The sequence below is a fragment of the Megasphaera cerevisiae DSM 20462 genome, from assembly GCF_001045675.1.
Classification (GTDB): Bacteria; Bacillota; Negativicutes; order Veillonellales; family Megasphaeraceae; genus Megasphaera; species Megasphaera cerevisiae.
In genome coordinates this window covers 1-115,343 of record NZ_LEKT01000002.1, presented here as the reverse complement: position 1 = coordinate 115,343, position 115,343 = coordinate 1, and the positions used below count along the sequence as shown (strand labels likewise).

Below are 115,343 nucleotides of genomic sequence, written 5' to 3'. Positions count from 1 at the left end.
CAGATCCATCAGCTTTTCAATGGCCGCACTGGTTTTTCCTTTTGCTCGTGTTTCTAAGTATTTTCCTACAGTAATCAAGGTGACAATCATACCGGCTGATTCAAAATATAAATTGGAGCTATACGTTTCGACCAGAGTTAAATCTCCATGACCCAAACCCCAGCCAATACGAAAAATAGCGAAAGCCCCAAAAATTGCAGAAGCGGCAGAACCCATGCCAACCAGACTGTCCATATTCGGTGCGCCACGGAACAGATTACGAAAGCCGTTGATATAGTATTTGCGATTTACGTACATAATGGGCAGTATAAGGAGAAATTGGGAAAAAGAAAATGTAATAGCATTTTCAGGTCCGTGAAATACATTACTGAACCAAATAGGAATCGGAAGGCCAAACCACATAAAAAACATATGGTGCATAGCAATGTACATCGTTGGAATAAGAAAAATAACAGACAAAATCAGACGATGCTTCATCGAATAAATTTCTTGATCTGCGGCAGCGGTTTGGCTGTCAGTGCTGTTTTTGAGCACGGATCCTCCGGCCAGTGAGGCCCCATACCCGGCGTCAATGACAGCATTAACGATTTCCGTATCAGTTATTTTAGTTTCATTGTAGTCGACCTGCATGCTGTTGGTCAGAAGATTGACACTGGCCTTAGTTATGCCATCCAGTTTGGAAACTGCCTTTTCAACTCGGCTGGAGCAGGCAGAACAACTCATGCCTGTAATTGCATATTTTTCATGTTTCATAATATCATCCCTTTACTTCATCAATTTTTGCAGTGTACACACTAATTCATCGACGACGGCGTCATTGCCTTGCTGGATATCATGTACAACACAAGATCGGATATGCTGAGCCAGCAGTTCTTTATTAAATGCGTTCAGCGCAGATTGAACGGCACTGACCTGAGTTAAAATATCTACGCAGTACCTGTCTGTTTCCACCATGTTTTTGATGCCGCGAACCTGACCTTCAATACGGTTCAAGCGAGAAATAAGGCATTTATATTCTTTGCTGTTTGTGTCACGGTGTTTCATTTTTATTGCCGCACAGCAGCAACGTTCTGTTGTTTTTTCTTCCATGGAGAGTCACCTCATATCATATTGTTTTATAAATACCCCACTCAGGTATCTGAAGATAGCATATACCTATGTGGGGTATTTGTCAAGGGAAATAATAATAGATTTCATTAAAAGAGGATATTCAGGATAGATATATCTTAAAAACATCGTAAAACTTGTTTTAACGCGTTGGATAGAGTTTCGGGATAAATCATATGCCGACATACAGAAAAGACGCTTAAACGATGTTTTAAGAGGATAAAAAAAAGACGATATCAAAAACTAAATACGTTTTTGATATCGTCTGATACATACATCAATTATTTTTTCAAAGCATTTACAACGTCCTGCGTTTCATCAACTGCATTGTCTGCACCGGCAATGATAGAACCCTGGACTACAATGCAGTCCAAGCCTTTATCCTTACGAACCTGTTCCACCGTCTGTACGACATCTTTTTCCATAGGGACGACCAGTTTATTTTCCAGATCGGTGATCTGCTGATTGAGCTGTTTGGCTAAATCACGTTTTTCCTGATCTGTTTTCAAGCTGGGAGCCTTCTTGCTGAATTCTTCGTCAGCTTTTTTGGTGGCAGCCTGCATTTGTGCACTGACCTTCGGGTAATCCTTATGCGAAGAAATTAATGTGTCAAAATTGACATAGCCGACACCGGCAGCAAATGCTGATGTAGCTGCCGCTATACTGAGCATACCTATAACCGCAAGAGACGCAAACTGTTTTTTTAATTTCATTTTATATTCCTCCTGATGTATGTGTTAATAATCAATCTTATTACTTTTACGTATTATATCAAAATTAAAAGAAAAACACAACTGTTGTAACAATATTGTAACAAAAATGGCAAAGATATTGATGATTGGAGCATCTGATAATTAATATTATTTGTGTGGTGTAGTTGTATTGGCAGAGTCTTCCTCATCGTCTTTAATATAAATATACTTATCTTTTTTCATTTTTTCAATGATTTCAGGTGCCATGGCAATAAGCTTTTCAAAGGAGGAAGCTTGATAACCGTCTTTTTTGATAGAGAACATTTCTACTCGGTCTCCTTTGATGACTAAAATGGCTGAAGGTTCCATCTTGGCGCCGCCGCCACCACCAGCGCTTTGCCGGCCCGTTTCCTCCCTGCCATTTAAACCACCAGAGCCAAAACCGAAGGTTACATCTACAAACGGTACTAATATGGCATCGCCAATATGAACTGCTTCACCGACGACGGTTTCAACTTTAATCATTTCTTTGAAATTTTCAAAAATAGTTTCCAGATTATTTTTGATATATGTATTATCCATGGTCCTCTTCCTTTCTTGTTTTATGCCACTGCAGTAAGATACAACGAACCGGCGAAGATAATAAAAAGGCAGCTGTATAGAAAATCAGCGCGGCAGGATAAATATGGCCGGCTGCATGAAAGGTACAGTCATATCGCTCTTCTATAAAATTAAAATGAAGAGTGCGTATGTTTGCAGGAATAATCGCATAAAGCGCACCTGCCAGTATTCCTGTTTCATGAGGACGGGAAAGCCCCAGCGTACCCTCCAGCGAAAGACGGCGAATTCGTGAATGATAAAGGAGTCTGCCAAGAAAAATGCAAAAGGCCGTAATAAATGTCTGACTGGTAATCAACGGTTTCCACCAAAAAAAGTGAGAATCGCTCTGTTTGGAATGGCGGGGAGCAGCATCTTTAATATCCTTATAGGATAACCCGGTGTCTTCTCTTTCCAGGTCTTTCAGAATATCTTCTGTTTTGAAAGATTGTTCCGGCGCTGTTTTTAGCTGAATGGAGGGTGCCTGCATTTCCCGTTTTTTCCATCCCAAACGAGAACTGCTGTGAGGCTGCTTTCCATACGTATAGGTCCAGTCATAATAAAAAAAACGGCCAAACCAGTGAATTGTGCTGCGGAAAGAACAAGGAGACCCGATATACAGTGTTGTTTCATAGAACAAGGGACTGCAAATCAGGGTAATAATGACCATGAAGATGATTGTAAGGCAAAGAACCAGGACCATCACGGCAGGGACTCCTTTTCAGCAAATTCTACTATATCTGTATTTTAATTTATTTTATGGGGAAAAGTCAAAATTCTTTGATTTTTATAATCTTTTTATCATTCATTATATATTATAAATAGCATCAGCTGATTTCTTTTTTATGAAAAATACAATCCACATCCTGAGCACCAAAGCAGCGGGAACAGGAAATGCACAGCGCAGGGTCTGTGCTGCCGGTTTTCCATAAAAGAGGTAAATCAGGCTGTCGCAGAAAAGGGCGGCACATAGAGATAAAAGCCAGGTCTGTCGTATCTAAGCACTGCTCGATATCCTGTATATTACGGAAGCCGCCGACGACGCCGACATCTGTTTTTCCTTTCAGCAGGGATGCGGCCTGCGCGGCATATTTTGCGAAATACATGGGCTCTTTCGTACGGCGGATGGCTCGAATGGGCCCTTGCCGCGGCAGAGAAGACATGTTGCCGCCGCTCACTTCAATTGCACTGACTTTTTCTTCAGACAGCCATTGCATGACCTGCAGGCTGTCTGCAAACGTCATACTGCCTTCTTTCATGAAATCGGCACAATTTATTTTTACCCAGACAGGATAATCGGGACCAACGGTTTTACGAATAAGATGAATGCATTCCAATAAAAAACGAGCTCTGTTCGCTAATATGCCACCGTATTCATCAGTACGATGATTAAAATAAGGAGATAAAAATTTGCTGGCAAGATACCCATGCGCGCCATGAAACTGGACACCATCAAATCCAGCCTCTCTGGCCCGACGGGCAGCACTAGCCGCCGAATCGACAAGCGAGCTGATTTGTTCTTTAGTAAGTGCCTGTGATTCCTGGATTATTTTACCGAGCTCTTCTGTAACCCCGCTGGGACTCACGATAATGCGGTTTTTTCCTTCTGGCAGCATGATGGAGGAACCCATAACCACGAGCTGTGCGATGATTTTGCCGCCATGAGAATGAACACGCTGTACCATACGGGCTAACGGGGCAATGCAATTGTCTGTGTCAATGCGAACTTGTCTGTGCTGATACGGTTCCAGAGGACTGACAGCCATCATGCCGGTAATGATAATTCCTGCGCCGCCGTCAGCGAGGGTTTCATATGTTTTTGCCAACCGCTCAGCTGGGCGGCCATTTTCATCGGCCATTCCTTCAAACGTTGCTGAGCGGACGATGGGACAGGCCGCGTTGATGCCGCCGATATGACATGTATCAAATAGCATGAATGATCTCTCCTTGGTAATTTGAAATGATTTTAAGTTTTATTTCTATCATTATAGACTAAAACAACATAAAAAGCTAATGATTTGTCATGATAATGAGCTGCAGTAGAAGGCGCATGGAAAATCAGTCTGCAGAAATCAAAGAAAAGAAGCATTATCAGAGAAAAATTAACAAAAAAAGAGTTTTTATGAGAAAATTGCATTCACTTTTTATATGTTTTTTTCTATATAGATAGGAATTCAGATAGTTTTCGTGTATAATGTAAGTGTTTGTTAAATTGAAGCTAATGAAGGGATGTTGAATCAATGGCTACAGCAATGGTAATAGGCACCCAATGGGGTGATGAAGGTAAAGGTAAAATCGTAGATTATTTGGCACAGAAGGCCGATGTTGTCATTCGCTCGCAGGGCGGCAACAATGCTGGTCATACTGTTGTCGTAGATGATAAGGCCTTCGGGCTTCGTCTTTTGCCGTCTGGAATCTTATTTTCTGATAAGATCTGCATTATTGGCAGCGGTGTCGTTATCAGCCCGCAAGTCTTTCTGCAGGAAATTGAAAATATGAGATCCCAAGGTGTCAAAATTAGCAAGCTGGAAATTTCTACGCGTGCTCATGTTATCATGCCCTATCATGTCCGCATTGATGAGGAAGATGAAAAGCTCAAGGGAGACGCTAAAATTGGTACGACTAAGAACGGTATCGGCCCATGCTATGCCGATAAGATTAATCGTGTCGGTATTCGCATTGGCGATCTCATGGATGCCGGCATCTTTGAGGAAAAGCTGCGCATGAACATTGATTTGAAGAATCGCCTTTTTGAAAAATATTATGGCTGCCAAGGGCTGGATTATGATGCCGTATTGCAGGAATATCTTGGATATGCTGAAAAATTGCGTCCGTATGTCAAGGATACCGACTATTCGGCCAATGTATATGTAACAGAAGGCAAGAAGGTTTTGTTTGAGGGGGCGCAGGCTACGATGCTGGATATTGATCACGGCACATATCCGTTTGTTACCAGCTCCAATCCGACGGCAGGAGGTGCCTGCACGGGATCTGGCGTAGGGCCTCGCAGAATGCAGAATATCGTTGGTGTTGTGAAAGCGTATACGACGCGGGTGGGTGCCGGTCCATTTCCGGCAGAACAGGACAATGCGGTTGGTGAATATCTCCGTAATACAGGCCATGAATTTGGTACAGTTACAGGACGGCCCCGCCGTTGTGGCTGGCTGGATACGGCAGTCGTCAAATATGCGGCTATGCTGAATAGTTTGGACTATCTGGCAATTACTCGTCTTGATATTCTCGATGATCTTGATGTGATTAAGATATGTACCGGCTATAAGTATAAGGGCGAAATGCTGCAGGAATATCCGGCAAGCTTGAAAATTCTGGAAGCGGCAGAACCGGTATATGAAGAAATGCCAGGCTGGAAAACGCCTGTTTCTGCTTGCCGGACCTATGAGGAATTGCCTGAAGCGGCCCGGCAGTATGTGGAACGCATCAGTGAACTTGTAGGCGTACCTCTTGGAATTGTATCTGTCGGTCCGAATCGGAAGCAGACGATCATTCTGAAACACATTTTTTAAGATATTTTAGATTTTCACTATAATCTCACCATAACAGATATGCGACGGGCAGGCCTTTTTCACAAGGCCTGCCCGTCGCATATCTGTTATGGTATATAGTACATTCTGGTTGTAGTTTGTGCGTAAACGTTATTCTTCCCCGCTGCAATGACCGGCCATAGTGCAGCAGGCGCAGGCTCCATCTGAACAACCGGTTCCCGTATATTGCAGTCCCAGCAGGGCAAGGATAGATTTTCGTGGTACCAGCATGCCGCTGTGAGAAAAAGAAATGCCTATCTTTTCAGCATGGACGGCCCTGGCCAGATCTTTTTGCTGTCCTGCAGGCCAGTCTCCGGATCCCGGACTAAAACGCCATGTGACTGTATACCCTTTGGTCTTGGATACGTTGTTGATATGCTGCGTCAGATCATCCGCTATCTGTTGTGTGGCAACAGCGGCTGCCGAATCAAGGGTCAAGCCTGCCGCAAATTCTTTTGCCAGAAAAAGCTTGTCTATTTTCTCTTCAATCGCCGTACCCAGCGTAACAGCCATAACGAGAACGATACTTGCTGCTTCCAGATGGGTACAAATCTGATGCCCTTTAATGGTAAATGGCGTATCGCAGAGAACAGAGTGAGAGGTGCTGTCATAAAAGCATTGATGAAATATTCCCTGAGGATGGGCCTGCTGACGCACTATCTGACAAGCGTCGGCAATTTGCTCTTGGTCTATGTTGGTACCGCCGCGTTGTTCGGCATATTCTTTTACGGCAACGGGATTGATTTCTTGTAAATCAATATCTAGTAATGGCATAGTAAGACTTCCTTTCTGTATGGATAAATATGCTTCTTATTATATCATATGATGCATCGCAACTGAATCTATATTTACCAGGTTGACTTTGTGTTTTATACTGGCTAGGTGCTACTGACTATGCTATACTATAACATAGACTTAAAATAAATTATAATGAAATGAGGTGGATGTGTTGGCACATATCATTGCCGTAACGAACCAAAAAGGCGGGGTCGGAAAGACGACGACGACTGTAAATTTGAGTGCATGTCTTGCTGACAAGGGAAAACGGACACTGCTTGTCGATCTGGACCCGCAGGGCAATGCCACGAGCGGTATAGGGATCGATAAGGAAAGCCTGAAAAAAAATTTGTATGACTGCCTGATTGAACAGGTTCCTATGGATGCCGTAGTACAGCATACAGCGGTTAAAAAACTGTTTGTCGTTCCGGCGACAATGGATGTGGCCGGCGCAGCCGTAGAATTAGTAAACATGGACCGCAGGGAATATGTTTTGAAAGCAGCTCTGGAGCAGCACCTGGGGGAAATGAAAAAGCCCTATGATTATATAGTCATCGACTGCCCGCCTTCGCTGGGACTGTTGACGATTAATGCACTGGCAGCAGCTGACTCTGTACTCATTCCCGTGCAGTGTGAGTTTTACGCACTGGAGGGGCTGGCACAACTGATGCAGACTGTTGAAATGGTACGGACTAATCTGAATGATAAGCTGCGCCTTCTGGGACTTTTAATGACAATGTATGATGGCAGAACTAATTTGTCAATTCAGGTAACGGAAGAAGTCAAAAAGTATTTTAGCGGACAGGTTTTTCATACTATTATTCCCCGTAATGTACGTCTGGGAGAAGCGCCCAGTCACGGTGAACCGATTACAGTATATGATCCTCATTCAAAGGGGACAGAGGTCTATAAAAAACTGGCGAGAGAGGTGATTGGCCGTGTCGGCTAAGAAAACAGGACTCGGCACAAATCGTCCCTTGGGCAGACGTTTGGAGGCACTGGGACTGAAAGAGAGTCATATTGAAGAAGGCGGGATGCGGCAGCAGGTTGTGGCTGAAATTGCGGTAACGGCTATTGTGCCAAATCCCAAACAGCCCCGGAAGATTTTTGATGAAGAAGCCCTGCAGGCGCTGGCCGCATCTATCCGGCAAGTCGGTCTGATACAGCCTGTTGTTGTGCAGAAGCAAAAGGACGGCACATATGAGTTGATTGCGGGGGAACGGCGCCTGCGTGCTGCCAAGCTGTGCGGACTCACGGTGATCCCCGCTATTGTACAGACCTATGAACCTGATGCGGCTGCTGAGATTACATTGATTGAAAACCTTCAGAGGGAAGATTTGGATGCTATAGAGGAAGCGGCGGCATATGATATGCTTGTCAGGGATTTTGATATGACGCAGGAACAAGTTGCGGAAAAGGTCGGTAAAAGCCGGCCTCATGTGGCCAATATGATCCGGCTTCTGCAGCTGCCTTTGGAAATTCAGCAGTACATTTCCGAGGGAATTCTCACTATGGGACAAGTGCGTCCGCTCCTGCAGCTGCCATCAAAGGACCGGCAGCTGCAGGCTGCCGAGCGGATCATACAGCAAGGCTTATCGGCGCGCCAGGCAGAACGCCTTGTCAAGCAGCTTATGGAGGGAAGTCCAACTACCGGACAGCCGGCTGCGGATGTGTATTTGGAGTCTGTACAGGATAAAATGAAAATGTATCTGGGTACCAGTGTATCGATTCGATTAGGCCGGAATAAAAAGAAGGGCAGGATTGAAATTTCCTTTACGTCGGAAGAAGAATTTGAACGACTGCTGGCCATGCTTACGGACGAACCGGAGAATACGCCTTCCCCGTCTGTTTCCTCCTTTCATGTGTAAGCTGTGCCAGCGGGTTTTGACAAGAATATAACGATTGATATACATACTATTTCAGAATTGGCAGGAGGAAAGACATGCTTTACGGATTAGATATGCCTATAGTATTTGAGGCCGCAGCGGGAATTGTCGGGCTCATTCTGATTCTTCTGCTCGTTTACATCATTATATTAAACCGCAGGGTGAAAAATCTGGATGAAAAATATGTTTTTTTTATGCAGGATGAAACGGGTAAAAGTATCGAAAGTAAGCTGCGCGAAGATGTAGCGGAACTTCGCGGTTTGCAAGGAGCTTTAGATATGATTCACAATACACAGAAGGATATTCTTTCTGTACAGAATCACTGCTTTCGCAAAATTGGTTTTGTGAAATATAATGCGTTTGATAATATAGGAAACAACCTCAGTTTTGCCTTTACCGTTCTTGATGGGAAAAATGACGGATTTTGTTTGTCCAGTGTATATGGACGAAATGAATCACGCATTTTTGCTAAGCCGATTGTTGACGGTAAGTGTCTGTATGGCATGAGTGAAGAGGAAAAGGAAAGTTTAGAAAATGCACTGATCTATCAGGGAGATATCCAGGCGGTCCAAAAAGAGTAAGTGTTGCAGGGGAGCGCCCATGAATACATAAGAGCAGCGGATTGTCGTAAGGAAGGGATAGTTTGGATATTCAGGAAAAAATACAACAGGTAGTCTCTTTATACAGAAAAAAAATAAAAAGCCTGGAAAAGATACCGTTTATTAAATCGACTGCCGGAGCGGAGCCTGTAGTGATTACGCCGCAGCAGTACCGTAAAGCGGTGTGGATTGCCATCGCTGGAGCGGTACTCATTGTAGCCGCGCTGGCAGTTGGTGTATATCAGTATGTTTCGCTTCAACAGGCCCGTCAACGGGAAGAACTGCATGCGCAACAACTGGAAATCATGCGGGAAAAGACTACTTCCCTACAAGAAAAAATGGATAAAATGGATGCACTGGACCAGGAGCTTCGCCAAATGGTGAAAGGCTCGGGAACAGGTGACAGCCCAAAAGGTGAAGGTGGCGTAGCAGGAAAGCAAAAGAAATCACCGGATGTTTCTGAAGCTGGTTACAATGATCTGCTTTTGGCCACCTCCCGGTTGGAAACGAGAACAAATGCCCGTATTATTAGTTTTATTACTTTGAAAACTGTTTTGGGTGATACGGCAGGGCAGCAAGTCCGGATGATGCAGCAGATTTCGAAACAGTACCAGTCATCAACCACGCCATCTATATGGCCGGTCAATGGACCGATTACCTCTAATTTTGGGTATCGGAATAATCCTACCGGCAGTGGTGTCGGTTTTCATTCTGGTGTTGATATTGCTGTGGATTATGGTACGCCGGTACGTGCTACGGCTGCCGGTAAGGTTACCATTGCAGGCTGGGTCGATGGATACGGCAATCTTGTTGAAATTGATCATGGCAATGGATTTACTACGCGATATGGTCATAACTCTATACTCTTGGTTGTTCCGGGACAGGAAGTGCAGACGGGGGATATTATTTCTTTAGCTGGCAGTACCGGCAATAGTACGGGTCCGCATGTGCATTATGAAGTTCGCGTCAATGGTACGCCGACCAATCCGTTATTGTTCTTGCCATAAAAGTACAGAGGGATTTTGTTCCGCAAGGGGCGGTTCCCTCTGCTTTTTTGCCTTCCCAGACAGGGAGAAGGGCAGGGGTTCTATGATGGGTACATTTAAACGATATGTGGGCGGCGCGCTGGCCATTATTGTGTGCGCTGCCGTGATTGCAGGCTGCGGTACGGTACGGCAAGGTGATACCGTTGTCATTGGCGTTAATTTAGGTCTTAGTGGCACGGGGATGTCTTACGGTGAATCGACGGAACAGGGCATTGAGCTTGCCAAAGACCGTATTAATGAACAGGGCGGCTTATTGGGAAAACGTGTTGAACTTGTTTCCGTGGATAATCACGGTAATGCAGAGGATGCGGCAGCGGCTATGAGGCAGCTTGCCATGCGTAGAGTGACGGCGATTATCGGTCCCAATCTGACAGAATGTGCCATGGCGGTCATTCCCGATGCGCAGGCTGTGAAAATTCCCGTTATCAGCCCGGCAGGTACGCATCCGGATATTACTGTAGATGCGAAAAGCCGAGAGGTATATAAATATATGTTTCGGGCTACTTTTATTGATTCTTATCAAGGACGTGCCATGGCGGACTATGCGATTAGTCATTTGCGGGCTCGGACGGCAGCGGTGATATATCACAAAAACAACGTCTATTCAGGCGGATTAGCAGAATTTTTTAAACGGGGATTTTTGGCAGATAGTGGAACGGTACCGCTATTTATCGGGATTGAAAATGATGACACTGATATGACAGCGGCTTTGGCTGAAGTGCGGTCTGTTGCTTGTGACGTGATATATGCTCCTTTTTATGATCAATGGGCCATGAAGTTTATTCTTCAGGCTCGTAAAAGCGGCATATCTCAGCCTATTCTTGGCCCGGATGGCTGGAATGGTGTTCGAATGGCCAGAGAAATTGATTCGTCATATTTGACGAACCTATTTTATACAGATCATTACGCCAATGACACAAAAGAAAAATTATCGGAGGAATTTGCAGAAGCATATTACGGAAAATATGGAGAATGGCCGGATAGCTATGCAGCTTTGGGATATGATTCTCTTATGATGACTGCCGAAGCTATCAAAAGAAGTAAGTCCGGTGATCCTCGAAGTGTTGCGGTAGAATTAGGAAAAACTATTGATTTTGAGGGAGTAACGGGTAAAATAAGCCTGGATACTAATCATGATGCGATAAAGAATGTTTTTGTACTCACCTTTCAGAAAGGAAAGCCGGTGCTGTTGGAAAAAAGGCCGACAGGCGAGCTGTAGTTTTTTTATACTACAAGTACGAATAAATAGCATGACTTATTTATATTCTCAATATATTTACAAGTGAGAATATAAATGATAATATATAGGTAATGAACAGGCTGATTTTCAGCCGGGCGCAAGCAACAGGTTAGAATAACTTGTGGGACTCATATATACTACGGTTCCACAGGTTATTTTTTTGTTATAGTTTCTTGCTGTAACGCCATGTCCTGTGGTTTTATCGTGGAAAGTTCAATCATTTCAATATGATATAAGGAGCGATAAGTATGTCACAGAATGAAAATCAACTAAAACATCGTACGGCACGGTTATCTGTTATCAGCAACGGCCTTCTGGTTGCCGGCAAGCTGGCGGTTGGGATTTCTACCGGAACAGTCAGTATTATATCTGAAGGGATTCACTCCGGGGTGGATTTGTTGGCCTCGGTTATCGCATGCCTTGCAGTAAAAAAGGCTGCAGCACCGCCGGATGCCGATCATGATTACGGGCATGGCAAGGTAGAAAATGTATCGGCGGCATTCGAATCATTGCTTATTATTGTTGCGGCTTTCTTAATTTTTTATGAGGCTATCAGTAAATTTTTGACGCCGCAGGAGCCGCAGGAGAATCTCTATCTGGCAATCGGTATCATGGCCGTTTCCAGTCTGATTAACGCTGTCGTATCCCAGCGCTTGTACAGTGTCGGCAAACAAACCAAATCGGAAGCCTTGAAGGCAGATGGCATGCACCTGCGTGCTGACGTATGGACTTCCGCGGCGGTCATGACCGGCGTTGCACTGATTCAGATTACGGGCTGGACATGGGTTGATCCGATGATTGCCTGTATGGTTGCCGGCGGGATTCTTCGTGTGGGCTATAAAATGTGCCGCCAGAGTTATGATGAATTGACGGACGCGTCTTTAAGTGAAATTGAAGAACGGCGCATTGGGCGAATTATTCTGGATAATCCCGGCGTGATGGGATATCATCATCTGCGTACACGTATCGTTGGCGAAACGACGGTCATGGATTTTCATCTGGAAGTGGATAGAAAACTGCCAGTATATCAGGCTCACGCTATTTCTGATGCCGTGGAAATTTCCCTGCATCATCAGTATGGTCCGTGTGACCCGACTATTCATATCGAACCGAAATAATGAAAGAATTCCTATATTATGGACAAAAACGGCTCCGAGATACTCGCATGTACCTTCGGAGCCGTTGTATATTTAAATGCAATAAGAGATGTAGTGCTCCATGGACTGCCGGCGTGTTTTCCAATCCGGCATAAGATGTGTTAAAAGTGCATAAAACGAAGTGGAATGATTTGGATGAATAAGATGGCAAAGCTCGTGGAGGACTACTTGATCAATGCAGGTCTCTGGCATAACGGCTAAATATGTGTTTAATGTCAGACTCTGTTTATATGGCATACAGGAGCCCCAACGGGATTTCATAATGCGCTGATGAAATGCCGGCATAGATACTCCATATGGAGCAATGAGTCTGTGCATACGCTGCAAGCTCTGCGGAAAGAGTATTGCTGCTTCGGCAGCAAGAAAACGGCGGTATAAGCGCAGTCCGCTGGTACTGTCATCAGCAGGTGCTGTCATGTACAATATATCATTTTTAATCCACATACGGCTTGGTTTGCCAGGAAAAACTGCTAAGGTAACTGTTTTGCCGGCAATACAGAGTGCGGAACCATCGACAAGCACGCATTGACGATGGGCCTGGCCATAGTGACGGATTTGTTTTAGGGAACGCAGGATAAAATTTCTTTGATCTATTAGAAAAGCGTCAATGCGGTTTTGTGGAATATGAGGATTGGCTGATACGTAAATCGTTTCATTGCTGCGAATTCGCAGATTAATATTTTTTACGGCTTTTCGTTCCAATTCATAGGAAATGACATAAGACCCAATGTCAAGCTGCCGTTTGGTGATTTTTTTCATAAATAACCTCCTGATTATGCTATCTCTATTATCTATGATGTGTCCTTATGGAGCAACCTTTTTTTTGTTTTCATACAGAGAAGGCAGTGTCTATGGTATAATATATACGTATGATGTAAGGGTTACAAGAAAGGATAATTGCCATGCTTGATTTTACCGCTATTGATTTTGAAACCGCCAATAAATATGCCAACAGCGCCTGCTCTTTGGCGGCTGTTACTATGCACGATGATATTTGTACGGACGAAGCATACACTCTTATTAAGCCTCCCTTTATGGTATTTTCTCCCGATAATATCCGGATCCATGGCATTACGCCGGAGCAGGTGGAGCAAAAGCCGCATTTTGATGTTCTGTGGGAAGAAATTCGACCACGCATTGCAGGAAGAATTATTGTGGCTCACTATGCGGTATTTGATACACGAGTTCTGCGCAGTCTTTTAAAAACCTATCAGTTAAAAACGCCGGATGTGTCCTATGCTTGCACAGTAGAAATTTCCCGTAAGGTGTGGCCGGATCTTTGCAATCATAAATTAGATACAGTAGCCGGATTTTTGGGGTTTCAATTTCATCATCATCAAGCCCTGGACGATGCGCGAGCCTGTGCTGTTATTGTAGGCGCAGCGGCTAAAAAAGTGGGAGCTTCTTCAATGCAGGATCTTCTTGATGTGACGGGATTACGATTGAAAAAGTTATAAGAAATTAGCGATACGCATTCAGCATATGGAGGTGTTCCGTATGTTTTTTCGGAAATTATAGCTTACAAATTTCTTGAATATGCGTATAATGGAATCAGACGTTTTCTATGCTGAAAGGGGATTTTGAGATGAAAATTGTATTGTTGGAATCGTTGGGAATTCATGATAATCTGTTGGCATCATATGTAAAACTGTTGCGGGAAAAAGGGTATGAATTTGCGGCTTACGAACGCAGCGACAATCTGGATGTACAAATCGAAGAAGCCAAGGATGCCGATATTCTTATTATTGCTAATATGCCGCTTAAAGCAGAAGTCATCAATGCCTGCCCGAAATTGAAATATATCGATGTTGCTTTTACTGGCGTAGATCATGTTGCCCTCGATGCGGCCAGGGCAAAGGGTATCAAGGTTAGCAATGCTTCGGGCTATTCTACTGTTGCGGTAGCAGAATTAACCATTGCAATGATTCTTGGTCTGCTTCGCTACGTGCCGCAGATTGACAAGGCTTGCCGTACTGGTGGAACGAAAGCCGGATTTATCGGTTCAGAATTAGCAGGTAAAACCGTCGGGTTGATTGGTACTGGCGCAATCGGATACCGCGTAGCTGAGCTCGTTCATGCTTTTGGCGCAAGCGTAGTGGCTTATAATGGTTTTTCTTATAAAGAAGATACAGAGCTGATCAAATATCTTCCTATGAAGGAATTGATGGAGCAATCAGACATTGTCTCTCTCCATTGTCCTGTGACGAATGAATCACGAGGGCTTATCAATGCTGAAACGCTTTCGTATATGAAACCGACTGCGTTTCTGATCAATGAAGCCCGCGGACCTGTCGTCGATTCACAGGCGTTGGCAGATGCTTTGAACAGCGGTAAGATTGCCGGTGCCGGTATTGACGTATTTGAAAAAGAACCGCCGCTGGATATGAGTCATCCGTTACTTCGGGCAAAAAATACAATTGTAACGCCGCATGTGGCCTTTGCTACGAAGGAGTCAATGGAAAAACGAGCGGTAATTGTTTTTGACAATATAAATACGTATCTGGCCGGAAATCAAAAAAATGTGATTTTGTAATATTACTGATAGAATCGACTGAAAAATACCAAAAGGGACTGTACCAAAATAAGGAGTATTCCTTATTTTGGTACAGTCCCTTTTGGTATTTCTTAAAGTAATACTTACACCGCATACTATAACTATTAAACAAGAAGATTACTATTATATTGCAAACGGGATTCTAGTATGGTAGTATATAAGCGAAAAAAGGTAAAGAAAAAAACAAAAATAATAATTAAGTTTATGATTAATTTATAATTAGGAGGAGGATTTACCCATGAGTATGAGAATGACATTCCGCTGGTACGGAGAAAAGGATGACAAAATTACATTGCAGCAAATTGATCAAATTCCAGGTATGGATGGAATCGTTGGAGCGCTGTTTGATATTCCTGTAGGTGAAGTATGGCCGGTGGAACCGCTTTTGCATATCAAAAAAATGGCCGAAGAAAATAATCTTGTTTTTAAGGATTTGGAAAGCATCAATATTCATGAAGATATCAAATTAGGTCTGCCGAGCCGTGATCAATACATTGAAAATTACATCATATCATTACGCAATGCGTCTAAGGCCGGTATCAAGATGGTATGCTACAATTTTATGCCGGTTTTCGACTGGACCCGCACGGAATTAGCAAGGCCGCTCTATGATGGTTCTACCGTATTGGCGTATGATTATCATTTAATTGCCGGAAAAACACCGCAGGATATGGCACAAGACATTCTCAGCAACAGTAATGGCTTTGTATTACCTGGTTGGGAACCGGAACGGCTTAAGGAATTGGCTCATCTTTTTGAACAATATAAAGGCATGGATGAAGATGGACTGCGTAAAAACTTAGAATATTTTTTGAAAGCAATCATTCCGGTAGCTGAAGAGGTAGGTATCAAAATGGCAATTCATCCTGATGATCCTCCTATTTCTGTATTTGGCCTGCCGCGTATCGTAAAAAATGAAGATGACCTGGATAAAATCGCGTCTATGGTAGATAGTGAAAGCAATGGCTTTACTATTTGCACGGGATCTCTGGGATCTAATCGTCAGAATGATATTCCCCATATTATCCGAAAATTCGGTCGCATGGGGCGAGTCAATTTCCTGCACATCCGTAATATTCAGGTACATGAACCATGGGTATTTAATGAAGTAGCACATAAATCTTTGATTGGCAATCTAGACATGTATGAAATAGTTAAAGCTGCATATGATATCAACTTTGATGGGCCTATCCGTCCGGATCATGGACGCATGATCTGGAATGAAGTGGGCCGTCCGGGATATGGATTATTTGACCGGGCATTGGGAGCCAATTATATTTGTGGCTTGTGGGATGCAATCAATCGTTCTTGCGGTCAAAAATAGATTAATTTATACACATAAAGGAGGAGCTGTATATTATGTTGCATTTAAATCGTCAGAGTTTGATACGGGATAAGGCTGTATGGGAAGATAAGGATATGATGTTATATCAGTTTGACGCGGATGCTGTTGCCTCAGCAACTCGCAAAACACCGCAGTGGATTCATTTTGGCGGCGGTAATATTTTTCGCGCGTTTATTGCTGCGCTGCAACAGCACCTGCTCAATACCGGAGTTGCGAAAACGGGCATCATTACCGCGGAAACGTATGATGAAGAAGTGATTGAAAAAGTATACCGTCCTTTTGATAATTTGAGCCTGGCAGTAACCATGTATGCGAATGGTCGTTTTGATAAAGAGGTCATTGGGTCGGTTATGGAATCTGTAGTATGCCGCCCGGACTTTGCAGAAGATTGGCAACGCCTGAAGGAAATATTTACCGCACCGTCACTCCAGATAGCTAGTTTTACCATCACGGAAAAGGGCTATAAATTGACGGATTATGCGGGTACGTATTTCCCTGCAGTGGTAGAAGACCTGAAAAATGGACCCGAACAGGCCAAGAGCTCTATGGGCTGCATTGCGGCGCTTGCCTATGCCCGGTATAAAGCTGGCGCGTATCCATTTGCTTTCCTGAGTCTAGATAACTGCTCTCATAACGGTGATAAAATCAAAGCGGCGATACTGACCTTTGCAGAACAATGGGTCGCAAACGGCGTAGTTGAACAGGGTTTTGCCAATTATGTAAATGACAAAAATAAAGTGACCTTTCCGTGGAGCATGATCGATAAAATTACACCGCGTTCCTCTGCGAAGGTGCAGCAATATCTGGCTGATTTGGGCTTTGGCGATACAGAACTGATTCATACCCACAAAGGAACATATGCTGCATTTGTTAATGCGGAAAACGCCCAATATCTAGTTATAGAAGATACCTTTCCTAATGGTCGCCCTGCTCTGGAAAAAACAGGCGTCATTTTTACAGATCGCACGACGGTTGATAAAGTCGAACGCATGAAAGTTTGCACCTGCCTCAATCCGCTGCATACAGCTCTTGCCGTATATGGCTGCCTTTTAGGATATACACTGATTGCTGATGAAATGAAGGATCCTCAGCTTAAAGGCCTTATCGAAAAAATCGGGTACCAAGAAGGGTTACCTGTCGTTACCAATCCGGGTGTGCTGAATCCACAAGATTTTATCAAGGAAGTATTGGAAGAACGCCTTACCAATGGCAACCTTCCCGATACCCCGCAGCGTATTGCAACCGATACCTCGCAAAAGGTTGGCATACGCTTTGGCGAAACGATCAAAGCGTATGGCGATAAAGCTTCCGATTTGAAATATATTCCGCTGGCCATTGCGGGCTGGTGCCGGTATTTGCTGGCTGTTGACGATGAAGGGCAGACCTTTGAGCCAAGTTCTGATCCGCTGCTTGAAAATGTACAAGCTGCGCTTCAGGGTGTGATGCTGGGTAATCCGGCTTCCGCAGATGGAAAATTGAAATCGATTCTTTCCAACAAAGATATTTTCGGCAGTGACTTGTATAAAGCCGGCTTGGGCGGAAAAATCGAGGAATATTTTAAAGAATTGATTGCAGGGCCACATGCGGTTCGGAATACGTTAGTGAAATATATAAACGACTAATTAGGAGGGATTTATAATGAAAGCTGTTATTGTTGAAGAACCGGAAAAAATTAGTGTTGTAGAACGTGAAATCCCCGAAATTACTGCTAATCAGGTACTTTTAAAAGTTAAAGCAGCAGGAATTTGTGGTTCTGATGTTGGCATTTATCATGGAAAAAACGCGTTTGCTACATATCCGCGTGTTGTAGGACACGAATTTGTTGGTGAAGTTGTTAAAGTGGGTGCTAATGTAAAAAATGCGATTGTAGGAGATCATATTGCTGTTGATCCTGTTGTTTCTTGTGGTCATTGCTATGCATGTAAAATTGGTCATCATAACGTTTGTCAAAGCGTAAATGTTATGGGTGTTCATCGTGATGGAGGATATCAGGAATATGTGGCAGTTGATCAGGATCAGCTTAATCAGATTTCAAAAGATATTCCTTGGGAAATTGCAGCTACGATTGAACCGTACTCTATTGGGGCCCAGGTTGCTCATCGAGGACGCTTGACGAGTGAAGATACGGTGCTTATTTGCGGAGCAGGCCCTATTGGCTTAATTATTCTCCAAGTGGCGAAAATGAAAGGGGCTAAGGTTGCAATATTAGATATTGTTGAAAGTCGCCTTGAAAAAGCAAAACAAATGGGAGCAGACCTGGTTGTCAATGGAAAGACAACCGATATTGTTGATGCTATGGAACGGTTTACGAATGGCGAAGGTTTTAATCTCATTTACGAAGCAACCGGAAATGTTAAAATTCTCCAGACATGTATTCAAAAATTACCAAGTCAGGCTGGTCGTATTGTTGTATTAGGTTTTTCTACTGTTGAATTTCCGATCCGCCAGGTTGATATCATGAGTAAGGAATTAGAAATTATTGGTACTCGATTAAATAATTACCGTTTTCCAGAGGTTATTCACTGGTTCAAGGAAGGGAAAGTCCAACCTAAAGAAATTGTGACCAATACATTTCATTTTACAGATGCGGATAAAGCCTTTAAATACAATGATGAAAATCTAGATAAGGTTTTAAAAATTATTCTTACTTTCTAGTGTCTTATTTTTTCAAGAGAAGGCGGTGTATCAAGAATGAGCCAGGGAAACTCTTATCAGATTGAAACAAAAGAATTGGTTAAAGTTGCAGCGAGTGGGTGGCTGGGTACAGCAATGGAGTTTATGGACTTCCAATTATATTCTTTAGCAGCAGCGATTGTATTTTCAGAAATATTTTTTCCAGAATCAAGTCCGGCTATGGGGCTTATCATGGCAATGGGAACATATGGTGCTGGATATGTAGCTCGATTGATTGGTGCTTTTATTTTTGGTCATATTGGGGATAAATTGGGTCGTCGGACCGTTTTATTTGTTACCATTACGTTAATGGGTCTTGCGTCGACTTTAATTGGCTTTTTACCTACGTATCAAGAAGTTGGTATTTTAGCACCTATAGGATTAGTTGTTTTGCGTATTATTCAAGGACTGGGTGCTGGGGCCGAAATTAGTGGCGCCGGAGTTATGGTAACTGAATTCTGTGAAAAGAAAAACCGTGGTTTGATAGGAAGTTTAGTTTGTTTAGGCACATCCTCAGGTACATTGGTTGCCAATCTTATTTGGACAATTATTTTAATGAATCTTGACAAACAGGCTGTCCTAGATTGGGGTTGGAGGATTCCATTTTATGCATCCTTTGTTGTCATGATTGCGGCTGTTTTGATTCGAATGTTTGTTAAAGAAAGCCCGGTTATGGCGGCTAAGAAAAAATTATTGGAAGAAGAACGGCAAAAACAACTTGCAGGTGAAATTAGTGATAGACCTAATAAAACAGGCAAAAAAAGTTTCCTTATTGCTTTGGCACTTCGATTTGGGCAAGCAGGTAACAGCGGTTTGATGCAGACATATTTTGCAGGATTTATTGTTACTGTATTGGCCATGCAAAAAACAGTAGCAACAGAAGCCAACATTATTTCTTCCATTGTTTCTTTTTTTACAATTCCAATTGTAGGCTATCTTGGGGATCGTATTGGCAGACGTAAAATGTATATGATATTATCTTTGGCGACAGCTATTTATGCAATTCCGATGATGTTTCTTTTTGAAACAAAAAATCCTATTGTATTAACGATTGCCATGGTCATTGGATTAAATATTGGTGTTCAGGGATTATTTGCATTGGAAAATGTTACCATGGCCGAATTATTCGGGGCTAGGCGCCGTGTTACATTAGTTTCTTTGGCAAAAGAAATTGCCGGATTAGTAGCTACTGGTTTTGGTCCTATCATTGCAGCAGCATTAGTTGCGGCAACTGTAGGCAGTTGGTGGCCTTTAGCTATTATGATTATAGTATTCTCGTTAGCAAGCTTTTTCGGTGCGTATTTTTCTGAGGATACGACTGGACGCGATCTCAATGCATTGGATGATGCAATGTAGTGTATGATTTTTTAATGAGTATAGTGCGTCTAGCATTATACTCATTTGTTTTATAATATTATGAAAACATTTTAAAATAACAAGGAACAGCATGGACAAAGATGAGAATAGGTCGTACTATTATAAACAAGATGTGCTGAAAAGAGAAATTTGTAATGGAGGGATAGTTACACATGGATAAGATTGATGTAGTCAAAAAAATTCAAGATATTGGCGTCGTCGCGGTCATTCGTGGGAAGGATGCTGCAGAAGCGATTGCTATGTCCGATGCATGCATTCGGGGGGGCGTGACGGCCATTGAACTAGCCTTCACGACGCCTCGGGCCCATGAAGTTATTGCGGAATTATCAAAAAAATATGCCGGCAATTCCGATGTATTAATTGGGGCAGGAACTGTTTTAGATGCCGTAACAGCCCGTATTGCTATCTTGAGCGGAGCACAATTTGTTGTGTCACCAGCTTTTGATTTGGAAACGGTCAAATTATGTAACCGTTATCGCATTGCCGTCATGCCGGGGACAACAACTTTGAATGGTGTATTAGCCGCACTGGAATCCGGGGCCGATGTTATCAAAATTTTCCCGGGAGAAATTCTAGGTATGAAAGCGGTCAAGGCGATTCACGGGCCTATTCCGCAGGCGCCGCTTATGCCGACCGGAGGAGTCAATGCTGAAAATGCCGGTGAATGGATTAAAGCTGGCTGCATAGCCGTCGGTGCCGGTGGAGCGCTTACTGGCGGCGGTAAAACGGCAGAGGAAATTACGGCGGCAGCTAAAAAATTTATAGCATCTGTTGCGGCGGCCAGATAATCGTTTCGATCATTTTACGTTACATAGAAAGCTTTCATCTAAATTAAAAACAGCACTATACCGTTAGTATTTTAAATTTAACGGTATAGTGCTGTTTTTATTCTGACAGACTTTCTGCCGCCATCATGGGCGGCTTTGAAAGCTTTCCCGTTCTACCAATTCGGCATTGAATTCCGTTCGTACAGGAACGGCGGCGCCGTCGGTTTCTGTGAGTTGAATGATCAGATTGACGGCAGCGGCGCAAAGATTAGCCAGCTTGTTGTCCAGGCTGGACAACGTAGGAGTAGCACACTGGGCTAAAATCGAGTTATTGCAGCCGATTACAGGAAGGACATGACCGTGCCGCAAGGCTGCCCGCTGGGCCCCGACTGCCAAGACGTCCTCCGACGTAAGAATTGCCTCAAAATGGACGTCGGCGGCAATCAGCCTGTCAATAATAGCTTCGGCAGCCGCCAGGGTCCGCGGGATTTGCTGGATTAGTTTGGCGGAAGCATCCAGCTTCAGCTCACGGATGCCTTCACGAAAGCCGTCTAACTTGTGCCGTCCGCTATAGGTCAGGGCGTCATACAAATATAAGACAGATTGGCACCCCTTTTTTGCCAGCGCATGGACGGCAGAACGCATGCCCTCTTTTTCATTGCAGACGACGCTATACATGTTAGGTTGATGATAGTCGCTGTTGATCGTAATGACGGGGATTGTTTCGGCCACTTTTTGCAGCTGGCGGATATCAGCTTCAGAAGAAAAAGGGGTACCGATCGTAATGATGGCATCAACGTGTTTGGCCGTCAAATCTGTGATATATTTGCTGTTCCGCCCCGTATCTGTTCCTGTGTTGGACAGCATGACGTCAAAATGATGCTGGCGCAGGCCGTCTTCGAGCAAGGATACGGCATGCGCGTAGAAAATATCCGCCACGTCCGTGCAAATGACCCCGATGATTTTCATGGAATCCAGTCCCAGCCCCCGGGCAAAAGGATTGGGCTTATATCCCATATCCTTCATTGTTTGGAGAATGAAGGCCCTTGTTTTTTCGCTGACCCGGCTGCTGCCGTTCAGGACTCGTGAAACCGTGGCAATAGAGACATTGCATTGCTGCGCAATATCATAAATAGTTATATTCATGGAATATCAGTCCTCAATAGGATGTTTTTTGTTTATTTTTCACTTATTATATCATATTTTTTTGAACAAGGCATAGGTTGGTAGGTATTTAATCTTTTAGTATGTAAAATAAAAAGATTATTCTTGTATCGCATAGAAATACGTAAAAAAAACTAATTTGATTATTTTTTCACATACTTTAAAATGAGAAAAAGGTATAGATAAGCCGTGATTTACAAAAAACGATACAGAAATAGCATATAATATTGACATAAATGTATCTTAATGGTACATTTATGTCAATAAAAATGTAAGCGCTTACAATAAATGAGCGGGATATATAGGAGAGGAGTTAGTATATTATGAAAAAATTTATGGATAGAGATTTCTTACTGGAAACGGAAACAGCACGCCGTTTATTTCATGACCATGCTGAAAACATGCCTATTATAGATTATCATTGTCACATTTCTCCGCAGGAAATAGCAGAAGATCACCATTTTAAAAGCATTTCGGAGGTCTGGCTTGGCGGAGATCACTATAAGTGGCGCCTTATTCGTGCCAATGGTATACCAGAAGAAAAGGTGACGGGACAGACCGCAACGGATTGGGAAAAATTTGAAGAGTATGCGAAAGCGCTTTCAAAATCGATTGGCAATCCGCTATACCATTGGAGTCATTTAGAGCTGCAGCGTTATTTTAACATTATGACGCCTCTAAATGAAAAAACGGCTAAAGAAATTTTTAAGATTTGTAATGATAAATTAAAAGAGAGCGATATGGGAGTACAGGGAATTATCAGGAAATCTAATGTCCGTGTGATTTGCACGACAGATGATCCGGCTGACGATTTAAAATGGCATCAGAAGCTGCAGGAGGAACAAAGCTGCAGTGCCAAGGTATATCCAGCTATGCGGCCGGACAAATTGATGAATATTGATAAGATCGGTTATGCCGCATATATGAAACGCTTAAGCAATGCTGCCGGTGTGCCGATTAAAACTATGGCAGATATTCGCCGGGCAATGAATACACGCATTGATTTTTTTGAAAAAATGGGTTGTCGCGCAACGGATCATGCGCTGGAATATGTTTTTTGCCGCGAAGCCGATGAAGAAGCTGTCAATGTTATTATTGCCAAGGGGTTAAGTGAACAGGCTGTCACCCAAGAGGAAATAGAAATATATAAAACTGCCGTTTTGACATATCTTGCCGGAGAATATTCCAAGCGAGGCTGGGTAATGCAGATACACTATGCAACATTGCGTGACAACAATACAAAAATGTTTAAAAAACTTGGCCCGGATACCGGATTTGACTGCATTGCTGAAGGGAATTGCGGTAAAGGTCTGGTGGCATTCCTCGATCATTTAAATGAACGGGATATTCTGCCTAAGACAATTTTGTATTCCGGTACGCCTTCGGATAATGCGCTGATCGGGTCTGTTATTGGGTCGTTCCAGGGAACCGAAGCCTGTGGCAAGATACAGCAGGGGGCTCCTTGGTGGTTCAACGATACAAAGCAAGGGATGATTGACCAAATGACGAGCATTGCCAATTTTTCTGTATTCGGAAATATTTTGGGCATGCTTACCGATTCTCGGTCCTTTCTTTCCTATGCCCGGCATGAATATTACCGACGCATTCTCTGCAATTGGATTGGCAGTCTTGTGGAAAATGGTGAATATCCTGATGACATGGAAACGCTGGGGCGTCTTGTAGAAAATATTTGTTACTATAATGCAGCTGCGTATTTTCAGTTCAAATTATAATCGTTCCACCTATAAGGAGATACACCATAATGGAAAATGTAAGTGATTTGTATCAGCACATATCCCGGCCGGTCAAGGTTTTGCAGTTCGGCGAAGGGAATTTTCTGCGGGCTTTTGCAGATTATGCCATTGATGTGGCCAATGAAAAAAACGACTTTAACGGTAATATTGCCGTCATCCTGCCCCGGGCCGGCAGAACGGACCGCTTTGCCAGGCAGAATAATCTGTATACCGTATGCCTGCGCGGCCGGCGGAATGGCAGCGTATATACGGAAAACAGGGTCATTACATCTATTGAAACGGTGCTCAGCGCCAAAGAAGAATACCAAGACTTTATGGCACTGGCCCATATGGCGACTCTGGAATTCGTTATATCCAATACGACGGAGGCCGGCATTGCCTTTGACGGCACGGATGCCTTGGAAGATTGCCCGGCTTCGACTTTTCCGGGAAAATTGACGAAATTTTTATATGAACGGTATCGATTCTATGACGGAGCGGCAGACAAAGGCCTGATCATGCTGCCGACGGAACTGAATGATAACAATGGGCAGCTGCTGCGGCAGTGCGTTCTGCAATATGCGGCAGCATGGCAGCTGCCGGCGGGTTTTACGGCATGGCTCACCGCTGCTTGTGTTTTTGCCGATACCCTCGTAGATCGGATTGTCACGGGCTATCCGGAGAAGGAAGCGCCGGCTCTGTTTGAGGAACTGGGCTATGAGGACCGTCTGCTTGTCAAGGCAGAACCATTTGCCCTGTGGGTCATCGGGGAACCGTCTGTGGCCAGTCAGTTCCCGGTGAATTCGGAGGGGTTTCCTGTAGAATATACGGATCGACTGCAAGCCTTTAAGGAACAAAAAGTCCGAATTCTCAATGGTGCGCATACGGCCATGGTCCTTGGTGCCTATCTTTCGGGACTGGACTATGTGGGCCAGTGCATGTCCGACAGCGTGATCCGGCGGCAGCTGGATCAAACCGTATTCGGAGAAATTGTGCCGACTGTCCACCTGCCGAAGGAAAAGGCAAAAGCGTTTGCCCAGGCAGTATACGAACGATTTGCAAATCCCTTTGTCAAGCATGCTCTGCTGGCAATCTCCCTGAATTCCGTATCTAAATGGCGGGCCCGTATCCTGCCGGCCTTCAAGGATAGTCTGGCGGCGACAGGCCGGCTGCCGAAGTGGCTGACGTATTCCCTGGCGGCCCTGCTGGCCTTCTATCGGACAGAAGAAGCGGGTGATCACTGTCTTCTGGGACAGCGCGGCAGCAACACCTATGAAATTCATGACGATGCCATGGTGCTGCAGGTCTTCCGAGAATCGGCCGGGCAGGTGACGGCGGACTATGTGCGGTCCCTCATGGGCCGGATTGACTTCTGGGGAGAAGACCTGACACAGATTCCCGGCTTTGCGCCGGCGGTTATTGCCCATCTGGACCGTATGGCGGCCATTGGGGTTAAAGCGCATATTGGGGAAGTAGGCCGGCAGGCGTAAGGAGAAAATGATGACAATCTTTCAAATTAACGATACCGATAATGTGGCCGTTGCAGTAGAAGCGGTTTCTAAAGGAACCGCAGTAACGGCGGCGGGACAGACGATCCGGGTCCGTGACGATATTCCGGCAGGGCATAAAATAGCGCTGCGGGATATTGCGCAGGGAAAAGATATCGTCAAATATGGCTTCCCTATCGGGACGGCTGAATATGATATCCCTTGCGGTGCTTGGGTGCATACGCACAACGTGCAAAGCAAGCTGGGAACTATCCTGGATTATACCTATGAACCGCAAAAGGTTGAACGGGCCGAACTGACCGGCGGCCCCCGCTATGAATTCCAAGGCTACCGGCGGCCAGACGGCACGGCGGGCATCCGCAATGAAGTCTGGATTATACCGACCGTAGGCTGCGTCAATGGTATTGCCCGGGCGATTGAAACGGCGGCGCAGCCGTTTCGGACAGCGCATATTGATGGGATCTATGCCTACAGTCATCCCCATGGCTGCTCCCAGCTAGGCGACGACCAGCTGTATACGCAGAAGATGCTGAGCGGCCTGATCCACAATCCCAATGCCGGAGCGGTCCTGGTGCTCGGACTGGGGTGTGAAAACAACCAGATCGAGCTGATGAAGGACGTGATAGGGGACTATGATCCGGACCGGGTGAAATTCCTGGTCTGCCAGGATGTGGAAGACGAAATCGCCGCTGGGACGGCGATCGTCAAAGACCTCTGCGGTTATGCCAGTCAATATAAACGCCAGGCCTGTGATACGTCCCTGTTGACAATCGGCTTGAAGTGCGGCGGATCCGACGGCTTGTCCGGGATTACGGCTAATCCGCTGGTAGGGGAAATATCCAACCGACTGATTGCGGCCGGAGGAACGTCGATTCTGACGGAAGTGCCGGAAATGTTCGGGGCGGAAACGCTGCTGATGAACCGGGCACGGAACGGAGTGGTGTTCCGTAAGACCGTCGCGCTCATTAATCAGTTTAAAGAATACTTCATGAGCTACGGAGAAAAGATCAACGAAAATCCATCACCGGGCAATAAAGCAGGCGGGATCACAACACTGGAGGATAAATCGCTGGGATGTGTACAGAAAGGCGGACGCGCGATAGTGGAAGACGTCCTGGCCTATGGGGATAGAGCGACGGCCAAAGGACTGAATCTCCTGCAGGCGCCGGGCAACGATCTGGTGGCGGCTAACGCGCTGGCCGCATCCGGCGCCAATCTGGTGCTGTTTACGACAGGGCGCGGAACGCCCTTTGCCTGCCCGGTGCCGACAATCAAGATCGCGAGCAACAGCCGTTTGGCGGGTTATAAACGGAATTGGATTGATTTCAACGCCGGAACGATAGCAGAAGGCGAAGAAAAGGGAGCGGCGGCAGACCGTCTCTTCCGATATATCCTCGATGTGGCGTCGGGGAGAGCGCATGCTAAGTCCGAAGCGTTGGACAAGCATGAATTGGCTATTTTCAAGAACGGTGTTACCTTGTAAGGAGGGACCTTGATGAATGGACAACAAGCGGCGGTACCGGCGGGACAAGAGACGGCAGCTGCCAAGAACTGTCATGTGAAATTGTCATGGCGCGAAAAAATTTGCTATGGCTTTGGTGATTTCGGCAACGGATTTATGTTCGACCTGGGGCAGGCATATTTGACGAAGTACTGGATTGATGTATGCATGATTCCGGCAGCGGCAGTCGCAGGTATTTTTGCTTTCACTAAAATTTTTGATGCTTTTATGGATCCCATTGCCGGGTCGGCCATCGACAGTCGGAAGAATATTGGCCGACGCGGTAAATTCCGGCCGGTTATGATGATTTCCAGTGTCATTTTAGCAATTCTCACCGTTATTACGTTTACGATGCCGGAAATTTCGATGACTGGAAAAATACTTTTTGCGTATGGCATCTATATGGCTTGGGGACTGGTCTATTCGTTTACGAACATTCCCTATGCGTCCCTGGCCAGCGTCATGACCCGGGACGTAGAGGAACGAAGTCAAATGGCGACGACCCGGCAGGCCGGCTCTATCGGTGCTCAGCTTATTACGGGTATCGCCTTTGTTCCGGTAGTACTGATGTTCACATCGCCCCATCATGGATTTTTTATCGCTTCGATCGTGATGGCCGTTATTGGCGTTATCGGTTTTGGTATCTGCTATCTGAACTGTCATGAACATGTGCCGGTCAAACGAAATACCCAGGCCGAACAAAAAGCTAAATTTTCAGACTATATTAAAATCGTATTTACCAATAAACCACTGCTATGCATTATTTTAATGACCTTATTTACGATTTCCGCTATGAATACGAATATGCAGATGATGATTTTTTTCTGCCAGTATAATCTGGGAAATATGGCACTGCAGCCTATTGTCAATGGCATTATGATGGGGTGTTCTGTTGTTGGAATCCTTCTGATTCCTAAGCTGGTTAAGCTGTTTGGCAAAAAAAGGACAGCCATTGGCGGGTTGCTCATCGGTTGTGCTGCGGATATTCTGAATTTTGTCATTCCTACTAATATTTATACTTTTGTTGTTCTTGTCACGATTGGCTATGTGGCACTGGCCATTCCCAACGGCGTTACGTGGGCTTTTGTTTCTGATGTCATCGATTATAGTGAATGGCATAATGGCATCCGCAAAGAGGGTATTACCTATGCTGCTTTCAATTTTTCCCGTAAAATCGCACAGGCTATTGCTGCGGTTGTTAGTTCAGGCATTCTCGTTCTTACGGGCTATGTAGCAAATGCTGTGCAAAATGAAATTACTCTTACAGGTATAAAAGCGGCCATGACGCTGTATCCTGGTGTGGCGCTGGGTGTGGCCGCAATTATTCTTTATTTCTTTTACGGTCTGACGGATGATACATTTAAGAAGATAGCCGAGGACTTGAATGCAGGAAAATGGGAGCATGGCACCATTGAATAAAGGAGAGGGTCTATATGATAGATGGGCATTGCGGATACTGCGTTAAGGGCGCACCGCTGGCTGAATTCGGTATATATATTTGTGATCTGTCCGTCAGTATGCTGGTACTTTTTAAAGAACAAAGCCATCCCGGACGGTGTATTGTTGCGTATAAAAAACATGTTGGCGAGCTAATTGATCTCAATAATGCGGAACGAAACGCTTTTTTTGCCGATGTAGCCAGAGCTTCGCGGGCTATCCACGGAGCTTTTCACCCTGATAAAGTCAATTACGGTGCGTATGCCGATTTGGGTCATCACCTGCATATTCATTTAGTTCCTAAATATAAAGATCAAGCAGAATGGAATACCACCTTCGCCATGAATCCCAACCAGGTGTTTTTAACTGATGCGGCCTATACGGAACGTATTCGGAAAATCATAAATAATCTGGCAGAATCATAAAAAGGAATGGTGCTTCACGGCACTGTGAATGTAACGCATAAAATAAAACAGATCGTACTTTCAAAGCAAACGGTATGCAAAAGAAAATAATTTCTTTGGTATCCGTTTGCTTTACATTATGGATTATTTTTTATAATTGTAATATAATGATTCTAATGAAATATATAAGACGGGTAATGACCAAAATAGTGCAGAGACTGCAGGGAGTTATATGGATGGATTAGTATTGCTGGAAAAAGAAAATAGAGAAACAGTCAGAGAATATGCATATCGGGTATTATATCAAAATATCATGAGACTTCATCTGTTACCGGGGATGGCCATGTCCGAACAAGTATTTTCCACAGTTTTGTCAGTCAGCCGGACACCTGTACGGGAAGCGTTTATCCGCTTATCGCAAAAGGGGCTGCTTGATGTGCTGCCCCAGCGGGGAACCTTTGTATCCAAAATTGATACGGAGCAGATTTCTGAATTTCGTTTTTTGCGGGTGACGCTGGAAAAAGCGATCATAGCGCTGGCTTGTGAGGAATTTCAGGACCCTTGGAAGGAACAGCTGCGTCAATGTCTGAAGGAGCAGGAACTTTTTGTGGGAAATGAAGACGTGGACCGCTTTTTCAAAAGTGATAATGAAATGCACCGCATTTTATACGAGGGCTGCTCCAAGCTGCATGTTTGGCAGATTATACAGGACTCTAATCTGGACTATCTGCGAGCCCGCATGCTGAATATTACGGCAGCCAGAGAACAGATGCATATACTGTACAGTCAGCATCAGGCTATCCTTGAGGCCATTCTCCAGCATGATACGCGACGCGGCGTCGAAGTAATCACAGACCACATCAACAAGGTCATCGGTGATGTAGCGACACTGAAAAAACAATACCCGACCTATTTTAAATAAGAGATGGATCAGGAATACTGAGCAGGACTACTGTGATCCGCCATGAAGCAGTAGTCTTTTTTTATTATACCTATGCATGGGCTGCCGCATAACCCATGTGCTATACAGGAAAAGGAGCTGCAGAATGGAAATTTTGGAGAAAGGCCGTGCCGAATCGGCTAAGCAATATATAAAGCGTGTGCTTACGCATAATATTGTCAATATTGCGCTGCAGCCCGGTGAAAAAATAGTGGAAAAAGAACTGTGTCAGTTCTTTCAGCTAAGCCGGACGCCGATTCGTGAGGCTATTTTAGAACTTCATAAGGATCATCTGATTGACATACGGCCTAAACGGGGGACGTATGTGTCTTATATTGACGAAAAAAGAGTAGAGGAAGTACGCCAGCTGCGCGAAGTGCTGGAAGGGGAGATCGCAGTGCAGGCCTGCCGCTTGCTGACAAATGAACAAATAGATATTCTTCGGGAAAATGTTATTGTCTGGCAGTACTACATTGAAAAACAGCAGGAACGAAAAATTTTTGAATTGGATAAAGCCTTTCATGCGATGCTGTACACGATGTGTGGTAAAGAATATTGGAATGAAATCGTACAGGCCGTGGCGCCGCACTTTGACAGGACGACAGTGTTGAGCTTCCGCTGCCAACCTAAAAAGCACGTTCTCATGGATCACAAGCAGCTTATCGAAGCCATAGAAAAAAAAGATGAACAGGAAGCCTGTGCGGCAGCGCGGCGGCATCTGCATCGGTATCATGAAAATATCGACATGATGAAGCAGCGTTTTCCCGGTTATTTTGAAAAATAATAACATGGAAAAATACCTGACAGGGCCACATCCAAGGGCAGAGAAACACATGGGTGCGGCCCTGATTTTTATGGCTGTCTGCCTATAAAAAAAATTTCCGCAGGTACGGCCGGTTTATATGTGTATCTAAAAAATGGTATAATAAGTAAAAAAATTTTAAGGAGGGTGTGGTATGATGGATTATTTGGACGGATTAAATCCTTCCCAGCGAAAGGCGGTCACGGCTACGGAAGGGTTTATTCGAGTCATTGCCGGAGCAGGTTCCGGCAAGACTCGCGCGCTTTCTCGTCGGTTTGCCTTTTTGGTGGACGAGCTGGGCATATTGCCTGGACATATCCTCTGTGTGACGTTTACCAATAAGTCGGCCAATGAAATGCGGCAGCGCATCCATAATCTGACCGGAGATAACGATACGGGTTACATCAATACGTTTCATGGTTTTTGTGTATCTATTCTTCAGGAGGACAGCCATGCCATTCAATATCCTAAAAGCTTTCTGGTTCTGGATAATGCTGATATAGATGCGATGCTGCAGCTTGTTTATGATGAACGGGGCCTGACGCTGCGGAATATGACCTTTAGCAGAGCCCGTGATATGATTGAAATCCGAAAGCTGTTCAAGGAACCAGATTATTATCGCGATATGATTATAATGTCTTTGGATACTTTAAAGCAAAAGTATATGGACGCGTCTCGGGCAGAGGATATTATTTTTTATGGATATTTATATCAGGAGAAGAAATGTTTTGGATTGGATTATAATGATCTGATCAAATTTTCCCTGTATATTTTTGCGGAAAATGAGGATATCAAGAAAAAGTGGCAGCAGCGTTTGGAATACATTATGATCGATGAATTTCAAGATATTGATAAGCTGCAATATCAATTGATGGAGGTACTTTGCGGTTATCATAAAAATCTGTTTATTGTAGGAGATCCGGATCAGACTATTTATACGTGGCGGGGAGCCGACGCGACCTATCTGATGGATTTCGACAAGATATTTCCAAATGTTACAACCGTTATGATGATGCAAAACTATCGATCGACGCCGCAGATCTTGGCCGCAGCCAATTCACTTATCAGTAAAAACTGCCATCGTCTTGAAAAAAAGCTAGTTGCCATGCTTCCTGATGGACAGCCCGTCCTAGGTTATCATGGAGAGACGCAGGAGGCCGAAGCGGCGTGGGTTGTCGGACAAATACAAGCCTGTTATGAGCAGGGGATATCCTATCGGGATATGACGGTGCTCTACCGGGCCCATTATGTGACCCGACCGGTGGAGGAAGCGCTGATGCGGGAACAAATACCATATACTCTGTATAGCGGCACTCAGTTTTTCAATCGCCGGGAAATTAAAGATGCTCTTTCGTATCTTCGCATCATTGTGTATAAGGATGATTTGTCTTTTTTGCGAATCGTCAATATACCTAAACGAAATCTTGGTAAACGGCGTATTGCATTTTTGCAGAAATATGCTGAGCAGAAAGAATGCTCTCTCTATCAGGCACTGCATGAAAACATGGAAGAGACCCTATTCAAAGGAACCGGGGCTCTGTCGTTTATTTCTCTTATAGAAAATGTTGCGGCAAATCAAGGAGAACGGCCTGTCTCTGAAGTATTATCGGATATTTTGGATAAGAGTGGTTATGAATCTCTGCTTCGGACGGAAGGCAGTCAGGAGCGGCTGGATAATCTTGCTGAACTGAAGCAATCTGTGTATGAATATGAAATGGCCTGTGGGGAAGAAAGTACGCTGGAACAGTATTTGGCCCATGTGGCGTTGTTTACTAACCGTGATGCGGAAACCCGCGTCGATAAGATAAAACTGATGACGGTACATGCAGCGAAAGGGCTGGAATTTCCCTATGTATTTTTATGCGGAATGAATGAAGGGATCTTCCCTTCCCGGCGGACGCGGACGCGGCAGGGGATGGAGGAAGAACGGCGTCTGGCCTTTGTTGCTATGACTCGCGCGGAAAAGGGCTTGTACCTATCTGAAGCTGCAGGGAGTCATTTTGATGGTTCATTGCGATACCCGTCCAGGTTCCTTTTAGACATTGCGCCAGAGCTGCTTACGTATATGCAGGCACCTCAGGAAGAATTAATCCAGGAAGCCAGAGACTATGTTGCGCGCAGTCAGCGCTATCTTGCAGAGCCCCCCGGCAAAAGCGGTTTTGCTGTGGGACAGCGGGTAAAGCATGGAATCTTTGGCTGGGGTACTGTGCTGGAGGTGGAGCAGGATCAAGCGGCCAATGTGGTTCAATTTGACAATATGAAAACACCGCGCAGAATTTCCTTCAAGGTGCGGCTGGAGCAGACATGAGTCTGTCGACAGCAGCAGGTAGCGAGATATCTGCTGAAAAGCCCCTCAAAAAAGAGACAGGCTCTTTTTTGAGGGGAGAGATATTTTCCGTATAAAGCATTTCTATTTATTAATCATTGTAGTCGAAGCAAAGCCGGTCATATCCGTGTAGTCACCTTCTAAAATTTTGATGGGGATAAAGCCGTTTTTTTCAGGTTCTCCCAAAATTTGGACACGTGTCGGGTTTACCAGAACGACGACCTTATCAGCACGGATCATGGCTCGGATTTTTTCGATATCCCGAGATTTCATGGCTTCTATAAAGGGAGCAATAGCGCCTTCCTCGGGGATGACATAGGCACCGCGCATCATGATGTAGTGCCGGTCTCTGGTAAGCGGTGCCGGAGCCGCAGCAGGTTCCGGCTGCGGCAGTTTTGTTGCCGAATAAGCTGAGAAATCGATATCTGTTTTTTTCAGCTGCTCATAGCGGTATAAATAATAACTAGTTACAAATAAACACAAAATAAGAAAGGGAATAAAAAAAATACGGGTATAATAGGAAAGACGCTCGTATTTATGCTGTCCTTCATGCTGCGGTTTGGGGGATTCAGATATCGGTGGCTGAAGCGCTCCCGCCATAATAGCAGATAGCGGAATGCCGTATCCCGTGACGGGATATAGCTTTTCCAGCCAGTCGATGCCACAGACGCAGGCCATGGCACGGCTTAATGCGTTATCCAGATCAACAGGGATTTTCATGTAGTGCATGATCGATACAAAGGAATCATTGCCCAGATCGGGAATGTACGTTGACGCCAAAAATCTCAAATCACGGATATAGACGTCAGTGAAGACAAAAGGGCGCCCCCCGGCTTCGTAACTGGCTTTGATTGACAGAAAAAGATACTCGGATCGGTAGGCGGAGAGAACCCCATCCTTCAGCAGCATACTGATTTCTTCATCCCATACAGTCGCAAATGACTGACTATCCTGTACCATATCGGCTGTGATTTTTCGGGAAGTAAACTGATCCTCCGGAGGCTTGACCAGATAGGATATGCCATGTACGCTGCCGTTGCAGATCCATGCTAAGGCGATGCGGCAAATGCTGTTCAGATGGTCGTTTGCCAAATCGGCAGCAATAGCGATCGTTGAATTTACCTTTCGCATAGCAAGTGATTTCAGCGCTTTTTGTGTATTATCATCGATCATAATAAAAAATCCTTTGATGGGAATTATTTATAGCGTTTGTGGGCAGCATTGTGACGTGTGCGCAGCGGACGGGGCGGCATGGGCTTAAGCTTAAAATAGTTATGCTTTACCGTTTTGTTTTTGTCGTCCGTAATCGTATTAACATCAAATAATTTTAAGGATTCGATGAAGGGCACAAATTTCTTGTAGCCGAAATTTCGCACATCAAAGTCAGAAAATTGTTTGCTTAGGAGATTTCCCAGCGTTCCTGAAAAAATCCAGCCATTGTCATCGGAATTTTCCTCTGTCAGCTTGATCAATGCCTGCTTGATGGTGAAAAAATCTTTGCCTGGCGTCTTTTCCGATAGGATCCGGCTGGTCAGCGGAGTCGTCAGACATACATCGGAAATTCCGGACGTTTTGGCGGTATCAACGTCACCTTCGCTTTCTTCGGCTTCTTCCAAAAGCACGTCTAGATAAAGAAATTTGTTGCAGGCTGAGATAAAAGAACGAGGCGTTTTGCTTTCCCCCATCCCCAGTACATATTTTTGCGATTCCCGCAGGCGAGATGCCAGACGGGTAAAATCACTGTCAGATGAGACAATGCAAAAGCCGTCCAGATTGCTTTGATACAGCAGATCCATTGTGTCGATGATCAGTGCGGAATCCGACGAATTTTTACGGATTGTGTTGCTGTACTGCTGTACAGGCTGGATGGCGTTGTCTAAAATAGTATCACGCCACGAAGCCATCTGCGTCGTAGTCCAGTTGCCATAAATTCGTTTATATATGACGTCCCCCAGATTATTGGCTTCTGACAGGATCACCTCAATATATTTGCTGGAAATATTTTCGGCATCAATGACTACGGCTAATTTCATTTCATGATTCATAATTGTATATATCCTCCTATACTATATATTCTATCATTTGATAACGTGAAAAGAAAGAAAATATTCATGCCATAAATGATTCTCCAGCGATAAATCGGTGTCATAAATATCTCTTAGGCTGGTGGCGGAGATATTCTCTTTTATAGTAAAGCCTGGAGGCGGTCAATAACCGCCTGGGGATTATGGACGGCATGCAGATCCATAATAGGCTGATTTCCTACGCAGAGCATGCGGCTGTCCGTTATATAGATCAATTCGGAAGGCTTTTTGTTTTGATGATAGATGGCGGACAGATTACCGGCAATCAGGTAAGCCCGTTCCCTGCCGCTCATATCGGATGTGTCCTTCGGCTGATACCAGTTTTGGCCGCGGATAGAAATCATGCCTGTGTCAGCGTGGATGCTGACGATGTTATTGCTCCATTTGGTCAGGGTTTTGTTATAGGTATCGCGGCGGCTGATTGTGGCAGGATGATCATTAAACAGCTCCATGACACCGCTGGTTTTGACCGTGCCGTCTTTGTCAAGCATGCGCTGCCAAAGGGCGGCCCCGGCACCGGGATTATAGCCAGCTCCTACGGCATATATAAAGGCCAGGGCATCTGCTTCTTTTTCCATGGGCTTTGTGACCAAATTGGCCGTGCCGATTTGAGAAAGGATCGCAGATCCAAGCTGTGCGGCACCGCCGTTGGAACCGTATAAAGACGCAATGAGGCTTATCGGCATGGATTTTTTGATTCCCTGGACCGGATGATTTTTCTGTCCGTGCCCCATTTCATGTGCCAGGACGAAGGCAACTTCGTTTTGGTTATAATTTAATGGTTCAAAAAGGCCGATGTTGACGCTCATGTTGTGCCCGATGGTGCAGAAGGCATTGAAGGTCGTGTCGTTATTGACAAAATAATTGTAAGGCTTTTTCAGAATGGACGGATCTGTTTTTGCGACAGAGTCAGATAGGCGGGTCATGATCTGGGATACCATCATGTTGGCCCGGGGATCCGTGTTGACACCGTATTTTTCTTTAAGCTGAACCATAAAATCGTCGCGTCCTTCATTGTCCAGATAGGTCAGCTGCTTATTCAGATAAGCATATTCAGCGCCGGCTCCGATAAGGGTCCCCAAAGTACCCAGATCAAAGGCCTGCATGCAGGTTGCGCCCGGTATAAAACCAGTAAGAAGACTGAGGCTGACAGCTGACGCCAGTATTTTCCTTTTTGAAGAATGAAATAAGAGATGCATAATCAGATCTCCCTTCAGAAGTAAAGAGACAGACAAAATGTCAGAACGTATAATCGCTGTTATTCATACATATAATACGTATATTATATCATGCTTTATAATGAAAGATATATTGTGTTTTTTGGTTTCTTTAATTATACGCCGAAAATATAGCGTAAATAAATGTGATCAGCAGTAATTTAGCATTGCTCTTTTAAAATTAGCGGTAAGTTATCTATAACTCATAAAGAGTATCTATCGGTATATATCTATGTGTATAAACTGATAGATATAAACTATTAAAAAATAAGATAAAATGTAATTGTTATGTGGCATTTCTTTAGATACAATAAAAAGAAGAGAGAAATGTGAAAATTTATATGTGAATTATGTAACAAACTTTGGTCGAAATCATGAATCGTGAGGCTGGAAAAAAGGAGAGATGGCAATGGGGCCGGAAAATATGAAAGAACACGCGGCGCAGAAGAAAACCAATAAACGCTGGTTTATGCTATTTTTATTGTTTGTTTTGACGGCGATTAACTATCTCGATCGGACGAATATGGCTGTAGCGGCTCCCAGCATGAGTGCTGAGCTCGGTTTTAACGCAGCATCCATGGGGCTGCTTTTTTCTGCTTTCGCTTGGTCTTACGGTCTGATGCAGATTCCCGGCGGGTGGTTTTTGGAGCATTTCGGTTCCCGCATCGCGTATACGATTTCCTTGTTTTTATGGTCTGGGTTTACTGTCTTGATGGGGTTTGGTAAAAGTTTTGCCTCTTTATTTGGTATTCGCATGGCCATTGGGGCTGCAGAAGCACCGGCATTTCCGACAAATAGCCGCGTAGTGGCAAGCTGGTTTCCTGATAGCGAACGAGCGACGGCGACATCGATTTATACGGCCGGCGAATTTATAGGACTGGCATTTTTGACTCCCGTATTATTTTGGCTGCTGGAGCATTTCGGGTGGCGGGAAATCTTTTATGTGACCGGGATAATCGGGGTCATCGCCAGCGGTTTCTGGTATTTTCTGTACAAAGACCCCAAAGAATGCCGGGGAGCTAATGAAGCCGAACTGAATTATATACGGACTGGCGGCGGTTTGGCTGAAAAAGCAGGAAAAGCAGCACATATTTCCCGGGCGCAGGTTTTGGAATTATTCAAGCATCGTCAGCTTCTGGGAGTATATCTGGGACAGTTTGCCAATACGAGTACGATGTATTTCTTTTTAACCTGGTTTCCTACCTATTTGGTTGTTGCCAAGCAAATGCCCATGCTTAAAGCTGGTTTTTATGCTGTTATTCCCTACATTGGCGCACTTTGCGGTGTTCTTCTCGGAGGCTATTGGTCGGATTCCATGCTTAGACACGGCAAAAGCCTTTCACAAGCCCGCAAGACACCTGTTATTTGCGGACTTCTTTGTTCAATGACAATTATGGCTGCTAATTATGCGGATTCTTTAACTGCCGTTATTGCCATTATGGCTGTGGCTTTTTTTGGGCAGGGAATGGCCGCTATTGTGTGGAGTACCGTCGGCGATATTGCGCCGGCCGATTCTGTCGGGCTCGCAGGCGGTGTATTCAATTTTATCGGTAATTTGGCGGGTATTATTACCCCAATCGTTATAGGCATGATTGTTCAGATGACCGGTTCCTTCGTAGGCGCTATGGTTTTCATCAGCTGTATTGCTGCGGTCGGTGTGTTTTCCTTTATTTTTATTGTGGGAGATATCCATCGTATTGAATCGGTCAATAAGCAGTAAAATCGTGTTGGTTGCGGCAGACGGATAGATAAAGACAGCGGCTCTTTATTTCCGTCTGCCGTTTTTTTGTGTGTTCAAAATCAATGAAATGACTGGCTGCCGGCCCGATTTACAGCGGCAGCATATGCATCACATTAAAAAAATGCTTGCTGAATATTGACAAATGGATAAATATCTTTACGATTAGATGAGAAGCAATAAAAAGGGGGAATCTATGTTATGAAGGAAAATAGCCGGCTTGCGCCATTTTTTGTGATGAGTGCAGGAATTTGCTGGGGAATTATTGGTCTTTTTACGAGACATTTATCTGCCTTGGGCTTTTCGTCTGTCCAGATCACTTGTGGACGCTGTTTTATCAGTGCTGTTGTTATGATTCTCTTTATTGCGGTAACGCAGCCGCGTAATTTCCGCATCCATGTCCGTGATCTTTGGATGTTTTTGGGTTTGGGCTTGTTCAGCATTGCCTTTTTCAATGTGTGTTATTTCACGGCGATACAGCTTACGACATTGTCTATGGCCGCTATTCTGCTGTATACGGCACCGAGTATCGTCATGGTGCTGTCAGTTATTCTGTTTAAAGAGGCCTTTACGCCGGTAAAGGCCGTCTGCCTTATTTTTGCGTTTGCCGGCTGCGTCCTTGTCAGCGGCCTGGGATTGGAAAAGGTCAATATGCCCGGTGTCTTGGCCGGATTGGGAGCAGGTCTGGGCTATGCTATGTATTCTGTTTTCGGACGGTATGCCTTGACAAAATATTCGCCGGTCACGGTAACGGCATGGACCTTTATCATCGGCTTTCTGGGCCTGATTGGTTTCAGCCGGCCGTTAGAGTTTGCCATCATGGCGATATCCATCCCATCGGCATTTTTTTGGTTTTTTATGCTGGGGACAGTTATTACGGTTCTTCCCTACGGCCTGTATACGATCGGGCTGAATAGAATGGAAGCAGGAAAAGCTTCTATTTTTGCTTCTGTGGAGCCGTTGGCATCCACGGTCATGGGCGTAGCAGTTTTTCATGAACCACTGACCTGGACCAACCTCAGCGGTATTATATGTATTTTGCTGGCTGTTATCGTATTGAACCGGCGGGGATAAAGCGGGTCAGCGTATCCATTCAAAGCGAAATTTTCGTCCCGGCGTAATATATGGCAGGAGAAATTCTTCCTCCGGCAGGATCTGAGCGGCAATGCAGGTACGCCTTTCGGCAGGAAGATCTCGCAGCACAATCTGGACTTCACCCATATAGCGGAGAAAGGCGGCGGTGTCCACGGTAATATCTCCGCGCTGCCGTATCCGGCAGCGGTCTGTATCGGCGTGAACAATATGATCGGAGATATAGGTCCGCCCCTCCTGCGCCCGGATGACGTCGGCAGCCGGGTCCCAACGGGCCGTAAAGGTATGAGACAGGAGATCGCGGATATATGGTTCGCGGTTCAGCAGCCGTCCTTTGAGAACAACCGTATCTTTTTCTTCCCGTCCTGTATCGGCTAAATCGCACAGTTCGTTGTCAGAAGGAACTGGGTCACCGATAAATACAGAATTCATGCCCAAAGCAGCCAGATGGCGTGCTGCCAGGCTGACGCTGTAATTGCGGTGCTGTTCCAGGGTGGGCAGGCCTTCCTGCAGCGGACCGCGGCGGCCATGCTGGCTGGCGATAAAGGCTCCGACTGTAATGCCCTTGCTCTGCAGCCAGCGTGTTTGTGCCGCCGCATAGCTTTCGCTGAGGCCTGTATAGGGGCGGGGATAGAAATTATGAAGCGCGTCTATGTGTGCTAGATCAGCACCGGCCTTTTTCAAAGCATAAAGGGTATCCGGCCGTATGGTGGAGGCGTTGAGCTGTATGGACATAAACCGGCTGAATAAAGCTGCTTTGTCTATTGTAAAACCAAAGTCCAGGCGTACCGTTGTGATCCCCAGCTCTTGAATCGCCAGCGGTGACAGGCTGCGTATGCCGAGAACAGCACAGGCCTGTGGTGATATATCGGCAATGACGTCCATCTGGTAATAACGGGCTGTCTGTAGCAGGCAGGATAATTCCGGCCGTAAGGCCGCCGCGTCTGACTCCGGGATATGAAGTGAGGTAAATACACGTTTAATGCCTAATTCTGCTGCTTTTTGAATATATTCCGGCATTTTTTTTTCGGAGCCATCCAGACCGGGATATAGTGAAATTCCTGTTTTCATATCAAACCTCCTGTGTAGTTTCTTCCGGATCGTCAAAACCAATGATCCACGTTGCGGCAAAGCCGGCGGCATAGGACACGGCCAGACCGAGCAGATATATGGGGATATTGTCGGTACTGGCGGCCAGGGGCAGCCCGGAAATTCCTAGCGCAGCCGAACCTACCATATAGGAGGCCTGGACAGCGCCGCCGCATGCTCCGCCGATACAAGCACCGATAAAAGGCCGTCCCAAGGGCAAGGTTACACCGTAAATCAACGGTTCCCCGATCCCTATGATGCCGACGGGAAGGGCTGATGCAATGGTCTTGCGGAGAGCGGCGTTTTTGGTTTTGCAATATACTGCCAAAGAAGATCCGACCTGACCGCCGCCGGCCATGGCAAGAACCGGCAGAAGAATGGTAACGCCGTAGCGGGACAGCAGCTCGGCATGAATCGGAGTAAGGCCCTGATGGATGCCCAGCATGACCATAGGCAGAAAGGTTCCTCCCAAAATGAACCCCGTAACGGCACCGCCGGCTCCTATTGATTGAGTAGCGGCAAAGCCGATGGCCTCTGAAATATACCCGCCGGCCGGCTGGCAGATGAAAAGGGCAGCGACTGTCGTTACGACGACAGTCAGAAAAGGTGTCAGGAATAAATCCAGCATCTCCGGAATGATGTTATGCAGACGTTTTTCGAGCTGCGACGCGAATAAAACGACAAGGAGGACCGCAATGATTCCGCCGCGGCCTGGCACCAGAGGTACTCCGAATAAATCAATTTGCGACAAGCCGGGATGGCTGATAATGACGGCCATAACGCCGCCCAGCATAGGAGATCCGCCGAATTCTCTGGCGCCATTAATGCCTACAAAAATATTCAGGCCCCAGAAGGCGGCATTTCCGGCAATGCCCAGAAGCTGTATCCACGGCAGCGCGGCTCCTTCCGGATATAGTTTGATGCCAAGGTTAAAAAGTCCTGTGATTAAGCCGCAGGCGATGAAAGCCGGAATGATAGGAACAAAAATGTGAGAAATCTTTTTTAATGCCAGCTTGACCGGCGTGGCATTTTTTTTACGGATAGCTTCGTGCAGAGCCTTGCCATTGCCGGTGGAGGCTTGCTGGCAAAGCGCTGATATATCTGCTTTTGCCGGTACTTCACAAGGCTGTGCCGGGATATCCCGTAGGGTCTTGAAAGCCAGCGTGACCTTTGTGGCCTTGCCGGGACCGAGAATGATTTGCCATTCATCTCCTGCTTTATTGACGCCAAGAACGCCGGGAAGCTGCCGGAGTTCATCGGCTGTAAAGGAGTCCTGCCTGACGTGCAGGCGCAGACGGGTCATACAATGATACACCTGCTTGATATTGCTGCCAGGGCCGACGATTTCGTAGATGGACCGAGCCAGGTCGTAGTCGGTTTTATTCATGTCCGTTCCTCCTGCAAGGCTTGCCTGATATAGCCATGGGACTGCCGCAGGGTTTCTTCCGCGTCGTCTGCTGAAAGGTGGAGCAGGATCATCAATATCGCTGTTTTAGCCCTTCCTTCGCATTGCTCTAAAGCTGCCGCAGCCTCGTCTCGCCGGCAGCCTGTGGCAGTCATCACAATATGGCGGGCTCGTTCCTCCAGCTTTTGATTGGAAGCCTTCACATCGACCATAAGATTACCGTAGACTTTGCCAAGACGGACCATCGTGCCGGTGGATAGCATATTGAGAATCAGTTTTTGCGCTGTTCCCGCTTTCATGCGGGTAGAACCGGTGATAACCTCGGGACCGGTAAGAGCGCAGAGATCAATTTGTGAGCAGGCAGCAATGCGGGAATGGGGAGTACAGCATATGGAAATGACGGCGGCACCGCAGGAAACGGCATAGGTGAGAGCCCCGACCACGTAAGGAGTACGCCCGGAGGCGCTGATGCCGGCGACGACATCAGCCGCTGTCAAATGATGGGCCTGCAGGTCGGTTTTTCCTAGTTCCTCTGAATCTTCGGCTCCCTCCCGGGACCGGAACATCGATTCGTTTCCGCCTGCGATAATGCCCTGCACGAGGGACGGGTCCGTACTGTACGTAGGCGGGCATTCGACTGCGTCCAGAATTCCCAGACGGCCTGAGGTGCCGGCGCCGATATACAGCAGGCGGCCGCCCTGTCGCAAACGGCTGGCCGTCAGCTCGACTGCCTTGGCGATGTTTGGAAGGATATGGCCTACAGCCTCTGCTGCATGGGCATCTTCTCTGTTGATCATGCGGAGCATCTCGATGGTGGAAACGGCATCTATGCGGCAGCTGTCGGGATTACTCTGTTCGGTAGCAAGTGCATCTAATTTAATCATAACGAATTGTCCTTTTTATATACAAAATGAAAAGCATAACATACACCTTATTATAAATCAGATTTATCAGAGGAGAAAGAGGGAAAAGGCGGCAGAAAAAAATGGCTGCGGATTTGCTGCCATAATAGGCCATTGCTGCCAGAATAATAACGGTATCAAAAAGAAAAAGGACAATACGTGTGAGCCCGGAAATGGCGGTAAAGGTCACGTAAAGTCAGCCTTAAGTTCGGCCTCAAGTATTGACTTATGCATCACGATAACGTATACTTTTCACAAGTAATAATTGCTATTACTTACTTGTTTGAGTAATAGATTATATAACATTATGATTTGTTTGCATAAGGGAGGCCTTGTATTATGAGAGAAGTAGATTTTTATCGTTGTGAATTATGTGGTAATATTATTGCAGTTGTTAAAAATGGCGGCGGCACTAATTTGGTTTGTTGCGGACAACCGATGACGAAATTGAAAGCAAATTCCACTGATGCGGCCGGCGAAAAACACGTTCCCTGTCTTCAGAAAATCGACGACAATCTGGATGTAGTCGTCGGTGCTGTTGCACATCCGATGGAGGAAAAACATTATATAGAATGGATTGCACTGGCAACAGATGACAAAATTGAAATTAAATATTTGAAACCGGGTAACAAGCCGGAAGCACACTTTGAAGCTGGTGAATCCGGTACGGTATATGCGTACTGCAATCTTCACGGTTTATGGTCCCAGAGCTTCGCTGTCGGTAAAGACGTCATTCTTGAAGGGGCCAGCTGCTCTCCTGAATTTGGCGGCTGCAAGCTGTTTGACATGTAAAAAGATGGCCGGGTATATTACGCATGACGAAGCCTGCTTTGTTATGCATGAAGTGGTATGTCCCTGAAGGAAAGATGATATCATAACAGGCGGACAAAATTTATTTCAAGGCCTGCATATGAGGGGGAGCCTTTGTTGGTGTGAAGGCAGCGCTGCGTGCGTCTGCTGTCACATGGGACGGGCTCCTCTTTTTTTCGCTGCGCGGCAGATGGATGTGCAGTGCGATTCAGCACCGAATTGTATCTTTATTTTTTTTACAATTCATGGTATTATTAATAGCGTGCAGCATTACTGTGCGCCCATAGCTCAGCTGGATAGAGCAGCAGTTTCCTAAACTGCGTGTCGGATGTTCGAGTCATCTTGGGCGCACCATTTTTTTATGTAAAATAAAGAAAGGTGAAGTGCCGTATGTCTGAAAAAAACAATCCGTTAGCGTCCTTTCATGAAGAACCCATTCATGACGCTGACTACACGATGGCGGAGGCTGTAGCTGAAGCCAGGCGCTGCCTGAACTGCAAAGTTCCTCAGTGCCGCAAGGGCTGCCCTATCGAAAACGAAATTCCCCAATTTATTCATGAACTCGTTCAGGGAGATATCCGCGCAGCTGCTGAATATATATATCACCGCAGTGACCTGCCGGCTATCTGCGGGCGGGTGTGCCCACGGGAAAATCAATGTGAGGGCGCTTGCATTCTTAATAAAAAGGGAAAGCATGTGGAAATCGGAAAACTTGAACGGTTTATTGCCGATGCGGCAATGGACTGTGGTTTTATTCCTGCAGTACCCAGTAAAAAGACGAGTGGCAGGGTCGCCGTTATCGGCAGCGGGCCGGCCGGGCTGGCAGCAGCGCGGGAATTGGCACAGCGAGATTACGATGTCACGATTTTTGAAGGAAATTCCCACCCAGGTGGAATGCTGACCTATGGCATTCCTACTTTCCGTCTGCATAAGGAATATGTATATCGGGAAATGGAGTACCTGCAGAAAATGGGCGTTTCCGTAAACTATAATGTGAAAGTAGGCACGGATATTTCCGTGGAACAACTGCAGAAAGATGGTTTTGAGGCTGTCTTTATTGGTGTTGGCACTGCCGATGTATGGGGACTTGGAGTTGACAATGATGCGGTGGAAGGTGTTATCGGCGCGGAAGTATTTCTTTCGCAGGTAGAACAGGTACAGCTTGGTGAATTGTCGCTGGCGGATCTGCCTATACAGGCAGGGGATAAGGTAATCGTGGTTGGAGCGGGCAACGTGGCGATTGATGCGGCCCGTACGGCTCTGCGCCTCAAAGCTGAAGTAACCATTGTATACCGCCGTGCCGAAAAAAATATGAAATGCCTTCCGTCGGAATATGAAGAAGCAAAGGCCGACGGTGTCCGGTTTCAATTCTATTCGGCGCCGCGAGCTGTTGTAGGAACGGAGCATGTAGAGGGATTGCAGTATGAAAAGCAAAAAATACTGGACGATGCTTCGATGGTTCCGACTGGTGAATTTGGTGTCGTTCCGGCCAATAAGATCATTGCCGCTATCGGCAATAAGCCGGAATTGGATATGATCGGGACCCTGGGAGTTACGGCTGATGGTGATGGCTATATCAGCGTGCAGGATCTTCCGTATGGAATGACCAGCCGTGCCGGTGTATTTGCTGCCGGCGATATCGTGCATAAGCCGCAGACGGTTGTACTGGCTATGCGTGAAGGACGAAAGGCTGCAGCCGGTATAGATGAATATGTGCGTGCGCTCCGTGTTATGAAGGCTGTGGCGCAGGTACCGCGTGCAGATAGTAAAGAGTAACGCTTTTTAGGAGGCGGAGTATGTCTGAATTATGGAAACAAATTGCCGCTGCCAATCAGGCTTTTTTAAAACAAAGTGAAAGCCGGGGAGGCTTGCAGCCTATGGATAAATATCCAAGCCGCAGGTTGGCAGTGCTGACCTGTATGGATACGCGTCTTGTCGATTTTTTAGAGCCGGCCATGGGGCTGCACCGTGGGGAGGCAAAAATCATCAAGGTTGCCGGCAATATGGCCGGTGAAGAATTTGACAGCGTTGTTGGCAGTTTGATGGTAGCCGTATATGAACTGCGTGTCCGGGATATCATCGTTATGGGACATGATTGCTGCGGCATGCTGAATACGACCTCAGACAGCCTTTGCCGGAAAATGGCAGAAGCGGGTATTGGTGAAGACGCTATTGCGGCTATTCGCCCTAAGTTGGCCGCATGGGCGGATCCGATCGGCAATATTGATGAATCCGTACAATGTACGGTACATCATTTGCGGTCTAATCCGTATTTGCCGAAAACGGTTTCGATATATGGCATGGCTATCCATCCGGATACGGGGAAAATTCGTATCATTGATGACGGCGCTTGCCGGAATTGAAGGAGGCATAGAATGTGAGTATTGTAGAAGCACGTATGCAGGAACACGAACAAGTTCTCGAAGCAACCAGGGCATTGGCTCCGGCAATTCAGGAAGCCGGTGACATCATTCGCCGGGCTCTGGAAGGCGGGCACAAGGTACTGTTCTGCGGCAACGGCGGCAGTGCCGCTGATGCACAGCATCTGGCGGCTGAAATTGTGGGGCGGTTTCAAAAGGAACGGCCGGCATTTCCGGCGATTGCGCTGACCGTAGATACCTCTATTCTGACTGCCGTTGCCAACGACTATGGCTATGAGACGGTTTTTAAACGGCAAGTAGAAGGACTGGGCCAGGAAGGCGATGTTTTTGTTGGCATCAGTACCTCCGGCAACAGCGCCAACGTGATCAATGCTATCGGTGCGGCTCGCGGCAAGGGGCTGCACGTAATTGGACTGACCGGTATAGGTGGCGGGAAAATGGCGAAGCTTTGCGACGTGTGCCTGGCCATACCGTCAAAAACAACGGCGCGCACACAGGAAATGCATATTATGATCGGGCATATACTTTGTGAAATAGCGGAAGAATATATGTAATGAAAAAACACCTGCCGGGTCAGCCGCCATAGTGACTATGGCGGCTGCTGCAGGTGTTTTTTTATTTGCGTCAGGCGCTGTCGGTCCGGGGCTGCTCATTGTTTCATAAAGTCTTTGAATTCAGGCGTGCTGCGGATACTGTCAAAATGAGACTGGGAGCGGGCCGCTTCCTTGACGTTCGGCCTATCCAGTGCCGCCGCTTTTTTCAGATATCGGACAGCCTCTTGCGTCTGTCCTTTATCGCCGTAGATGGTGGCAATGCCATAATAGCTCCAGGTATTATCCGGTTCTCTGGCAATAACTTTTTGAAACCAATCAATAGCCTCTTGGGATTGCCCGTTTATTTTATAGGACAAGGCCAGATCATAAAATGCGGGAATGTAATCGGGAGCCAAAGCCAGTGCCTGTTGAATCAGCGTGATGCCAGCTTCGGTATCCTGTTTGCTGCCTGTGGCATTGCCCCGCATGGCCAGGGCGACGCCTTTACCGGACAAGGCTTTATAATTGCTGCCGTCGGCAGCGAGCGCCTTGTCATATGCGGCAATGGCCTTGTCATATGCAAACGCTTGGTAGGAATGCAAACCCTCTTGAAAAAGCGCCTCTGATTCAGCGGTTATGACCGGGGCCGCCGGGGCTTTTACCGCTGCCGGTGGTGGCGGTACGGTATCACCGGCAGGACTGCAGGCACTCAAGGTCATCAGGGCAGTGATACAGGCCAAGGCAGGGATATATTGTTTCATAATGGACTCCTTTTCTTGTTGGGGTAGTTTTTACATAGCAGCTTCAAGACGGCTTTTTTTGAGGAAAACGTCACGATCTGCTCTGCTCAGAGCAGATCGTGTCAGTTTATATTTGTAAGGAGACGAAGTATGCGCGTCATGAGAAAAAAATGGGATATAGGACTTATTGCAGTACTGCTGCTGCTGTCTCTCATACCAGAAGGCATATTTATGGCAACGGGCCGACAGATGAATACAGGCAGCACCTATGCCGTTGTTCAGGTCAACGGTGAAACGTATAAGACCATTCCCCTGTCGGAACATCGGGGCACAGATACCTTTGTAATACAAACCAAGGAAGGATATAACCGGGTTGTTGTCCGTGATCAGGAGATCGGCATTACCGAGGCGGACTGCCCTGATAAAATATGTATTAGCGAAGGTTTTATTTCCAAGCCCGGGGAAATGGCGGTCTGCCTTCCCCATAAGGTCATGATTGAGGTCCGTTCAAATGATTCCGCAGAGCCGGACGTTATTCCCGCACACTAGAGGTTGTAGCATGAACAAAACATTTCGGATTATCATATTAGGGCTGTTTGTAGCCCAGTCGCTCGTACTGTATGTTGTTGAAGGATTTATTCCCGTTCCCTTTATCGCACCGGGAGCCAAGCTCGGGCTGGCCAATCTGATTACGGTCATCGCCCTGTATGCTCTGCCAAGAAAACGGGACGTATGCTTGATTCTATTTCTGCGTATTCTGCTGTCGACGGCCTTTGCCGGCGGTATTAATGCTCTTTTATACAGTGTTTCCGGGGCCCTTTTCAGCCTGTTGTCCATGACGCTGCTGCAGCGGACCGGTCGGTTCAGCTTGATCGGAGTCAGTGCTGCCGGTGGCATTTTTCATAATTTCGGCCAGCTTGTGGTGGCCAGCATGGTGGTTGAAAATATCAAAATCATGCTGTATTTGCCGATTCTTTCTGTTGCCGGTGCCGGAACAGGTATTCTCATTGGCATTACCTCTGTTTTTACCTTGCGGCATCTGCAGAAGCTGCCTATATATAAGCGGCTGCAGCAAATCTGATATGGTATGGAAAAAGCGGCCATAGGATGCACCGCGCCGGTACATCCTATGGCCGCTCCTTGTGTTATTTGAAGGGCAGCCAGCCCAGCGTAACAAGCAAGTAAAAGGCCGGATATAAAATCAGTATATATACGATCGTCGTCGTGATAAAAGGCGCCATTGCCAAATTTACATTCAAGCCATACAATCGTTCGGTGATCAGTGCGTTGATGGCACATGGCGTGGACATAACGATAATCAGCGTTCCCAGCAGGACCGGGTCAGAGGTGAAAAAAGAAGCCAGCATATATGAGGCAATGGGAGTAATGAGAAGCTTGATGGGAATCAGATTCAGCGTAGTCCGGTAATACTGTTTCAAATTGGAGAATTCGATGAGGTAGCCGATAGGCAGCAGCGCTGCCCAGGCGCTGATATGTACCAGAGCCTGAAAAACGGTTCCCAAGACAGGCGGTCTGGGAATTTGGGCGGCATATAGCAGCATGCCGCCGGCAATCCCCACGATGGAAAGCTGATTCCAATTGATGAATACATCCTTCCAGTGAATAGAAACATTCGGAGACCTGCCGGCCTCTCCCAGATGCTGATAATAATACCCCATGGGAAAAAGGATAAACAGCATAACCAGGTTTTGGAATATACCGACCATCTGAACGTAGGCAAAGGAAATCTCCCCGTACAGAATATAGCCGCACAAGCCGCCGAGCGCGCCGACATTAGAAGGAATGGCAGCGATAATATAGCTGCCCCGGTCTGTCGCTGTCTGAAAGCGTTTGTAAAGACCGCAGGCAATCACAATTGCCCAGGGGAGAAAGGCATTGAAAAACGAAAAAAAAGGCAGCATAAGAAGCTCTGAACGCAGCGGCAGTATCCAAAAGCTGAGAAGCGTTAATATAGTCATAATGACGATAATATTGAACCGGATCAGAAAATTGCACTGCTGAGACGTCAGTCCATTCTTCTGTTTCAGAATATATCCTGCGATAAGGGGCAGAAGGATATCAAAAAAAATGAATATGATTCGAGTTCCTGTGGATTCCAAGGATCATCCTTCTCTCTGTTCTGTCTGGCAGTGTGCGGCCTTGGGATCAGCCATTTTTATGAGCGGCCCGGAACGCATCGGCCAGAGAAAATGTCAGTGGTTCCGCCGGTTTCGTGGCGTCAATGATAGGCTGCATAATACTGTGGAACTCTTCTCGTTTTTTGGATAAGAAATAAAGCTTGGACGTATTGCGGGCATCCCACAAGGCGTCGTGCATCTGGCCGTCAAAGGTTTCACCCAGTGTGCTGACGGCCTTGTCCAGAGAAATTACCTTATCCAGGCCCAGCAGATTGCAGTATATCTGCTGAAAATTCTGCCAATGGTCAAGCATCCAGCGGATTTTCTCGTCATGCATATCCAGTTTTTTCAGGCGCATTTCGCAGGTTAGCTGGCGCCAGTCGTTTTCACTCCAAGCGTACATTTCATAATCATTATCTGCGGCTTCGTTGCACCAAGCGAGAAAATGGTGGAAAGCCTGTCCGAAATGGGATGACTTTGCCAGCATTTCCATCGTGATGCCCGTCAGCTCCTGGCAGGTAGCATTCATTTCTGTCATGTACTCCGGCAGGACATATTCTTTATATGAAGAGATTTCCTCTCCGTCTTCATTTAGTTTCACCGCGCCGATTTCGATAATTTCACCCTTGCAGATGCGGCGGGCTTCCTTTTGATGCCGCCCAATGGGATTCATTTCAAAATCGACGAATACTGCTTTCATATACATAACTCCCTTCAAAAAAGCATTTTCTGCAATATTCATGAATTATATTATACCACAAGGAAGCGGGTAAAACCTATATATCTTTGTAAGGAGAACAGCAGAAAAAAATAGCGGCACAGCATCGTAAAAACGTAATCGGATACTGTGTCACTGCGGTAAAATACAGGCCGGCTGTTTATCTGAAGATCACCTGAACCAGAAACATATAAAAAATAGTGCCGCCGCCAATGCTCAGCAGCGTGCTTTTTTTCCATGTATGAAGAAGGACGATAAAAAGGATGGCAATACCCTCTGGGAGACTGTGCAGGGAACTGTAGGCGGAATCCTTCAGGCAGTATACGATCAGCAGCCCGATAACGGCATATGGGAGAACTGTCCCTAAATACGTAATATATGGCGGTGTTTTGATTTTGGAAAAAATGAGAAATGGCAGAAACCGTGTCAGCATAGTGCCGAAGACAACCGTCAGTACCGTCAGTATACTCTCCGTTATAGTCATGGCAAAGCCTCCCCGGTATGATATGCCCTGCGGTCCATGGTAAAGCATAAAATAATCAGTCCCATGGCCGGTATGATAAAATTCTGACTTCCGAAAAGCAGCAGACAAAGCAAGGAGCAGCCCAGCCCCGTAAGCGCCGGACGGTGATTGCCCGTGTGCTTCCATTGATCCGTAAAGATGACCACGAACAGGGCGGTCATGACGAACTCAATACCGGTCGTATCGAAATGAATGACCTGTCCCAGCAGTCCGCCGAGAGTGGCACCGGCGACCCAGTAGATGTGATTGAGGAGGGTCACGAAAAACATAAACCAGCCTCTGTCGACATCAGGAGGCGGCAGTATTGTGCAGTTGATTGAAAACGATTCGTCACACATACCATAAATCAGGTAAGGTGTCTTCCAGCCGTGCCCTTTATATATCCAGCATAGAAATGCCGTAAAATAAATGACGGGCGTTGACCATCAGTGTCAGAATAAAGGCGTGAAGCGGGTGAAATGCAGACAACAGCAGCGTAACCGTTACAAACTCCATCGAGCCGGCAAAAATAAAGAAGCTCATCAGCAAGGGATATATAACAGAAAATCCCTTACTGCTCATAAAAAAGCCATAGGACATGCCGATGAATAAAAAGCCGATGCAAATGGGCAGCGTATATGGCAGAGCGGCTTCAAATGCTTTTTCTTTCATGTAGCTATTCCTCCTGCAATACTTCCAAGATGACAACAGATGATTTATAATATAATAAATGATTGTTCAATATATCAGAAACTGTTAAATATATTTTACGATCGTTTGTTTTATCTGTCAAGGAGGTGCAGTATGGATTTAGGTAAAATCATCGCAATGAATCTCAAGCGGCTGCGGACGGACCGTAACCTGACGCAGGGACAATTATCCAAAATATCGGGAATCAGCAAGGCAATGCTGTCGGAAATAGAAAAGGGAAACAGCAACCCGACAATTAATACCCTGTGGAAAATAGCCAAGGGTCTCAATGTTACCTATACGCAGCTAATGGCAGAAATAGAAACAGATATGACCGTAGTGCGGAGGGAAAAGACTGTCAGGCAATCTGGAGAAATGGGTCATTACCGGATATACTGTTATTTTAAAAGTACGCCGGTTCGTAATTTTGAATTATTCTATGCGGAACTGGACGGCGGCACTTCCAATGCGTCTATCGGTCATTCCGAAAAATCTCAGGAATATGTTTATATTATAGAAGGGGAACTGCTTTTGCGGACTGATGCAGGCGCATATCTGCTGCGGCAGGGGGACGCCCTGACCTTTGACTCGACGATCAGGCATACGTATATTAATGATGCCAATACCTGCTTGAAATTCATGATTGTCAATTATTATCCGGCCCGTATATAACAAGCCCGTCATAACAATAGTTGTTATGACGGGCTTGTTATATACGGGTGTAGGTTAAAACCAGACTGCCGGATCCATGGCATTGACTATGCCGCTGGTTGCAAGATGGATCTCCTGCCCGTTTTGGAGCGATGTGAAAATACACAGGCAGGCATCAGAAGGCGCATGTTGTTTGATCAGCGTGCTGTCGAATTCCATCAGCGTATCTCCTTTTTTGACTTTTTGGCCGTCCCTGACAAGCACCCGAAATCCGTTGCCGTTCAGTTTGACCGTATCAATGCCGATATGAAGCAGGTATTCCGTCCCGCTGTCAGTAATCATGCCGATGGCATGACGAGTATCAAACACAAAGGTTACGCTGCCGTCTGCCGGCGCATAGACGATGTGATCTGTGGGATATACAAAGAAACCATCCCCTGTGACCTTGCTGGCAAAAGCCTCATCGGGCACCTCTGTAATAGGATGCAGCTCACCTGTAAAAGGAGAATTGAAAAACGTTTTTTCTGCCGGTATGGCAGGCTTTGCGGCAGCATGCTGCCGCGAGCTGAAAAAAGGAATATTCATATGAAGCCTCCTGCTATGTAATGCGCCGCTGCGGCAGGCTGTCGTGACGCCCGCCTTCGTAGTCGTATGAGAATAGATATATCTGTTTATTTTACCACATGTGAGGTCAGGAATGCCATAGCCGGACAGCAGCTTGTGCAAATAAAAACCAACAGAGATTCCTACTGGAATCTCTGTTGGTTTTTTGTGTTTTTAGAGAGAGGTATAAACGAACTGATAATATAATTTGAAATCATTGAAAAAGACGAGCTGCCATTAAGCCTGAGCGGCTGCTTTTCCAAGGGTAACGCATTCTTCCGCATTGCTCGGTGTTTCATTGACAATTGCCGTACCGATTACCGATGCGCCGGAATCTTCTGTACGCTGTTTCCAGACGTCCATCCATTCACCGGTACCCCAGCCGTATGAGCCAAATAAGCCGACCTTTTTGCCGCTTAATTTCGGGAGCAATTCAGCGAAGAACGGTTCAACGATTGTTTCTTCCAGTTCTTCGGAACCCATAGCTGGGCAGCCCAGCAAAATAACATCTTTGGATGCTACTGCATCTGCACTTGTATCTTCAAAGCGAACAGATTCGACATCAGCACCGGCTGCTTTGACAGCGGCTTCGATTTCCTGAGCCATTGCTTCTGTATTGCCTGTGCCACTCCAATATACGATTTCTACCATAATGAACTTCCTCCTTATGCTACAATGAGCGATTCTAATGTTGTCCCAACAGCAAGTCGGTTCATGTAATCCTGCCGGCAGCAGTTAAATTTTTTGAATATAAGGGAGGCCTCAAGCGCATCACCATATACCTTCCAGTCACCGCAAAGCTTGGCATGATTTCCCTGATTGGTAATGAAGCCACATACATCTTCTAAGGGATAGCCGAGAAAAATCCCGGATTCATGAGGGAAACAGCCGCCTTCGTAAAACCGTCTTGATAAATGGTTCAGCATGGCCGTCAAGGTACTTCCTGATTGATATCCATACGACTGCAAAAAAGAAGAAATTTCTTTTTTGCGCAAATAGATTTCAACCATAGCCGGTCTATATACATACAACAACGTGCGTTGTGGACAGCGAAATAAAATGAGAAAATGAAGTCCCTTTTTATTATATTTTTGATTATATATATCAAAAATATGAAAATGTTCCTGCCAGGGAACCTCATGGGGAAGACAAAGGAGCGTACCCATCTTCAACCCTGCTAACGTAGGCGAACAATGATTTACTAAAAGCGTATCAACGTCCATTTTCATCCTCCGTTCCTTTGATCGTTTATGGTATTACTATACCAATGATGATAAACATTGTCAATATATTTGATATAAATTTTCAAAAAAAAAGAAAGAGGTAATAGACCATTGTCACGATTTGATATATAATAACGGCAGCACGGAACAGAAAGGAGTTGAGCAGTATGGATCTGAAACAAACAGATGCTGCAAATCGTGATACATGGTGTTTTGCCTGCGGCACGGATAATCCGATCGGGCTGAAGCTGAAAATGACGATTACCGGCCAGTCCTGTGTGGCTTATTTTACGCCGCGGCGAGAACATCAAAGCTATGCGGATCGTATGCATGGCGGCTTGATCAGTACGCTTCTGGATGAAGTGATGGGGGATTATATATTTAAAACGACGGGAATACCGGCATATACCGCCAAAATAGATGTTCGTTTTCGTAAAGCGGCCCGTATTGGCGAGACACTCAAAGTAGAAGGAAGAATAGTACAGCACCGGGGCCGGCTGTATATTACGGAAGGATCCGTTACAAAGGAAGATGGCACCGTCGTTGCGGAAGCGACGGCACGAATGATGACAGCTAAATAATCACGGCTGTTCAGGCCGGGGGAATACCAAAAGAGACGCAATTCTGAAATGCGTCTCTTTTATAATACAGTGGTATGTTTTGGCGGATTTTCGATCAGCCGCCGATAATAGAAGCAGTCTTCCGCAGTGCGTGGGCAAACTGATCCGGGCAGGATGTGTCCTTGGCGCCGCAGCAGATGCCGGTCAGACGGTCGATGGCATCTGCCACCTTCATTCCTTCGACGAGCCGGCTGATGCCCTGCAGATTGCCGGAGCAACCGCCGACAAAGCTGACGTTTTTGATGACGCCGCCGTCGATATCAAAATTGATTTGCTTGGAACAAACCCCTTCCGGTTTGTACGTATACATATAATGCGGCCTTCCTTCCTATTTTAGTAACGCGAGAATCGATTCCTTAGGCTGTACGCCTGTAGAACGGTGAATCAGCTGGCCGTTTTTGAATATGCCCAACGTAGGAATGCTGAGAATATGAAATTCTTTTGCCAGATCGACTTGATCGTCTACGTTGACCTTACCGACCTTGATGTCCGGATTTTCAGCGGCGATTTCATCGACTACCGGAGAAAGCATTTGGCACGGACCGCACCATGCTGCCCAAAAATCGATAATAACTGTTTTTTTCGATTCCAATACTTCAGATTGGAAATTTTCTTTTGTAATAGTAATAGCTGCCATATATATCGCTCCTTTTCTATAGCATGATGTTATGTTATACTAAGCAGTATGTGAGTGACATAAAAGACACTGCGCACGCTGCTATATCCTCAGTATAGCAGAAAAACATGTTTTTTTCCTCAACAAAACCATAAAAAAAGAAAAATAAATGAAAAAAAATCTGCGCCTATCTATTGCGGCCAAAGTGCAGTATAATAAGCTGAAAAATACGTATGATGTGAGGAGATGCGGATATGAGAACGGGGACAGGTATTGTAGAATCAACTGATGAAAACGGGTTTGCCAAAGTGCGGATGAACCGCAATAATTTATACACGCCCTGCAGTGCCAGCATGGGACAGGATAATGCCCTCATCGATGCAGTCAATACGGCATGTGCCTGTAAGGGACAATATGTGAAATTTACCATACCGGATCAATATATGGCGGTTGGCGGCATCGTCTGTTTTGGTGTACCGCTGCTGCTGGTCATCATCGGCGGTATTGCCGGCTATTGGCTGGGAAGTACACAAGGGTACCGGCCGGAGCTTACGGCCTTTGCCGGTATGATTGCCGGTGGGTTGGCCGGTGCCGGTGTGATGAAGAAATATGAGAAGATCCTGAACACCAGGAGTACCAAAGCCGAAATCATAGATATTGTAGTCGAAAAGACAATGGAAATGGAATAATAAAGTAAAGTCCCGTACCACCTGGGCTGCTGGCCTGGTGATACGGGACTTTTTGTATACCTGCCGGTCTTAAAATGCGGGCAGAATCGTTCCCTGGAAATGATCCTGAATGAATTTTTTGACGGGTTCAGACTGGTAAATTTCGAGCACCTTTTTATAAGTCGGGTTGTCCTTATCTTCTTCCCGGACGACCATGACATTCGCGTACGGGGAATTCTTATCTTCGACGATGAGCGAATCCTTCTGCGGATTCAAGCCGGCCGGAATGGCATAATTGGTATTGACGCAGGCCAGATCCGTATCATCAAGGGAACGGGGAATCTGGGCGGCATCCAATTCGATGAATTGCAGGTTTTTCGGGTTTTCTGTAATATCAGGAACCGATGCGTCGACGGACGTGCCATTTTTCAATTTGATCAGACCGGCCTGCTGCAGCAATAAAAGCGCCCGGGCTCCATTGGTGGGATCATTGGGGATAGTGACCTTGCTCCCCGGAGTCACGTCATTGATATTTTTATATTTATGAGAATAGACGGCCATAGGAAGAATGATCGTTTTGCCGATGGACACCAGCTTCAAGCCTTCCTTTTTGATGACGTTGTCCAGATAGGGCTGATGCTGCATGGAATTCATATCCAGATCCTTTTCGGCAAGCGCCTTGTTAGGCTGTACATAATCATTGAATTCGACCACCTTGATGGTAAGCCCCTGTTTGGCAGCTTCCTTAGCGACTTCCTCCATGACTTCCGCATGAGGCCCTGCCGTTACGCCTACCTTAACTTCCTTTTTGTCCTGTCCGCCGTCGCTGCCGGTACTGCCGCAGCCGGCAGCGAAAAGGCAGGTTGTGGTAATAAGAGCTGCAGCGAGCAGCTTTTTAATAGATGAATGCATGAATCAATCAATCCCTTCTGGTAGCATATGTGAATGCAATAATAATGAAGTAGCTGAATACGAAAAAACGGGCCGTAAAGTAATAAAAAGAAAAGCCGTCAACGGGTGACGGCTTGATTTTACATATGTTCATCTGCCGGATTTTTCCGCTGGACGTAGCACCTATCCCGTATGGGGGTTGCCGCAGTGTCATAAGGCCATTCCCTCGACTGCTCTTGATGAAATCAGTATTCAGTTAAGATGTATCTTATCATGGCTTGGGAATTATGTCAATATGCAATACCGGAAAATATCACCGCTGCCGGAAAGAACAAGAAAATCATGCGTCGATCAGCTTGCCCGGGTTGAGAATTAATTGAGGATCCATGGCGCGTTTGATTGTTTTCATGATCAGTAGTTCGCCGGATGGTGTAAATTCCTCCATGTATTTCAACTTCTTGGCGCCGATGCCATGTTCGCCTGCCAGACGGCCGCCGACGCTGTAGGCATAGTGGTAGACCTGCTGATGAAATTCTTCGACATTTTTATCCCATGTAGCATCATCCATATCCATTTTGCACAATACGATATGCAGATTGCCGTCGCCGATGTGCGCGTTGATTTTGACCTGGAAAGGATAGCTTTCGCCGATTTTCATGATATGCTCAATCGTTGGGGCGATTTTATGGACCGGCACGACGACGTCATCTGTCAGAAATACTTTGCTGATCATTTCACACGACGTTTGGACATTGCGGCGCATATTCCAGATACGGGCGTCGGCTTCCAGCACGTCCACAGCGCCGGAATCCTCACAAATCGAGCAAACCGATTCCATTTTGGCGTCCAGCTCATCTTCACGGAATGTTTCGACGGTGATAATGACATATATACCGTCTTCATAATGCGGCATATCTGTATAATGGCAATAATCCGCTGTGTCACGAACGTAGGAATTATCCATATATTCCACGCTGGTCGGATCTACGCCGGCCTTCAATAATTTCGGCACCATATATAAGGCCTTTTGGGGATCTGTGTATACGGCCAATACATCAAAACGGTATGGCGCCAGCGGGATCAGCTTGACCGTTACCTTGGTAATAATGCCCAGCGTGCCTTCACTGCCGATTATCAGCTGCTCCAAACTGTAGCCGGTAGAGCATTTTTTCAGCGTGCCGCCGCACTGAACGATGTCGCCGGTCGGCGTGACGACCTCCAGCGAATAGACCTGATTGCGCGTCACGCCATAGCGGACGGCCTTGAGTCCGCCAGCATTAGTTGCCAGATTGCCGCCGATAAGACAGCTTTCGGCGCTGGATGGATCGCCGGCATAGAGCAGACCGGCTTTTCGGGCGGCTGTCTGCAGATCGACGGTACGAACGCCGGCTTCCACGGTCATATACATGCCGTCTTCGTTGAGCTCGAGAATCTTATTGAGCCGCTCCATGGACAGCACCAGGCCGCCGCATACCGGGATGGCGCCGTCGGCTAGGCTGGTGCCGCCGCCGCGGACCGTAATGGGGAAATCGTATTTGTTGGCAAGCTTTATGATTTCTGCGATTTCCCCCGCATTAGCCGGAATGACCGCCGCCTCGGGAAGATGGAACATGGCGGGATTCGTTTCATAATCTGTCTGATATTGAAGCAGCATATCTTTATCGGTCTTTACGAAGGACGGGCCGGTAATCGCTTTTAATGCGTTGATAATGTCAGGTGTAATGGATTGGTATATTTTCAAAAAAATTGCCTCCTCTGTAAAAGTTGGTATTATTCTACCACGTCACCAGCAATTAGGGAATAGGTAATAAAAGATCCCCTTCCTTCCCGGGCATGCGCTTCGGGAGATAGGAAGGAGATCCGCCTGATGGGCTGTGGATTAGAATAAAAGCAGCGTCGGTCTCGATCAGAATTTCAGATCAATAATAGCTGAAACACCGACGCCCTGTACACGGCTGAGATTGGTTACATCCGTCGTAGCCAGCGGAATGAGCGCCTTGGCCCGGGCAATGTTATTGAAGCCGCCCTCCAGCTGGCCTACGGCTTTGACCTTTTCTACCTGTTCTGTCGGGCCGACAACCTGAACGGCGCCGATATATTTGCCGGTGCCGACGCTGAGGACAGGTACGACTTTTGTAGCGTAGTCTGTTCCTACGCCGTTTTTCATGAGCAGATTATTTAAAAAAGTGTTGATTTGATCGCCGTACTGATTGACCAGAACGGTGACACCGCCTACCTTTAAAATCGATCCGAAATCAAAGGCCTGTGTTGCCGCCGTACCGCCCAGACCGGCAAGAGAAGCGATAACAGCACCGATGACGAGTTGTTTTTTCATATGAATATCCTCCTTGTATCAGAAAAAATAAGCAATACATATATCTATTATATACGATCTCCGATAAAATGGGTACAGCCTGGTAAAACGCAGCCGGTGCCGCTAGGCTCTGCCTCGTACTAAAGAAGCAAAAACAGCCAGAAAACACAGTATGGCAAGAAGACTGAAAGATACCTGCAAAGCGGAATGGACGGCCTCCTCATATGGCGTGATCGTGAGGGTATGCTGCGTCAGAATCAAGGTGACGGCAGCCATACTGACGGCCTGTCCCAGATTGCGGGCCAGCGCCAGCATGCTGGCGGCCGTGCCGTGATAGGCCGGCTTAACGGAACTCATGATAGCGCTGTTATTGGGGGCGCCGAATAATGCGGCGCCGAGGCCGATCAGCAGCAGAAAAAAGACCGCTGCCGGAATGGATAAGCGAGGCTGCAAAGCAAAGCAGGTCAGGCCTGCCGTCGTCAGAGCCAGGCCGGCAGATGCGATGTAGCGGGGGCCGTAGCGGTCAGACAATTCGCCGGCTTTGGGTGACAAGACCGCCATGATTACCGGCTGAGCCAGCAGAATCAAGCCGGAGGTAGCAGGCGGCAGCCCTGCAATGATCTGTAAATATAAGGATAAAAGAAATGAAACGGCGTAGGTCGCGCTATATTGGATCAATGAAGCCAGATTGGACATGGTAAACGTAAGGTTGCGGAAAATATACAAAGGCAGCAGCGGATGATAAGAACGGCTTTCATGGAATAAAAATAAGACCAGGAAAAGCAGTCCGAGCCACAGCAGCAGATGATTTTCGGCATACAAAGACAAGCCGCAGAGAAACAGCACGATGCCGGCAGTGGATAGTGCAGAACTGACAATGTTGACAAACGGTGAGCCGTGGGCGTACCATTCCTGCCGGACCGGGCGTATCAGCGCATAACTTATGGCAATGCCGCCTGCAGACAGGCCGAAGATAAAACGCCAGCCGATGAATTGAGTGATAATGCCGCCGATGACGGGTCCCAGCGACATGCCCAGATACGTCATGGATACAGCGACACCCAGTACGCGTCCCTGACGGGATTCGTCTGTAGTAGCCAGCAGCAGGGGCATATAAGATACATAGATAGCGGCCAGGAAAATGCCCTGCAGCATATTCAGCCCTATGAGGATGGCCAGAGACGGCGTCAGGGCCGCCGCTGCCGCACTGATGCCAAAGCCGGTCAGGGCAGCGGCATAGGTCCGGCGCCGCCCGTGAATATCGGATACCTTGCCCAAGGGCAGCAAGGCAGCTGCCGTTGTAATGAGAAAAGCCGTCACGACCCAGCTCATCTGATCCGGCGGGACGGCAAATTCGCCGGCCATAATCGGCATAGCGATGGTAAGGGAGGTGGAAAGAAACGGCCCGATGAAGCTGATCAGGCAAATAGAGTAGAAAATACGTTTTTCTGTCGTCATAGAATGTCACCCGGTTTTACGATTGCAGCAATGCTGCACGAGAATAGTATCTATATGATAAGTATATCAAAAATATGGGAAGATAGGAAAAATAATAAAAAATAAATATAAAAATACAAAAAAATAACGAATCATGTATATTTTAGACTTTTTTCACCTTGCAATGCTTGACCCGGCGGCGGGGACAGTGTACCATATGGTCAACTATTGAAGTAGCCTCAATAGGAATACAAACGGCCTGTCGCTGCCTGCCTGTTGGCATGACGGAAAAAGCCGCACAGAGAGAAGGACAAGTGATTGGAAAAAAATATCATTCAGGAAAAAATGATTAATGAGTTTTACTGGTTTCATAAGCATCCGGAACTATCCTTTCATGAATTTGAAACGACAAGGCATATCAGGGAAAATCTGGAGGCTGCCGGAATCCGCATACTGAAGCTGCCCCTGGAAACGGGTCTGGTAGCTGAAATCGGTACGGGACAGCCGCCCTTTGTTGGCGTGCGGTGTGATATTGACGCCCTGCCTGTCACGGAAGAAACGGAGCTTCCATACCGCTCTGAACACCCGGGCTGTATGCATGCCTGCGGTCATGATTTCCATATTGCCACGATCCTGGGGACAGCGTTCCTTTTGCAGCAGCGGGAACAAGATATCCACGGTACGATCCGGCTTATTTTTCAGCCTGCCGAAGAAGGACCGAGCGGGGCGCTGAAGATAGTCCAGACGGGGATCATTGATGATATGGATACGATTTTCGGCCTGCATTGCACGCCCTTGCTGGATGTCGGGACCCTGGGCTTTGCCTATGGCCCTGTCATGGCCGCCGTGGACGCCTTTGCGGTCACCTTCCATGGCAAGGGAACCCATGCGGCTCACCCGGAAAAAGGCATAGATCCCATTGTAGCTGCCGCTGCCTTTGTCGGTGCCGTCCAGACCGTCGTCAGCCGCAATATGGATCCCTTCGCGGCCAATCTCATCAGCGTTACCCACATTGCCGGCGGGAACAACTGGAATGTTATTCCCGAATCGGCTTTTCTGGAAGGGACGACACGGACCATGACAGCCGGCAAACGGGTCCGTATCAAACAGCGGCTTACGGATATGGCTCAAACCGTGGCGCAGACCTACGGCGTCTCGGCGGAGGTGCGGTGGACACCCGGTCCGCCGGCGCTCGACAATGATGCGGATTGGGGAGAATTCGCCAAAAAGGTTGCCGCAGAGCAGCAATTTGGGCTGGCGGCGATGGCCCCTTCTTTAGGCGGCGAAGACTTTGCGTTTTACTATGAAAAAGTGAAAGGTTTTTTTGTCTATGTCGGCACCGGTCATTCCTATCCCAATCACAACCCTAAATTTCAAGTAGATCCGGCAGCGCTGTATCCGGCAGCCGGGTACATGTCCGAATTGGCCGTCAGAGCCGTAGACAAACTCAAAGATACATATTGATGCAGATATCTCGAATCAGATACACGGCTTGTACCGCACAGCATTCCAAAGACGGCCTGGATAAAGCCACGGCCGGCGGTGATCTGGTATCGTTGAAAGATAGGCGGATCATGACACGTCAAGTTGAAACGCCGGAATACATATGATACGTATACCGTACGCAGAAAATGCCTTGGACCCATGGGTCTGGGGTGTTTTCTGTTATACCGGGTATTTCAATCGTATTCTAATCTGATTTTCATTTTATTTTAATGTAACGTATTTTGTTTTAAAGGAGAAACCTATTATGACTATTTCTGCAAGACAACTCATTTGTCAGGCGCATGAACACCTTCGCCGGCATATGATGCAGGGACCCATAGGCGCCCGTTCTTACGCAGAGCACCCAAAATGCAGAAATCATAAAAATCCATCTTCTCAAAACAGACAAAAAACAGCATAAAAAGTATATTCTCTCTGTGCTATTTTGAAAAAATGTCCAAACGGATCATTTTTATGTCCGAATGGAGTAGAAGGATTGGGCTGTATTTGATATAATGGCAAACAGAAAATGATTACTGGTATCGAAAATAGATACTATGTGGAAATGGAGATGCCTTATGAACTATACAGCAGCAAGAATGCCTCAACGTGCCTGGTATGCCGGCCTGTCCTGGGCCATCGCACTGTGGCTGACGGCTCCCGTCATGGCGGCAGAAAGTCCAGTGGGGGGGGGGGGCAATAATTTTGTAACGACACGGGATGTCGTCGTGGAAGCGGACCGGGCAAAAGAAGAAGCCAAGCTCGAATCCCAGCAGACGACCATCATTACCCGGGAGGATATCGTCAAGAAGCAAGCCAAATCCGTAGAGGATGTCATATTCAGTGAAACAGGCGTATCGCGGACCGTAGACGCGATGGGCCGTGTTGGCGTGTCCATCCGCGGCGCCGAACCGCGGCACACCCTGATCCTCGTGGACGGCCAGGCCGTCATGGGGGACTTTGCCAAATACTACGGCGCAGCCGATGAGCTCCTGCGCCAGGGTACGGAAAACGTGGAGCGCATCGAGATCATCCAGGGGGCGGCGTCGGCGAAATACGGTTCCGACGCCATTGGCGGTGTCATCAACATCATTACCCGCAAGCCGGCGAAAACCGCCGGAATCGAGGCCAATGTAGAAGGACTCCGCGTCAAGGGCAACAGCGACGTCTTCCCCTATCAGAACGTCTTTCTCCGGGCTGATTCCGGACAAATGGGGAAATTGAGGCTCATGGCCTATGGCAGTAAGCGGGATATTATGCCTGTTTTTTCGAAAAATTTTAAAGATGTGTCAGTCGGGAGTATATTTTTAGATCATCCTCATAATTTTGATAATGCTTTGCGGTATTATGGAACGGCTGATAACATCGGTATTTCCGGGAGTTATGATATTGACGATCACAACACTCTTGATTTCAAGGCCGATCACTATACGGAAGATTTAAAACGGGATATCAAACATTCTAACTCACCAATGGAACCAGTACAGAAATTCCGTCGCACTGCTGACCGCAACTCGTATAATCTGGCTTGGACCGGGAATAATCAGGGAAATACGGATTGGAAAGTAGAAATGAGCTATGCCCGCTTGAAGGAAAACGATATCGGGCTGACCAGTGACTATAATACTTCTATTTATGAAGGAAAAAACATCTTGAATTATCTGGATGATATCGACCACCGGCAATATGATTTCAAGGCGACCGCAAATACACAGGTCAATGATCAGCACATGCTGACCTATGGCGGTGGCTATTCCTATGAAGAAGGGAGCGGCAGCCGGATCAAAAATGCCCCTGACACGTACACTCGTTCCATTGATCCCTGGGATTATGACAAAAGTTTACAGGTAGATCTGAATACAGGCGTCCCCAGCTCTACCATTCATGATTATAAGATGGAATGGGAAAACGGCGCTCCCCGGTATGATCAGGACTATGAATGGTATGGCTATGATCGCCATGATGCCAAGACGCAGGCACCGGCTTTTACCTATGAATCTTACAGCTATTATTTACAAAATAAAAATGTGGGATCGGGGTATGTTATGTTGCCGCCTGAAGAAAAAAAGAAATATGATGATTTTTCCAAGCAGCTGGCGGCTGAATCAGGCATTGTGTATGACCCGATTAATAATCTGCAAACACGGTTTTTAGCGGATAACTATTACCGCCAGGGAAATCTTAAATTTAATGGTCAGACCTTCCAGGAAGAGTATCTGCGCCGCAATAACCGCCAAGCCGTGGGACGGGCGTCTATCCGCAAGGAAAATTTTTTTGTACAAGATACATGGCAGATTAATGCCAATACTATTTTATCTCCGATCATCCGCTTTGATCACAGCAGTCTGTTCGGATCCAATATCAGTGCCAATATGGGCATGACTCATAATCTCGGCGGCAATGTCCATCGCCGTTTAAAAGCGAACTTCGGTACAGGCTATACAGAGCCAGGTATGGGCGAGCTCTATTATAACTGGGAAATGTATGGCGGCAATCCGGTCATGCTAGGTATTTCCAAACTGGGGTGGTATTGGGCAGGTAATCCTGATTTGAAGCCGGAAGAATCGGTCAATATGGACCTTTCCATTGAAGGAGAAAATGCGAATACCTATGCGCGGGCCGGGATATTTTACAATCGCATCCGTAACTATATGACAACCTATTTTACCGGCAGCTTGATGGATTTTTCTCCCGGATTGACGGAAGATACGCCCCTGGGCTCCATGAAATTCGCTTCCGCACCGGATATGATCTATAGCTTCAAGAACATCGGCAAGGCGGAAATCACGGGCTTTCAAGCCTCGGTGGAACAGAAATTAGGCAGTCACTGGAAGGCAAAGTTGGGTTATGCCTGGCTCCATGCCATCAACAAGAGTGATCCTGATATGCCGCGCCAGTTGTTAGATAAGCCCCAGCATAAGATCGACATCGGCATCTCCTATGACGATATACAGAGCGGCTGGAGCGGTTCTCTTTGGGGCGATTATTATATCAATATGCTCGACAGCAATTCTATTGCCGGCAATGGCAACTACATGATATCTAGCATAGATCCGGATGATAAGAATAAATCGATCATTAAATATTTTTTTGCTGAAAATGGTAAGCAGACCTATGAAAAAAAGACCTTTGGTATCTGGAATGTCATTGTACAAAAAAAGATGAGTAAGGATTCTCTCGTGTACTTCGGTGTCGACAACCTGTTCAATCACCATGATGATGACCGGGCTTTGCAGGAACGGGTCTATAAATTCGGTGTGAATATGAAGGTTGGCTATAATGGCACGAAGAAACAGGAAGATAAAAAGGCGGTTGTAACGAATGCCGTTGCAGGAAGTGTGGTTGTAGAAAAGAACGTACAGCGAGATACCTTTATTACGGCGCCCTTTGAGGTGAACAAGAAGCCCGGCGTGGAGCTGATCGGTGATTATCAGGCGCGCTGGAATGTCCACGGCGGGACAGACAAGCCGGTGGCTACGGTGACGACGACGACGCATGTAGGCGATGCAGCGAAAAATATGCTCGATCAAAAGGGCCACGGCTTTGAACAGCGTTTGCGCCTCGGATTTGACGCCCGCATTGGCGACAATACGAATGTCACTGTTCTGGGCAGCGCTGCCGGCATGAGCGGTGTCGATACGAAGCACGACGTCAGTGACTCCAAAGGTCTGAATCATCAGCGCCTCGATACCATCGATGTGACCCAGCATGCCAACAAATGGGATTTCTCCGTGGGCCGTCTTACGGAACCCATGGGCGTCACAGGGTACTGGTTTGGCAAGGAATACGACGGCGGACGGGCTGTGTGGACCAGCGGCAAGAATCAGGTGCGGTTGGGTTACGGTGATTTCAGTTCCAGTACCGGTATCAGCGACTCTGCCTATACCCACGCGACGAAGCAGACCTTCTATCGGAATCCCACGCTGAGTGAGTTTGTAGGATTAGAGGTAAAAATTAGCGGTACGAAGAAGGAAGTGATCGTATCTGATTCCGGTTCAAATGTCAATTTCTTCCAGCAATTGAAGGCAGCAAAGACGCCAACGGAACAGCTTGCTGTCGTAAAAAAACTGTATGATTTGTCCCATGCTGCATACGGAGATTATGTGAGAGATGACTGGACAGGAGAATATAGACCTAAGACACCAGTTGTTTCATATGTATACGAGAAAGATGGGCAGGAATATACCGATACGACTGGGATAAGCTATGCTGCGAGTCAACAATTGAGCAATATCAGCTACAATAACGGGTCGCCGCTGCAGGGAGATGGTGCCGCGTATTTGAAGAATTGGTGGGAGACCAATGAAACGATTATTGTTGATAATCTTACCGAACGTGCAAAAACTGCGTGTGAAAAGAATGGGTATACGTTTAAAGGACTGGTGGAATCAAAAGAAGATATCTATACAGACCTGATTGACAGGAATCTGGGAGAAAAGAGCGGCTCGATATTCTATAAGGATGAAGATGGTAAGGACGTATTTATTCTGGTTTCGGGTGTGGCGGCTAGCTACTTTGACACCTTGGTTAGTAATTTAAATATGTTTACAGAGGATAGAAGTACGTTGCCTAGAGTTGAATTAGGAAAGGTTATCGGCGCCGTCATTAAAGTGACCGGCACGGTCCTGCAAAAGGACACTATCCCGGCTATCGAACGAGCCGCCTACATCCAGGCGAAACACTCCTTCTCGCCGGACTTCGGCGTCATGGCTTGGTATCTGCGCTCTACGGGAGACGACAATCATTCCTTTGCAGCGGCTCGCGGCGACAATGCCGCTGTCTCCCTGGACTACGGCCAGAATCGCACCGACTTTGCCCGCTATATGAATGGCCATACGATCTATGAAAATCATGAAGCGGGCAACTCTACCTTTGACTTCGGCGGCAGAGCGAGTGGCGGCACGCCTCACTTCTGGGTAGCCCGCGTCGACATCGGCAAGTCCGATACGGACCGGCCCGGCAGCTGGAATGCCTTCGCCGACTATAAATACTTCCAGCACGGCTCCTTCTTCGGCGGCAACGGTACGGAAGGCGTCCCCGACCGCTACCTCGACGGCATCAAGAGCTTCACCGTCGGCGGCGGCTACGTCCCGGCTAAAGACATCCTCCTGGAAGCGTTCTATACCTTCGATGCCAAGGGCATCGGCAAGCGCGATACCCTCTATGGCAGCGAAAACTTCAGCCTGGGAGACTATACAAGAATCCAAATGACATACAAATTCTAGTTAACAAATCGCGGGGTCGCCACTGTGTGGCCGGGCCGGGCTTGATGAATCGAGCCTCTACGCGTTGTCAATGAATGGGATTTCCGTACTCGGTTGGGCATTACAATACCCGAATCATGCCCATAGCGTACCGCCGTCCCCGGTATCTGCGTAGGGGCGTCCATTCATGGCGCCCGCAAACAAGAACCGGCATAAAGCAGTCCGCATACATGGGTAGTCCACACCGCCCGACCCGGTTACTTGCTGATACCTGGCAGCCTGCTGTCTATACGCAGCATGTCTGCCGTATCATATAGGCCCTGCGTTACCTCATTTCTGCAAGGGCCGAATCATTTTCTCAAAAGGGACCGGGAGATCGGTCCCTTTTTGTTGAAAAAACGGTTAGGTATAGAAAGCAAAAAATGACATGGCATAGTGAGATTTTTACTATGCCATGTCATTTTGCTACAAATAAGATTACAAAATATATATTTTACATTTTCTCGTATGTTATACTTGCAAACAAAGAGATAGTTTGGTCTATCCGGTTCCCTCCAGAACGGGGGCCCTAAAGGACTAGGCATAGCCGTCGGTGGTAGCCTATGAGCGTATACGAGTCGTTATCACTAATGGTAGCGTTTGCAACGTTAGTAGTGTTAATCATTTCCGTGCGCAGATAAGATAATATTCTAATCCGCTCATGAAAAATGACCGCATACCAGCGGTACACGGCCTTCTTCAAACTTATTATTATGAGGAGAGCCGGTGTACCACCACCGAACTATCTCTTTTTGTATTATACGGTATTGGCAATTATTTTTCAAGAGCTGCGAAGAGAAAGAATAGCATTACAAACTGTATATGTTACATTGCCTTACACGTTATAATTATGTTATACTTGCAACCAGAGAGATAGTTTGGTGTATCCGGTTCCCTCCAGAACGGAGGGGTAGCCTATGAGCGTATACGAGTCGTTATCATTAATGGTAGCGTTTGCAACGTTAATAGTGTTAATCATTTCCGTGCGCAGATAAGATAACATCGTAATCTGTACATGAAAAAAGACCGCATACCCGCGGTACACGGCCTTCTTCAAATTACTGAATTTAAGAGGAGAGCCGGTGTACAGCCACCGAACTATCTCTTTTTGTATTATACGGTATTGGCAGTGATTTTTCAAGAGTCACTGCATGAGAAGAAACAAAATATAAAAGATACATTTTACATTGTTTTATACTATACTTGCAAACAAAGATAGTTTGGTCTATCCGGTTCCCTCCAGAACGGGGGCCCTAAAGGACTAGGCATAGCCGTCGGTGGTAGCCTATGAGCGTATACGAGTCGGTATCACTAATGGCAGCGTTTGCAACGTTAGTCGCATTGATTATTTTCATGGGCAGATAAGATAATATCCTAAATCTGCCCATGAAAAAAGACCGCATACTCGCGGTACACGGCCTTCTTCAAACATATTATTATGAGGAGGGCCGGTGTAGCGCCACCCAACTATCTTTTTTTGTATTATACGACCTTGTTCGTGATTTTTCAAGAAGGAGTACGGTGCTGTTTTTTTTACCAAAATTGAGATATTAAGTGTATAATGGCGGCGGCTGTATTTTCAAGCTGCCGTTGCGGGATCGCCCTAGTTCAGACATAAAAAAATGCCGGATATTTTATCCGACTTTTTTTATGTCTTTTTACGCCATCATATAATCAAAATACATGCTTGAAAAATTAATTTGCGAAAGTAGAATTCATACATGCGTTGACATCATACATTAGATAGTAATATAATTCAAAATATGAAATATATTACATAAAATAAAAATACAAAATAACAGAAGGGAGAAAGACATGGATACACAATATGATGTCTTGATTATTGGTGCCGGTGTCATCGGCAGTGCCATTGCCAGGGAGTTATCCCGGTATGATCTGCAGGTGGCAGTTCTTGAAAAAAATTTAGATGTTTGCAACGAAACGAGCGGGAGGAACTCTGCCGTCGTGCATGGCGGCTTTGCGTATGATACGGGTTCGCTGAAGGCCAAATTTTGCGTCAAGGCCAATCGAATGATGGGGGATCTGGCCGATGAGCTGGATTTTCCGTTTAAGCGATGCGGTAAGGTACTTGTGGGAAATACAGAAGAGGACATGGCGCAGCTGAACCGGACGATTGCGCAGGGCCAAGCCAACGGTGCAGCCGGTTTGGAGATCATAGGTACGGAAAAGCTCCATGAGCTGGTGCCGGCTGTGGTCGGGAAATTTGCCATGTGGTCTCATAACAGCGGGATTATGGATCCGTTTCTTTTTACGGTAGCATTGGCTGAAAATGCCTGTCATAACGGCGCGCATTTCTTTTTCAACCGGAACGTGACCGGAATCTTCCGGGATGCAGCGGATCGGTATCATGTGCAGACGGCGCGGGAGGTTTTTTCGTCACGCTGGGTGATCAATGCGGCCGGGCTGGGCTGTAAGGAGATTTCCGATATGCTTGGTATAACGGGGTATCGCGTGATTGGGTCCAAAGGGGATTATATTATCCTGGACAAAAAGCTGGGAGCGCTGCTGCCTATGCCGGTATACCCTGTGCCGAGCAATACGTATATGGGCGTTCATGTTACCAACACCCTCGATGGAAATGTGACTGTCGGGCCGAATGCGGAGACGGTAACGGATTTTTCCTATTATGGCGTACCGCAGGGGAATATGGATTTTTTGAAGGAAAGCGCGTCGCGGTTATGGCCGCATATTGAAAAAAAAGATCAGATTCGTAATTTTTCCGGGATTCTTCCCAAATGGGTCGATGAAAACGGCACGATCCAGGATTACAAGATCGAAATTCGTGATGATGTGGCGCCCCATGCGGTAAATTTGGTAGGGATCGAATCACCGGGATTGACTTCGGCCGTCCCCATTGCGGCATATGTTGTCGAACTTATGCGGGAGCGGGAAGCCTTTCGGCCCAATACCTCCTTTGATCCGGTACGGAAGGGTATCCGGCGCTTTGCAGATCGTACGCCGGCGGAACAGGATGCATTGATCCGGGAAAACCCTGATTACGGTGAAATTATCTGCCGCTGTGAAAAGGTTACCAAGGCGGAAATACTGCAGGCGATTCATAATCCTCTGGATATACATACGATGACGGCTGTCAAATACCGGACACGCTGTATGATGGGACGCTGTCAGGGCGGCTACTGCCAGATGCGTGTGGAACAGATGCTGGAACAGGAATTGGGCCGGCCGGCCGCGGACATTCGCTATTGCCGGCCCGGGTCATGGGTCCTTGCGGGAAAGGTGCGTGAGTAGAAATGATGGAAAAGGATGTAATTATTATTGGCGGCGGGCCAGCCGGACTGGCGGCGGCGGTGGAATTGCGAAAGAAAGGAATCGAGGATATTCTGATTCTGGAACGGGAAGCGAGTCTGGGCGGCATTTTGCGTCAGTGCATTCATGACGGGTTTGGCTTGACACGGTTTGGCGAGACGTTGAGCGGTCCGGAATATGCCCGGCGCTTTATTGATGAAGCGGAGGCGCTGCATATCCCCTATGCGGTGGATACGATGGTGCTGCACATTTCCCCGGATAAGACCGTTACGGCGGCCTGCCGCGACGGTCTCAAGGTATGGAAAGCAAAGGCCATTATGCTGGCCATGGGCTGCCGGGAACGATCCCGCGGTGCCCTGGGTATTCCCGGCGAACGGCCTGCCGGCGTTTTTACAGCCGGAACCGCACAGGCATATATCAATATGTACAACCGTATGCCCGGCAAGGAGGTCGTCATCCTGGGGTCCGGGGATATCGGCATGATCATGGCCCGCCGTATGACACTGGAAGGCGCGCGTGTCAAAGCTGTTTTTGAAATTATGCCTTATGCCAGCGGCCTGCCGCGCAATATACAGCAATGTTTGCACGACTACGGCATTCCGCTATATTTGAGCCACACCATAACGGAGATTAAAGGCGGCAGCCGCCTGCAGGGCGTTGTCGTTTCTGAAGTAGACGGCCATATGCGGCCTATTGCCGGTACGGAAAAGGAATACAGCTGTGATACGTTGATTTTGTCTGTCGGGCTTATCCCGGAAAATGAATTGTCGGAGGGGGCAGGCCTGACCTTAGACGAACAGACTAAAGGCGCCGTTGTGGACGAGCATTTTCAGACGGATATTCCCGGTGTGTTTGCGGCGGGGAACGTACTTCATGTGCATGATCTGGTCGATTTTGTATCGATGGAGGCAGAGCAGCTGGCCGACTGTGCGGCTTCATACATACGCGGCCGGGCGCTGGCTCCGTGTACTATCCGGGTTGCCGCCGGCAGCGGCGTAGGTAATCTCGTGCCGCAGCGGCTCAGCGGCACGGAGGCTGTGACCCTGTCCTGCCGTGTCCGTTCGCCGCAGCGGGATGGAACCCTTGTTGTTATGCAGAATGGCAGGGAAGCAGCCGTACATGCTTTTAAGCGGGCTGTGCCGGCTGAAATGCTGCATATACGTATTGCTGCCGGTGCTTTGCAGCGGCAGGGTGATTTGGAGGTGTCGATGAAATGATGCAGACCTATACATGTATTATTTGTCCGAATGGGTGTGAACTGCAAGTGGACATGATGAAAGACCGCCGTACCATCAAAAAGATAGAGGGGAATCTGTGCCCGAAAGGAGCGGAATATGCGCGGCAGGAGGTGCAGGACCCGCGCCGCACGATCGCCACGTCCGTTCTGGTACAAGGCGGCGTGCTGCCTCTGGCCAGCGTACGGCTGAGCAAGGCCGTTCCCAAGAATCAAATTTTTGATGTCATGGGTGCAATCAAAAAAATTACCCTCCAGGCACCGGTACAGGCGGGCAGCGTTATTCTTTTCAATGTGTTGGATTCCGGCAGCGACGTCATTGTGACGCGGTCAGTAAAAGCAGGGGGGCAGAACGTATGATGCAGTCTCACTTTAAAAATATGCGCTGGGTCGTCATCGGCATGTGCTTTCTTGCCAACGCGATCAATTATATAGACCGGGCCAATCTGGCTATTGCAGCGCCGCATATCCAGGCCGAGCTGGGGCTGGATGCAGTGGCGATGGGGCTCGTGCTCAGTGCCTTCTTTTGGACCTATGCTTTTTGTCAGATGCCGGCCGGCTGGTTTATCGATAAGGTCGGGGTCCGTGTCAGTCTGGCTTTTGCCGTCGGCTGGTGGTCCGTGTTTACGGCGACGACCGGCCTGGCCCATACCTTTGGGCACATGATCGGTTCCCGGTTTTTGCTGGGAGTCGGTGAATCGGCGGCCATGCCATCTTTTGCCAAGGCGGCTTATAACTGGTTTCCGCGGCGTGAACGGGGTATTGCCTGCAGTATTTTTGACAGCGGCTCCCGTGTGGGATCCGCGCTGTCGCTGCCGCTGATTGCCCTGATTATTTCTTATATTGGCTGGCGGGGATCGTTTATTATTACCGGTGCCATCGGTATTTTGTGGGCCTTAGTCTGGTGGTTTCTGTACCGGGACCCGGAAAAATACCGTCATATCGCACCGGAGCAGGTAGATGCGCTGCTGGCGGAACGGGGAACGGCAGATGCGGCGCAGGCGGAAACACCGCGCGTGTCCTGGAAAGGATTGTTTCGGTATCGCACGGTATGGGGCCTGATGATCGGCCTGTTTTGTCTGAATTTTGCTATATATTTCTTTATTACCTGGTTTCCCAGTTATTTGATGGAAACGCGGGGATTTTCTCTGAAGGCACTGGGGACGCTTGGCATGCTGCCGGCCCTGCTGGCGATTCCCGGCGGCTGGCTGGGCGGCTTTACATCGGATTACCTGCTGCGGCACGGACATACGGCGACGGTTGCCCGCAAGACCTGCCTGGTAGGAGGCATGCTGCTGTCATCGTGCATTGCCCTGTGTGCGTTTGTGGATAATATCTATTTGTGTCTGGCCTTATTTGCCGTGTCGTATGCGAGCCTGTCCTTTGCCGGGTCCAACACGTGGGTCATTGTAGGAGAAATAGCGCCGACGCCGGGACATGTGGCGTCTATTGGGGGGATCATGAATTTTGCCGGCAATCTGGCGGGAATATTCATCACGACGTTCACCGGGGTCATGCTGACGGTCACCCAGGGGTCTTTTTTGATACCGCTGGCAGCAGCTGGAGCGCTGTGCGTTCTGGGAGCCTTGTCGTATTTGTTCCTGGTCGGACGGGTGGAACCGCTGGCCGTACGGGAGTCAGCAGATAGATAAAATGACAGTACTGTACAATGACGTAGACAAACATTAGATAATATCTTTATCGTGCTGCGCTTTTTATCTTGTTGAACAGCGTCTGCCTGCTGATATTCAGAATTTTTGCGATTTGCAGCTTCGTATAACCTTGCTGCCGCAGGTTGTGAATGATCAGCAGTTCGACTTCCTTGTGGAGCTGTTTCATATCGATGCGCAGCGTGTCCTTATCGATCAGGGGGAACTGCGATTCTTGTGTATGGGGCTGGTCAAAGAGATATTGGTAGGTACTATCACTGGTATTTCCGAAAATATGATAGCGCAGGGCGACGCTGTGGAGCTCGCGGATATTGCCCCACCAGTGATGCTGCTCCAGCGCTGTTTTTAAGCCCGGCGGCAGAGATGGTGTCTGTCCGGACAGGGTTTGCAGGAATTGTGAAAAAAGGAAGACGATGTCGCTGGGTCTGTCGTTCAGAGAGGGTAGATTCAGCGTCAGCGTGTTGAGACGGAAGAAGAGATCACGGCGGAAATTTCCGGATTGGACAGCTTGCATGATATCGGCGTTGCTGGCCGAGATGATGCGGATATCCAGGGGGATGATATAGTCTGAGCCTATGCGCATGACCGCTTTTGTTTCCAAGACACGGAGCAGCTTAGATTGAATGTTGGGGGACATACTGTTGATTTCGTCGAGAAAGATGGTACCGGTGTGAGCCAGCTCAAAATATCCGGCCTTGCCCTCCTTTCGGGCACCTGTAAAGGCGCCGCCCACATAGCCGAAAAGCTCGCTTTCCAACAGCTCCGGCGGCAGGGCGGCACAGTTGACGACGACGAAAGGCCCGCTGCGCCTCGGGCTGGCGTTGTGGATGCTTTGGGCAAAGAGTTCTTTGCCGGTGCCGCTTTCTCCTTGTATGAGAACCGGGGCGGTATAGGCCGAGATAATCTTGGCTGTGTCAATGACGGCCTGCATGTTGGAACTTGCTGTTTTGATAGCGTCAAAGTGGTGGGCAGCCTGCAGGCCTGTTTTTGCCAGCTTATAGCGGATGTTTTTTTCCAGGCGCTGCAGCTCGGTTACATCGCGGATAGCCAGAATATAATGGCTTTCTTTTTCGATTTGAAAAGGTGCGGAGTTGACGACGAGGGTATAAGGCGGCGATTGGATAATTCGTTCTTTAAATTGCATAGGCGCGGCGGCGCTGTACGGCAGATCAGGGAATATTTCCCTGATCTTTTTTGCGTGGGATGAGGCCTTGAGAAAAATACGGGCTTGTTTATTGATATGGGATATTTTTCCTTCTTTGTCGTACAAAATGATTCCCTCGTCGACATGGGACAGAACGGAGGTCAGCAGGGACAGCTGTTTGCGGTCCTTGCGGTGGAAGGCGATGAGTTCGTTGGCGTATTGATATACCGATAGGATAGTCGATTCACTGGGACGAATAGGGTAAATCGGCATGGGAATATGGGCGGCGATCTGCGGCAGCAGCGTACAACCTACGATGGCCGTATCCGGTGTGACCGGAATTTTATCCAGGATTTTCAATATTTCGTTTTGTGAGGTACTGACGCTGTACGGCGGATGAAGCTGCAGCTTTTTGGCGATGTGGGGTGAGCAGGCACTCATATTGAACATGAAATGCTTATTCAGCAGCAGGTGGATTTTTTTGTAATGCTCTACCTTGCGCAGCGTGTAGAGCGCATCGTTTGTAGAACTATACAAACACAAAATAGGAATGTCGTCGATGGCGCCGGACAATATTTGATGAGAGCCGCTGTTGGTGATAATGACCTGAGCGCCTTTTTGGATCATGTAATTTCCTTGTTCAATAAGGTGTGGGAAATTGATGATTTCTATTTCTGTGGAAATATGGGTGCTGCCGAAGCTGTTCCGATATGTCCAGAGAGTTCGTTCGATGTCGTTCTTCAGGCTTTCGTCGGCGACAAGAAAAGATATTTTTTCCATGTGGCTGCGGCCTCCTTTACTGTTCTAGGACTATTATATATGTATTGTAGCTGGTTTTTTGTGGAAATGTAAAGGAAAGTCAATAAAAATTTACATAATCAGGATAGATAGATACTATGATTTTTTCGTAAACGGCTGAACTGCGCCAGTTATAAAGTTGGTACTTATATTGCATATAGATAGACAGATATAAGTGTAAAACCGACGCAGGGACACATCCGATTTACACTAAGGTACATATACTGATAGGAGGTAGTCAGAATGAAAGTATTAATGACAGGCGATGAAGCGATTGCCAGAGGGGTGTATGAAGCAGGGGTATTGTTTGCTTCTGCCTATCCGGGAACGCCAAGTACGGAAATATTGGAACATGTCGCGCAATACGGGGAAATTGCTTCAGAATGGGCACCGAATGAAAAAGTCGCCATGGAAGCGGCTATGGGGGCGTCCATGGCCGGAGTCCGTGCCTTTGCGGCCATGAAAATGGTGGGGCTCAATGTGGCGGCGGATCCCTTATTCACCTTTTCGTACCTGGGTTTGAACGGCGGTTTTGTCTTTGTATCTGCTGATGATCCGGGGATGCATTCGTCGCAGAACGAACAAGATAACCGCCATTATGCCAAGGCGGCTAAAATAGCTATGTTCGAGCCGTCAGATTCACAAGAATGCAGGGATATGGCATTGGAGGCCTATAAAGTCAGCGAAACCTACGGCGTGCCGGTCATGATCCGCATGACGACCCGCGTCTGTCATTCTAAGAGTTTGGTTGAGGAAGGTGTCAGAACGGAGGCTGCGCCGGTACGTTACGTCAAGCAGCGGGAAAAAATGGATGCCGTGCCGGCTATTTCCAAAATGCGCCGCTATGTGGTGGAGGAACGGGAACAGAAACTGAAGGAATATGCTGAAAACAGTTCGTATACAGTGGAGGAACTGCATGATACCAAGATCGGTATTATTGCTGCCGGAGCGGCCTATATGTATGCTAAAGAGGTGTTTGGCGACAGGGCGTCTTATCTGAAACTGGGATTTACCTATCCGATGCCGGTGCATAAAATCAGAGCGTTCAGTGAAAAGGTGGATACGCTGTACGTGGTGGAGGAACTGGACCCGTTTATGGAGGACATCATTCATGAAGCCGGTATCTCCTGTCATGGCAGGGATGTTATTCCCGGTATTGACGAACTGAATCCCAATATTATTTCTGAAGGCATTCTGCAAACGAAAAATGCAGGCGTGGAGGTTTCCGATGCCTTGTTTGTTCCCCGCCCGCCTACTTTGTGTGCCGGCTGTCCGCACCGGGGTTTCTTTTATGAGCTGGGCAAGCGCAAGGACACGGTGATGATCGGTGATATCGGCTGCTATGCCCTGGGCGGCGCGCCGCCGCTCAACGCCAAGGATCTGGCGTTGTGCATGGGCAGTGCTTTTTCTGTGGGACACGGAATGTATCATGGTTTCAGCCGAAGCGGCCAGAAAAAAAGAGTCGTGGCGACCATGGGTGACTCGACTTTTTTTCATACGGGCATCAATTCCCTGACTGAGGTGGCGTATAACCGGTCTAATACGATCTGCGTTATTCTGGACAACCGCATTACGGGGATGACGGGCCATCAGGAAAATCCGGGAACGGGCTATACTATTCATGGGGACATGACCACCCGTATCGACATTGAAACGGTGGTGCGGGCTTTGGGAATACAAAACGTCCGCACGGTCAATCCACTGCGGCTGAGGGAAATGAAAGAAGCATTGGACTGGGCGTATGCTATTACAGAGGAGCCGGTCGTCATTATCACCAAATGGCCGTGTGTTCTGAAAAAGTTTTCTAAAGAAGATAAAGAGCAGTTCGATCTCGACAGGACGCCCTGCGTGGTCGATGAAACGAAATGCATTGGTTGTAAAAAATGCCTTTCTACAGGTTGCCCGGCGCTGCGGTTTGACGCCAGTGCCAAAAAATCCGGTATTTCTCAGGCAGACTGCGTAGGCTGCACCGTGTGTATGCAGGTGTGTCCTGTAGGCGCTATTTCCAGAAAGGAGTCTCACTCATGACAGACGTAAAGAACGTATTATTTGTCGGCGTAGGCGGACAGGGAACGATATTGGCAAGCAAGATCCTTACGATGGGATTGATTGCACACGGCTATGATGTCAAGATGTCGGAGGTGCATGGCATGAGCCAGCGCGGCGGCAGCGTCAGTACGCAGGTTCGTTTCGGTGCCAAGGTGTACTCGCCGATCATCGGCGAAGGGACGGCAGATATTCTCGTATCCTTTGAAGAAATGGAAGCGGCCCGGTATGCGAAATTTTTGAAAAAGGACGGAAAAATTGTCGTGAATGCATGCCGCATTCCGTCCATGCCGGTGTTGTCCGGTACCTGTCAGTATCCGGAGGGCGTTATTGCGGCGCTGCAGGAATGCGTGTCTGTTCTGGCGATTGACGCGACGCAGATCGCTTCTGATTTGGGAAATCCCAAAAGCGCGAACGTCGTTCTGCTGGGAGCACTGGTTGAGGCATTGGGGCTGCATGATATCGACTGGAAGGGCATTATATCCCAAACGGTGAAGAAAAATTTTGTCGATATGAATTTGCAGGCCTTTGAGGCGGGTATGGCGGCGATGTAAACTGCCTGCTGGCTGTTTTCCGCAAGACTGTTATTGCTGTGTATGCATCCTACTACCGTGATTTTATATAGCTGGCTATATACGGGGGAATACGGCGGTAGTTACATAAAGGAGGAACGCTTTATGCCATCAGAGTCTGTATCGTTTCCCGAACGTATATTGGGCCGGTCAAGTTCGAAATATGCCGAAAAGGCAGGTATGAGTGTGGCGGAATGGCGGGAAGCCACCCGTTTTACGGGTATTGACCTGGGCTGGATTATTATGTGCATCGGCATGTCCCTGGGCGCGGGCATCGTATTTTTGCCTATACAGGTGGGACTGTCGGGGCTGCTGATCTTTATCTTAGTCGCTGTTGTTGGCTATCCCATTGCCTATCAGCATCAAAAGTTATATTTAAACGTGCTGGCGGAAGCTCCGAAGTGTGAGGATTTTGCCGGTATTATTTCAGGATATTTAGGAAAAAACTGGGGATTTTTTCTGGGCATTCTTTATTTTGTGTTCACGACGATCCTGATTTTTCTCTATTCTACAGCTCTTACGAATGACAGCGCATCTTTTTTGGTTACGTTTGGCATAACAGATACGTTGCTGTCGACGAATATCTTTTATGGGCTGGCGATCATCTGCTGTCTGGTACTGGTGGCCTCACAGGGCGAAAAGCTGCTCATGAAGGTATCCTCCGGCATGGTATTTACCAAGGCCTTCGTAATCGCCGCGCTGGGCATCATGATGTTTCCTATGTGGAATATGGCCAATATCCTGATTCCGCCGGATGCTATGTACATCGTCAAGCAATTCATCATTATGCTGCCGTTTATAGCCATGTCGATTGAATTCTTTGTCGGACTGGGTCCTGTCGTTATTTATTTTCGTTCGCAGACGGAAAATAAAGTGGTGGCCCATTACCGGTCCATGCGGATTTATAATACGGCGTATTTTTTTCTGATCGGGCTTGTTATATTTTATACGGTGTCGTTCAATCTGGCCATCAATCACGGCCAGGCTGTACAGGCATATACCGCTAATATTTCTGCCCTGGCGTTGGCGGCCCAAAGCATGGACGGGGCGTTTATCAAGATATTTAATCTGATTTTAAATCTTTTTGCTGTCGTGACCGCGTATTTTGCTATGTTCCTCAGTTTTCGCGATGCTTGTATCGGCATTGTTGTAAACGTGCTCCGGCGTGTCATGCCTGAAGACAGGATCAATCGCCGTTTCATTACATACGGTATCAGCATATTCTGTATCCTTATTTGCTGGGGTGTCATCGTGTGCAATGCGCCGGTTCTGAGCTTTACGCCTATTCTGGGCTGTCTTATCGGCATTATTGCCTGTTTTTTGCCGGTGTGGCTGGTCATCAAGCTGGATATTTTCAAAAAATACAGGACGTGGCAGCTTATCCCGATCATTGCCATGGGCATCGTCTTGTTTATTTCGCCGTTTATCGCTTTTAGCTGATTTTACTGTATCCCGAAGGAGAGTGTGTAGTATGGCATCACAAGAAATGTATGCGCTGGGCTCGCAAAGCTCGGTTATTCGTGAATTATTTACATATGGGCAGCAGCAGGCTGCCATTGTCGGCAGGGAAAACGTTTTTGATTTCAGCATTGGCAATCCTACAGTGCCGGCGCCGGCCTGCATCCGGGAAGCGATTGAGGAAATCCTCGCAACCCGGGAATCCGCGGCCATCCATGGCTATACGGCAGCTTCGGGAGATGAAGCGGTGCGGCAGGGCCTGGCAGCGTATATGAATGAGACTTACGATGCCGGCGTAACGGCAGGTAATTTTTATATGACCTGCGGCGCTGCCGCATCCCTGACAATTACGCTGAAGGCGCTGGTGGAAGGCCCGGCTGATGAAATCGTCCTGCTGGCGCCATTTTTTCCGGAATACACCGTGTTCGTCGGCAACGCCGGGGCAAAAGTTGTTGTTGTGCCGCCGGATGTAGAACAGTTCCAGGTATCTCTGAACGCTTTGGAACAGGCGATGACAGCACATACGCGTGCTGTCATCGTCAACTCGCCGAATAATCCGTCCGGTACGGTCTATTCCGCCGAAACGTATGAAAAGGTGGCGGCCCTGCTGGGACGGAAGTCGGCAGAAATCGGTCATCCCATCTATCTGATTGCCGATGAACCTTATCGGGAGATCATTTATGACGGCCTGCCCATTCTCTACGTGCCGAAATTTTACAGCAACACGATCATCTGCTATTCTTACAGCAAGTCCCTTTCTCTGCCGGGTGAACGGATCGGGTATATTCTCATTCCCGGCTGCGCGGCGGCAAGCCGAGAGGTGTATACGGCCGTATGCGGCGCCGGGCGGGCCATGGGATTTGTCTGTGCTCCCCATTTGTTTCAGGATGTGGTTTTGAAATGTCTGGGCCAGACTTCCGATGTAGGCGTATATGATTTTAATCGGAAACTATTATATAATGAATTAAGTCAAATGGGCTATGAATGCGTGTATCCGAGCGGCGCCTTTTATCTTTTCGTAAAGTCGCCGGAGGCGGCTGCTGCGGCTTTTGCCGAAAAGGCCAAAAAACTCAATCTGCTCATCGTACCAGCCGACAGCTTTGGCTGTCCCGGCTATGTGCGCATTTCCTATTGTGTTGATCCAGACATGATCAAGAGGTCTTTTGGGGCATTCCGAAAATTGATAGAGCAGTACGTATAAAAAAAATTCAGAAAGAGGATGCATAATGAACGTGTATCAGGAATATAAAGAAAAACTGCGTACGGCAGAAGACGCTGTACAGATCGTCAAATCCGGCGATTGGGTCGATTATAGCCAGTGCTGCTCGTATCCGGCAGCGCTGGATGCGGCGCTGGCCAAGCGCCGGGATGAGCTGCAGGACATTAACGTATATAATGCTATTTCATGCCGCCCCGTGCAGGTGCTGGAACAGGATCAGGAGAATAAGACGTTTACCTATAATTTATGGCATTGCTCGGGGATCGACCGGCAATATCTGGATCAGGGACGGGCCTTTCATTCGCCGATGCTGTTTCGCGACTGCGGTTCTTACTATGCTAAGGGCGCGGTAAAGGTCAATGTGGCCATGGTTACCGTGGCACCCATGGATAAGCACGGCTGTTTTTCCTTCGGACTGACCAATAGCTGCCAGCAGGAGATGCTGGATACGGCAGACCATATTATTTTGGAGGTAAATCCGGGCATGCCGGTTATTTACGGCATGGCCAATGACCATATCCATATTTCTGAGGTGGACTGTGTGGTGGAAAGCGATGAAAAAATCAATACGGCGCCCAGCCGGGGTGCCAGCAGTATCGACCGTCAGATTGCAGCGCAGATATTTCCGTATCTGCACGATGGCATGACCCTGCAGCTGGGCATCGGCGGCATGCCAAACGCGCTGGGCGTATTGATCGCCGCATCGGATTTGAAGGATCTGGGCATGCACACAGAACTCATGAGCGACGGATACCTGAATCTGTATGAGTCAGGCAAGATTACCAATCGAAAAAAAAAGCTGCAGCGCGGCAAGGGCGTCTTTTCTATTTGCATGGGTTCCAAGGCGCTGTATGAATTTTTGGATCATAATCAGGATATTTTATCGGCGCCGATGAAATATGTCAATCATCCTGAAACGATACGTCAGCTCGATGATTTTATTTCCATCAACAGCTGCATTGCCATGGATTTGTATGGACAGGTCTGCTCAGAGTCGGCAGGAATACGGCAGATTAGCGGTACGGGCGGACAGCTGGATTTTGTGACCGGAACCTATATGGCGGAGCATGGCCGGGCCTTTCTGGCTATGCCGTCAGCGTATCGGGATCGGGAGGGACGGCTTCATTCCAATATTCTGCCCCGGTTTACGCAGGGTGATATTATTACGACGCCGAGAACACAGGCCCCATACATGGTCACAGAGTATGGCGTGGCGAATCTGTCCGGCCTTTCTTCGTGGCAGCGGGCAGAGGCGATCATCCATATCGCTCATCCTGATTTCCGGGAATCGCTTATCCAGGCCGCAGAAACACAGCGGATCTGGCGCCGGTCCCAGAAACGGGTATAAAGCATTGGGCGGTACTTTTGCCGGGCCACAAAAAATCCGCTGATTTGGGATGCAGTGTCGGCGCTTGTTTGACGCATGGTCCGTCTTCCCCATGCCGCTGGCGCAGCGGATGGCAGTTGAATATTTTCTGCAGAACGGTTAGAATGGCTATAAAGCATATACTGACCGTTCTTTTTTTGTGTGGAAACTGGGATATGATGCGGAGGGAAGGCCATGAATACGGAAGAGGCAAGAAGGATATGGGAGCGTTTTATGACGGAAGGCATCTTGGATGATCGCATGCAGCCTGTCGTGGCCCGGTCATGGAAAAAATGCCGGGAGTTCGGCGTTGATCCATACAGCAGCGGCGGTACGCAGGTTGGTGATGATATATTTCAGGACGTGCTGCGGAAAAATAAGGTCCTCATGCATGTAGCCGGCCCGGTCATGCAGAGTGTATATAAAATCATTAAGGAGTCCCACTTTCTGCTGGCGCTGGCTGATCGAAACGGTTATGTTCTTCGTACAATCGGCGATGATGCGATCATTCAGCGGTCGGAGAATATATTGCTTCGCCGCGGCTCCGTATGGAGCAATACCGGTGTCGGCAGCAATGCACCGGGAATTGCGCTGGAATATAACATGCCTATCCAAATGAACGGGGCCGAGCATTATTGTCTTTCCCAGCATACATGGACCTGTTCGGCGGCGCCTATTCATGGTGTCAACGGCAGCGTTATTGGATGCTTGGACCTGTCCGGCAGCGTGGAGGCGGCCCATCCGCATACGCTGGCGTTGGTAGTGGCCTGTGCGTTTAGTATCGAAAGCATGCTGGCCAGCTATCATCAGACTTTGATCATGCGCTCTGCTGCCAATGGTTTGCATGAAGCGATTTTGCTTTTGGATGAAACCTTTCATCTGCGCTGGAGCAACTACACGGCCAAAAAAGAGCTGGCTATTTCCCTGCCGCATATGGCGCAGGTCGATTTTCGCCAGGTTATGCCCAATGTGGATTGGGCGGCGGTATTGATAGAGAAAGAGGATAACGCGCCGACGTATGTCGACGACATGCGGTTTGTCCTGAATGGGCGGGTACGGCGCTTCAGCGCAACCATTTCCTGTACCGCCGATGCGACCGGCAGGACGATTACCATCATTCTGCGGAAGCAGGAGCATTTTATCCGGTCTGTCAACCGGGTATCGGGGAATCAGGCTATTTATACATTTGACAGTATTTTTGCGGCGGATCCGGTGATGAGGCAGGTTGTCGGACAGGCTCGTCAATATGCCCGCTATGACGGCAGCGTGCTTATAGAGGGTGAAAGCGGTACGGGAAAGGAGCTGTTTGCGCAGGCTATCCATACGGGGAGTCATCGTGCCGGCGGGCCTTTTGTCGCTGTCAACTGCGCATCCTTGCCCCGCGACCTGATCGAGAGCGAATTATTTGGTTATGAAAAGGGCGCGTTTACCGGTGCTTTGAAGGAAGGAAATCCCGGAAAATTTGAATTGGCTAATTACGGTACGCTGTTTTTGGATGAGATCGGTGAAATGCCCATGGAGTTTCAGGCGAAATTGCTGCGGGCTGTGGAAACGCTGCGGATCCGGCGCATTGGCGGCAAGGAGGAAAAAAAGCTGGATGTACGGGTGATTGCGGCGACAAACCGTAATCTGAAGCGGCAGGTCCGCCTCGGTTCTTTCCGGGGAGATTTGTATTATAGACTGAACGTGCTGAAGCTGGATATTCCGCCGCTGCGGGAGCGGCCGGCAGATATTCAGTATTGTGCCCGCCTCTTTTTGGAACGTTTTAATGAGCGTTATCCGGCACAGCGCAAGACGCTGTCTCCGGATAGTTTGAGTCGCCTGACATGCTATGATTGGCCGGGAAATGTAAGGGAGCTGCAGAACTGTATAGAACGGGCATTTTATATGAGCGGCGGCCCGGTTATTTCAAAGCAGGTTTTTCGTGATATGCTGGAGGATGCGGCGACCCGGACACATGAGGCGGCGCCTTCGTATGTTCGAACGGGGACGAATGCCTCTTCTTCCGAAGGCGAGCAATGTCTCCTGGCTTTGGAAAAAACAGGCGGCAGCGTCAATGCGGCCGCTGCCAGTATAGGCGTAAGCCGGGCAACCTTTTACCGTCTCTGCCGGACCTACGGGATAGAGCCTAAAAAAATAAGGCGCAGTTTAAAGTTATGAATGTCTCAAAAATATTACAATGTGAGATAAATGAGATTTTATTTTGAGATAAATGACACAAATAAGCATCATATGATAAGATAAATAGAAAAACAGAGAAAATAAATAAAGAGAGAAATGGTATTATGAAGCCCATTCTCTCTTTATTTATTGATTTTCAAAAATCTTTTTACTATTTTTTCAATAATTGGCATGAATTTTTCATATATATTGTCATAATGATATATAATTAAGGAGGAGACAGTACATTATGGCAAATAAAATCACGTTAAATGAAACGTCTTATTTTGGTAAAGGAGCGATCAATGAAATCGTTACGGAAATCAGAGGACGAAATTGCAAGCATGTTGTCGTTGTTACGGATCAGGACTTGATGAAATTTAAAGTTGCGACGAAAATTACGGAGCTTTTAGATCAGGCTGGGATTCCCTATGTAGTATATGATCGAATTAAGCCGAATCCGACAATCAAAAATGTACAGGATGGGGTATTCTTTTGTAAAGAACATGAGGCGGATATTCTCGTTGCAGTCGGCGGCGGCGGCGCCATGGATACGTGTAAAGCGATTGGTATTATCCTGACAAATCCAGAGTTTGCCGATGTACGCAGTCTGGAAGGGGCATCGCCGACGAAAAATAAATGTACACCGATTATTGCCGTTTCTACGACTAGCGGTACGGCGGCAGAGGTTACGATCAACTATGTCATCACGGATCCGGAAAAGCATCGTAAATTTGTCTGCTGTGATCCGCATGATATTCCCGTTGTCGCGGTTATCGATCCTGATATGGTTGCGTTAATGCCGCGGAGTCTCTGCGCCGCTACCGGTATGGATGCTCTCGTACATGCTATTGAAGGCTATATTACCCGAAATGCCTGGGAATTGACAGATATGATGCATTTGAAGGCGATTGAAATTATCAGCAAATGGCTGCGTAAATCTGTTGACGGAGATATGAAGGCCCGTGAAGAAATGGCGCTTGGTCAGTATATTGCCGGCATGGGTTTTTCTAATGTCGGACTTGGTATTGATCACTCCATGGCTCATCCGCTCAGCGCTTTTTATGATATTCCCCATGGCGTGGCCTGCGCGATCCTGCTTGCTCCCGTGCTGACTTTCAATGCGGAAGCGACGGGTGCGCGATATCGTGAAATTGCCCGTGCCATGGGTGTACAGGGAGTAGATGCCATGAATCAGGAAGAATACCGCAAGGCATGCATCGATGCGGTTCAGACGTTAGCTGATGATGTCAAGATTCCCCGCCGGTTAAGTGAATTGGGTGTTCAGGAAAAGGATATTGATTTCCTGGCTGATTCAGCTATGGCTGATGCCTGCACACCGGGCAATCCCCGTGATGCCGGCAAAGAGCAAATTGTTGCAATCTACAAGTCCATTCTTTGATAAGGCAAGGCAGCAGCTTGCTGCCGTTTAAAATAGGCCGCCGTCCGGATACAGAACCCACCTGTACCGGACGGCGGCTTTTAGAATAAAGGGGATTGGTTCTTTGATGTCAGAATGGTACAATAAGACCATATAAAAAAGGGGGAATACGTATGGATACGATGAAGAGGGTCATTGCTTCGTACATAAACGGGCATCACGAAGAAATGCTGGCATTATGGGAACGGCTGGTCAGTATTGAAAGCGGCTCTGCAGACAAGGCCGGTGTCGACGCGGTGGCTGCCGCCGTTCAGGCAGAGATGGAAGCCGCTGGTGCCCGGGCCGCAGTTATTACTATGAAACAGGCCGGCAATATGGTGATGGCGGTGTTGAATGACCAAGCTGCAGAGGCTCCGGTCATACTGCTGGGACATATGGATACGGTCTTTCCCAGCGGGACGCTGGCAGCCCGGCCATTTACGATCCGCGGTGATAAGGCCTACGGTCCCGGGGTTCTCGATATGAAAGGCGGTATCGTTGTCGCCATATTTGCCATGAAGGCATTGCAGGCGGCCAGTTATAGAAAACGGCCGGTCAAACTGATTCTGGCTGGTGATGAAGAGGTGGGGCATCGTAATTCCCGGGCAGCAGACCGAATTGTTAAAGAGACTCGCGGGGCCCGGGCAGCTTTTAATTGTGAAACGGGATTTCTTGATAATGCTCTCGTCGTGCAGCGCAAGGGATCCTTGGTTTTTCAATTGGATGTGGAGGGCGTTGCCGTGCATGCGGGTAATGAACCGGAAAAAGGGCGCAGCGCTATTCTGGAAATTGCCCATAAGGTGATCGATATTCAGAATTTGACGGATTGGAAACGAGGTACGACGTACAATGTTGGTACGATTTGCGGTGGTACGGTGGTCAATGCCGTACCGGGGCATGCATCTGTGCAGATTGATGTCCGCTATCTTGAACCGTCTGACCGGGAAATCATCAGAGGACGCCTCCAGGCAGTCACTGCAGCGCAATATGTGACAGATACGAAGTCAGAGCTGACGGAGCTGGCCGGCTTTTTGCCGATGAAACGGACGGAGGCTGCGGAGCAGCTGTTTGCTGTCGTTAAACGAACCTATACGGAACTGGGATTGGCAGAACCCTATGCGCAGATGGTTGGCGGCGGTTCAGATTCGGCCTATACGGTATTGGCTGGGGTCCCCACCGTTTGTGCGATGGGTGTCACGGGTGGCAGAAATCACAGTCCGCAGGAATATGCTGTCGTAGATTCATTATTTGAACGGGCACAGGTATTAGCCGCGGCAATTCTCAATCTCGACGCATAGCGGCGTTTTTGGTTTCGGCAGGCCGGTCGGGGTATATGGGGGAATTTGTTTTTAAAGGAGCCCGCAGTATGAAATATAAGGTTGAACAGCATGTCTTTGATGCGCTTCCGACGTTGTATATCGGCGTAGTGGCAGCCCAAGGGACAGACAATGGACGTGATTATTTGCAGCCGGCTGCGCTTTGGGACAGGCATGTTTTTCGCAGGTAAATGTAAGGCTGGTGCCGGAAATCGTGCCGTATCGTGAAGCTTTTCGGGCCCAGGATCTGAATCCCAATCGAATTCCCTGCTCGGCAGAGACCATGTTTTCCCGTATCAGCAGGGGAAAGGATATGCCGCGAATCAATCCGTTGGTTGATTTGAATAACGCCCTTTCTCTAAACTATGTTATTCCTATGGGAACGCAGGATCTGGGTTGTTCTTCAGAAGATATTGATATGCGGTATGCTCTTCCCGGAGATATCTTTGTGCCGTTTGGCGGCGAGGGAACGGAGACGCTGGACCCGGGAGAAATTGTATATGTTGCCGGTCATGAAGTACGCACGCGCCGCTGGACCTGGCGGCAGAGTGAATATGGAAAAATAACGGCAGATACGTCGCATGTGTTTTTCCCTATTGATGGATTTACGGATGTAAATCAGGAGCAGGTAGACCCGATCCGGGCGGAATTGGCAGAGCACCTGCAGGGTATGTTTCACTGCCAGGTGATAACCGGTTTTGTGGACAGGGATCATCCCATATGCAATCTGGACATGTAGCACGTACACGCCTATACGCCGGAAGGCCGTATGGGCGTTTTTTTATAACGGCAGAACGTGCATGTATTGAAAAATAATATAGAAGAACCTTGAGCCATGCCAAATATTCACATTGTCAAAAAAATATTTCAATATGTGAAGGATCATGATAGACTTTACATATTGAATACGTTTTTACGGCGAGGTTTTTTTATGGTAAAAGTAGCGTTAAAATTAGAACAAAAACTTAAATTATCGCAGATGCAGCGTCTGACCATACAGATGATGAGCTTGCGCGGGCAGGATCTGCAGGATTTTCTCCACGAGCAGGTGACGGAAAACCCCCTTTTGGATATACGATATCCCGATGTTCGGCCGTCAGGAAGCGGACAAGAGAAACCGATTGATAATATCCGCAGCCATGGGGAATCGGTGGAGGAAGCCTTGATGAAGCAGCTGCGCGTGCAGATGCAGCCCAAAGCGATATTGATGGCTGCGGGCTTGGTGATTCAGTCTTTGGATGAAAAAGGATTTTTTAAAGGAGAACTGTCCGAAGCGGGGAGTGAATATGGCCTGGGATCGGAGGATATGGAGCAAGGCCTGCGTCTTGTTCAAACTTTTGACCCGCCCGGGATCGGCGCTCGTACAATACAGGAGGCACTCCTTATTCAGACACGGCGCAGATCCGATGCACCGGCAGGCGCTGCCATACTGCTGCAGGAGCATTATGAGGATTTTCTTCATGGCAGATGGCAGCGGGTACAAACGGAGATGAATCTTACTGCGGCAGAACTGCAGCATATCTGCCGTTTTTTGAAAAAGCTTTCCTTGCAGCCGGCACCGCAGGCAGCGGCAGATTGCGCCTACGTCCGAGCCGATGTTGAAATTTACCGAGATGATATGGGACAGTTGATGGTTCGGTCGCTGGAGGAACTGCCGGAGGTCTTTTTTCGCGAAGATTTGTATGCGAACTATAACAAAGAAGGGGATATAGGTACACGTCGCTTTATTCGCCGGTCCAAGCGGCAGTTTTTAGATTTACGGACGGCTTTGGCATTTCGCTGGCAATCTATATTCACCGTTATGAAGTATATTATTTTGTGGCAGCAGGATTATTTTCGGGACGGCAGGGAATTACGGCCTCTGACGCAGCAGGCGATTGCTGATGGTACAGGACTCAGTACGGCGACGGTAAGCCGGGTATGCCGGGATCGGTATGCTATGTTTGGCCGGCATATTTACGCGGTACAGACTTTTTTGGCGCATGGCTATCGCCGTGATGCGGGAAGTGACGGCAGTATTTCTGATAAGGCAATTATGAAACAAATGACAGCTTTCATACAGCATGAGGATATACAGCACCCTTGGTCGGATCAGCAGATTACAGAGCATCTCCGGCAGAGAGGAATTCATATTGCCAGACGGACGGTTACGAAATTTAGACTGAAAATGAATATTCCCAACAGCAGTATGAGAAAAAGAATGAAAAGTTGGTGAAATTTTTCTCTTTCTTAATCAAATATTATTGCATGGGTATCCATAAAGTTCTATACTATATGTATGTAATTCAAGCAACTGTACAGATAAAAAGTATTGAAGGAGGAACGAAAAAATGTACAAAATTTCACAAATACCAGACGCGTATAAGGAAAAATGTATTACGGCTGATCAGGCAGCCGGCCTCGTCAAGGATGGGGAACGAATTTCTTATGGTCTTGGCTGTTCGGCTCCCTATGATATTGATATTTCCCTGGGTAAACGGATCAAGGAACTAAAGGGTCTGGAAATTCTGGGGACAACGGTTGTAAAAGATGAACCGTACGCAGCGTATTTGGAAAGCGATTCCAATGAACAGGTCCGCTTTGCCTCGGCGCACATGAATGGGTTTGATAGAAAAATGAATAAAAATGGCCGCTGCTGGTTTATTCCGATACTGTTTAACGAATTGCCAAAATACTGGGAAGCTATTGATAAGCTGATTATTCAGGTGCATCCTATGGATGCCTGGGGGAATTTTAACCTGGGCCCGCAGGCTTCAGACCTGCGCGGGCTGCTTAGAGCCTCCAGGGAAGTAATTGTTGAAGTCAATCAGAATATGCCGATGGCCTTGGGCTATGAAACAGAACTTAATCTTGCTGATGTTGACTACATTGTTGAAGGCTCGAATCATCAAATGCCGCAGATTCCGAATAAGGCAGCAACTAAGGTCGATAATCAAATTGCCGATATCGTTGTAGGGATGATCGAAAATGGCAGCACCCTTCAGCTGGGTATCGGCGGGCTTCCTTCGGCCATTGGCAAGAAGCTGGCAGAATCAGATATTCAGGATTTGAGCGGTCACACGGAAATGCTTGTCGATTCGTATGTTGATCTGTACGAAGCGGGCAAGTTCACGGGTAATAAGAAGCGTGATAAGGGCAAGATCATGTATGCTTTTGCCGGCGGCACACAGCGGCTGTATGATTTTATCGACAATAACCAGATCGTGTTTAATGCCCCGGTCAGCTATATTAATAATATCGGCGTTGTAGCCAGTATTGATAAATTTATATCTATCAACAGCTGTATCAATCTGGATTTATTTGGGCAGGTCAATGCGGAAACCGCAGGGTATCAGCAGATCAGCGGTACAGGCGGCCAGCTCGATTTTGCCCAGGGAGCGTATGCTTCCAATGGCGGCAAGAGTTTTATTTGCATTCATTCGACGCGTACAATGAAGGACGGTTCTGTGGCATCCCTCATTGTACCTACCTTACCGACTGGCTCTGTTATTACGACACCGCGTTCGGCTGTACATTATATTGTTACGGAATATGGAGCGGCCATGCTTAAAGGGAAGTCTACATGGGAACGGGCTGAAGCGCTTATTAATATTGCCCATCCTGATTTCCGGGAAGAGCTGATCAAACAGGCGGAAAAGATGGGGATTTGGACCAAGACCAGTAAGGTGTCCGGCTGATACGCTGCCGGTGCAGCCTGGCAGTAAGGGCAGGGTACGGTGATAGCCATCGTGCCCTTTCTTTGTTTATACGGGCAGTATACGGATAGGCTGCTTTGGTTTTTAGGAGAGATGTCATGATCAAGATCAATATGGATTTTGCCCAGCAAATTGTAGATTCTGCCAAGACAATTGTAGGATGGAATGTAAATTTTATTGACCCGCAGGGTATTATTTTAGCCAGTACCGATGAAAAGCGTATTGGCACCTACCATGAAGCCGGCCATATTGCCGCACGGACCCGGCAGGTACAGACGGTTCATTCGAATACGGAATTTAAAGGGGCCAACTGCGGCATCAATTATCCTGTTACTATGAATGGGCAGGTTTCCGGGGTTATTGGCATTACAGGAGAGCCGTCTGTCGTTGGGCAGTATGGCTTTTTACTGACGAAAATCTGCGAAGTTTTTTTACGCGAATACTGGCTGAAGCAGGAATCCTTCAATGAACAGGAACGACGCAGCCGTCTGGTCATGGCGTTGATTTATCATGATGCCGACGGTGTCAGCCAAATTCTTGGTGATACGGACGAATTGTCGGGAACGATATATACGGCAGTCAGCTTTTGTATGGATTGTCATGGCAGCGGTCTGGCTCAGGAACAGATCGAAAAAGGACTGATTGAAGATATGCGGGTTCTGGGAATTCATTTTTATACGTGTATATATCCGAATACCCTGGTATGTCTGGTACCCAAGCCGATGTACAAAACATGGGAAAAACGGTTGTCATTATGGGAAAAACGGTTTTCTCCATCCCTGGCAGTGGGAATTGGCACATGGGAATCGGTATACCATATTCACTATTCCTATCGTTTTTCTAAAACGGCATTGAAATATGCTGAAACACATGGCATATTTTGTATGCGTGCAGAGAATATGAATTTAGAGCTGCTGCTGCAAAGTTTGGATCATCAGGTACGGCGTCAGTATAAAGAACGGGTATGTGCGGCCATTGATGATGAGGAATTAGAATTGCTGCGGGCGTATTACCGCCATGAAATGTCCATACAAGAGACGGCTGAGGAATTGCTGATTCATAAAAACACATTGCAATATCGTTTGAAAAGGATACAAGAAAAGACCGGCCTGGATCCGCGAAAGTTCAGCGATGCTGTCGTTTTATATATTGCTGGTTGTTTGGAAGCTTGAATTGTTCTTTGGAATAAAAAAATAATGTCTATTTTGTTTCGAAAAACATAGAAGACTGTGCTTGTATTTGCTACACTATATTTATAGAATACCTTTTTATACGTGCAGGAGATGAGACTATGAAGGTAGTAGTAGCGATTGATTCATTGAAAGACAGCTTGACCTCCTTTGAAGCAGGAAAAGCGATTGAGGAAGGTGTCCGTAAAGCCTATGGACACCTTCCTGTCGATATTGTTGTGAAGCCGTTGGCAGATGGCGGGGAAGGTACGGTGAATGCTTTGGTGGAAGGGCTTCATGGTGAGCTGCGGCAAGCAGAGGTCCATGGGCCGCTGGACGAACGCGTGTGCTGTCCGTATGGATATCTCAGAGAATCTCGGACGGCGGTTATTGAAATGGCCGGCGCGGCAGGGCTGGGACTTGTACCGGAGAAATTGAGAAATCCGCTGAACACGACGACTTACGGTGTCGGGGAGGTCATTTCTCAAGCGATGGCACAGGGCGTGCGGAATTTTATTGTCGGCATTGGCGGCAGCGCAACTAGTGACTGCGGCATCGGCATGCTTCAGGCTCTGGGATACATATTTTCCGATGCGGATGGACATCCTGTGGGCTTGGGCGGCAGAGAGGCGGGACGCATTGCGGCAATAGATGATTCCCAGGTGCTGCCGGCAATTCATGAATGTGTGTTTAATATTGCTTGTGATGTTACCAATCCATTGTTTGGCAGGCAGGGAGCGGCATATATTTTCGGACCGCAGAAGGGCGCGGTACCGGAGATTGTTGAGACCCTAGATAAAGGCAGCCGGTCTTTTGCGGCAGTGACTGCCGCGTATTTAGGAAAAGATGTCAGTCAAACGGCCGGGGCGGGTGCTGCAGGCGGCTTGGGTTTTGCTTTTCTGGCATATTTAAATGGGAATCTTCGTTCAGGAATCCAAATCGTATTGGATTCCATTCATTTGGCAGAGGCCATCAAGGACGCAGATTACGTCGTCACCGGGGAAGGCCGCCTGGATGCGCAGACGGCTATGGGCAAGGCGCCTATCGGTGTGGCTAAATTGGCAAAGCAATATAAGGCGAAGGTGATTGCGCTGGCCGGCTGCACGACTGAGGATGCCATAGATTGCAACCGTCAGGGAATTGATGCGTTCTTCTCCATTGTCGACACGGCAATGCCCCTGAAGGAGGCCATGAATAAAGAAAATGCCTTGCGTAATATGACCAATACGGCGACTCAGGTTTTTAATCTCATCCGGGTTGCCGAGACATAGGATACCATATAGGCAAACAGTATTGTTATAATAGAAAAGCTGAAAAAGACTCTCTGGAAATGTCTTTTTCAGCTTTTTTATTTTTCCCTATCAAATTCATGGATAAATGCCTTATAAGAATGGAGCTTGCGGTCTTCCGTATAAAAATCATTCAGCATATCTTTTATAGAGTGTTCCTTTCTGCGGATATACTGCATGACACGCCTTTTAAATAGCACCATGGGCAACCGTTTGATTTGCTCGGTGAGTCCGTTTGTTATCATGTATAAATTTCGTGATGGCGTATCCAGACCCAGCTTTGAAATACAGCATTCCGAGGTTTTATATAATTGAATGCAGACGCTGTAAGGAGCTATAAACCAAAAAGTATCGTCCAAAAGATCCAGGGCGACTTTAGCGGAATCCACTATGAATTTAGGTGTACCGCTGGGAGGGAAAAAACGGTTATGCCATTGCAGATAATCATGTCCCCAATTAATGAAGATTTGATTTTCCGTATCTAAATCGATGGGAAACAATGTGCTGTTATCGTTTATCTTGTGGCGGCTGACTACCATCAGTTTTTCAGAATGAATTTCTTTGACCCGTGTCCCCGAAAGAATTTGTTCTCCCAGCGGGAATCCGATATCAATCATATTCATTTTTACCTGATCGTATATTTCTTGCGTATGAAGCGTTTTAACGGTGAGGTGCCAGTCTAGTGGATCGTGCTTCAGTTCGTTATAGAAATCAGAAAATAAATAGTTGTTGACACTATCTACCAGGCCAATGGATAATTCCAGAGAGCGAGGACGCTTCTGAAAGGCATCCATATCGTGATTCAAACGAAGCCAGCTTTGTGCTAGCGGCAGAAAATTTTTTCCGGACAGGGTTAGCTCAGTTTGTTTTGACCCTTTGTTGCGGACTACGAGTTTCACGCCCAGCCTGTCTTCTAATTGCGTAATACGATGGCTTACGGTGGCTTGTGATACGTATAGCAAAGCGGCACTTTTGGTGATGTTTTTTGCATTTGCTACGACGGCAAAGGTTTCTATCAATTCGCTGTTCATGGTGTCACCTCTTTTTATATATCATATATCTTGATATATAAAAACGCAAATATATAACATATTAATAATTAGAATAACAGCTGATTGTAAAAAAAAGAAAAAACGACCGCAATTGTTTCAGTCATAAAAAAATGATGTAAAAAACGCATACATAAATAAAAAGATACTGTAAAAAGTAATTTTTGGCATATGGTTACAATAATGTATTATGCATTTTTGTTTATATATAATGTTGTATTTCTGATACGTATTCCTCTATCGTATGCTGTTCCATGTCACAATTAAATTATCTATTATATTAATAAATAGGAATGAATATATTTGTTTTTATTTTAATTTATTCGATGCTATGATTACAGCATACGATACGTATCCTATAAAAACATAAATAAAATAATAATATCGCATATAAGTGTAATGGGAGGAATACAGCATGGAAATTATGGATTGTACATTGCGGGATGGCGCTAATATTGTGGGTGCCGGCTTTTCAGCGGACATTACCCGGATGGTGCTGGAAGGATTGATAGATAGTCATATTAAGACGATAGAAATGGGACATTGCACCGGACTGGGGTCATTGAAAGCAGGTGGAAAGCCATGCCCTGTTACAGATGAAGAGTATCTGGATTGTGTTCAGCCATATGTACAACAGGCACATATCGGCATGTTTCAAGCAGCCGAAAATATTGATGAGGAATTGGCAGCCTTAGCAGCCTCCAAAGGATTAAGTTTTCTTCGGGTTGGAGCGAATGCCGGTGACGGAAACAAAGCGAAACGTGCTGTCCAGATTGTTCGTGATGCCGGGTTGGAAGCCAAATACAGCTTGATGAAGGCCTATGTTTGTACGCCCGATGCCTTGGCAGAGGAAGCGTGTCTGCTTGAACACATCGGTGTACAGTCTATTACGATTATGGACTCTGCCGGATATATGTTCCCAGAACAGGCTGCCGCGTATACCCGGAAGGTCGTCGGGGCCGTATCAATTCCAGTAGGATTTCATGGGCACAGTAATCTGGGACTGGCTATGGCCAATGGTTTGGCAGCGATGCAGGCAGGGGCTTCATATATTGATTGCGGTCTCATGGGTATGGCACGCAGCGCCGGTAATATTACCACAGAAGGAGCGATAGCGATTTTGCGTCGTAAAGGAACCGCGCTGGGATATGATTTTTACAAACTGCTCAGGTTTATTGAGCAGACATTAATGCCGGCTATGGAACAAAAAGGATATCATAATCCAGTCAAGCCACTGGATCTTATTCTGGGATATTCCGGCTGTCATTCCAGCTTTGTTCCCCTGTATCAAAAGATAGCCGCGGAAAAGCATGTTAATCCTTACGAATTAATTGTGGAAACATCAGCCCAAAACCAGAAAAACCCAACAAAAGAATTGATAGAAGAGGTTGCGGATACGCTGTGTGCAGAGAGGTAACGGAGGCAGATATGATATGAACGAAAAAATAACAAGTAAAAAGACTGGTTTTCGATGGGTGGTATTGGTTTTGATTTTTTGTATATATATGGTTGCAGGCGCAGATCGTTCAAACATTGGGATGGTGGTTCCCTATTTAAAAGAAAGTTTTCACATGACCAATACTGATATTGGTGCAATGGCCAGCTTTTTCTATGTGGCATATGCTGTTGTACAGATCCCGTCAGGACATTTATATGGAAAACGAGGAGTGAAAAAGATTTTTTCTTTGTCTATTATTCTTACGTCTGTGGCAACACTGATCATGGGATTGGCCGATTCAGCCGTTCATTTAAAAGCGGCAAGGGCGCTTCTGGGATTTTCTGAAGGCCCTATCAATATCGGCTGCTTGACTACAATCAATAAATGGTTTCCTACTCAGGAAAAGGGAATTGCCACAGGCGTATTTATGGCCGCTATTAAATTTGCGCCGGCATTTGTTCCGCCTGTATGTGCGTGGATTATCATGGTATATGGTTGGAGAGAGGTGTTTTATATTTTTGCGGTCCCCGGTATTTTATTTGCTGTTTTATGGTGGATCTTCGTTAAAAATGATCCGAGTGAAAGTTCTTTTGTAAATCAGGCTGAATTAGATTATATCAATGATTCCGCAGGGATGACCGCTATCGGAAAGAATAAGGAGGCAGCAGCTGCAGTGCGAGATGGCCTTATTGATAAACTGATTCGAACTCAGGTGATGGTGCCGCTGGCTACCAATAAAGAGGTACTTAGGTCCTGGAATGTATGGGCGTGTGCTTTAGGCTATTTCTTTTTGGTAGGCATTACGTATACGATTATGACCTGGATTCCGACTTATCTGGTTTACGTGAAACATTTTTCGATTATCAAAGTTGGCCTGGTTGCGGCGGCTCCATGGGTAGGTGCTGTACTGGGGAATCTGTTGGGAGGTTTTTTCTCAGATAAAATATTTAAAAGCCGTCGTAAACCTAATATGCTGATTACTGCGATCAGTACGGTTTTTCTGATGTATTCACTTCTATACGCACCCAGTGATCCGACGGCATTAGGAGTCGTTCTTCTTTTAGCAGGGATATTTTTGAACTTTGGATATTCCATGTTTCTGGCATATCCGATGGGGATTACAACAAAAGAAAAATGTCCTTTTGCTGCAGCTATCGTTAATACGGCTGGATCTCTGGGCGGCGCATTTGCTCCTTTTGCGGTAGGTGTTATTCTTGATGCTTTTAGCTGGGATTCGGTATTTATATTTTTAGCAGCTATTTCATTGATTACATTTATTTTGGTTATTACAATGGTTGAACCGATTACCAAAGCGGCTGTATTTGAAACTAACCAGTAGGAGGCACGCAATAATGAAAACATATATTTTGGATCCTATTTCTGAAGAGGCCTTGGCGTATGCCCGAAAACAGCTGGAGATAGTGACTTGGAATGATCCCGCTATCCAAGTTGTTTCGGAGGCTGAGGCCATTATTGTTCGGACGTATACTATAGATAAAAAGATGATTGATCAAATGCCCAAATTACGAATTATTGCCAAGCATGGCGTGGGGACTGATAATATTGATATTTCTTACGCAGTCTCTAAGGGGATCATTGTTACGAATACGCCCAAGGCTAATTCTAATTCTGTTGCGGAATTGATTATTGGCCTGATTCTTGATTGTGCCCATAAAATTACGGCCAGTCACTGTGCCTGCATGCAGGGGTTGAAAAAAAATCAGCCCATGTTTCTGAGCGGACAGGAGATTTCCGGCAAGCGGGCGGGACTGATCGGCATTGGTCATATTGGGGCTATTGTAGGCCGCCGTTTACAAGCCGGTTTTGATATGCAGGTGTTGGCATATGATCCTTTTTTAGGAAAAGTCGCTACGGAAGCAATGGGGTTCGCATATACGGAAGAAATAGAAGATATTTACAGAACTTGTGATGTGATTTCAATATCTGTGCCGCTGAATGATCAGACGCGCGATATGATTCAGGAGGCACAGCTGCGTATGTGTAAACGGGAAGCGATACTGGTCAACGCCTCACGTGGTGGTATTATCAATGAGGCGGCATTGTGCCGGGCCTTGTCGGAGCACGTGATTTATGGTGCGGCAATTGATGCCTTTGCGGCAGAACCGGTGCCGCAGGATCATGAATTATTCAGACAGTTTAATTTTGTCGGAACGCCGCATAACGGTGCCAATACAAGGGATGCGCTGATCCAGATGGGGATGGCGGTCGTCGATGAGATTGTGCGGGTACAAAAAGGAAGACCGACGCTGACTCATGTGGGCTATAGCATATAAGAGCTTAAAAAAATTATATCCGGCTGTTTTATAATATAACAAATCAGGCAGAGTACGACATAGTATATTGTCGCATCCTGCCTGATTTGTTTATGATGTACGGTTCGCGTTATTTGCTTTCGAAGAAGGCTTTATAAGCCAGATAGCCGCTGTAGGCGTCCGTTTTTGCTACGATTTCGAGCGGCGCATGCATACTGAGCATAGCAACGCCGCAGTCTACCACATCGCAGCCCCAATCGGCCATAATGTAGGCAATGGTGCCGCCGCCGCCCTGATCGACCTTGCCCAGTTCGCCGATCTGCCAGGGAACATTATGAGTGTTAAATAGCTGACGGATTTTGGAAAGATATTCTGCATTGGCGTCATTGCTTCCCGATTTGCCCCGTGCGCCGGTATATTTGCAGAGGCAAATGCCGTAGCCGAGCTTGGCGGCATTGCTTTCTTCATAGGCGTCAGGAAATACCGGATCCAGTGCGGCGCAGACATCGGCGGAAAGGACTTCGCTGCTGCGCAAGGTACGGCGCAGATATAATTCCTCCGTACGACCCTGCAGGGCAAGAAGTTCTGCTGTAAAATCGAGAAAATAGGAAGATTGCACGCCTGTATTGCCGACGGAGCCGATTTCTTCCTTATCAGCAAAGAGTGCGGCCTGGGTTTTCGTGCCTGCCTTGGCGTAAAGAATCGCGGCCAGGTTTCCATAGGAGCATACGCGGTCGTCATGGCCATGGGACATGATCATAGATCGATCCAGGCCGACTTCCCGGCTCTTTTGGGCCGGAATGATTTCCAGTTCGGCGCTGGCAAAGTCTTCTTCTTCAATGCCATATTTATTTTTTAAAAGCGTCAGAATGGCCGGTTTGGTCTTTTCCTCTTGACTGTACGTACCGACGATGGGCATCAGCATTTCGCCGGTAATCGCTTCGTTCAATTTTTTGGCGGCCTGATCTTTTCCCAGATGAGGCAGAAGATCGTTGATATAAAACACGGGATCAGCCGGGTCTTCCCCGATAGAGATATCAATCTGCCGGCCGTCTGTCGTGTACACGATGCCGATAAGGCTTAACGGCATGCAGACCCATTGGTATTTTAAGATACCGCCGTAATAGTGAGTTTTAAAATATACGATCTTATTTTTTTCTATGACCGGCATTGCCTTCAGGTCCAGACGAGGGCAGTCGATATGAGAGCCGACTATTTTCATGCCGCGGTCAATGGGGTCGGTGCCAATGACAGCAAGTATTACCGATTTTCCTTTTTGGTTCCAGTATACCTTGTCCCCGGCCTTTAATTCCGTATAGTCACCCAGGGGACGAAATCCAGCAGCTTCTGCCTGACGGAGGATTTCCCTGGCAGCCAGGCGTTCCGTCCGGGCCGTATCCAAAAATTGCCGGTATTTTTGATTATATTCTTCCATTTCAAGCCGTTCTTCTTCAGAAAAACGGGCCCATACACTGTTTTCCATATCAAATGCTTTCATATGCAGCCTCCTTGTATACGTACTTATTTCACTTTAAATTATAATCGTTGTCATACTAAAATAAAAGAGGCGCGCAGCAGAATATTTCTGTTTGCAGCACCTCATAGGTGATCATATATTGTTTTTACTTGTCGAAATCACGGTTATGCTGGAAATGCCCCGGATTTGGGACGGGTGCAATCGTACTGACCCAGCGGTTGGTGTAGTTGAAGAAACCGGCGACAAATGCTGTTTCCAAAATCTGGTGGTCATCCAGGCCGGCGGCGCGCAGCTTGTCGATTTGTTCATGATCGATGTCACGAGGATAGGCAGTGACGTACCAGGCGTATTCACAGATGGCAAAATCCTCCCGGGATAATTCGCCGCGGCATGAACGATAGTTATAAGAAAGCTTGTCGACTAACTCGGCATTTTTCCACAAGCCGCGCAGGTTATCGCCATGTGTTGTCAGACAGTAAGCGCAGCAGTTGTACGACGATACGACGACGCCGATCATTTCCTTTTGGGCATCTGTGAGATAGCAGCTGTCATTGTACAACGAGTTTTTAAAATTCAAAAAGCCAATATATTCCTTGGCATTCAGCGGTAAAATTTTAAACAGATTGTTGATGAAGCCCCAATGCTGCATCATCGTTTCTACTGTTTTATTGAATACGCCGTATTCGGCATCCGTCATTTCCGTGCGGTCCGGTTTTTGCAGCCGGGACAGCTGTTCATCAAATTCCAAAGCCATATATAGAGTCCTCCTTAGTCAACTAGGCAGATAGCGAAACAACGGGCCGGAAAGCCTGTGCCGTCTTTTAATCTGGGAAAGGCGCAGACAATGATCGAGCCGACAGGAGGAACTTGATCCAGATTGCGCAGGACTTCGATCTGAATGTGATCTAGGTGTAAAATCCGCTGCTCGCCCGGGTACGGATAGGCGTCTTCCCTGGTCGTGACGAAGCCGGGGTCTGTATCGGCGGGCTCGTGGCCGATGGCGCCGATATTTCGTTTCTTTACCAGCCAGGTAATGGCTTCGACATCCCAGCCGGGATAATGCGGAACTCCGTTTTCATCAGGAAATTCCAGATTTATCTTTTTATGCCAATCGGAACGAAAAGCGACAAATGCGTTTTCTGGAATGCGCCCGTATATTTTTTCCCAGTTCTCTATATCTTTTATCGTAAGCATAAAATCCGGATTGGCAGCACATTCAGCTGATTTATCTATAACGACAAGCGGATACATCATTTCCTGTACCGTGATTTCCTCCATAGAACGGCCGTCTTTGAAGAAATGCCGGGGGACGTCAACGTGCGTGCCGTACTGGCTGGCGACACTGTATTGAAAGCAGCGCATGGGGGCCAGCTTGTCTTTATCTGTATCGGGCAGATAATCAAACAGTAAATCTGCCTGCAGCGGCTTAAAGCCGAACCAGTGTGGTGTCTGGGGGCTTAGCTCGTGTGTCAGATCGACCCATGTATATCTGGGGCCCTTCAGTTCCTTAATTAATTTCCATAATGTCATATCCGGCATGGTTATTCCTCCTTTTTTTACGCAGGCTCAATCGTTAGCTGTTTTGCGGTCAGCCGCATATCATAAAAAAATAAGATTATTTCTGCAATATTATTAAAAGTATATCGTATTGAACCGAATTTTTCAACTATATTTTTGATAACGGTTGGTGTACAATAGATATCAATTATATGAGCGCCCCTATTCGAAGGTATGAGGGGGCCATGAAGGGCATAAGGACGGGAGGATAGCACTATGATTTATCTGGATAACGGTGCAACGACGTTTCCAAAACCAGAATGTGTATATGAAGCGGTTGATCGGTTTGGGCGGACACAGGCAGTTAATGCCGGCCGCGGTGCCTATAAAGCGGCCAGAGACGCATCTGTTATGATACAGGATGTTAAAAAACGCTTGCTCAGCCTTTGTGATGCTCGGGAACAGGCGGAAGTCGTTCTTACTCCGTCGGTTACGATTGCGCTAAATCAAATTATTAATGGCGTGAACTGGCGTGAGGGGGATGGGGCTTATGTTTCGCCGTATGAACATAACGCTGTTTTACGGCCGCTGCACCGCTTGTGCTGTACCCGGGGGATACAGCTGATCGAATTGCCGCTGGCAGCGGATTTATCAATTGACATGACTGCGACAGCAGCGTTGTTTGCCCGTAAACCGCCTGTTCTTGTTAGTATGTCTGCTGTCAGCAATGTTACCGGGTATATTCTTCCAACAGCCCCCATTTTCCGTATGGCTAAAAAATATGGCGCGTTTACCCTGTTGGATGCGGCCCAGGCGATGGGGTTGCTCAAAATTCGTTTTGCTGAGACCGGTGCTGATGCTATCGCGTTTGCCGGCCATAAGACGCTGTATGCGCCTTTCGGTATTGCCGGATTTTTTATCAGAAATGGTGTTGATCTGGATCCCTTTATTGCCGGCGGTAACGGTATTCACTCCTTGTGTCTGGATATGCCTTCCTATATGCCGCAGAAGATGGAGTGTGCCAGTATGGATACGGTGGCTATTGCAGGCTTGCAGGCAGCGCTGCAGTGGCTGCCTGCAGTGCGTCCCAGAGAAGTGGAGGCAGCCCCCGGATGCAGTATTTGCTGCCACGGCTGAGGGAAATTCCAGGCATTCATATTTATAGTGCGCCGCTTGATGATATGGCGCAGCAAGCCGGTGTCATTTCCTTTGCCGTCGATGGGTGGAGGGCTGTGGAATTGGCAGCTTTTCTGGATTATGCTTATGATATTGCCGTGCGGGCCGGGCATCATTGTGCAGCTTTTATACATAAATATCTGCGAGATGATACGTTTGGCGGGACCGTGCGGGTCAGCATCAGCATATTTACGACACAAGCGGATTTGGAGCAACTGCTGACGGCCTTGAAGTCACTGGACCGCACGGTGCTGAAAGCGATCCCTGCAGAGGTGCTGCGAGGGCTTTGCTGAGCAGGATTGTTTGATTCATATCATTTTTTGTAGGGACGAAGGAGGAATAGGCTGTAATGAGTTATCGTACATTATTTTCTTCAGGCCGCATCGGCTCCATGGAATTGAAGAATCGTGCCGTCATGGTACCGATGGCGACGGATATGGCAGATCGCAATGGGATTATTACATCTCGTCAGATTCGTTACTATCAGGAACGGGCCAAGGGCGGCATCGGAATGATTATCAACGAATATACGGGGGTGGATGATGTGGACAGTATTCCGTCGCTGCACAATTTGAGAGCGGCCCAGCCGTATCATATCTCCGAATTGGAAAAACTGACGGATGCGGTTCATTTGTATGACTGTAAAATTGCCGCCCAGCTGCATCACGGCGGGGCGACCTCTAATCCGGCGCTGACCGGACGGCAGAATATTGCGCCCAGCGCGGTTCCGATTGACGAAGGAAGACCTGTGCCGCGGGAAATGACGAAAGAGGATATTGCCCGGGTACAGCAGAAATTTATTGCTGCGGCTGTGCGCTGCCGGCAGGCCGGCTACGACGCGGTCGAGCTGCACGGCGCGCATGGGTATCTGATTGCCCAGTTTTTCAGCAAATACTATAACCGCCGGCACGATGAATACGGCGGTTCTGTTGAAAACCGCTGCCGGTTTATTGCTGAAATCATTACCGGTATCAGGCAGCGGCTGGGACGGTTTCCGATTCTGGTTCGTATGTGCGGCGATGAAATGACGCCGGTGGAAGGCTTTCTGACCTTGGAGGATGGCCTGGAGATTGCGCAATACCTGGAACATTGCGGCATTGATGCTATCAATATCAGCAACGGCAGCGCCCGCAACGGTGATGCCAACTGCGAACCGTATTCGTATCGTCCGGGCTGGAAAAAGCACGTGGCCTATGCATACAAGCAGGTGCTTCATATTCCCGTTATTGCCACTAATACAATCAAAAATCCTGCTTTTGCGGAACAACTTTTGGAGGATGGTATCTGTGATTTTGTCGGGTTGGGACGATCCCAGCTAGCGGATCCTGAATTTATGAAAAAAGCCCGTACAGGCAGAACTGATGAGATTCGCCCTTGTATCGGGTGTTTGTATTGCCGGGAGCGTGTTCTGGGGCAGGGCTTGCCTATCCGATGTGCCGTCAATGCCTGTACGGCCCGGGAGGATGAATTGAGTGAGCTGCGGCAGGACGGCATGGGCCGGACCGTAGCCGTTGTCGGCGGCGGACCGGCTGGGATGGAGGCGGCCCGGGTGCTGGCACTGCGTAAATTTCGCGTGATCTTGTATGAAAGCAAGGCAAATCTGGGCGGCATGCTGAATGTTGCGGACAAGCCGCCTCTTAAAGAACAGATTACGCAGCTGGTGCGCTCTATGCAGCTGCAGCTGGAACGGCTCGGTGTGGAGATTCATTGCCAGACCACGGCAAGACCGGAGCTGGTGGCCGCACGGTGTCCCGCAGGCGTGATTCTGGCCTGCGGTGCCACACCCCTTGTTCCGGCTCTGCCGGGAATGGACCGGCCGCAGGTCGTGACGGCAGAAGCGGTCATTACGGGAGTGGCGGCCGTGAGAGGGAGGACGGTTATCATTGGATCCGGCCTGACCGGTTTGGAAACTGCGGCTATGCTTTTACATGACGGCATCAGTGTCAGTTTGGTAGAAATGAAGCCGCAGATTGGCGAAGGGATTTTTGGTGCGGTCCTTCATGATGAAATGAGCCGTATTACAGCCTATGCACCGCCTATATATACAGGACATAAGATACTCTCCGTTGGGGCAGAAAACGTGATCCTTGAGCGTGTGGCGGATGGTGAGCCGGTACAGCTTGCGGCAGATACGGTGGTTTTGGCTATGGGTCTGGCGTCTCGAACCGACGTGATCAGACCGTTTCGGCAGGCCTTTGGGAACATGCGCGTTATCGGGGATGCGGCCGGCGGCGGAAAAATAGCGCTGGCCATTCGGCAGGGATATGAAGCGGCATATGCTTTTGAGGCCGAGTGAAATAGTATTAATCACATACGCTTGCATTGGGCACAGCAGTGCGGAGATATTATTCCGGCTGCTGTGCCTTGTTTTTAGTTTTAACGGTTCTTTTATAATTTATGAATAAATGGTTTTTCCTGTTATAGACTATGACAAAGATAGGAAAAACATATTGACTTTTTTCCATCTTTGTCATAGTCTATAAATAGAACATTTTCTATGTGATGGAGGCGCTGCCGATAATGGAAGAAAAATATAGTAAAAGCACAAAGATTTTAAAAGCGCTTGCTGATCCCAAACGTTTGCGTATTGTCGATATGCTTTCCTGCGGAGAGCTTTGCGCCTGTAAAATCTTAGAGGAATTTCATATTACGCAGCCAACACTTTCTCATGATATGAAGGTGTTGATATCTGCCGGAATTGTCAATGTAAGACCCGAGGGGAAATGGATGCAATATTCTCTTAACCATGAAAATCTGCAGGTGTTTTATGCGCAATTGGGAGCGGTGTTTTCCTCACAGCCTGACTGCATCTGCTATCAGAAAAAAACGCAGGTATAGTTGTGCTGCTGCCTTAGCGGAGAAGCGGGTCCAGGCAGAGACTGGGCCCGACAATACAGACTCAACGCATAGAAAAAATTCTATGTGTCATGGAGAGGGACCCATGAAATGACGCTATATTTCCTTTCGGCGTGTAATGCGCCAGTATAAATGAAAGAAGGGATTTCTAATGAAAACAATGCAAATTTTTGAACCGGCCATGTGCTGCCCGACCGGACTTTGTGGTGTAGGCCTTGATACGGAACTGCTCCGTATTTCTGCAGTGGTGGAGACGCTGAAAAAACACGGTGTGCTTGTCGAACGATTTAACCTTAATAATGCGCCGACGGAGTTTATAACTCATCAGACAATCAACGACTTTATCAATGACAAGGGACCGGAAGGACTTCCTGTTATCGTGCTGGACGATGAGATAGTCTTGTCAGGACGATATCCTGCTAATGAGGAACTTGCGGAATGGCTGGAATTGCCGGCAGAACTGCTGAAGATGCCGGAGGAAAGCGGATCGGCTGATTGCTGCTGCGGTAGTGGGAGGTGTTTCTGAAATGAATATTTTTGATCCTTGTATTATAAAACTCACTAAGTATCTTTTCTATACCGGCAAGGGCGGCGTAGGCAAGACGAGTGTAGCCTGTGCAACGGCAGTATCTCTGGCAGATAGAGGGAAGCGGGTCTTGCTGATCAGTACGGATCCGGCGTCCAATTTACAAGATGTTTTTTCCATGGCGCTGACTGATAAGGGTGTCCGTATTCCTCAGGTGCCGAATTTGTTTGTGGCAAATCTGGACCCTGTGCAAGCGGCTGCTGAATATCGGGAGCGGGTTATTGCCCCTTATTGCGGTAAACTGCCCGACGCGGTACTGACTCATATGACAGAGCAGCTTTCTGGTTCCTGTACGGTAGAAATCGCGGCGTTTAATGAATTTTCCCATTTTATTACGGATAAGACCGTACAGCAAGGCTATGATCATATTATATTTGATACTGCGCCTACGGGACATACGTTACGAATGCTGCAGCTTCCCTCTGCATGGAGTGATTTTATCAATAAAAGTACACATGGCGCATCCTGCCTGGGCCAGCTTTCCGGCTTGGAGAACAAAAAGACGATGTATAAGCAGGCAGTAGACACGCTGACTGATGGGACGCAGACCACGCTGATTCTTGTGACGCGGCCCGAGACTGCGCCGTTTAAAGAAGCGGCACGGGCTTCCGGCGAACTGTTGACTTTAGGTATGACGAAGCAGCTGCTGGTTGTCAATGGGGTGCTGACAGCGCGGAGTGATGCGCTTTCCTCCCGACTGTATGAAAAACAACAGGCGGCGTTTACTGCGATGCCGGAATGCTTGCGGGCTTTGCCGCTTTGGGCAGTGCCGCTGCGGTCCTATAATGTTACGGGGCTTGAAAATGTGCGCGCTTTACTTCATGCTGATCATGTGCCCGAGGGTGGAGAGATACTGAAGATATCTCATATACCAACGCTCAAGGACGTCATAGATGAACTGGCTGAAAAGGGGAAGCGTGTCATCTTTACGATGGGAAAGGGCGGCGTAGGAAAGACTACCATTGCTGCGGCAGTGGCAGTGGGATTGACCAAACGCGGTTTGAAGGTTCATCTTGCGACGACAGATCCTGCGGCACATTTGAAATTTGTATTGGATAAGACCAGCGGTATTTCCATGAGTCACATCAATGTGAAGCTGAAGAATTGCAGCGATATCAGTCCGAAGTGCTGGATAAAGCCCGGGAAGCAGGCATGAGCGATGCAGATATTGCCTACGTGGAAGAGGATTTGAGGTCTCCTTGTACTCAGGAAATCGCTGTGTTTCGTGCTTTTGCGGAAATTGTGGAGAAGGCTGCTGATCAGGTGGTGATAATTGATACCGCTCCGACCGGGCATACCTTGCTTTTACTGGAATCCACACAAAGCTATCATCACGAAATTCAACGGACTAAAGGACAAATTTCTGAATCTGTAAAACGCCTGCTGCCCCGATTAAAATCAAATGATACAGAGGTGCTGATTGTAACGCTTCCGGAAGCTACTCCGGTGTATGAGGCGCTGCGGTTGGAAGAAGATCTGAAGCGGGATGGTATAACTGCAACATGGTGGATTATCAATCAATCATTGTATGGCAAAAGGACGACAAATTCGATGCTGGCAGCCAGGGCTGCAGCCGAAATTGAATGGCTAAACCGAATTGATTCGCATGCCGGCGGAAAATTTGCATTAATTTCCTGGCATGCTGAAGATGTAAAAGGTGATTGCCTGGCGTTACTTTGATAGGGAAAAACGCAGGATTCCCAAGCCTATGGTGGGAAACTGCCGGTGAGTCCGGACCTTATGTAATGTAAGATTGCTTTTTTTGTTATTGTATTCTCCGTCCCATATGGTATAATTAATCATATTTTGCGAATAAATGAAAACTTTCGCAGGAAGACCACTGCGGTGGGAAAGGGAGGAGCAGTACATGATATTGACACAAACAGTACGAGATAAGATAAAAAAATTGACAGCTATTTATATGACTGATATTTGCGCAATGCGCCGCAAGATTCATGAAAACCCGGAGTTATCCGGCGAGGAGAGGCAGACGGCAACATTTATGGCAGATACGCTGCGTTCATTCGGTATAGAGGTACAGGAGAATGTTGCCGGCAGTTATGCCGTTATCGGTACGCTGCGTGGGAAGGGACCGGGGCCGGTCATTGCCTTGAGAACTGATATGGATGCGTTGTCTATTGCCGAACAGACCGGACTTCCTTTTGCATCTCATGCGGCAGGTAAGATGCATGCCTGCGGTCATGACGGACATATGGCGATTCTGTTGGGGACGGCCCGCATACTCAGCGACATGAAACATGATTTTTCCGGTACGGTGGTTTTTGTGTGCCAGCCGGCCGAAGAGAAATCTCCTGAAGGCGGCGCTAAGGCCATTGTTCGGTCGGGCATCCTTGATGGTATCGACGCTATTTATGGACTGCATGTGTGGCCGACTCTGCCAACCGGGCAAATCGGCGTTAAGCCGGGGCCCATGATGGCGGCTTCAGATCATGTTCGTATTATAATCCGCGGCAAGTCTAGTCATGCGGCTATGCCGCATAAGGGTATTGATGCTATCGTTGCGGCCGGGCAGTTTATTACGGCAGCACAGGATATCATCAGCCGGCAGATCAATCCCCTCCATCCGGCTGTCCTTACATTTGGCAAGATTACCGGCGGTTCGCGATATAACATCGTAGCTGACGAGGTGGAACTGGAAGGGACCTGCCGGACCTATCAGGCGGAGGCTCAGGATTGTATTGAGGCGCAGCTGGGCATGCTGCTCCAGGGCCTTGATCTTATGTATGGGACAACCAGTACTCTTGCGTATGAACGGGGCTACGCTGCTGTCGTCAATACAGCGTCGCAGGCTGCCTTCGTAGCTGATACGGTCAAAGAATGCTTTGGCGACAGTGCCTTGGCGGCAATTCAAGAACCGGCTATGACGGCCGAAGATTTTTCCGGGTATTTGCAGGCCTATCCCGGCGCATTCTACTGGCTGGGAGCTACGAAGCCCGGCAGCACGGTATATCCTCTGCACAATTCCCATTTTGCTGTTGATGAACAATGTCTGCCTGTCGGCGTGGAATTAATGACGGCGCTGGTTTTAAAAGCCGTAGAATAGATGATGTGATTTACGCAGTATCCCTCGGCGGGGGTTTGTGAATTTCATTTATAAACTAGAGAAAACTTATAATAAAAAAAGGATAATCGCCTCCTGGTCACGAATCATATAAGTAAACGTGATTCATAGGAGGCGATTTATTTATGAAAGAATACACAAGTGATAAGATTCGCAACGTAGCTATACTTTCGCACGACGGCGCCGGTAAAACGGCTGTTGTCGAATCATTGCTGCTTGCCTGCGGAGCCGTTGACGCGGTAGGTGTTGGTAAAGATAATAAGCACATTATGGATTATGAACCGGAAGAAATCAAGAGAAATGTAACTATTCAGCTGGGGATAGCTCCTTGCGAATGGGAAGGGTACAAATTGAATTTCCTGGACACGCCAGGGTATTCTGAGTTTTGTGGTGAAGTCCGTGCCGCCCTGCGTGCCAGTGATGGTATTTTGCTTGTCGTGTCTGCTGAATCGGGTGTGGAAATGGATACAGAGCGGGCGTGGGATTATGGCGTGGAATTGAAGCTGCCGCGGATGGTGTACGTAAACAAAATGGATGCGGACCATGCTGATTTTTTCGGCTGCTTGGAAAAGATGCGATCCGTATTTGGTAAATCTATCATGCCGCTGCAGATTCCCATCGGAGAAGGAAAGGACTTCCGGGGAATTATCGATGTGTGCAAAATGCTTGCTTGGGAATGGAAAAACGGGACATGTGAAGAAATCAAGGTTCCGCCGGAATATATGTCCAAGGCGCGGGAAGTGCGTGAAATGTGCATGGAAGCGGCAGCTGAGGGGGATGATGAGCTTCTTGAAAAGTATCTGAACGGCGAAGAGCTTACCCTGGAGGAACTGCGCAAAGGGCTGAAGCAGGGGATGCTGACCGGACGGGTATGCCCGGTCATGTGCGGCAGTGCCGTATATCATATTGGGACGACAGAACTGCTGCGGCGTATTATTACGTATATGCCTGATGCCTCTCAGAAGGTTATGATTGGCACAGATCAAAAGGGCGGCGAACCCGTCATGGTATATCCCAATAAACCGTTTACCGGTTTTGTTTTCAAGACCCTCATTGACCCTTTTGCCGGGAAGCTGAGCTATATCCGCGTGTTCTCCGGAACGCTGAAGGAAGGGGATAAACTGTATAATGCGACGCAGGAAAGAGAAGAAAAGCTGGGCAAGCTCCTGACCCTGGTAGGCAAAGATCCCGTTCCCGTTTCTCAGGCCATTGCCGGTGATATCGTTGTGTTGCCCAAGCTGCAGAATGCCCGCACAGGCGATACCCTTGCCACACCGGAATTTTCGATACTGTATGATTCTATACGATTCCCCAATCCGCTGCACACCGTAGCCATGGTGCCGGAAAAGAAAGGGGAGGAAGAAAAGCTGATGAATGCGCTTAGCCGTATCAGCGAAGAAGACCCGACTTGCCAGGTCGAAAAAGATGCCGAAGGGAAACAAATTATTGTACGCTGCATGGGTGATGTGCATCTCGAACACATTATGAATAAAATGGAACGAAAATATGGTATAAAAGGGGTACTGGAGGATATTTATATTCCCTATCGTGAAACGATCCGCGGTACGGCAACAGTGGAGGGAAAACATAAAAAACAGAGCGGCGGTCATGGTCAGTACGGTCATGTGTTTTTGAAAATAGAGCCGCTTGTAACCAAAGAAGATTTTGAATTTGTGGATGCTGTTTTCGGTGGAGTCGTTCCCCGGCAGTATATTCCTGCCGTTGAAAAGGGCGTTCGCGAAACCTTGGAAAAGGGACTTATTGCAGGGTTTCCGATGATTCATATTAAGGTTACGTTGACAGATGGTTCGTACCATCCAGTTGATTCATCGGAAATGGCCTTTAAGGTAGCTGCCTCTCTGGCGCTCAAAAAAGGCGTGCCTGAAGCCAAGCCTGTTCTTTTGGAACCGATTTATAATGTGGATGTCGTTGTACCGGAAGAATTTATGGGTGATGTCATGGGTGATTTCAGCGGTCGCCGCGGACGGATTCTTGGTATGGAGCACCACCGCAACCGCAAGGGAATTATTGTGGTAAGGGCGCAGGTTCCATTCTCTGAAATGAAAGGATATGTGACGGCTCTCCGATCCATGACGCAGGGAAAGGGAACCTTCAATATGGTCTTTGCCGACTATGAGGAAGTTCCGGCTAAGCTGATGAGCGAGATTGTCAGCAAGGCGCAAGATGCTAAAAAAGAATAGATATCTTCTCAAATACTTCTGCTGTGCTTGTGGTACAGTAGAAGTGTTTTTTATAAATATGAAAATTATCGAGTGAATATGGGAAAATATTTCCATTTTACTGAATCTTTTTAAGCTTTTCTAAAATATATAAAAAATATGCGCTCAAAAAGAAAGTGTCCGGTACGTAATAAGCATGCAATATCAATATTGTAAACTTGCAATTGTATTCTTGTACAAGCGGCATAAAAGATTTATAATAAAATTTGTGAAATACCGAACTTATATAAAATCAGGAAGGATATGGTGAATAATATGTCTCAATGGACAGATATGTATCGGCAGAAAGTAATGCTGCCGAAGGATGCGGTAATGCTTGTGCAGTCCGGCGATTGGGTGGATTATGGCATGGCTACATCTCAACCGATTGTATTGGATCAGGCACTGGCTGAACGCAAAAATGAGCTTACGGATATTAAAGTGCGGACGTCCTTTTCGTTTGCTCCCCGGCAGATCGTAGAAGCAGATCCGGAACGGCAGACCTTTACGGCTATGAACTGGCACATGAGCGGCTATGACCGCAAGCTTTGCGGACAGGGCCGCATGAATTTTATCCCTATGTGTTACCGCAACGAACCCTCTATGTATCGAAATATTCTGGATGTCGACGTAGCAATGATTACCGTGGCACCGATGGATAAGAATGGTTTTTTTAACTTTGGCCTGAATATTTCTGCCAATGAAGCCATTACAAAAAAAGCAAAGAAAGTCATCGTAGAAGTTAATGAAGCGATGCCCCGGGCTTTAGGCGGACGAGGAGAACATATTCATATTTCTGATGTGACGGCTATTGTTGAAGCTGGTAATATTCCCATGCCGACTATCCCGTTTAAAACAGGTGATGAAATCGATACGAAGATTGCCGAAATGATTGTGAAAGAAATCCCAAATGGTGCCACTTTGCAGCTGGGTGTAGGCGGATTGCCCAATACTGTCGGGGCAATGATTGCAGATTCTGATTTAAAAGATTTGGGTATGCACACCGAAATGCTTGTGGATGCCTTTTATCTTATGTATAAGGAAGGTCGCCTTACCAATCGGTTAAAACCAGTTGACAAGGATAAGGCCGCATGGGCCTTTGCCCTGGGATCGCAGGAAATGTATGACTGGATTGATGACAACCCTTTCCTGGCCGGGTACCCAGTCGACTATGTGAATGATCCATTTATCATATCTCAATTTGATAACTTTATTTCTATAAATAACTGTGTGGATATTGATTTATTTGGCCAGATTTCTTCTGAATCGTCAGGTACGCATCAAATCAGCGGCAGTGGCGGACAGCTTGATTTTACAGACGGAGCTTACCGATCCCGCGGCGGCAAAAGTATTATTGCCCTGCGTTCCACGTTCCGCAATAAAAAAACGGGTAAGGATGAATCCCGCATCAAGCCGACACTTCTTGCAGGAACGATCGTGACGGACCCGCGGTCTCAGGCACATTGGGTAGCGACAGAATACGGCTTAGTCAATCTTATGGGAGCGTCTACTTGGGAACGGGCAGAAAAACTGATCAGCATTGCCCATCCAGACTGCCGGGAAGCACTGATCGGTGCGGCAGAGGATATGAAAATCTGGCGTTACAGTAATAAGCGGTAAAAATTTGAGATTAGGTTACAGATATTGTGTTTCTAAAGGCTTCCTGTTTTTTTCGGGAAGTCTTTCGTTTTTTTTTGTGCTTTTTATGAGGCGTCGGGCTTTTATAAACGAGATGAACTATCTATTTTGTGAATTTTTTGATATAATAATACAGATGCCCTTATGATACATACTGCATATGTAATATAAGGGACTGATGATTTCATACACTGTTTGTTATATTTGAGGTGACATTGTGGACGAACAACAATCTGATAAAGTTTTACCGGTTTGTCTGGAAAAGGAAATGCAGACATCGTATATTGACTATGCCATGAGCGTTATTATTACGCGGGCGCTGCCGGATGTACGCGACGGTCTGAAACCAGTTCATCGCCGTATTTTGTATGCTATGCATGAAGCCGGCATGACACCGAACAAACCGTATAAAAAATCAGCACGTATAGTCGGGGAAGTTTTGGGTAAGTATCACCCCCATGGTGACAGCTCTGTTTATGATGCGACCGTTCGCCTGGCTCAGAATTTCTCCACGCGGTATCCTCTTGTTGATGGTCATGGGAATTTCGGCTCCGTCGATGGTGATTCAGCAGCGGCAATGCGTTATACAGAAGTGCGTATGGCTAAAGTTACCGGAGAAATGCTGGAGGATATCGATAAGGAAACTGTTGATTTCATGCCGAACTACGATGGTTCACTTCAGGAACCTGTCGTACTTCCTTCTAAAATACCTAACCTTCTCGTTAACGGCTCGGCTGGTATTGCCGTTGGGATGGCGACAAATATTCCACCGCATAATTTAGGCGAAGTGGTTGATGGTTTAATTGTACTGATTGATAATCCGGAAGCTAGTATGGAAGAAGTTATGACCTGCATTAAGGGACCTGATTTTCCGACCGGAGCTAAAATCATGGGGCATGAGGGGATTCTTAAAGCCTATTCCACCGGCCGCGGCAGTATTAAAATGCGCTCATGTGCTAAAGTGGAGCCAATGAATAAGGGAAAAAACCGTATTGTTGTGACGGAAATCCCTTATCAGGTCAATAAGGCCCGAGTGATTGAGACTATTGCCGATCTTTCCCGGAATCGGATTATTGACGGTATTACGGCCCTGCGGGATGAATCAGACCGTAAAGGCATGCGTATTGTTATTGAACTCCGGGCAGATGTCAATCCGGATATCATTTTAAATAAACTTTATAAGCATACACAACTGCAGGAAACTTTTGGGGTCATTATGCTGGCGCTGGTAGACGGGCATCCCCGCGTGCTGACGCTGAAGGAAGTACTGCATTATTATTTGGATCACCAAAAGAGCGTCATTACGCGGCGATGCCGGTTTGAACTGGCAAAAGCCCTGGCTCGGGCCCATATTTTAGAAGGTCTGCTGATTGCGCTGGATCATATTGATGAAGTGATCAGGACGATCCGTGAATCCCAGACGGATGAAATAGCTAAGCAGGCGTTGATGAGCCGGTTTGGTCTCAGTGATAAGCAATCCGTAGCGATTCTCGATATGCGTCTGCGTCGTCTGACGGGCTTGGAACGCGAAAAAATTGAACAAGAATATAAGGAATTGGAAGAACGGATCGCGTACTTGCGCAGCGTATTGGCTGACGAAAATAAAGTTATGGAAATTGTTAAGACCGAACTTCTTGATGCGAAAAAGAAATTTTCTGATGAACGGCGTACGCAGATTGTAGCGGATTCGTCTGAATTTGCCGTGGAAGATATGATTCCTAACGAACGCATGATTTTGACGCTGACGCGGCGCGGTTATATGAAGCGCATTAACGCCAACGTGTATCATACACAGAACAAGGGCGGACGCGGTATTAAAGGAATGGGTACGAAGGATGAAGATGCAGTCAATCATTTGTTGTATACTTCGGCCTTGAATACGGTCTTGCTGTTTACTAATCTTGGGCGGGTATACCGCTTGAAGGCGTATGAAATTCCGGAAGCTAACAGCCGCAATTCCAAGGGATTTGCCGCAATCAATATTCTGCCGCTGGCAAATGGGGAAAAGGTCAACGCGCTTATCGATTTGGATCAAGTGGATCCGTCTATGAACCTCTTTATGGCGACAGAAAAGGGACTTGTAAAGAAAACGGAACTGCATGAATTTAAAAATGTGCGCCGCAACGGTCTTATTGCTATTTCTCTCATGGAGGGAGATCATTTGGCAAAGGTGCGTCTAACGACGGGCGATCAACCGATTATTCTGGCAACTAAGCTGGGGATGGCTATTTGCTTTAATGAAAGCGATGTCCGGCCCATGGGCCGCAATACCCGAGGCGTACGGGGGATTTCTCTTTCAGAAGGCGATATGGTTATCGGGGCAGATGTTCTGGCACCGGATTGCCAGGTTCTTACCATCAGTGAAGAAGGCTTTGGCAAACGAAATAATATGGATGCCTATAAGATTCAACTGCGTGGCGGTAAGGGTGTGAAGAATTTTAAAATCACACCTAAAACCGGCGATATTGTCGGCGCTGAAGTTGTGCATGGGGATCAGGAGCTTATGCTGATTACGTCTAACGGGATCGTTATCCGTACGGATATTGAAAGTATAGGAATCAAGAAAGGCCGCAACACGTCAGGTGTCAAAATCCAAAAACTGGAAGAAAACGACAAAGTGGCGGCCCTTGATACCATTACGATCGATGGGGTCGATGATGTGCCGGAAGAGGATTTGTTTAAGCCACAGCAGGAAACATAGTAGAATGAGCAGCTAAAAATTTGGCAACCGGCCGTCTGCATTTGGAATATATCCAGATGCGGAGGCCGGTTGCCTCTTTTGGCGTTGCCAATAAACATTAATAATCTCTATTAAGCTTGTTTTTTTATATACGGTGATCACATCTATATGATATGTATTGCTGCTTATAGATAGAAAAGATTGTTTTTTAGTGCGGACGAGCATGACAATGCGAGGTATTCTTTCGATTGAACGCAGAATTATAGGGGAAATATATGTTTTATTATTATGTGGTAAACTTATTTGTAAAATTCTCTTGACATACAGGGTGGTTTGCGATATACTAAACAAGCTGTTGGGGACGGAGCCCGTCAGGGCATCACTTCTCCCGCTTCTTCAAAAAAAGAAGTGCTTGACAAACTCTCATGAGTTTGGTAGAATAAGCAAGTCGTCGCAAGACGGCATGACCTTTGAAAACTGAACAATGCAATAATTGAATTGAACGCCAGAGTGCGAGGTCTTGAAAACATCAAGACGTCAACAAGAGTAAGTATGAACCAAAAA

General features: G+C 47.2%; 103 protein-coding genes, 1 tRNA gene, 1 pseudogene and 1 riboswitch (1 of these 106 running past the window's edge). Of the genes and pseudogenes, 71 read left to right on the top strand and 34 right to left on the bottom strand.

The window, feature by feature from the left end:
• From AB840_RS01195 to AB840_RS01170, 6 genes are all read right to left on the bottom strand, one after another.
• Nucleotides 1–753 carry the 5' end (the start) of a heavy metal translocating P-type ATPase gene (locus AB840_RS01195; protein ID WP_048512990.1) on the bottom strand. Its footprint begins 1,821 nt before the window's first position, so 753 of the gene's 2,574 nt are visible here — the first part of the coding sequence; the start codon lies at nucleotides 751–753; its stop codon lies beyond the left edge, outside the window.
• Nucleotides 754–765: 12 nt separating this feature from the next.
• Nucleotides 766–1,089, bottom strand: a complete 324-nt coding sequence (locus AB840_RS01190; protein ID WP_048512989.1) for a metal-sensing transcriptional repressor — start codon at nucleotides 1,087–1,089, stop codon at nucleotides 766–768.
• Between the two features lie 299 nt (nucleotides 1,090–1,388).
• Nucleotides 1,389–1,820, bottom strand: a complete 432-nt coding sequence (locus AB840_RS01185; RefSeq protein WP_048512988.1) for an OmpH/Skp family outer membrane protein — start codon at nucleotides 1,818–1,820, stop codon at nucleotides 1,389–1,391.
• A 147-nt stretch (nucleotides 1,821–1,967) separates the two neighbouring features.
• Nucleotides 1,968–2,381, bottom strand: coding sequence for a GerW family sporulation protein (locus tag AB840_RS01180; protein ID WP_048512987.1), 414 nt, complete (start codon nucleotides 2,379–2,381; stop codon nucleotides 1,968–1,970).
• Entirely contained in the window at nucleotides 2,374–3,102 is a 729-nt protein-coding gene (locus AB840_RS01175; protein WP_143742710.1) for a hypothetical protein, read from the bottom strand. Before AB840_RS01175 ends, AB840_RS01180 begins: the two co-directional genes overlap by 8 nt.
• Nucleotides 3,103–3,223: 121 nt before the next feature.
• Entirely contained in the window at nucleotides 3,224–4,330 is a 1,107-nt protein-coding gene (locus AB840_RS01170; protein ID WP_048512985.1) for an NADH:flavin oxidoreductase, read from the bottom strand.
• A 306-nt stretch (nucleotides 4,331–4,636) separates the two neighbouring features.
• Between AB840_RS01170 and AB840_RS01165 the strand changes: the two genes are divergently transcribed.
• Complete coding sequence (locus AB840_RS01165; RefSeq protein ID WP_048512984.1) at nucleotides 4,637–5,920, top strand: adenylosuccinate synthase; 1,284 nt, start codon at nucleotides 4,637–4,639, stop codon at nucleotides 5,918–5,920.
• 129 nt (nucleotides 5,921–6,049) lie between these two features.
• On the opposite strand, the gene AB840_RS01160 is transcribed toward AB840_RS01165, so the two are convergent.
• The gene (locus tag AB840_RS01160; RefSeq protein WP_048512983.1) at nucleotides 6,050–6,712 is read right to left on the bottom strand and encodes a hypothetical protein; all 663 of its coding nucleotides are present in this window, start codon (nucleotides 6,710–6,712) and stop codon (nucleotides 6,050–6,052) included.
• A gap of 175 nt (nucleotides 6,713–6,887) precedes the next feature.
• On the opposite strand from AB840_RS01160, the gene AB840_RS01155 reads away from it, so the two are divergent.
• From AB840_RS01155 to AB840_RS01130, 6 genes are all read left to right on the top strand, one after another.
• Nucleotides 6,888–7,664, top strand: coding sequence for a ParA family protein (locus tag AB840_RS01155; protein ID WP_048512982.1), 777 nt, complete (start codon nucleotides 6,888–6,890; stop codon nucleotides 7,662–7,664).
• The gene (locus tag AB840_RS01150; RefSeq protein ID WP_048512981.1) at nucleotides 7,654–8,583 is read left to right on the top strand and encodes a ParB/RepB/Spo0J family partition protein; all 930 of its coding nucleotides are present in this window, start codon (nucleotides 7,654–7,656) and stop codon (nucleotides 8,581–8,583) included. The genes AB840_RS01155 and AB840_RS01150 overlap by 11 nt, the downstream gene beginning before the upstream one ends.
• 74 nt (nucleotides 8,584–8,657) lie before the next feature.
• Complete coding sequence (locus AB840_RS01145; RefSeq protein WP_048512980.1) at nucleotides 8,658–9,182, top strand: DUF4446 family protein; 525 nt, start codon at nucleotides 8,658–8,660, stop codon at nucleotides 9,180–9,182.
• A 62-nt stretch (nucleotides 9,183–9,244) separates the two neighbouring features.
• Nucleotides 9,245–10,207 carry a M23 family metallopeptidase gene (locus AB840_RS01140; protein WP_053078120.1) on the top strand — a complete coding sequence of 321 codons (963 nt, stop codon included), beginning with the start codon at nucleotides 9,245–9,247 and terminating at the stop codon, nucleotides 10,205–10,207.
• 82 nt (nucleotides 10,208–10,289) lie between these two features.
• The gene (locus tag AB840_RS01135) at nucleotides 10,290–11,465 is read left to right on the top strand and encodes an ABC transporter substrate-binding protein (protein ID WP_072061706.1); all 1,176 of its coding nucleotides are present in this window, start codon (nucleotides 10,290–10,292) and stop codon (nucleotides 11,463–11,465) included.
• A 269-nt stretch (nucleotides 11,466–11,734) separates the two neighbouring features.
• Nucleotides 11,735–12,604: a cation diffusion facilitator family transporter gene (locus tag AB840_RS01130; RefSeq protein WP_048512979.1), complete on the top strand. Its 870-nt coding sequence runs from the start codon at nucleotides 11,735–11,737 to the stop codon at nucleotides 12,602–12,604.
• Between the two features lie 72 nt (nucleotides 12,605–12,676).
• Here the strand turns inward: AB840_RS01130 and AB840_RS01125 are convergent, their stop codons facing one another.
• Entirely contained in the window at nucleotides 12,677–13,402 is a 726-nt protein-coding gene (locus tag AB840_RS01125) for a M48 family metallopeptidase (protein ID WP_020311238.1), read from the bottom strand.
• A 143-nt stretch (nucleotides 13,403–13,545) separates the two neighbouring features.
• Between AB840_RS01125 and AB840_RS01120 the strand changes: the two genes are divergently transcribed.
• The 7 genes from AB840_RS01120 to AB840_RS01090 all read left to right on the top strand — a co-directional run bounded on the left by AB840_RS01120 (nucleotide 13,546) and on the right by AB840_RS01090 (nucleotide 21,380).
• Complete coding sequence (locus AB840_RS01120; protein WP_048512978.1) at nucleotides 13,546–14,100, top strand: 3'-5' exonuclease; 555 nt, start codon at nucleotides 13,546–13,548, stop codon at nucleotides 14,098–14,100.
• Between the two features lie 128 nt (nucleotides 14,101–14,228).
• Nucleotides 14,229–15,176, top strand: a complete 948-nt coding sequence (locus AB840_RS01115; protein ID WP_048512977.1) for a 2-hydroxyacid dehydrogenase — start codon at nucleotides 14,229–14,231, stop codon at nucleotides 15,174–15,176.
• Between the two features lie 259 nt (nucleotides 15,177–15,435).
• On the top strand, nucleotides 15,436–16,521 hold the full coding sequence (gene uxuA / locus AB840_RS01110; protein ID WP_234984856.1) for a mannonate dehydratase: 1,086 nt from the start codon (nucleotides 15,436–15,438) through the stop codon (nucleotides 16,519–16,521).
• Between the two features lie 35 nt (nucleotides 16,522–16,556).
• On the top strand, nucleotides 16,557–18,164 hold the full coding sequence (locus AB840_RS01105; RefSeq protein WP_048512976.1) for a mannitol dehydrogenase family protein: 1,608 nt from the start codon (nucleotides 16,557–16,559) through the stop codon (nucleotides 18,162–18,164).
• Between the two features lie 16 nt (nucleotides 18,165–18,180).
• The gene (locus AB840_RS01100) at nucleotides 18,181–19,197 is read left to right on the top strand and encodes a zinc-binding alcohol dehydrogenase family protein (RefSeq protein WP_048512975.1); all 1,017 of its coding nucleotides are present in this window, start codon (nucleotides 18,181–18,183) and stop codon (nucleotides 19,195–19,197) included.
• 36 nt (nucleotides 19,198–19,233) lie between these two features.
• A complete protein-coding gene (locus AB840_RS01095; RefSeq protein ID WP_048512974.1) occupies nucleotides 19,234–20,571 on the top strand; it encodes an MFS transporter in 1,338 nt (445 codons plus the stop codon).
• A gap of 173 nt (nucleotides 20,572–20,744) precedes the next feature.
• Nucleotides 20,745–21,380 (top strand): bifunctional 2-keto-4-hydroxyglutarate aldolase/2-keto-3-deoxy-6-phosphogluconate aldolase, encoded by a 636-nt coding sequence (locus AB840_RS01090; protein ID WP_048512973.1) that lies wholly within the window; start codon nucleotides 20,745–20,747, stop codon nucleotides 21,378–21,380.
• A gap of 123 nt (nucleotides 21,381–21,503) precedes the next feature.
• Here AB840_RS01090 and AB840_RS01085 read toward each other — a convergent pair whose 3' ends face one another.
• The gene (locus tag AB840_RS01085) at nucleotides 21,504–22,505 is read right to left on the bottom strand and encodes a LacI family DNA-binding transcriptional regulator (RefSeq protein ID WP_048512972.1); all 1,002 of its coding nucleotides are present in this window, start codon (nucleotides 22,503–22,505) and stop codon (nucleotides 21,504–21,506) included.
• A gap of 341 nt (nucleotides 22,506–22,846) precedes the next feature.
• On the opposite strand from AB840_RS01085, the gene uxaC reads away from it, so the two are divergent.
• From uxaC to AB840_RS01045, 8 genes are all read left to right on the top strand, one after another.
• Complete coding sequence (uxaC, locus tag AB840_RS01080; RefSeq protein ID WP_048512971.1) at nucleotides 22,847–24,256, top strand: glucuronate isomerase; 1,410 nt, start codon at nucleotides 22,847–22,849, stop codon at nucleotides 24,254–24,256.
• Nucleotides 24,257–24,285: 29 nt separating this feature from the next.
• Complete coding sequence (locus AB840_RS01075) at nucleotides 24,286–25,746, top strand: tagaturonate reductase (protein WP_048512970.1); 1,461 nt, start codon at nucleotides 24,286–24,288, stop codon at nucleotides 25,744–25,746.
• 7 nt (nucleotides 25,747–25,753) lie between these two features.
• Entirely contained in the window at nucleotides 25,754–27,247 is a 1,494-nt protein-coding gene (locus AB840_RS01070) for a UxaA family hydrolase (RefSeq protein WP_048512969.1), read from the top strand.
• Nucleotides 27,248–27,259: 12 nt separating this feature from the next.
• Nucleotides 27,260–28,684, top strand: a complete 1,425-nt coding sequence (locus tag AB840_RS01065; RefSeq protein ID WP_048512968.1) for a glycoside-pentoside-hexuronide (GPH):cation symporter — start codon at nucleotides 27,260–27,262, stop codon at nucleotides 28,682–28,684.
• A 14-nt stretch (nucleotides 28,685–28,698) separates the two neighbouring features.
• A complete protein-coding gene (locus tag AB840_RS01060; protein ID WP_048512967.1) occupies nucleotides 28,699–29,127 on the top strand; it encodes an HIT family protein in 429 nt (142 codons plus the stop codon).
• A 211-nt stretch (nucleotides 29,128–29,338) separates the two neighbouring features.
• Nucleotides 29,339–30,028, top strand: coding sequence for a GntR family transcriptional regulator (locus AB840_RS01055; RefSeq protein WP_048512966.1), 690 nt, complete (start codon nucleotides 29,339–29,341; stop codon nucleotides 30,026–30,028).
• 124 nt (nucleotides 30,029–30,152) lie between these two features.
• Nucleotides 30,153–30,830 (top strand): GntR family transcriptional regulator, encoded by a 678-nt coding sequence (locus AB840_RS01050; RefSeq protein ID WP_048512965.1) that lies wholly within the window; start codon nucleotides 30,153–30,155, stop codon nucleotides 30,828–30,830.
• A 172-nt stretch (nucleotides 30,831–31,002) separates the two neighbouring features.
• Complete coding sequence (locus tag AB840_RS01045; protein ID WP_048512964.1) at nucleotides 31,003–33,156, top strand: ATP-dependent helicase; 2,154 nt, start codon at nucleotides 31,003–31,005, stop codon at nucleotides 33,154–33,156.
• 102 nt (nucleotides 33,157–33,258) lie between these two features.
• Here AB840_RS01045 and AB840_RS01040 read toward each other — a convergent pair whose 3' ends face one another.
• From AB840_RS01040 to AB840_RS01030, 3 genes are all read right to left on the bottom strand, one after another.
• Complete coding sequence (locus tag AB840_RS01040) at nucleotides 33,259–34,347, bottom strand: 3'-5' exonuclease family protein (protein WP_234984857.1); 1,089 nt, start codon at nucleotides 34,345–34,347, stop codon at nucleotides 33,259–33,261.
• 23 nt (nucleotides 34,348–34,370) lie between these two features.
• The gene (locus AB840_RS01035) at nucleotides 34,371–35,219 is read right to left on the bottom strand and encodes an NYN domain-containing protein (protein ID WP_048512963.1); all 849 of its coding nucleotides are present in this window, start codon (nucleotides 35,217–35,219) and stop codon (nucleotides 34,371–34,373) included.
• 140 nt (nucleotides 35,220–35,359) lie between these two features.
• Nucleotides 35,360–36,457 carry a M48 family metallopeptidase gene (locus AB840_RS01030; RefSeq protein ID WP_053078119.1) on the bottom strand — a complete coding sequence of 366 codons (1,098 nt, stop codon included), beginning with the start codon at nucleotides 36,455–36,457 and terminating at the stop codon, nucleotides 35,360–35,362.
• A gap of 427 nt (nucleotides 36,458–36,884) precedes the next feature.
• On the opposite strand from AB840_RS01030, the gene AB840_RS01025 reads away from it, so the two are divergent.
• Together AB840_RS01025 and AB840_RS01020 are read left to right on the top strand one after the other, a co-directional pair.
• Entirely contained in the window at nucleotides 36,885–38,195 is a 1,311-nt protein-coding gene (locus AB840_RS01025) for an MFS transporter (protein ID WP_078791688.1), read from the top strand.
• Nucleotides 38,196–38,414: 219 nt separating this feature from the next.
• Entirely contained in the window at nucleotides 38,415–39,287 is an 873-nt protein-coding gene (locus AB840_RS01020; protein WP_048512961.1) for a DMT family transporter, read from the top strand.
• Between the two features lie 6 nt (nucleotides 39,288–39,293).
• Here the strand turns inward: AB840_RS01020 and AB840_RS01015 are convergent, their stop codons facing one another.
• From AB840_RS01015 to murQ, 3 genes are read right to left on the bottom strand one after another with little or no spacing between them, the layout of a single operon-like run.
• Nucleotides 39,294–40,376: a DUF871 domain-containing protein gene (locus AB840_RS01015; protein ID WP_048512960.1), complete on the bottom strand. Its 1,083-nt coding sequence runs from the start codon at nucleotides 40,374–40,376 to the stop codon at nucleotides 39,294–39,296.
• Between the two features lies 1 nt (nucleotide 40,377).
• A complete protein-coding gene (locus AB840_RS01010) occupies nucleotides 40,378–41,781 on the bottom strand; it encodes a PTS transporter subunit EIIC (RefSeq protein ID WP_048512959.1) in 1,404 nt (467 codons plus the stop codon).
• The gene (gene murQ, locus AB840_RS01005) at nucleotides 41,778–42,683 is read right to left on the bottom strand and encodes an N-acetylmuramic acid 6-phosphate etherase (RefSeq protein ID WP_048512958.1); all 906 of its coding nucleotides are present in this window, start codon (nucleotides 42,681–42,683) and stop codon (nucleotides 41,778–41,780) included. The genes AB840_RS01010 and murQ overlap by 4 nt, the downstream gene beginning before the upstream one ends.
• Nucleotides 42,684–43,040: 357 nt before the next feature.
• On the opposite strand from murQ, the gene AB840_RS00995 reads away from it, so the two are divergent.
• From AB840_RS00995 to gmhA, 5 genes are all read left to right on the top strand, one after another.
• On the top strand, nucleotides 43,041–43,493 hold the full coding sequence (locus AB840_RS00995) for a desulfoferrodoxin (RefSeq protein WP_048512956.1): 453 nt from the start codon (nucleotides 43,041–43,043) through the stop codon (nucleotides 43,491–43,493).
• A gap of 295 nt (nucleotides 43,494–43,788) precedes the next feature.
• Nucleotides 43,789–43,865, top strand: a tRNA-Arg gene (locus tag AB840_RS00990).
• A 36-nt stretch (nucleotides 43,866–43,901) separates the two neighbouring features.
• Entirely contained in the window at nucleotides 43,902–45,287 is a 1,386-nt protein-coding gene (locus tag AB840_RS00985) for an NAD(P)-dependent oxidoreductase (RefSeq protein WP_048512955.1), read from the top strand.
• Between the two features lie 20 nt (nucleotides 45,288–45,307).
• Nucleotides 45,308–45,874, top strand: a complete 567-nt coding sequence (locus tag AB840_RS00980) for a beta-class carbonic anhydrase (protein ID WP_048512954.1) — start codon at nucleotides 45,308–45,310, stop codon at nucleotides 45,872–45,874.
• A 35-nt stretch (nucleotides 45,875–45,909) separates the two neighbouring features.
• Complete coding sequence (gene gmhA / locus AB840_RS00975) at nucleotides 45,910–46,446, top strand: D-sedoheptulose 7-phosphate isomerase (protein ID WP_171969722.1); 537 nt, start codon at nucleotides 45,910–45,912, stop codon at nucleotides 46,444–46,446.
• Nucleotides 46,447–46,541: 95 nt separating this feature from the next.
• Here gmhA and AB840_RS00970 read toward each other — a convergent pair whose 3' ends face one another.
• Nucleotides 46,542–47,186: a tetratricopeptide repeat protein gene (locus tag AB840_RS00970; protein ID WP_048512952.1), complete on the bottom strand. Its 645-nt coding sequence runs from the start codon at nucleotides 47,184–47,186 to the stop codon at nucleotides 46,542–46,544.
• 129 nt (nucleotides 47,187–47,315) lie between these two features.
• On the opposite strand from AB840_RS00970, the gene AB840_RS00965 reads away from it, so the two are divergent.
• Nucleotides 47,316–47,714, top strand: coding sequence for a NusG domain II-containing protein (locus AB840_RS00965; RefSeq protein ID WP_078791689.1), 399 nt, complete (start codon nucleotides 47,316–47,318; stop codon nucleotides 47,712–47,714).
• A gap of 10 nt (nucleotides 47,715–47,724) precedes the next feature.
• Nucleotides 47,725–48,246, top strand: a complete 522-nt coding sequence (locus AB840_RS00960; RefSeq protein WP_048512951.1) for a Gx transporter family protein — start codon at nucleotides 47,725–47,727, stop codon at nucleotides 48,244–48,246.
• A gap of 64 nt (nucleotides 48,247–48,310) precedes the next feature.
• Here the strand turns inward: AB840_RS00960 and AB840_RS00955 are convergent, their stop codons facing one another.
• From AB840_RS00955 to AB840_RS00940, 4 genes and pseudogenes are all read right to left on the bottom strand, one after another.
• Entirely contained in the window at nucleotides 48,311–49,285 is a 975-nt protein-coding gene (locus AB840_RS00955; RefSeq protein WP_048512950.1) for an AEC family transporter, read from the bottom strand.
• A 46-nt stretch (nucleotides 49,286–49,331) separates the two neighbouring features.
• Nucleotides 49,332–50,003, bottom strand: coding sequence for a 3'-5' exonuclease (locus AB840_RS00950; protein WP_048512949.1), 672 nt, complete (start codon nucleotides 50,001–50,003; stop codon nucleotides 49,332–49,334).
• Between the two features lie 178 nt (nucleotides 50,004–50,181).
• Nucleotides 50,182–50,505, bottom strand: coding sequence for a branched-chain amino acid transporter permease (locus AB840_RS00945; protein WP_048512948.1), 324 nt, complete (start codon nucleotides 50,503–50,505; stop codon nucleotides 50,182–50,184).
• Nucleotides 50,502–51,105: pseudogene (locus tag AB840_RS00940) on the bottom strand (AzlC family ABC transporter permease). The gene AB840_RS00945 and the pseudogene AB840_RS00940 overlap by 4 nt, the downstream one beginning before the upstream one ends.
• A 222-nt stretch (nucleotides 51,106–51,327) precedes the next feature.
• Here AB840_RS00940 and AB840_RS00935 point away from each other — a divergent pair.
• Nucleotides 51,328–51,885 (top strand): helix-turn-helix domain-containing protein, encoded by a 558-nt coding sequence (locus AB840_RS00935; RefSeq protein ID WP_048512947.1) that lies wholly within the window; start codon nucleotides 51,328–51,330, stop codon nucleotides 51,883–51,885.
• A 54-nt stretch (nucleotides 51,886–51,939) separates the two neighbouring features.
• Here AB840_RS00935 and AB840_RS00930 read toward each other — a convergent pair whose 3' ends face one another.
• The 3 genes from AB840_RS00930 to AB840_RS00920 form a co-directional block, all read right to left on the bottom strand.
• Nucleotides 51,940–52,449 (bottom strand): PTS sugar transporter subunit IIA, encoded by a 510-nt coding sequence (locus AB840_RS00930; protein ID WP_078791690.1) that lies wholly within the window; start codon nucleotides 52,447–52,449, stop codon nucleotides 51,940–51,942.
• A gap of 255 nt (nucleotides 52,450–52,704) precedes the next feature.
• Entirely contained in the window at nucleotides 52,705–53,118 is a 414-nt protein-coding gene (locus tag AB840_RS00925; RefSeq protein ID WP_048512946.1) for a flavodoxin, read from the bottom strand.
• Nucleotides 53,119–53,132: 14 nt separating this feature from the next.
• Complete coding sequence (locus AB840_RS00920) at nucleotides 53,133–53,690, bottom strand: DUF3793 family protein (protein ID WP_048512945.1); 558 nt, start codon at nucleotides 53,688–53,690, stop codon at nucleotides 53,133–53,135.
• Nucleotides 53,691–53,857: 167 nt separating this feature from the next.
• Between AB840_RS00920 and AB840_RS00915 the strand changes: the two genes are divergently transcribed.
• Nucleotides 53,858–54,271, top strand: coding sequence for a PaaI family thioesterase (locus AB840_RS00915; protein WP_048512944.1), 414 nt, complete (start codon nucleotides 53,858–53,860; stop codon nucleotides 54,269–54,271).
• A gap of 94 nt (nucleotides 54,272–54,365) precedes the next feature.
• Here AB840_RS00915 and AB840_RS00910 read toward each other — a convergent pair whose 3' ends face one another.
• Together AB840_RS00910 and trxA are read right to left on the bottom strand one after the other, a co-directional pair.
• Nucleotides 54,366–54,620, bottom strand: coding sequence for a TIGR03905 family TSCPD domain-containing protein (locus tag AB840_RS00910; protein WP_048512943.1), 255 nt, complete (start codon nucleotides 54,618–54,620; stop codon nucleotides 54,366–54,368).
• Nucleotides 54,621–54,638: 18 nt separating this feature from the next.
• A complete protein-coding gene (trxA, locus tag AB840_RS00905) occupies nucleotides 54,639–54,947 on the bottom strand; it encodes a thioredoxin (RefSeq protein ID WP_048512942.1) in 309 nt (102 codons plus the stop codon).
• A 233-nt stretch (nucleotides 54,948–55,180) separates the two neighbouring features.
• Between trxA and AB840_RS00900 the strand changes: the two genes are divergently transcribed.
• The gene (locus tag AB840_RS00900) at nucleotides 55,181–55,615 is read left to right on the top strand and encodes a SoxR reducing system RseC family protein (protein WP_048512941.1); all 435 of its coding nucleotides are present in this window, start codon (nucleotides 55,181–55,183) and stop codon (nucleotides 55,613–55,615) included.
• Between the two features lie 69 nt (nucleotides 55,616–55,684).
• Here AB840_RS00900 and AB840_RS00895 read toward each other — a convergent pair whose 3' ends face one another.
• From AB840_RS00895 to AB840_RS00875, 4 genes are all read right to left on the bottom strand, one after another.
• A complete protein-coding gene (locus AB840_RS00895; protein ID WP_048512940.1) occupies nucleotides 55,685–56,506 on the bottom strand; it encodes a MetQ/NlpA family ABC transporter substrate-binding protein in 822 nt (273 codons plus the stop codon).
• A 126-nt stretch (nucleotides 56,507–56,632) separates the two neighbouring features.
• Nucleotides 56,633–56,731, bottom strand: a riboswitch (SAM riboswitch).
• 94 nt (nucleotides 56,732–56,825) lie between these two features.
• A complete protein-coding gene (locus tag AB840_RS00885; protein ID WP_048512938.1) occupies nucleotides 56,826–58,226 on the bottom strand; it encodes an FAD-binding oxidoreductase in 1,401 nt (466 codons plus the stop codon).
• 165 nt (nucleotides 58,227–58,391) lie between these two features.
• Nucleotides 58,392–58,820, bottom strand: coding sequence for a hypothetical protein (locus tag AB840_RS00880; protein ID WP_048512937.1), 429 nt, complete (start codon nucleotides 58,818–58,820; stop codon nucleotides 58,392–58,394).
• A gap of 102 nt (nucleotides 58,821–58,922) precedes the next feature.
• Nucleotides 58,923–60,257: an MFS transporter gene (locus AB840_RS00875; RefSeq protein WP_048512936.1), complete on the bottom strand. Its 1,335-nt coding sequence runs from the start codon at nucleotides 60,255–60,257 to the stop codon at nucleotides 58,923–58,925.
• Nucleotides 60,258–60,554: 297 nt separating this feature from the next.
• On the opposite strand from AB840_RS00875, the gene AB840_RS00870 reads away from it, so the two are divergent.
• The 9 genes from AB840_RS00870 (at nucleotide 60,555) to AB840_RS00845 (ending at nucleotide 73,138) form a co-directional block, all read left to right on the top strand.
• Complete coding sequence (locus AB840_RS00870) at nucleotides 60,555–61,700, top strand: amidohydrolase (protein WP_234984858.1); 1,146 nt, start codon at nucleotides 60,555–60,557, stop codon at nucleotides 61,698–61,700.
• Nucleotides 61,700–61,846 (top strand): hypothetical protein, encoded by a 147-nt coding sequence (locus AB840_RS17010; RefSeq protein ID WP_159445790.1) that lies wholly within the window; start codon nucleotides 61,700–61,702, stop codon nucleotides 61,844–61,846. Before AB840_RS00870 ends, AB840_RS17010 begins: the two co-directional genes overlap by 1 nt.
• Nucleotides 61,847–62,299: 453 nt before the next feature.
• Complete coding sequence (locus AB840_RS00865) at nucleotides 62,300–66,946, top strand: TonB-dependent receptor plug domain-containing protein (RefSeq protein WP_236684541.1); 4,647 nt, start codon at nucleotides 62,300–62,302, stop codon at nucleotides 66,944–66,946.
• A gap of 581 nt (nucleotides 66,947–67,527) precedes the next feature.
• Entirely contained in the window at nucleotides 67,528–67,605 is a 78-nt protein-coding gene (locus tag AB840_RS18205) for a putative holin-like toxin (protein ID WP_407657334.1), read from the top strand.
• 276 nt (nucleotides 67,606–67,881) lie between these two features.
• Nucleotides 67,882–67,959, top strand: a complete 78-nt coding sequence (locus AB840_RS18200) for a putative holin-like toxin (protein WP_354523426.1) — start codon at nucleotides 67,882–67,884, stop codon at nucleotides 67,957–67,959.
• Between the two features lie 820 nt (nucleotides 67,960–68,779).
• Entirely contained in the window at nucleotides 68,780–70,234 is a 1,455-nt protein-coding gene (locus AB840_RS00860) for an NAD(P)/FAD-dependent oxidoreductase (protein ID WP_048512934.1), read from the top strand.
• 2 nt (nucleotides 70,235–70,236) lie between these two features.
• Nucleotides 70,237–71,469 (top strand): NAD(P)/FAD-dependent oxidoreductase, encoded by a 1,233-nt coding sequence (locus tag AB840_RS00855; RefSeq protein ID WP_200809928.1) that lies wholly within the window; start codon nucleotides 70,237–70,239, stop codon nucleotides 71,467–71,469.
• A complete protein-coding gene (locus AB840_RS00850; protein ID WP_048512933.1) occupies nucleotides 71,466–71,846 on the top strand; it encodes a DUF1667 domain-containing protein in 381 nt (126 codons plus the stop codon). The genes AB840_RS00855 and AB840_RS00850 overlap by 4 nt, the downstream gene beginning before the upstream one ends.
• Nucleotides 71,843–73,138 (top strand): MFS transporter, encoded by a 1,296-nt coding sequence (locus tag AB840_RS00845; protein ID WP_200809929.1) that lies wholly within the window; start codon nucleotides 71,843–71,845, stop codon nucleotides 73,136–73,138. Before AB840_RS00850 ends, AB840_RS00845 begins: the two co-directional genes overlap by 4 nt.
• Nucleotides 73,139–73,184: 46 nt before the next feature.
• Here AB840_RS00845 and AB840_RS00840 read toward each other — a convergent pair whose 3' ends face one another.
• Complete coding sequence (locus AB840_RS00840; RefSeq protein WP_048512932.1) at nucleotides 73,185–75,080, bottom strand: sigma-54 interaction domain-containing protein; 1,896 nt, start codon at nucleotides 75,078–75,080, stop codon at nucleotides 73,185–73,187.
• 261 nt (nucleotides 75,081–75,341) lie between these two features.
• Between AB840_RS00840 and iorA the strand changes: the two genes are divergently transcribed.
• From iorA to AB840_RS00775, 14 genes are all read left to right on the top strand, one after another.
• Entirely contained in the window at nucleotides 75,342–77,126 is a 1,785-nt protein-coding gene (gene iorA / locus AB840_RS00835) for an indolepyruvate ferredoxin oxidoreductase subunit alpha (RefSeq protein ID WP_048512931.1), read from the top strand.
• On the top strand, nucleotides 77,123–77,698 hold the full coding sequence (locus AB840_RS00830; protein WP_048512930.1) for an indolepyruvate oxidoreductase subunit beta: 576 nt from the start codon (nucleotides 77,123–77,125) through the stop codon (nucleotides 77,696–77,698). The genes iorA and AB840_RS00830 overlap by 4 nt, the downstream gene beginning before the upstream one ends.
• A gap of 123 nt (nucleotides 77,699–77,821) precedes the next feature.
• Complete coding sequence (locus tag AB840_RS00825; RefSeq protein WP_078791715.1) at nucleotides 77,822–79,156, top strand: SLC5/6 family protein; 1,335 nt, start codon at nucleotides 77,822–77,824, stop codon at nucleotides 79,154–79,156.
• Nucleotides 79,157–79,187: 31 nt separating this feature from the next.
• Entirely contained in the window at nucleotides 79,188–80,375 is a 1,188-nt protein-coding gene (locus AB840_RS00820; protein ID WP_048512929.1) for a pyridoxal phosphate-dependent aminotransferase, read from the top strand.
• Nucleotides 80,376–80,400: 25 nt separating this feature from the next.
• Nucleotides 80,401–81,741, top strand: a complete 1,341-nt coding sequence (locus AB840_RS00815; protein ID WP_048512928.1) for an acetyl-CoA hydrolase/transferase family protein — start codon at nucleotides 80,401–80,403, stop codon at nucleotides 81,739–81,741.
• Nucleotides 81,742–81,954: 213 nt separating this feature from the next.
• On the top strand, nucleotides 81,955–83,919 hold the full coding sequence (locus AB840_RS00810; RefSeq protein WP_048512927.1) for a sigma-54-dependent Fis family transcriptional regulator: 1,965 nt from the start codon (nucleotides 81,955–81,957) through the stop codon (nucleotides 83,917–83,919).
• Nucleotides 83,920–84,169: 250 nt separating this feature from the next.
• Nucleotides 84,170–85,321, top strand: coding sequence for a lactaldehyde reductase (gene fucO, locus AB840_RS00805; RefSeq protein WP_048512926.1), 1,152 nt, complete (start codon nucleotides 84,170–84,172; stop codon nucleotides 85,319–85,321).
• A 152-nt stretch (nucleotides 85,322–85,473) separates the two neighbouring features.
• Nucleotides 85,474–86,637: a M20 family metallopeptidase gene (locus AB840_RS00800; RefSeq protein ID WP_200809930.1), complete on the top strand. Its 1,164-nt coding sequence runs from the start codon at nucleotides 85,474–85,476 to the stop codon at nucleotides 86,635–86,637.
• Nucleotides 86,638–86,705: 68 nt separating this feature from the next.
• Nucleotides 86,706–86,846, top strand: coding sequence for a hypothetical protein (locus AB840_RS17480; RefSeq protein ID WP_200809931.1), 141 nt, complete (start codon nucleotides 86,706–86,708; stop codon nucleotides 86,844–86,846).
• Entirely contained in the window at nucleotides 86,819–87,394 is a 576-nt protein-coding gene (locus AB840_RS00795; RefSeq protein WP_200809932.1) for a B3/B4 domain-containing protein, read from the top strand. The genes AB840_RS17480 and AB840_RS00795 overlap by 28 nt, the downstream gene beginning before the upstream one ends.
• 192 nt (nucleotides 87,395–87,586) lie before the next feature.
• Nucleotides 87,587–88,870, top strand: a complete 1,284-nt coding sequence (rpoN, locus tag AB840_RS00790) for an RNA polymerase factor sigma-54 (RefSeq protein ID WP_072061709.1) — start codon at nucleotides 87,587–87,589, stop codon at nucleotides 88,868–88,870.
• Nucleotides 88,871–88,985: 115 nt separating this feature from the next.
• Nucleotides 88,986–90,332 carry an acetyl-CoA hydrolase/transferase family protein gene (locus AB840_RS00785; RefSeq protein ID WP_048512925.1) on the top strand — a complete coding sequence of 449 codons (1,347 nt, stop codon included), beginning with the start codon at nucleotides 88,986–88,988 and terminating at the stop codon, nucleotides 90,330–90,332.
• Between the two features lie 116 nt (nucleotides 90,333–90,448).
• Entirely contained in the window at nucleotides 90,449–91,522 is a 1,074-nt protein-coding gene (locus AB840_RS00780; protein ID WP_048512924.1) for a CdaR family transcriptional regulator, read from the top strand.
• Between the two features lie 119 nt (nucleotides 91,523–91,641).
• Nucleotides 91,642–92,790, top strand: coding sequence for a glycerate kinase family protein (locus AB840_RS00775; protein ID WP_048512923.1), 1,149 nt, complete (start codon nucleotides 91,642–91,644; stop codon nucleotides 92,788–92,790).
• A 77-nt stretch (nucleotides 92,791–92,867) separates the two neighbouring features.
• Here AB840_RS00775 and AB840_RS00770 read toward each other — a convergent pair whose 3' ends face one another.
• Nucleotides 92,868–93,839, bottom strand: coding sequence for a LysR family transcriptional regulator (locus tag AB840_RS00770; protein ID WP_048512922.1), 972 nt, complete (start codon nucleotides 93,837–93,839; stop codon nucleotides 92,868–92,870).
• Nucleotides 93,840–94,272: 433 nt separating this feature from the next.
• Between AB840_RS00770 and AB840_RS00765 the strand changes: the two genes are divergently transcribed.
• From AB840_RS00765 to AB840_RS00755, 3 genes are read left to right on the top strand one after another with little or no spacing between them, the layout of a single operon-like run.
• Nucleotides 94,273–95,274: a beta/alpha barrel domain-containing protein gene (locus tag AB840_RS00765; RefSeq protein WP_048512921.1), complete on the top strand. Its 1,002-nt coding sequence runs from the start codon at nucleotides 94,273–94,275 to the stop codon at nucleotides 95,272–95,274.
• A 16-nt stretch (nucleotides 95,275–95,290) separates the two neighbouring features.
• The gene (locus tag AB840_RS00760) at nucleotides 95,291–96,634 is read left to right on the top strand and encodes an MFS transporter (protein WP_048512920.1); all 1,344 of its coding nucleotides are present in this window, start codon (nucleotides 95,291–95,293) and stop codon (nucleotides 96,632–96,634) included.
• Between the two features lie 13 nt (nucleotides 96,635–96,647).
• Nucleotides 96,648–97,589 carry an NAD(P)-dependent oxidoreductase gene (locus AB840_RS00755; protein ID WP_048512919.1) on the top strand — a complete coding sequence of 314 codons (942 nt, stop codon included), beginning with the start codon at nucleotides 96,648–96,650 and terminating at the stop codon, nucleotides 97,587–97,589.
• A 109-nt stretch (nucleotides 97,590–97,698) separates the two neighbouring features.
• Here the strand turns inward: AB840_RS00755 and AB840_RS00750 are convergent, their stop codons facing one another.
• From AB840_RS00750 to AB840_RS00740, 3 genes are all read right to left on the bottom strand, one after another.
• Nucleotides 97,699–99,066: an aminopeptidase gene (locus AB840_RS00750; RefSeq protein ID WP_048512918.1), complete on the bottom strand. Its 1,368-nt coding sequence runs from the start codon at nucleotides 99,064–99,066 to the stop codon at nucleotides 97,699–97,701.
• Nucleotides 99,067–99,190: 124 nt separating this feature from the next.
• Entirely contained in the window at nucleotides 99,191–99,799 is a 609-nt protein-coding gene (locus AB840_RS00745) for a peroxidase-related enzyme (RefSeq protein WP_048512917.1), read from the bottom strand.
• 14 nt (nucleotides 99,800–99,813) lie between these two features.
• Complete coding sequence (locus AB840_RS00740; RefSeq protein ID WP_048512916.1) at nucleotides 99,814–100,584, bottom strand: cyclase family protein; 771 nt, start codon at nucleotides 100,582–100,584, stop codon at nucleotides 99,814–99,816.
• Between the two features lie 234 nt (nucleotides 100,585–100,818).
• Between AB840_RS00740 and AB840_RS00735 the strand changes: the two genes are divergently transcribed.
• From AB840_RS00735 to gyrA, 11 genes are all read left to right on the top strand, one after another.
• Nucleotides 100,819–101,679, top strand: a complete 861-nt coding sequence (locus AB840_RS00735; RefSeq protein WP_048512915.1) for an aminotransferase class V-fold PLP-dependent enzyme — start codon at nucleotides 100,819–100,821, stop codon at nucleotides 101,677–101,679.
• A complete protein-coding gene (locus AB840_RS18045; RefSeq protein ID WP_048512914.1) occupies nucleotides 101,655–102,011 on the top strand; it encodes an aminotransferase class V-fold PLP-dependent enzyme in 357 nt (118 codons plus the stop codon). Before AB840_RS00735 ends, AB840_RS18045 begins: the two co-directional genes overlap by 25 nt.
• 56 nt (nucleotides 102,012–102,067) lie before the next feature.
• Nucleotides 102,068–104,014, top strand: coding sequence for an oxidoreductase (locus AB840_RS00725; protein WP_048512913.1), 1,947 nt, complete (start codon nucleotides 102,068–102,070; stop codon nucleotides 104,012–104,014).
• A gap of 224 nt (nucleotides 104,015–104,238) precedes the next feature.
• Nucleotides 104,239–104,556 carry an ArsR/SmtB family transcription factor gene (locus AB840_RS00720; RefSeq protein ID WP_048512912.1) on the top strand — a complete coding sequence of 106 codons (318 nt, stop codon included), beginning with the start codon at nucleotides 104,239–104,241 and terminating at the stop codon, nucleotides 104,554–104,556.
• Between the two features lie 169 nt (nucleotides 104,557–104,725).
• A complete protein-coding gene (gene arsD, locus AB840_RS00715) occupies nucleotides 104,726–105,100 on the top strand; it encodes an arsenite efflux transporter metallochaperone ArsD (RefSeq protein ID WP_048512911.1) in 375 nt (124 codons plus the stop codon).
• Between the two features lies 1 nt (nucleotide 105,101).
• Nucleotides 105,102–106,316, top strand: a complete 1,215-nt coding sequence (locus AB840_RS00710; protein WP_327077807.1) for a TRC40/GET3/ArsA family transport-energizing ATPase — start codon at nucleotides 105,102–105,104, stop codon at nucleotides 106,314–106,316.
• Nucleotides 106,313–106,840, top strand: a complete 528-nt coding sequence (locus tag AB840_RS18450; protein ID WP_290438987.1) for an ArsA-related P-loop ATPase — start codon at nucleotides 106,313–106,315, stop codon at nucleotides 106,838–106,840. The genes AB840_RS00710 and AB840_RS18450 overlap by 4 nt, the downstream gene beginning before the upstream one ends.
• A gap of 187 nt (nucleotides 106,841–107,027) precedes the next feature.
• Nucleotides 107,028–108,224, top strand: coding sequence for a M20 metallopeptidase family protein (locus tag AB840_RS00705; protein ID WP_048512910.1), 1,197 nt, complete (start codon nucleotides 107,028–107,030; stop codon nucleotides 108,222–108,224).
• Between the two features lie 143 nt (nucleotides 108,225–108,367).
• The gene (fusA, locus tag AB840_RS00700; protein ID WP_048512909.1) at nucleotides 108,368–110,443 is read left to right on the top strand and encodes an elongation factor G; all 2,076 of its coding nucleotides are present in this window, start codon (nucleotides 108,368–108,370) and stop codon (nucleotides 110,441–110,443) included.
• A 294-nt stretch (nucleotides 110,444–110,737) separates the two neighbouring features.
• Nucleotides 110,738–112,081 (top strand): acetyl-CoA hydrolase/transferase family protein, encoded by a 1,344-nt coding sequence (locus AB840_RS00695; protein WP_048513020.1) that lies wholly within the window; start codon nucleotides 110,738–110,740, stop codon nucleotides 112,079–112,081.
• 235 nt (nucleotides 112,082–112,316) lie between these two features.
• The gene (gene gyrA, locus AB840_RS00690) at nucleotides 112,317–114,800 is read left to right on the top strand and encodes a DNA gyrase subunit A (RefSeq protein ID WP_048512908.1); all 2,484 of its coding nucleotides are present in this window, start codon (nucleotides 112,317–112,319) and stop codon (nucleotides 114,798–114,800) included.
• Nucleotides 114,801–115,343: the final 543 nt, after the last annotated feature.

Coding starts and splice junctions, on each gene's coding strand:
- AB840_RS01190 (WP_048512989.1), bottom strand. CDS start 1,089: ATGGAAGAAAAAACAACAGAACGTTGCTGCTGTGCGGCAATAAAAATG.
- AB840_RS01185 (WP_048512988.1), bottom strand. CDS start 1,820: ATGAAATTAAAAAAACAGTTTGCGTCTCTTGCGGTTATAGGTATGCTC.
- AB840_RS01180 (WP_048512987.1), bottom strand. CDS start 2,381: ATGGATAATACATATATCAAAAATAATCTGGAAACTATTTTTGAAAAT.
- AB840_RS01170 (WP_048512985.1), bottom strand. CDS start 4,330: ATGCTATTTGATACATGTCATATCGGCGGCATCAACGCGGCCTGTCCC.
- AB840_RS01165 (WP_048512984.1), top strand. CDS start 4,637: ATGGCTACAGCAATGGTAATAGGCACCCAATGGGGTGATGAAGGTAAA.
- AB840_RS01160 (WP_048512983.1), bottom strand. CDS start 6,712: ATGCCATTACTAGATATTGATTTACAAGAAATCAATCCCGTTGCCGTA.
- AB840_RS01145 (WP_048512980.1), top strand. CDS start 8,658: ATGCTTTACGGATTAGATATGCCTATAGTATTTGAGGCCGCAGCGGGA.
- AB840_RS01135 (WP_072061706.1), top strand. CDS start 10,290: ATGATGGGTACATTTAAACGATATGTGGGCGGCGCGCTGGCCATTATT.
- AB840_RS01130 (WP_048512979.1), top strand. CDS start 11,735: ATGTCACAGAATGAAAATCAACTAAAACATCGTACGGCACGGTTATCT.
- AB840_RS01125 (WP_020311238.1), bottom strand. CDS start 13,402: ATGAAAAAAATCACCAAACGGCAGCTTGACATTGGGTCTTATGTCATT.
- AB840_RS01120 (WP_048512978.1), top strand. CDS start 13,546: ATGCTTGATTTTACCGCTATTGATTTTGAAACCGCCAATAAATATGCC.
- AB840_RS01115 (WP_048512977.1), top strand. CDS start 14,229: ATGAAAATTGTATTGTTGGAATCGTTGGGAATTCATGATAATCTGTTG.
- uxuA (WP_234984856.1), top strand. CDS start 15,436: ATGAGTATGAGAATGACATTCCGCTGGTACGGAGAAAAGGATGACAAA.
- AB840_RS01105 (WP_048512976.1), top strand. CDS start 16,557: ATGTTGCATTTAAATCGTCAGAGTTTGATACGGGATAAGGCTGTATGG.
- AB840_RS01100 (WP_048512975.1), top strand. CDS start 18,181: ATGAAAGCTGTTATTGTTGAAGAACCGGAAAAAATTAGTGTTGTAGAA.
- AB840_RS01095 (WP_048512974.1), top strand. CDS start 19,234: ATGAGCCAGGGAAACTCTTATCAGATTGAAACAAAAGAATTGGTTAAA.
- AB840_RS01090 (WP_048512973.1), top strand. CDS start 20,745: ATGGATAAGATTGATGTAGTCAAAAAAATTCAAGATATTGGCGTCGTC.
- AB840_RS01085 (WP_048512972.1), bottom strand. CDS start 22,505: ATGAATATAACTATTTATGATATTGCGCAGCAATGCAATGTCTCTATT.
- uxaC (WP_048512971.1), top strand. CDS start 22,847: ATGAAAAAATTTATGGATAGAGATTTCTTACTGGAAACGGAAACAGCA.
- AB840_RS01075 (WP_048512970.1), top strand. CDS start 24,286: ATGGAAAATGTAAGTGATTTGTATCAGCACATATCCCGGCCGGTCAAG.
- AB840_RS01070 (WP_048512969.1), top strand. CDS start 25,754: ATGATGACAATCTTTCAAATTAACGATACCGATAATGTGGCCGTTGCA.
- AB840_RS01065 (WP_048512968.1), top strand. CDS start 27,260: ATGAATGGACAACAAGCGGCGGTACCGGCGGGACAAGAGACGGCAGCT.
- AB840_RS01060 (WP_048512967.1), top strand. CDS start 28,699: ATGATAGATGGGCATTGCGGATACTGCGTTAAGGGCGCACCGCTGGCT.
- AB840_RS01055 (WP_048512966.1), top strand. CDS start 29,339: ATGGATGGATTAGTATTGCTGGAAAAAGAAAATAGAGAAACAGTCAGA.
- AB840_RS01050 (WP_048512965.1), top strand. CDS start 30,153: ATGGAAATTTTGGAGAAAGGCCGTGCCGAATCGGCTAAGCAATATATA.
- AB840_RS01045 (WP_048512964.1), top strand. CDS start 31,003: ATGATGGATTATTTGGACGGATTAAATCCTTCCCAGCGAAAGGCGGTC.
- AB840_RS01040 (WP_234984857.1), bottom strand. CDS start 34,347: ATGATCGATGATAATACACAAAAAGCGCTGAAATCACTTGCTATGCGA.
- AB840_RS01035 (WP_048512963.1), bottom strand. CDS start 35,219: ATGAATCATGAAATGAAATTAGCCGTAGTCATTGATGCCGAAAATATT.
- AB840_RS01030 (WP_053078119.1), bottom strand. CDS start 36,457: ATGCATCTCTTATTTCATTCTTCAAAAAGGAAAATACTGGCGTCAGCT.
- AB840_RS01025 (WP_078791688.1), top strand. CDS start 36,885: ATGGGGCCGGAAAATATGAAAGAACACGCGGCGCAGAAGAAAACCAAT.
- AB840_RS01020 (WP_048512961.1), top strand. CDS start 38,415: ATGAAGGAAAATAGCCGGCTTGCGCCATTTTTTGTGATGAGTGCAGGA.
- AB840_RS01015 (WP_048512960.1), bottom strand. CDS start 40,376: ATGAAAACAGGAATTTCACTATATCCCGGTCTGGATGGCTCCGAAAAA.
- AB840_RS01010 (WP_048512959.1), bottom strand. CDS start 41,781: ATGAATAAAACCGACTACGACCTGGCTCGGTCCATCTACGAAATCGTC.
- murQ (WP_048512958.1), bottom strand. CDS start 42,683: ATGATTAAATTAGATGCACTTGCTACCGAACAGAGTAATCCCGACAGC.
- AB840_RS00995 (WP_048512956.1), top strand. CDS start 43,041: ATGAGAGAAGTAGATTTTTATCGTTGTGAATTATGTGGTAATATTATT.
- AB840_RS00985 (WP_048512955.1), top strand. CDS start 43,902: ATGTCTGAAAAAAACAATCCGTTAGCGTCCTTTCATGAAGAACCCATT.
- AB840_RS00980 (WP_048512954.1), top strand. CDS start 45,308: ATGTCTGAATTATGGAAACAAATTGCCGCTGCCAATCAGGCTTTTTTA.
- gmhA (WP_171969722.1), top strand. CDS start 45,910: ATGCAGGAACACGAACAAGTTCTCGAAGCAACCAGGGCATTGGCTCCG.
- AB840_RS00970 (WP_048512952.1), bottom strand. CDS start 47,186: ATGAAACAATATATCCCTGCCTTGGCCTGTATCACTGCCCTGATGACC.
- AB840_RS00965 (WP_078791689.1), top strand. CDS start 47,316: ATGCGCGTCATGAGAAAAAAATGGGATATAGGACTTATTGCAGTACTG.
- AB840_RS00960 (WP_048512951.1), top strand. CDS start 47,725: ATGAACAAAACATTTCGGATTATCATATTAGGGCTGTTTGTAGCCCAG.
- AB840_RS00950 (WP_048512949.1), bottom strand. CDS start 50,003: ATGAAAGCAGTATTCGTCGATTTTGAAATGAATCCCATTGGGCGGCAT.
- AB840_RS00945 (WP_048512948.1), bottom strand. CDS start 50,505: ATGACTATAACGGAGAGTATACTGACGGTACTGACGGTTGTCTTCGGC.
- AB840_RS00935 (WP_048512947.1), top strand. CDS start 51,328: ATGGATTTAGGTAAAATCATCGCAATGAATCTCAAGCGGCTGCGGACG.
- AB840_RS00930 (WP_078791690.1), bottom strand. CDS start 52,449: ATGAATATTCCTTTTTTCAGCTCGCGGCAGCATGCTGCCGCAAAGCCT.
- AB840_RS00925 (WP_048512946.1), bottom strand. CDS start 53,118: ATGGTAGAAATCGTATATTGGAGTGGCACAGGCAATACAGAAGCAATG.
- AB840_RS00920 (WP_048512945.1), bottom strand. CDS start 53,690: ATGGACGTTGATACGCTTTTAGTAAATCATTGTTCGCCTACGTTAGCA.
- AB840_RS00915 (WP_048512944.1), top strand. CDS start 53,858: ATGGATCTGAAACAAACAGATGCTGCAAATCGTGATACATGGTGTTTT.
- AB840_RS00910 (WP_048512943.1), bottom strand. CDS start 54,620: ATGTATACGTACAAACCGGAAGGGGTTTGTTCCAAGCAAATCAATTTT.
- trxA (WP_048512942.1), bottom strand. CDS start 54,947: ATGGCAGCTATTACTATTACAAAAGAAAATTTCCAATCTGAAGTATTG.
- AB840_RS00900 (WP_048512941.1), top strand. CDS start 55,181: ATGAGAACGGGGACAGGTATTGTAGAATCAACTGATGAAAACGGGTTT.
- AB840_RS00895 (WP_048512940.1), bottom strand. CDS start 56,506: ATGCATTCATCTATTAAAAAGCTGCTCGCTGCAGCTCTTATTACCACA.
- AB840_RS00880 (WP_048512937.1), bottom strand. CDS start 58,820: ATGAAAAAACAACTCGTCATCGGTGCTGTTATCGCTTCTCTTGCCGGT.
- AB840_RS00875 (WP_048512936.1), bottom strand. CDS start 60,257: ATGACGACAGAAAAACGTATTTTCTACTCTATTTGCCTGATCAGCTTC.
- AB840_RS17010 (WP_159445790.1), top strand. CDS start 61,700: ATGCAGATATCTCGAATCAGATACACGGCTTGTACCGCACAGCATTCC.
- AB840_RS00865 (WP_236684541.1), top strand. CDS start 62,300: ATGAACTATACAGCAGCAAGAATGCCTCAACGTGCCTGGTATGCCGGC.
- AB840_RS18205 (WP_407657334.1), top strand. CDS start 67,528: ATGAGCGTATACGAGTCGTTATCACTAATGGTAGCGTTTGCAACGTTA.
- AB840_RS18200 (WP_354523426.1), top strand. CDS start 67,882: ATGAGCGTATACGAGTCGTTATCATTAATGGTAGCGTTTGCAACGTTA.
- AB840_RS00860 (WP_048512934.1), top strand. CDS start 68,780: ATGGATACACAATATGATGTCTTGATTATTGGTGCCGGTGTCATCGGC.
- AB840_RS00855 (WP_200809928.1), top strand. CDS start 70,237: ATGATGGAAAAGGATGTAATTATTATTGGCGGCGGGCCAGCCGGACTG.
- AB840_RS00850 (WP_048512933.1), top strand. CDS start 71,466: ATGATGCAGACCTATACATGTATTATTTGTCCGAATGGGTGTGAACTG.
- AB840_RS00845 (WP_200809929.1), top strand. CDS start 71,843: ATGATGCAGTCTCACTTTAAAAATATGCGCTGGGTCGTCATCGGCATG.
- AB840_RS00840 (WP_048512932.1), bottom strand. CDS start 75,080: ATGGAAAAAATATCTTTTCTTGTCGCCGACGAAAGCCTGAAGAACGAC.
- iorA (WP_048512931.1), top strand. CDS start 75,342: ATGAAAGTATTAATGACAGGCGATGAAGCGATTGCCAGAGGGGTGTAT.
- AB840_RS00830 (WP_048512930.1), top strand. CDS start 77,123: ATGACAGACGTAAAGAACGTATTATTTGTCGGCGTAGGCGGACAGGGA.
- AB840_RS00825 (WP_078791715.1), top strand. CDS start 77,822: ATGCCATCAGAGTCTGTATCGTTTCCCGAACGTATATTGGGCCGGTCA.
- AB840_RS00820 (WP_048512929.1), top strand. CDS start 79,188: ATGGCATCACAAGAAATGTATGCGCTGGGCTCGCAAAGCTCGGTTATT.
- AB840_RS00815 (WP_048512928.1), top strand. CDS start 80,401: ATGAACGTGTATCAGGAATATAAAGAAAAACTGCGTACGGCAGAAGAC.
- AB840_RS00810 (WP_048512927.1), top strand. CDS start 81,955: ATGAATACGGAAGAGGCAAGAAGGATATGGGAGCGTTTTATGACGGAA.
- fucO (WP_048512926.1), top strand. CDS start 84,170: ATGGCAAATAAAATCACGTTAAATGAAACGTCTTATTTTGGTAAAGGA.
- AB840_RS00800 (WP_200809930.1), top strand. CDS start 85,474: ATGGATACGATGAAGAGGGTCATTGCTTCGTACATAAACGGGCATCAC.
- AB840_RS17480 (WP_200809931.1), top strand. CDS start 86,706: ATGAAATATAAGGTTGAACAGCATGTCTTTGATGCGCTTCCGACGTTG.
- rpoN (WP_072061709.1), top strand. CDS start 87,587: ATGGTAAAAGTAGCGTTAAAATTAGAACAAAAACTTAAATTATCGCAG.
- AB840_RS00785 (WP_048512925.1), top strand. CDS start 88,986: ATGTACAAAATTTCACAAATACCAGACGCGTATAAGGAAAAATGTATT.
- AB840_RS00780 (WP_048512924.1), top strand. CDS start 90,449: ATGATCAAGATCAATATGGATTTTGCCCAGCAAATTGTAGATTCTGCC.
- AB840_RS00775 (WP_048512923.1), top strand. CDS start 91,642: ATGAAGGTAGTAGTAGCGATTGATTCATTGAAAGACAGCTTGACCTCC.
- AB840_RS00770 (WP_048512922.1), bottom strand. CDS start 93,839: ATGAACAGCGAATTGATAGAAACCTTTGCCGTCGTAGCAAATGCAAAA.
- AB840_RS00765 (WP_048512921.1), top strand. CDS start 94,273: ATGGAAATTATGGATTGTACATTGCGGGATGGCGCTAATATTGTGGGT.
- AB840_RS00760 (WP_048512920.1), top strand. CDS start 95,291: ATGAACGAAAAAATAACAAGTAAAAAGACTGGTTTTCGATGGGTGGTA.
- AB840_RS00755 (WP_048512919.1), top strand. CDS start 96,648: ATGAAAACATATATTTTGGATCCTATTTCTGAAGAGGCCTTGGCGTAT.
- AB840_RS00750 (WP_048512918.1), bottom strand. CDS start 99,066: ATGAAAGCATTTGATATGGAAAACAGTGTATGGGCCCGTTTTTCTGAA.
- AB840_RS00745 (WP_048512917.1), bottom strand. CDS start 99,799: ATGGCTTTGGAATTTGATGAACAGCTGTCCCGGCTGCAAAAACCGGAC.
- AB840_RS00740 (WP_048512916.1), bottom strand. CDS start 100,584: ATGCCGGATATGACATTATGGAAATTAATTAAGGAACTGAAGGGCCCC.
- AB840_RS00735 (WP_048512915.1), top strand. CDS start 100,819: ATGATTTATCTGGATAACGGTGCAACGACGTTTCCAAAACCAGAATGT.
- AB840_RS18045 (WP_048512914.1), top strand. CDS start 101,655: ATGCAGTATTTGCTGCCACGGCTGAGGGAAATTCCAGGCATTCATATT.
- AB840_RS00725 (WP_048512913.1), top strand. CDS start 102,068: ATGAGTTATCGTACATTATTTTCTTCAGGCCGCATCGGCTCCATGGAA.
- AB840_RS00720 (WP_048512912.1), top strand. CDS start 104,239: ATGGAAGAAAAATATAGTAAAAGCACAAAGATTTTAAAAGCGCTTGCT.
- arsD (WP_048512911.1), top strand. CDS start 104,726: ATGAAAACAATGCAAATTTTTGAACCGGCCATGTGCTGCCCGACCGGA.
- AB840_RS00710 (WP_327077807.1), top strand. CDS start 105,102: ATGAATATTTTTGATCCTTGTATTATAAAACTCACTAAGTATCTTTTC.
- AB840_RS18450 (WP_290438987.1), top strand. CDS start 106,313: ATGAGCGATGCAGATATTGCCTACGTGGAAGAGGATTTGAGGTCTCCT.
- AB840_RS00705 (WP_048512910.1), top strand. CDS start 107,028: ATGATATTGACACAAACAGTACGAGATAAGATAAAAAAATTGACAGCT.
- fusA (WP_048512909.1), top strand. CDS start 108,368: ATGAAAGAATACACAAGTGATAAGATTCGCAACGTAGCTATACTTTCG.
- AB840_RS00695 (WP_048513020.1), top strand. CDS start 110,738: ATGTCTCAATGGACAGATATGTATCGGCAGAAAGTAATGCTGCCGAAG.